The organism is Polynucleobacter sp. (assembly GCF_044342855.1).
Classification (GTDB): Bacteria; Pseudomonadota; Gammaproteobacteria; order Burkholderiales; family Burkholderiaceae; genus Polynucleobacter.
This window is the reverse complement of the sequence record NZ_JBIIPA010000004.1, coordinates 1-108,435: the sequence shown is the minus strand read 5'-3', so window position 1 is coordinate 108,435 and position 108,435 is coordinate 1. Positions and strand designations below refer to the sequence as shown.

The following is a 108,435-nucleotide window of genomic DNA, read 5'->3' as shown; positions in this document are numbered from 1 at the left end:
TCTGACATCTATTTCCCTTGATTTTGGGCTTTAAAACCCAGATAACTGAATTATCAAAATGCCATTACTAGCGCTAATAATGATATTTTTTAGTTTAACTTAGCCCCAACCCTCCTTGGCTCGGCATTAGCCTGCCTACACAGGGAATTAATGGTGATTTCAAGGCGCCAATCAAAGATTGGCCTGGAATCCAGTCATTTATCCAGAATGCTCCCTCCCGATCCATCCAGAACTGCAAATTCAGACAATGTTTTACTGGTGGGTAGAGTGGTGGGTAGAAAGCCCCGAAAAAGAAAGAGCCCCGTGGTTAGGGGCTCTTAGGGTGCTACTGGCGGAAGGGGCGGGATTCGAACCCGCGGTAGGCTATTAACCTACGCACGCTTTCCAGGCGTGTGACTTAAACCGCTCATCCACCCTTCCGTACAGCTGATGATTATACGTTTGCCGGAAGGATTGCCTCTAAAAGTGTGATGAGCAACTTATACGGACTCTTTGAGTTGCTCCAAAATCGCTGGATTCTCTAGGGTTGAAGTGTCTTGAGTCACCTCTTCACCTTTCGCAATCACGCGCAGCAAGCGACGCATGATCTTGCCAGAACGGGTCTTAGGTAAGTTATCGCCAAAGCGCACATCCTTAGGCTTAGCGATAGGACCAATCTCTTTGCCAACCCAGTTACGCAACTCAGTGGCAATCTTCTTAGCCTCATCGCCTGTTGGACGACCGCCTTTAAGAACCACGAATACGCAAATGGCTTCGCCAGTCATATCGTCAGGACGGCCAACTACCGCAGCTTCAGCAACTAATGAATTGGCAACCAAGCAAGATTCGATTTCCATCGTGCCCATACGGTGACCGGAAACGTTCAACACGTCATCGATACGACCAGTAATGGTGAAGTAGCCGGTATCTTTGTTACGGATTGCGCCGTCACCTGCTAGATACAAGGTACCACCCAATTCTTCTGGGAAATAAGACTTTACGAAACGATCCGGATCATTCCAAATCGTACGAATCATGGAAGGCCATGGACGCTTTACAACCAAGATACCGCCTTGACCGTTTGGAACGTCTACACCGGCTTCATCCACAATCGCCGCCTGAATACCTGGCAATGGCAATGTGCATGAACCTGGAATCATTGGTGTTGCACCTGGCAATGGTGAAATCATGTGACCACCAGTTTCGGTTTGCCAGAAAGTATCGGCGATTGGGCAACGTGAGCCACCGACATTCTCGTAGTACCACATCCAAGCTTCTGGATTAATTGGCTCACCTACAGAACCTAAGAGGCGCAATGAAGATAAGTCATAGCTCTTTGGATGCACTGATTGATCATTGCTAGATGCCTTGATCAAAGAGCGAATCGCTGTTGGAGCTGTGTAGAAAATCGTTGCTTTGTGTTTTTGGATCATGTCCCAGAAACGGCCAGCATTTGGATAGGTTGGAACGCCTTCAAATACGATCTCAGTGGCGCCAACTGCGAGTGGGCCATAAGTAATATAAGAGTGGCCTGTTACCCAACCGATGTCAGCAGTACACCAGAAGACGTCATTTGGTTTGATGTCAAAAGTCCACTTCATTGTGAGAATCGCCCACAAGAGGTAGCCACCAGTGGAGTGCTGAACGCCCTTTGGCTTTCCAGTAGACCCTGATGTGTAAAGAATAAATAATGGGTGCTCAGCGCTGACCCACTCTGGCTCGCAAGTGGCCGATTCATTCGCTACGATTTCTTGCATCCACACATCACGACCTGCTGTCATCGTGACATCAGAACCAGTGCGCTTGTTAACGATGACATGCTTTACCTTCGGGCATTCGCCAGTAGACAAGGCTTCGTCACAAATTGCTTTCAATGGCAAGGACTTGCCGCCACGGAATTGGCCGTCAGCAGTAATAACAGCAACAGCACCTACGTCAATAATTCGGTCACGCAAAGCTTGAGCAGAAAAACCACCAAACACGACAGAGTGGATTGCACCGATACGGGCACAGGCTTGCATCGCTACAACGCCTTCGATCGTCATGGCCATATAAATGATTACGCTATCGCCAGACTTGATGCCCATCTTACGGAGTGCATTTGCCATTTTGCAAACGCGCTCGAGCAAGTCTTGGTAAGTGACATTGGTAACAGAACCATCATCAGCTTCAAAAATAAGCGCAGTTTTATTACCAAGACCATTTTCAACTTGGCGGTCCAGGCAGTTATAAGAAGCATTGGTTGCGCCATCTTCAAACCACTTATAAAAAGGTGCTTTAGACTCATCCAAGACTTTTGTGAAGGGTTTCTTCCAGAACATATTTTCTTTAGCAAGACGGCTCCAGAAACCCTCGTAATCTGAGTTGGCTTCAGCACAAAGCTTGTTATAAGCTTCCATTCCAGGAATGGCTGCAGACTTAACAAAGTCTGCAGGTGGGTTAAATACGCGGTTTTCTTGCATCAATGGTTCCATGCTTCACAGCCCTTCTATTCAATAATCAGTCGTCTTTTTCTGCAAAAATAGTGCAGAGTTAGGGAAACGCATCCCCAAGAGCTAATAAGATAAGTGAAAACACGCTAGATTTGCTCTATGGCAAACCCTTAAAATAGAAGAAACCTGACACAATCAAGCCTAAAACCATGACAAATATCAAACAAAACGACCTTATTCAAAGCGTTGCAGACGCATTTCAGTTCATTTCTTACTACCACCCAAAGGACTTTATCTCCGCTATGGGTAAGGCTTACGAGCTCGAACAAGGCGCGGCAGCTAAGGATGCGATTGCTCAGATTTTGACCAATAGCCGCATGTGCGCAGAAGGCCACCGCCCGATGTGCCAGGACACAGGCATTGCAGTCGTTTTTCTCAAGATTGGCATGAACGTTCAGTGGGGCGACGCCACCATGAGCGTCAGCGAGATGGTGAACGAAGGTGTTCGTCGGGCCTATATGAATCCAGACAACCCATTACGAGCCTCTGTATTGACTGATCCAGCAGGTAAACGCAAAAACACGGGTGATAACACCCCAGCTGTGATTCATTATGAAATCGTACCGGGCGATGATGTGGAGGTGATTTGCGCTGCCAAAGGCGGGGGTTCTGAGAACAAAGCCAAGATGGTCATGCTCAACCCTTCTGACTCGATCGTCGACTGGGTACTCAAGACTGTCCCAACCATGGGTGCTGGCTGGTGCCCTCCCGGCATCCTAGGCATTGGTATTGGCGGAACCCCAGAAAAAGCGATGCTCATGGCTAAAGAGTCCTTAATGGGCCCTGTAGATATCCAAGAATTGATCGCACGCGGCGCAAAGACTCGTGCTGAAGAACTCCGCTTAGAGCTCTACGAGAAGGTGAATCAACTCGGTATTGGGGCACAAGGCCTCGGTGGTTTAGCCACTGTTCTGGATATCAAAATCATGGAATACCCAACGCATGCGGCTTCATTGCCAGTGGCGATGATTCCAAACTGTGCCGCAACCCGTCACGTGCACTTCCACCTGCATGGCGATGGCCCAGCGATATTAGAAAAGCCATCTTTATCTGATTGGCCAGATGTCACTTGGACTCCAGACACTAAAAAATCCAAGCGCGTGAATTTAGACACCCTAAGCGGGGAAGAGGTGGCTGGCTGGAAAGCAGGTGAAACGCTGCTCCTGAACGGCAAAATTTTGACCGGTCGTGATGCCGCTCATAAGCGTATTGCCGATATGCTGGCCAAAGGTGAAGAATTGCCAGTAAGCTTTAAGAACCGTGTGATCTATTACGTGGGTCCGGTTGATCCAGTAGGCGGCGAAGCAGTTGGCCCAGCAGGACCAACCACCTCAACCCGTATGGATAAGTTCACAGAGATGATGCTATCTCAAACTGGCTTGATCTCAATGATTGGTAAAGCAGAGCGTGGTCCTATTGCAATTGAAGCGATCAAGAAACATAAATCAGCCTACTTAATGGCCGTTGGTGGCGCCGCTTACTTAGTTTCTAAAGCAATTCAGACGGCTAAGGTAGTTGGCTTTGCCGACCTGGGCATGGAAGCCATTTATGAATTCGATGTCAAAGATATGCCAGTAACAGTAGCGGTCAGCTCCGCAGGTATTTCAATGCACGAGACTGGTCCAAAAGAATGGCAAGCAAAAATTGCCGGCATTCCAGTCAAGATTGTTTAAGACAACTGTCAACAGCAATGCATAGTTAAGCAGCCTTTACTTGGCACTCATCGGGGTATTTGATTCTGGCGTTGGAGGCCTATCCATTTTGGATGAGGCTTTGCGCCAACTTCCCTCACATAACTACATATATCTAGCCGACTCCATCAACGCTCCTTATGGAGAAAAATCGAGCGAGTGGATTGCCTCACGCAGTATGGAGCTCTGTCTATATTTGGCGGCGCAAGGCTGTAATGCCATCATGGTTGCCTGCAACACTGCCACCGCTGAGGCCATTGCCAAGATTCGTAATGAGCTCAGCACCATTCCGATCATCGGCGTAGAGCCAGGCATCAAGCCTGCAGCAATGCAGTCAAGCAATAGCATTGTTGGCGTACTCGCAACCGAGGCCACCCTCAAGAGCGATAAATTTAGCGCTTTACTAGCCACCCTACCCAATTGTCAGTTTGTTAAACAAGCGGGTGCCGGCTTAGTTCCCCTGATTGAAGCAGGCCAAGCCAATGGCGAAGCAACTTTAGAGTTACTTGCTGAGCACCTCGAGCCCATTCAGGAGGCGGGGGCAGATACTCTTGTTCTAGGGTGCACACATTACCCTTTCTTGCGAAAAGCTATACGTAAATTATTGGGGGATTCAATTAATCTCATTGATACCAGCGAGGCGGTAGTACGCCAACTCAAACGAAAACTGGAATCGCAGGGTGAGCGCTTAGATTATGATGAATATGGCTCTATTAAATTCATCAGCAGTAAAGATGCGCAGAAATTGCATCACATGGCACAAGAACTCATGCAATCAAACCTGGATAAACACAGCATTGAATCTCAGTTGGTGAGCTCCTTTACATGAGAGGATTTTTCAGTCAAATGAATGCGTATTTGCCATTCAATCAGACCGAACGCATCATCATTGGCATTGTGATTGCCTTACATTTATTGTTTCTGATTGGCTTTCAGAGCGGCATGAAGCCTGACAACGATAACAATCTAGATGATGCTCGAGTGATGGCCAATCTAGTTAGCCCTGAGGCCGCCAAACAGCCCCAAGCCGCCCCAGCTGCGCCCCCACCAAAACCCAAACAAGAGCAGAAGAAGGCTGTGGATGAAAAATCCACGCAAGCGCCAACACCGCCACAAAACCAACAACAGGCTCCCACCCCGCCCTCACCACAGCAATCTAAGAGCGAATCACAAGCCCCAAATGCTACGGTTGCACCAGCGACTACCTCTGGAACCAGCGGCACACCAATCCAGACTGACATTGGTAAACTGGTTGTTGTATATCAACCAGATGCAGATGCTTACTACCCTTCTTTCTCCAAAAGATCTGGAGAGCAAGGTGAGGTAGCGGTGAGATTGATCATTGATGAATCAGGTAACGTTGAGGATGTTGCCTTATTGCGTTCCAGCTTATTTCCAAGATTAGACAGAGCGGCAACGGAGATTGGTCGTCGTTATCGATTTAAACCATTTTTAGTTAATGGCTCGCCCCAAAGAATTTCCACCAACCTTTTAATTAAATTTAATTTAAAGAATTAATCATCATGAATACACCATTTGGCTTAGCAAATTTATGGCTTGAGGGCGATGCTGTTACCCGCTTTGTAGCGCTTGCCCTTCTCGCTTGCTCTATCGTAACCTGGGTCATCTTGCTGTCACGCTTTTGGGATTTGCGCAATCTACGCAAACTCAAGCCAGAGTTAGATCAATTTTGGCGCGCTACTTCCTATGATCAGGGTTTAAATGCATTCTCTAGTCATGCAAGCAATCCCTACTATCGCATTGCTAAGGCGGCAAGCAGCGCCTCCACTCACCATCAGAGTCAGTCCACCAATCATCGCGAACTCTTGCAGACACTGAACTATTCCGAGTGGATGGCAAGAAGCCTAAAAAACAGCCTTGATGGTGTAGCAGCGCAATTCCAAAAAGGCCTCACCTTCCTAGGTTCTACTGGCGCCACCGCCCCCTTTATTGGCCTGTTCGGAACTGTTTGGGGCATCTATCACGCTTTGATTGCGATTAGCAGCTCTGGTAGCGCGCAGATTGATCAAGTGGCAGGCCCGATTGGCGAGGCACTCATCATGACCGCATTAGGCTTGGCAGTAGCGATTCCAGCAGTATTAGGCTTTAATGCGATCAACCGTGCCAATAAATTATTGCTGGCCGATCTCCATCGCTTTGGCAATGATCTCCTCGCTTACTTTGTGACTGGTGCCCGCGTGAAGTCCGGAGAATAAACATGTCTTTTAATCTTCAGAGCGATCCGGAAGAAAGCGGCATCATGGCCGAAATCAACATGACTCCGATGGTGGATGTCATGCTGGTGCTTCTCATCATATTTATCATTACCCTACCAGTCATTCAGCAGGCCGTAAAGGTTGAACTACCCAAAGCCAACAGCGTGCGTAATGAAGTCAAACCAGAGTCAATACAGCTCTCGATTGATGCCCAGGGCAACATATTCTGGAATAGCACCCCCATTGATTTGAAAACTTTTGATGGCTATGCAGAAAAAGCCGCCCAGAAGGAACCGCAACCAGAAATTAATTTGCGCGCCGATAAATCCGTTAAATACGAATACGTTGCTCAAGTACTGGCAGCTTCACGCCGCGCTGGGTTAACAAAATTAGGATTTGTGACTGAGCCTAATTAAGATTTCTTGGGGAAGCTGCATTGCTCTTGATGGGTTTTTGCGCCCTCACCGAGGGTTGAAGTGGCAACATTCACCGGAATACGCACCCGGAGCGGTTCAGTCATTGAAATTTTGATCTGCCACTATGCTTCATAAAGTAATTTATTATCAATGCATACACATCGATAATGCTAATTTTATGGCCATACCTATACTTATCGATGACATAACATCGTTTATTGGGGCATCTCAGTGCTAATCAAGATTAGCAAATCCCAGGATCTAGGCTTATTGATTAGGGCAACCCGTAAACATCAAAAGTTGCGTTTGGGCGCTAGCGGCCTAGGGCTATGGCGAACACTTAAAAAGTCTTAAGCGACCATCTCTTGCAACCCAAAATCCAAATCCTGCTTGGGGGCTCCATAGATCTTAGGTTCAGCTTGCTTGGCGATACTGACGGCGCTATTAATATTTTGACGAACTTCTTTCATGCTACCGATATACCCACCAATAGCTTCGTTGGCACGCTCTTCAATCGCCAGAGCGCTAGTGAAGCCAGAGCGCACCAAGTCCGAAATATCGTGCCTATCGTTGCCAGATAAACGAGAAATCTTGCTCACCGCTAAATCTACAGGTAACAGCAAATTAACCTTAATAAATTTAAGACCAGCATCCAACGGCACTGAGTCTTTTAAATAATCTTCATGCATCAATTCGAAAGTAGAGTTGTAGTTGGTGTCAAAAAATAAGGTTTGCACACCCTTCTCTGCCATATCGACTTCAACCGCCAAATCTTGCGGGATAAGAATGCGAGAACTAAATTCAGCATCCACATCATAGGTTGATCTAGCGGCAGTATAAAAATGCGCTGCAACACCTCCAGCAACAAAAACTCCTAACGGTTTAGAGAGCTCTAGACGCTCCTCTAATTCACGTAATAGCGAATAACACGTTGAGCAAGCGGAGTGTCAGTGTGCAAGCTTATGGGCTTATTACTCACGCATGAATCCCATACTTAAATTTACTTGCAAGCATATCGCGCAAACGGGGTAGACTGACTTCTACGGCATGGCAGGCTTCTAGCGTAATAGCCACCTTAGCTGCCAGCACTTTTCGGCTAGTCCAGTCAATGACTGCCGTCAGTTACACAAAGCCTTTGGCCATGGGGATGTAGGTGGTGACCTGTCCTGGTTTTATCGGACCAACTTCATCTAGAAACTCTGGCTCCCGTGGTTAATTCCTTTTGCCATCTAGCGACAAACTCTGTTGGGGTTTTGACCTCATGTTTGCGAACCCAATTGCGTAAGGTTTGGGCTGTGCAGCCTGTTTTACCGGCAATCGATTCAATTGCCGCCCACAGGGATGGATACTCACCACGGTGATCTCAAACCATTTGAACGGTGCGTTTGCGTACTTCAGGGGAAAACTTACTAGATTTGCTGTTCATGACTCTATCTTCTCAAAAGTTAGAGCCTCCATTAAAGCCGGGGCGGTTCAAAATTATTTATTCTCTAATCTCTCAGTATTGTTATAATAAAAACAATAAAAGAGGCATTTAAAACATTAAGGAGGATGTATGTTGGCCCATGCAGAAACTACAAATAGAGAAATAGAAGTTGATCGTAGCGCCTTGGCCAAGATGATCATGCAATTGCTAGATCACTGGGACCTGCCTACTGAAGATCAACTTGCTTTGCTTGGTCTTGCACCGACCAATCGTTCGGCTCTGAGCCGTTATCGCCATGGTGATCCTATTGGTGTTGGCGTAGATCAATATGCCCGAGTTGGCCATTTACTGGGCATCCATAAAAATCTGCGAATCTTATTCCCTCGTAATAAGGAGCAGCTCTATAGCTGGATGAAGGCTAAAAACAAGGCTTTTGAAAACCGCACACCCGTCGAGGTAGTCAAAGAATTTGGATTTACTGGATTACTCATGGTTCGCTCTTATTTAGATCGTGCTAGGGGTGCTTAATGGATCAATTCTTTGATGGTTTGACCTTAATTGATGTCCATAAAGACCTCACCAGAAATATCGCATCACTTATCACTAGCGAAAACCTCTTTGATGATTTGAGCGACTCACCTGGGGACTGGGAGACTGCCGTGCAGGTTGAGTTAGATGGTAAGCCCAAAGATTTTGATTCAGCCTCGCCAATTATTCATAGACCGTTTGAAGACGCCATATGGGATAACGCGATTACCTACCCCTTTAATCATTGGATAAAAAGTCGGTTTTCTGATGGCTCCCATGGAGTTTGGTATGGGGCAGATTGCGTGCAAACCAGTATTTATGAGTCGGCTCACCATTGGTACTCTAGATTATTGAAAGACTCTGGGTTTACTCAGTCTGGAATGATTTCTGAGCGAAGGACTTACCTAGTGCGATGTGATGCCGTCCTAATTAGTATCAAGGAAAAGGTATTGGCTTTCCCTCAAATTACTGATGCTAACGATTACACCTTTTGCCAGGCTATTGGAGCAAGATTGCATCATGAAGGGCATCCAGGTTTAGTGACACGTTCAGTAAGAAATCTTGCAGGTGAAACATATGCCATCTTGCATTCCAGGGTGTTATCCGCCCCGCGGATATGTGCCTATTTCACTTATGAGCTCAGGGATGATGGGATTGCGGTCTTAGAAGATGGAAAAAATGAATTTATGTTCATTAAGCAATAGTTTGAATCAAAACATGGTTATGGCATATAGAGATAGGCTGTTCGTGATAGCCCCAACAAACTGCAGGTAGACCGGGGAGAAGACTTGATACCTGTCCATGAGCAGCTGCGCTGCATTTTTACGTCTAGTGGGGCGCAGAAAGTGAACCCTTGATGACTTCCTGGAGCATGACTTCGCGTAGCGATAGGTCTGCCACCAACTTTTTGAGCCTAGCGTTCTCTTGCTCCAGGTCTTTGAACTTCTTAGCTTGGTCCGCTTTCATGCCGCCGTACATTTTTCTTCAGCGATAGGAGCTTTGGACGGCAATGGCTAGAGCTTTGCAAGCCTCATCTAAGGTCTTGCCGTTGGCAGTGAGAACCTCAATTTGCCGCAGCAGGGAAACGATTTGCTCAGGTTTAAAACGCACTCCATGTTTGGCCATATAAACGCTCCTTTTTAAGTAAAAGATTATCAAAATCTCTCACTTGGAGTGGTGCTAATTTTCAACGCGGGTCAACTGGACCCAATGAGGTTTGGGCATGCGATTTTGTCTTTGATGCTTGTGCCAACGGGCAAAAGCTCAAGTGCTTAACCCTGATAGACGAGTTCACCAAAGAGAGCCTGCGCATTGATGTGGCCGGCTCGATTAAAGGCAAGCGAGTAGTGCAAGTGCTAGAGAAAGTAATCGCAGAACGTGGCTGCCCCAAGGTTCTGCGCAGTGACTATGGTCCAGAGTTCGCAAGTACCGTCTTGTTGGAATGGGCGGTAGAGCGAGGTTTGCACAACTTACATATCGAGCCAGGCAAACCTTGGCAAAACGGCACTAATGAGAGTTTTAATGGCAAATTTAGAGATGAGTGCTTAGCCATGAACTGGTTTCATAGTAGAGCGCATGCTAAGGTGATCATTGAAGTATGGCGTAAGCAAATGACCGTAGGAAATCCCTTTAGGGACAATTTAATCAGGCCACACTCAAGTTTGGATTATCAAACCCCAACAGAGTTTGTCACTAGATGGCAAAAAGAGTTAACAACGGGAGCCAGAGTTTCTAGATGAAATTGGTCCGATAAAACCAGACAGGTCAGGTCCATCATTAGCGTCAACGGCCCGGAGGCTTTCTCAAAAGAGATTGCTGCGGAGTACGCGACATACAAAGATGTAGTTACCAAGCAGAAATTAGAGTTGGAGTAATTTCTGAGTCGCTAAGCGAAAAACCGCCCGAGGGCGGTTTTTTACGCTCTTAGCTTCTTCCTTAGTGAGAATGACCTTGTGAGTTCATTGGCATTTTATTGGGATTACCGTTTGGCATACTTCCGCCATTCATCATCTGCTGATGCATTGCTTTCATTCCCTCATGCATCGCTGGATCACAGTACTAATGGCCACCACCAGCACTGTCCCCACCCATTTGGTGAGTGTTGGCTCCTTTGTAACCCAGGAGGGATGGATCTAGCATGCCCGCAATCATGGCGATATGCCCAAACACCAAAAACAACGCAACACAAATCGCATGAATCTTGAGTTTGTCCATTTGATCTAAGGTTTTATTTACAAAACCAAACTCTTGCAAGGCTATCCAAATTAAAGGTAAGCCCCCTATCAAATAGCTACCCACCGCTATGACATCAATAGCAGTACGCCACTCGTTATTTTTAGTTATAGGTAGCACCGCAGCAATCATGAGGTACGCAATCACGCCAATGAAATAGAGGCCCACTGTCGTTCCCGCAAATCGATTCAGGTGATAAACAAAGCCATCAAACTTTCGCGTAAACAGAATGTATAGCTCGGTGATTGCTAAGGTCTCAGCAAGTGCTACCGGTATGGCCATAAAGATCAACAAATTCCACGGCTGGTTGTCAGCCAATAACTGCATATAGTGAGTCATATTCATTAGTATTCTCCAAAACAAAATTATCTAAAGGCATCTAAGCGCCAAAATTAAACGTGATTACAGAAAATTTCTGGGAGGCTTGTAAATGGACTCAGCCATTTTGGAGGAAAGCAGCTCAGGATCGCTAGGCAAATATGCCTCAACTTGCTTGAATGCAAAAAATTTAGACGGAGTAATTAGAATCGCCACTACCGCACAGCAATAGTGGGTGGCATTAGCATTGCCACTAGACTTACCATCTTCTGTATGGGTAACTACTGCAGCATCTTGGCAATGCTCATGACCAGAAGCCACAACAGCATTACTTGCCATATTGAATTCAACAGGCATCATTGCAGCGTTGATTTGGCTGACAAAGAGACTAAGAAAAAGTAGTGCAATGAATTTCTTCATAACTTTAGTTTACGCCCTATTGAGGCCGCCTATGCCATAAGCGCTTGCTGTGCTGGCGCCAAAATAGCGGTCGGTCTTGCTTAAGATCTGATTTAGATAGAAATGTCCAAACTTGCGCCCCAGTGCTTGGTGTTTGGTAAAACGGAATACTCATACCTTGATAGCGGGCAGTGACTGTTGGATGTGGATGTCCGTAACGATTTCGATATCCATTTTGAGCAAATGCTTCATCGGGACTTAATGCCATTAAGAGCTCTTGAGAGGAAGATGTTTTGCTACCGTGATGTGGCGCCATGAATATCACATTCTTAGCCACGAGATTATTGAGGGCTGCTTGAGTTAAGCGTTCGGTTATTTCAGCCTCGCCCTGCCTCTCCACATCGCCAGTCAACCAGAATGATGTGGTTGGGTTACGCACTTCCAGCACACAACTGACCTCATTTGGCTTTCTGGGATGTTGATCCTCAAAAACCGTATGCTCATTCGGATGCCATATATGAAAGTCCACCCCATCCCATGACCATTGTTGACCAAAGCGACAGGGAATGGCGGGTACTTTTCTACCCTCTAAATTGACGAGCAATGGATTGGTACTTGGCAAAGACCCCATCATGGAATCAAATGTAATTTCTTTTAGTAAGCTAGCTGCCCCTCCAATATGATCGCTATCACTGTGACTAATCACCATACGATCAATGCGATTAATTCCCCGCCCTCTCAAATACGGCAGGATGATCCTTTGGCCAGCATTATCTTTTCCCTGAATGGGGCCAGTATCGTAGAGCAATCGCTTTGTTTTGGTTTCGATAAGGACTGCTGTGCCTTGACCGATATCGAGTACCGTTGCCCGAAACTCGCCTTTTGACAAATTAGCATTAGTCAGCGGCTGAATAAATAAAGTTGTGCACATTGCGAGGCCTACAACTCTAGATGGCAAATTCTCCCGAATGGATCCGGGACGAATCGCTATGGCGATGCCAATGATTGACATCACCATTGCCCACCCAGCCGGCTGACTGGACCAAGCAATCGCCCATCTCCAGTTAGCCATCCAAGCAAGCATGATGGCTAAGTAGTCCATCGTGGCGTGCGCAGGTATCAGTAACCATTTACCAATGAAGTCAGGCAATAAAGCGCCAGCTATGGCTAGAGGTGTCACGATATAACTCACTACGGGAATGGCAACAGCATTTGCTAGCGGAGAGACTATCGAGACTTGATAAAACCAATGCAAAGTTAATGGCAAAAGCGCGATAGTAACAACCGCCTGTACTCGACAAGCATCCCTTAGAGCTTGAGTAACCCTATATTGCCAATCCAGCTCTAGCTCCCTGCCAGTAGGCAACCCCAGTAAGCCATCAGAATCCTGCATCGCATACAAAATAGCTGCCACAGCCCCAAATGAGAGCCAGAACCCCGGCGTATAGGGCGCCATTGGATCGATGAGAAGTACAAAAGCTAACGCCCACCACCAGATATCAAATGATCGTGGACTTCTGCCAGACCATAGCGCAAAGGCAACCACCCCCACCATATACATGGTTCGCTGAGCTGGAATCTGAAATCCTGCCAACCAGGCATACACAAATGCCGTCAGAAATCCCGCGGCTGCAGCAACCTTGCTGATGGGAATCAATAGCGGCAGAGTATTACGGCGCCATAAAAATGAGGCAAGCATGGCACCAAATCCTGCCAACATCGTGACGTGGAGTCCTGAGATCGATATGAGGTGCCCAATACCAGTGGCATTAAATACGCGCCAATCTTCTTGATCGATCGCATTCTGATCCCCCATCACCAGCGCTGCAATCACACCGCCGTAGCGTGCATCTCTTGGTAGTAGGTGCTGAATCTTTTGCCTTAATTTCCAGCGCTGATACTCCATAGCTAAAGCGAATTCAGTAAAACGAATATCTTTCTCGGTAATTAGTCTTCCAGATCGCACAGATCCACTGGCACCAAAGTCCTGATGAAAAGACCAACGCTCAAAATCAAAGGTGTAAGGATTTAGGGAGCCATATGGTCTTTTGATTTTGACCTTGAATTTCCAGCGCTGACCTGGAATGACCTCCGGAACATCTTGGGGGTTACGCCATGCTGGCTGCCAACTCAAATACACCTGCGGTGGAAATGATTCAATCGCCTCTTTACCCAAAAAGGCTTTATCTATAGCAAAAGAAAACTTTGCACCACTGCGGGAGCTCTGCGGCAAAGTATTTACCCTCCCCTCCAGAATGAGATCTTTACCCTCATACTCTATCGAAAGGACATTGGCCAATCGACCTTGTGCGTAATGTGCATTCCAAGCAAATCCTAAGGCGAAACAACAAACTGCTAGGAATGCGCTACTTGCATGGCAATTTTGGATTGAGGTGTAATTGATGCAAATGCCAAATAGGGAAATGACGATGGTCGCCATACAGATCCAAGGCCAATTCTCTGGCACGGCAGGAAAAAATAGAAGAAGCGATCCCCCGGCGATGAACGCCGAAATATTGATGCGCAAGTTCTTAAGAAGCGGATTGTGGGTTTGGCTTGTTGGCCATCAATGATGACCAGCGGGGTAATGCTTGCATGGCATTTTGCCAAACTGCCTTTGAAAAAACTTCCTCACTAATGCCGCGAATGCCAGCTAATTGACGAGCAATTCTAGGGAGCAAGGCTGGCTCATTAAATCGACCACCCTCCCCCTTAAGCCAAGCCGACGGAATATCCGGCGCATCAGTTTCGGTAACGATGCTGTCCAATGGTAGGTCTTGTAAGAGTCGGCGAATTTGTAAAGCACGATCATAGGTTGCGGCGCCACCAAAACCCAGCTTGAAACCTAGCTCAATAAATTGCTCGGCTTGCTGATGGCTGCCATTAAAAGCATGCGCTATGCCGCTGGGGACTTTTCTTTTACGTAGAGCTTTGAGAATGGCGTCTTGTGAACGACGCACATGCAAAATTACCGGCAACTGAAATTGCTGAGCCAAATCGAGTTGCTTGTGAAAGAAATACTCTTGGCGCTGAGGATCAAGACCTTCAATAAAATAATCTAGACCGATCTCACCAATGCCCACAAATCGCGGATCATCCAATGATTGCTCAATCTGATTTTTAAGAATATCGATATCACCCTCTTGGGCTTGATTGATATACAAAGGATGTATACCCAATGTATAAACCAATCCTGGAATTTGATTGCCGTACTGGTTTGCTAAGTTTTTAGCCTGATCCCAATCAGAAGCTTGAACCGTGGGCAGCAATATGGCTTTAACGCTCTTACTCGCTGCTCTTGAAACGATTTCTGAAAGGGTATCTCTGAACTCTGGCGCATCTAGATGGCAATGGGTATCAACCCATGTGAGCTCGGTACTGGCATCGCTCATTGTGCGAATGTCTTTAATACTCCGCGCTCTAAATGCAAAATTCGGTCACAACGTTTAGCGCGAATAGGATCATGGGTTACGATCACAAAAGCGGTGCCCTGCTCACGAGCTATATCCAACATCAAGTCAAATACGCCGTCGGCAGTTTCAGTATCGAGATTACCCGTTGGTTCATCCGCCAAGACGCAAGAGGGATTTCCCACTAATGCGCGGGCGACTGCAACACGTTGACGTTCGCCACCAGATAGCTCTCCTGGTGTGTGCTGAACTCGCTTTGCTAGGCCAACCGCATGCAGCATCGTATTTGCCCTCTCCATAGACTCTTCGTTACTCAGTCCACGAATGTGTAAAGGCAAGGCCACATTCTCAACGGCACTGAATTCATCTAAGAGATGATGGAATTGATAAATAAATCCTAGACTCTGGTTACGCAGTTGATCTAATTTTCTAATGGGCAGCTTATGGAGATTCTCTCCGGCCAATATCACTGTGCCTGCGCTCGGTGTATCCAAGCCGCCCAAGAGATGCAGCAAGGTGCTCTTACCTGAACCAGAGGATCCAACGATAGCCACCTTCTCAGAAGCGCTCACCTGTAAATCAATTTCCTTAAGGACATCAACCGCTGTTGCTCCTTTGCCATAGGTCTTTGCTAGACCTGAAGCACTCAAAATGATTGGGTTGGAATTACTCATAGCGCAATGCCTCCGCAGGCTGAACTTGGGCGGCGCGGCGACTTGGATACAAAGTGGCCAATACAGAGAGGCCGAAAGCCATCAAGCCAACTGTAACCACATCAGATAAACGAACATCCGAAGGCAGCTCACTAATAAAGTACACATCGCGTGGCAAGAAGCGTACCCGGAAGATCGCCTCAATAGCCGGAACAATCACATCGATATTTAATGCAATCAGAAGACCCAAGCCAACGCCGGCCAGAGAGCCTAGCAAGCCAATCGCCAAGCCTTGCACCAAGAAGATCCGCTGAATGAGTCCAGGGCTTGCACCCATGGTTCTTAAAATCGCAATGTCGGCTTGCTTCTCATTGACGGTCATCACTAAGGTAGAGACTAGATTAAAAGCAGCTACAGCAATAATTAATGTGAGGATGATGAACATCATCTTTCTTTCGGTTTGAACAGCAGCAAACCAATTTCGGTTAGAACGTGACCAATCGCTGACCCATAAAGCTTGCGGAACTACCTGGGCTAATTCAGCGGCAATTTCTGGGGCACGCTGCATATCATCCACCTTCACTCGTAAACCGGATGGGTCTTGTAAGCGTAATAAAGCGGCGGCATCTTTCCAATGCATGATCGCTAAAGAGCTGTCATATTCATAATGACCACTATCCACAATACCAACCACTTGCAGCGTTCGCATTCTGGGCATGGCACCTGCAGGCGTGAGATCGCTCTCTGGCACGATCAAATTAATACGATCGCCCACATGCGCACCAACCATATTGGCAAGCTGTGTACCTAAGGCAACCCCGAAAGCACCCGGCTTGAGATCTTCAATACTGCCAGCAACGAACTGCTTGGGTAAATCAGAAACCTTACCCTCTTCACTTGGTAGTACTCCACGAATAGCCACGCCACGCATGACGTTCTCGCGACTCAATAAACCCTGTGAACTTACCATTGGGGCGACACCTACTACGTGGGGCTGTGCAGCCACCTTCAGTGCAATCGGCTGCCAATCAGCCAAACCATCTGGGGCGGTAATTTCAATATGGGAGAGTACGGACAACATGCGGTCGCGCACTTCCTTCTGAAAGCCATTCATGACGGAGAGAACCACAATCAAGGCTGCAACACCTAAAGCGATGCCTGCGGTAGAGATTCCGGAAATAAAAGAGAGAAAGCCATCACGCTTGCCCACTGTCTTACGACGCTTGGATCGGGTATAGCGCAGGCCAATTTCTAGCTCAATAGGAAGTCTCAACATAGCTACAGTTTAGTGAATTAAATGAGCAAACCAATGGATTCTGTAAATGCCACCTAAAATCAGGGGAATGACTGCTAATTTGACCCCCCAAACAAGCGCCAGCCGACGCTTTACCCTGATGGTGTCAGGGGAAGATGCTATTGAATCAGGGTTAGATCAGAATGCTCCGCCTAGCGGATTACCGCAAGAACGCTTTCTATTGGGCGATCGTTTGCCAATAGCCCCAGTCTTGCTCTTAGGTCAGAGTGATTTAGTAGTCAACCCAAATGAAACTATTGCTTGCCTCCAGCCAGTCCATTTTCACGCGACTAGAGATCATTTAATCCTAATGGCTCAAAGTCAGATTGATCTGACAGCAAATGAATCCACCAAGTTGCTAGAGGTTGCACTCCCTTTTATCGAAGAGGACTTTAGAAACAAAGTCTTATTTCAGGGGCAGCGTGATTGGTTTATTCCAGCGGGGCCATTTGCCAGCTTGGCAACCCACTCGATTGATCAGGCTCATGGTCGAAATATTGATTGGTGGATGCCACGTGATACGAGTGAACTTGGAATTGCCAAGCTCTGGCGAAAACTTCAAAATGAAATTCAAATGCTCTGGCACATTGATCCCGTTAATGAAGAACGTGCACAACGTGGGCTGCCAAGCATTAACTCCCTTTGGATTGGCGGCATTGGCAAGCTTGCTGATATTCAGGTGCCTGAGTTCTTGGGCAATGTATCTCATATTTATGGAGATCATCCCCTCCTAACTGGGTTGGCTAAATACCTTGAAGTCCCACAACAGAATGAAATTGATTTTTCAAAATTGCAAAATACCTTTGCGTGGATTGATCGACCCGAACGTATTTGGGATGACTTAAGAAAAACTCTTTTGAATAATGAGTTAGAAGAAATTGAAATCATCGATTTTCCAAAGGGTCAGACTCGCCACAGAATCTTTACGGCCAAAGACTTAAATAAAAAGTCATGGGTATTCTGGAAAAAATCAGAGCTCTTAACTTGGAAAGAAATCATTTCAGCATGAGCATATTTTCCAAACGCCCCTTCTCTGATAGGACGGCTAGCTGGTTACAGCAAAGTGGCCTACACCCATTGCTAGCTAGGCTGTATGCAGCCCGTGGCATTGATAAACCAGATGAACTCTCCTTAGATCTGAAGCAACTACTCTCCCCAGTAGAGTTAAAGAACTGCATCAGCACTGCAGCCCTACTGGCCGATATTCTGGAGCGCAAAGAGGCTATGCTGGTAGTGGCTGACTATGACTGCGATGGCGCCACTGCTTGCGCAGTTGCGCTCCGCGGCTTGAAGATGCTGGGTGGTGTAGATACCCCCATTCAGTTCTTAGTACCGAACCGTTTTACGATGGGCTATGGATTAACTCCAGAGGTAGTGGATCTAGCCGCCCAACAAAACCCCAAACCTAAATACCTCATCACAGTGGATAACGGCATTGCTAGTGAAGCTGGTGTAGACCGAGCTCGCGAGTTAGGAATGGAAGTGATTGTGACCGACCATCACCTGCCAGGCGATCGATTACCTAAAGCTACCGCAATCGTCAATCCTAATCAGCCTGGCTGCAGTTTTCCAAGCAAAGCGCTTGCGGGTGTGGGGGTGATGTTCTATTTATTAGTTGCACTTCGTGCGGAGCTTCGTAAGCGTGGCAAATTTACTTCTGAGACTCAACCGAAAATTGAGAACCTACTAGACCTTGTGGCCTTAGGTACCGTAGCAGACGTTGCACAACTTGATCGCAACAACCGCATCTTGGTTTCCAACGGCTTAAAGCGCATTCGCGCAGGGGTTTCACAAGCGGGCATTCAAGCACTGTTTCAAGCGGCTGTACGAGATCCTCGTAAAGCCAATGCCTTTGACTTAGGTTTTGCTATAGGCCCTCGCCTGAATGCTGCTGGGCGCTTAGCGGATATGACCTTAGGCATTCGCCTCTTGCTGAGCGATAAGACAGAAGAAGCTGCCGAGCTGGCCTATGAGCTTGATCGCATTAATCGCGAGCGACGCGTAATCGAAGGCGGAATGCAAGAAGCTGCCCTTGCCCATCTCGCAGAAGATCAATTAGCAGGCACCATGGCTGAGCGCTCGAGCATTTGTCTTTGGAACGCGGGATGGCATCAAGGCGTAGTTGGCATTGTGGCCTCGCGCCTGAAAGAGCGCTTCAATCGCCCTGCAATTGTGTTTGCTCCAGCGGATGGCGCTAGTGGAGAAGAGTTGCGAGGCTCAGGTAGATCGCTAACAGGCTTTCATCTACGCGATGCCTTGGATATTGTTTCCAAACGCGAGCCAGGTTTGATTCTCAAATTTGGTGGTCACGCCATGGCGGCAGGCCTGAGCATCAGAAAAGCGGATTTTGAAAAGTTTGATGCCGTGTTCCAGCAGGTGGCCAATGAACTACTAAACGATGAATTATTAGAGCGTCGCCATATTCATGATGGCTCGCTCGATCTTTCTGAATTCACACCAGAAACTGGTGATCTCCTCGCCGAAGAAATCTGGGGTCAAGGCTTTCCTCAGCCGATCTTTTATGGGGAATTTGAAGTTGGGCAACAAAGCCTCATGAAAGAAAAACATCTGCGCTTGCAGCTTCGTCCTATTGGCGATGGTCAACTGGCTAGCAAACCATTTACAGGGGTTTGGTTCAATCGGACACAGCCCTTGCCAGCCAAGGCCAAGCTGGCCTATCGCCTAGTAACAGACCGCTTCCAGGGGCAGGCACGTGTGCAACTCATGATTGAGGCCCACGACGAGGGCTGAGTCGCAATAACCCCCTTATAATTAGGGGATGGAAGCCGAACAACTCAATATTATTTCAAATACCCTGTCCGATCTGCTCACTCGCGAGCAAGCACTTCGGGGGTATCTTTGACTTCGAAGTAAAGTCACGACGCCTTACTGAAGTTAACTCTATTCTTGAAGATCCCACTATCTGGGATGATCAAAAGAAAGCACAAGCCCTCGGCAAAGAAAAGAAATTGCTCAATGGTGTTGTTGCTACCCTCACCGATTTAAATAGCAATATCACTGGCGCCCTCGAATTATTCGACATGGCTAAAGAAGAAAGTGATTTTGAAACGATTGGCGCTATCGAACAAGACGTTGAGAGCTATAGCAAGATCATTCATGATCTTGAGTTCCGCCGTATGTTCCATAATGAAATGGATTCATGCAGTTGCTTTATTGATGTTCAAGCAGGTGCTGGCGGAACAGAGGCTTGTGACTGGGCTAGCATTCTATTGCGCCAATACCTTAAGTATTGCGAGCGCAAAGGCTATAAGACAGAAATCTTGGAAGAATCTGATGGTGATGTTGCGGGCATTAAGAGTGCCACCATCAAAGTCGATGGCGAATACGCTTATGGACATCTCCGCTCAGAGACTGGCGTACACCGCTTAGTGCGTAAGTCACCGTTTGACTCGTCCAATGGTCGCCATACTTCTTTTGCCAGTATTTATGTATATCCAGAGATTGATGACTCGATTGAGATTGACGTTAATCCTGCTGATATCCGCACTGACACCTATCGCGCCTCCGGTGCAGGTGGTCAGCACATTAACAAAACTGACTCAGCGGTTCGTTTAACCCACCTTCCAACCGGAATTGTGGTTCAGTGTCAGAACGACCGAAGCCAACACCGCAATAGAGCTGAAGCAATGACGATGTTGAAGTCACGTCTATATGAGCACGAGATGCAAAAGCGTCGTGCTGAACAAGACAAGCTTGAGGCCAGCAAAACTGATGTGGGCTGGGGCCACCAAATCCGCTCTTACGTCCTGGATCAAAGCCGCATTAAAGACTTACGCACCAACGTTGAGATTTCTAATACGCAAAAAGTATTGGATGGCGATCTCGATGCCTTTATTGAAGCCAGCCTGAAACAAGGCGTTTGATTCATTCCCTCTATTTCAGTATCAATATTCCATATGAACGATCAAGTGAACTCCAATCCTAACCAAGCTACGGCCACGGAAGCTGTTGATGAAAACCACATCATTGCTGAACGTCGCGAGAAATTAGCTAAGCTGCGCGAAGGCGGAGTAGCATTTCCAAATGACTTCGCGCCAACCCACTTAGCTGCAGATCTCCATACCCACTACGACAGCCTCACCAAAGAAGAGCTTGCTGCTAAAAAAGTACACGTCAAAGTTGCCGGCCGCATGGTACTGAAACGCGTGATGGGTAAGGCTAGCTTTGCGACCATTCAAGATCGCAGCGGTCAGATTCAGTTCTATATCAACGATGAAATCAGTGGTGCAGATACTCATGGTGCATTTAAGCACTGGGATATGGGTGACTTTATCTCCGCTGAAGGCAATCTATTTAAGACCAACAAGGGTGAGCTCTCAGTTGAATGTAGCAATCTACGTCTACTCAGCAAATCTCTGCGCCCTCTTCCAGATAAGTTCCATGGCCTCTCAGATTTAGAGACTAAGTATCGTCAACGCTATGTTGATTTGATTGTGAATCCAGAGAGCCGCAACACTTTCAGAGCGCGTAGCAATACGATCGCTTCCTTGCGTCGCCATATGCTGGATGCAGACTTCATGGAAGTTGAAACACCAATGCTCCACCCAATTCCTGGTGGCGCAACAGCTAAGCCATTCATTACACACCACAATGCTTTAGATATGCAGATGTTCTTGCGTATCGCGCCAGAGCTGTATTTGAAGCGCCTAGTAGTTGGTGGCTTTGAACGCGTCTTTGAAATTAACCGCAATTTCCGTAACGAGGGCGTTAGCCCACGTCACAATCCAGAATTCACGATGATGGAATTCTATGCAGCCTATACGGATTACCGTTGGTTGATGGATTTTACGGAGAGCTTAATTCGTTCCGCCGCAATGGATGCGCAGGGTACCGCTGTATTGACCCACCAAGGTCGTGAACTCGATTTGAGCAAACCATTCCAACGCTTAACTATTACTGAAGCCATCCTAAAGTATTGCGGCCAGTCCAATAAGAGCTATGAGCCAGCCCAACTAGAAGATGCTGCATTTATTCGTACTGAGCTGAAAAAAGGTGGTGAGAATCCAGACTCCCCCACCTTGAAGAACGCTGGTATTGGCGCCCTTCAATTAGCCTTATTTGAATTGGTTGCTGAGTCACATCTTTGGGAGCCAACTTACATCATCGATTACCCAATCGAAGTGAGCCCTCTTGCCCGTGAATCCGATACGCGTCCTGGCATTACCGAGCGTTTTGAATTGTTCATCACCGGTCGCGAAATTGCCAATGGCTTCTCAGAGTTGAATGATGCAGAAGATCAAGCCAATCGCTTCCGCAAACAAGTGGAACAAAAAGAAGCTGGTGATGAAGAAGCAATGTACTTTGACCATGACTTCATTCGCGCGCTGGAATACGGTATGCCTCCAACAGGTGGCTGCGGCATCGGTATCGACCGCTTAGTGATGCTATTGACTGACGCACCCAATATTCGTGATGTGATTTTGTTCCCACATCTGCGTCGCGAAGAAGAGTAACTAGTCCGATCAGCACTCTTTAGAAATACAAAAGCCGCAGAATTCAACCTCTGCGGCTTTTTCTTTTTGTGGACTTGAATAACTTAGCTTACTGGATACAGCTTCGTGTTATCGCTATCGATTACCGTAACATTCACCGGAATACCTAAGCTAACACTAGAAGAAATGGTACAGAAATCCTGAAATTGCACCAATACGCGATCAAGGTTTTCCAGGGTATGGCCTGGCACACCAATCCGAATCTCCACCTGGATTGCCAGAATACGAAGGCGGTTTTCTGCGTTTCTACCTATTTCGCAACTGGCTTTGGTTTCGATTGGCTCAGGATTCTGCTTGAACTTACGTAATGCGAATAGCAAAGAATCGGATAGGCAATTGGCTACTCCAGCCAATAAAAACTGTGACGGTGTAGCGCCTTGAGATCTACCCAATGGTGGCGGCTCGTCCCCATAAATGGGGTCGCGCTCTTCGTTGTAGTAAATAGCAAATTGATAATCGCTTTGCTGCACCAGTCTCACTGATGGGGACTCGCTCATATGCTCCCTTTTATTTGGGTAATTGTTTAAAGAAGGTGATTGCTAAAACTAGTAGAAAGAAGGTAAACCAGAGGAAAGACCACTCAGGTACTTGCAAACCAAGGATTGCCGGTAACTTTGCAGAACATAGACCATCAGCTTTAAACAACCAAGGGAAACCTTGAGTCAATTGAAATTGATTAATCCAGGTTTCTAGAGGATCAATTCCGCAAGAGATTTCTGGGTGCGAGATCAACCAGACTTGACGCCCGGCTACCGAAAGGCCGTAGGCCGCTGAAAGCGTCGCCAATATATGGAAAAGCTTTCTAAGGGGATTAAAGCTAGCAGCCAAAAAACAAAAGATGGCGATACCCAAATACCCAACCCTCTGCAGAATACAAAGTGGGCATGGCAGAAAGCTCACCCCTTGATATCCAACTTGCTGGAGGATGACGGCAAAGATGACTAGCCCCAGGCTAAGCAAAGCGAGGTAAATGTATTTAATCTGACTCATTCGCAAATGATAACCAAATCAAAAATCAGTATGGCTATCTCAATAAATTCCCGGAATCAGTTTTTTAACTCTGACTTGATAGGCTCTGTAATCAGGAAAGCGCTCTACTAGCCACATTTCTTCCCGCCTAGCCTTGATGTCAAATAATAGAAATAAGCAAATTGAATACGCCAATATATAAACCCCAGGGAAGATGAGTAGCCAGGCCAGAGCCGCTAAGAGCACTCCGAAATAAATGGGGTGACGAACATATCTATATAAGCCAATCTGAATCAGAACAGCATCATCTTTGGGGCAAGGCAAGGGAGTGAGATTTTTTCCTAGATTAATTACTGCAATCGCCATAATTAAACAGGCTAGCAAGCCAATGGCAATGCCACAGGATTGAAGGGTCGTAGCTAGCGGCTCTGAGCTAACTAGATGGGATCCCTGAGGTCCAAATAAGATTAGGGCAATCAAGACACCTTGAACCACCACATACCACGCACCTTTTTCGAAGATGGATTTATGGGGTGATGAATTCATATTGTGGCCTTATGGAGATAAGGCCACAGTCTATCTTGCTTTAGTAGTTCACGGCCCGACTAAAGTGATCATCAATGCTCGCCTGGTCTTGCGTAAGCACATGCTGCGCGATAAGAAACATCCCTGAAATGAAGCTAAGGCAAACCAGTAGTCCAAAGGCGTGATACTGATTTAAACCATTCTGATCAAGCACCTCTAGGTACAGAGTGCTCTCCAAGGCCAGATGAGTCGATAAGCTTAGCAGAGCCAAACCCAGAAATATCTGGATGATGGTCAGAAATAGGGGTTTTTGGACTGCAGTCTTTGTAGACATCAGATTCTTTCAATGGGCTATGGAAGAATCATAGGGAGCTTGTAGGTATAAGTAAAAGAATCTCTTTTTATAAGCTAAATACTTTTATATATATAGAACCAAGCTCAGAATGAGGATAATTAGGGTTTTGCACCTACTATTAATCACTTATGGCAGCCTACAACACCGAAACCGTCCTTACAGTTCACCACTGGAATGACACCCTATTTAGTTTCACCACCACCAGAAATAAGGGTCTGCGTTTCCGTAGTGGTCACTTTTTGATGATTGGTTTAGAGGTCGAAGGCAAACCCTTAGTTCGCGCCTATAGTGTCGCAAGCCCTAACTATGAAGAGCATTTAGAGTTTTTGAGTATCAAGGTTCAAGATGGCCCCCTCACCTCTCGCCTTCAGAGGATTCAGGTTGGCGATCCAATTTTGGTAAGCGAAAAATCCGTTGGTACCTTAGTCATTGATGACTTAAATCCCGGAAAGCATCTTTACCTTTTCAGTACCGGCACAGGATTAGCGCCATTCATGAGCATCATTCGCGATCCAGATACTTATGAGAAGTTTGAAAAAGTAGTTCTGATTCATGGCGTGCGCCTAGTAAGCGAATTAGCCTACGCTGATTACATTAAGAATGAACTCACTCAAGACGAATACATTGGTGAAATCATTCGCGAGAAATTAATCTATTACCCAACAGTGACGCGTGAGGCTTTTAAGCACACTGGTCGTTTAACCACTGCGATTGAATCTGGTCAACTCTTTAAAGATATTGGCTTACCCCCATTAGATCCAGCAGTGGATCGCGCGATGATCTGTGGCAGCCCATCTATGCTCAAAGAAACTGCTGAGATGCTCGATGCCAAAGGCTTTAAGGTATCTCCCAGCCTCGGTCAATTAGGTGATTACGTATTTGAACGTGCGTTCGTAGAAAAGTAATTTATCTTATATATCTAAAAGTAATTTGTATATCGCTATATATTACTTGTGGATATATAGATCCCTTGGTAAATTCTTCTTAACAAGATATTTACCAAGGAATTCAGATGTCCCCCGTACGCGAACACTACAACCCGATCATTACCGAGCTATTGCGCGAACACGATCGCCTGCCACATGAGAATGTGACGGAACGTAAAAGCTTCCAGCGTCAAATTCTGTTTCTGATGAACGCGATCAAACTTGATGAGTTTGAGCAGGCCTTTGCTTAGCTGAAGAACAACATGCTCATAATCGACTTTCTCCTCAATTCCTCCAATTTCATTATTTCTGGCGCGCTTGTAGGACTTCTTGTTGGCATGACGGGTGTCGGTGGCGGCTCACTCATGACCCCCTTACTGACACTAATTTTTGGAGTTGCCCCCACAACAGCGGTTGGGACTGACCTAGCATTTGCGGCGATAACAAAAGGTTTTGGTACGGCTGCACACCGCCTTCATGGAAATGTATGTTGGGATGTTGTTCGCCTTCTCTGCATCGGCAGCATTAGCACCGCAATACTCTCCATCATCACCCTGAAATATGTCGGACCAGTCTCTAAGGATTGGAATCATCTCATTAGCCTTGCTATCGGAATCTCCGTCCTATTAACGGCGGCATCCCTTCTCTTCAGAACCAAGATTTTGAAATGGGTTAAAGATAATCCGCGCAATCTCCCAAATGGCAAAGCCCTAAAGGCTGCGACCATTGGTGTTGGGGCAGTTATCGGGATTCTTGTGACGGTCTCTTCAATTGGTGCTGGCGCAATCGGAGCCACACTCATTTTGCTGCTCTACCCACACCTAAAAGCCTCTGAAGTAGCTGGGACTGATATTGCTTATGCAGTTCCATTGACCGCACTAGCCGGGCTTGGGCATTGGTGGCTAGGCAACGTTCATTTTGATTTGCTATTTGGATTGCTGATTGGATCTGTGCCTGCCATTTGGCTGGGCGCGAAACTATCAAGCATCCTATCGGAAAAGGCAACAAGAACAACTCTTGCGGGAACATTATTCTTGGTTGGAATTAAGCTGGTGTCTTCATGATTGCTCCAGACTTTTGGTCAATTCCAGATCGTAAGCTTACCTCCACAGAATTAGCAGAAAAGACTACCACCCTTAAGCAACGATTAACTGAGATTGCCTCACGTTTTTCCGATATTCGCTTTGCGACAAGCTTGGCTGCGGAGGATATGGTGATCACCGATGCAATTGCCCAATCCAAGGCCAATATTCAACTATTTACCCTGGCCACCGGTCGCTTGCATCAAGAAACCGTGGATATGACCAAGACTACAGAAAATCACTATGGGATTTCAATTGCGAAAGTCTACCCGGAAGAAAGTGATATTCAAGCATTCATCGACCAATATGGAATGAATGGTTTTTACGATGGTGAAGTAGCTAAGAAAGCCTGTTGTGGCGCTCGCAAGATTAAACCTTTGAACGCAGCGCTCTTGGGTGCTGATGCTTGGCTCACAGGTCAACGACGTGAACAATCTACCACTCGAGTTGAACTCAACTTTGAAGAGCTAGATGATGCCCGTGGCATTGCCAAGTTCAACCCCCTGTTTGATTGGAATGAAAGTGATATTTGGACCTACATCAAACAAGAGGATGTACCCATCCACCCTCTGCACTTGAAAGGCTACCCCAGCATTGGTTGCGAGCCGTGCACGCGCCAAGTCAAACAAGGTGAGGACATTCGTGCGGGTCGCTGGTGGTGGTTGCAGAGCGATAGCAAAGAGTGCGGTCTTCACATCAACAAATAAATTACCTAGCAGAGAACGAATTACAAAATGCAAGAACAGAAATTACTAGACGACCATTTGGATTGGCTTGAAGCTGAGTCGATCTATATCATTCGTGAAGTGGTAGCACAGTGCGCAAATCCCGCCATGCTGTTCTCTGGCGGCAAGGATTCGATTGTGATGTTTCACCTGGCTCGCAAAGCCTTTCAGTTTGGTGATCGCCCAGTCAAACTCCCCTTCCCCATTCTCCACATTGATACCGGGCATAACTATCCAGAAGTCATTGCCTATCGCGATGCCGTTGTTGAGAAGACCGGCGTGAAGCTCATTGTTGGGCATGTAGAAGACTCCATCAAAAAAGGGACTGTGCGTTTACGCAAAGAAACTGATTCTCGCAATGCTGCCCAAGCAGTCACCCTGCTTGAGGCGATTGCTGAGCATGAGTTTGATGCCCTTATGGGTGGCGCACGCCGTGATGAAGAAAAAGCCCGCGCCAAAGAACGGATCTTCTCCTTCCGCGATGAATTTGGCCAATGGGACCCTAAGGCACAGCGCCCAGAACTCTGGAACCTATATAACGCACGCATTTCTCAAGGAGAAAATATGCGTGTATTCCCAATTTCTAATTGGACGGAGCTTGATATCTGGCAATACATCGCCCGCGAGAATTTAGAACTGCCAAGCATTTACTACACCCATGAGCGCGAAGTAGTTCGTAAGAATAGCCTTTTGGTTCCCGTAACCAATATCACCCCTAAAGCACCGGGCGATATCAGTGAGATTCTGAAGGTACGCTTTCGTACTGTAGGCGACATCAGCTGCACTTGCCCAGTCCTGAGCACGGCTGCCAACCCTATCGATATCATCGCTGAAACCGCGATTACAGAGATCACTGAGCGTGGTGCAACCCGCATGGATGATCAGACTAACGAGGCCTCCATGGAGCGCCGCAAGAAAGAAGGTTATTTCTGATGACTACCCAAACGAATGTTTCTCCACACCAAAATGTAGTCCGCTTCATCACTGCTGGTAGCGTTGATGATGGTAAGAGCACGCTTATTGGCCGTCTACTCTACGACACCAAATCCATTTTGGTTGATCAGCTTGAGTCTCTATCCAAAACCAAGCATGTTCGCGTCACTTCATCGGATGCGGGTGTTGACTTAGCGCTACTCACCGATGGTCTTGAAGCTGAGCGTGAGCAAGGCATCACCATTGATGTGGCTTATCGCTATTTTTCTACGCCTAAGCGGAAGTTTATTGTGGCTGACGCTCCGGGTCATGAGCAATATACGCGTAACTTAGTTACTGGCGCCTCTCAATCCGATGTTGCAGTCATTTTGGTTGATGCTACTCGAGTAGATCTCAGCACGAATCCTACGACTTTGTTGGCACAAACCAAACGTCATGCAGCAATCGTTCATTTGCTTGGCTTACGCCATGTCGTCTTTGCAGTTAACAAGATGGACTTGCTCAACTTTGATGAGAAGGTTTTTAACGCCATCAAAGCGTCAATTGAAGACTTATGCAACAAAATCGGCTTGCCTGAGCCCACCTTAATTCCGATGTCTGCTTTGCTCGGCGCCAATGTCGTCACTGCTAGCAAAGATACACCTTGGTACAAAGGCCCTACACTCCTGCAGTGGCTAGAAGCTTTGGATACTAGCCCGCAGTCAGAAAAAACCGGCTTACGCCTTCCGGTGCAGTACGTTGCTCGCCAAGATGGTAGCGCCTCCGATGACTTCCGCGGCTATCTCGGTCAAATCGAGTCTGGCTGTATTCGAGTAGGCCAAAAAATTAAAGTTCTACCTGAAAATCGAGAGGCAACTGTTTCGAAGATCTATTTAGGCAATCGCTCAAATCGTGATCAAGCTAATGCGAATAATGAAGTCAAGTCCGCTCAAACAGGTGAAGCCGTGGCAATTAGCCTAACCGAAGATATTGATGTTTCTAGAGGTTGCTTATTTATTAGCGCTGAAGACGCTGCGTTACCAATACTCAGCAAGCAGATATCTGCTGATCTCTGCTGGTTAGATAGCGAGCCGCTCTCCTTGAGTCGAAAGTATGCCTTGCGACATACCACCAATACTGTTGGCGCCAAGGTTAAAGAAATTCAAAAAGTGCTAGATGTAGAAACACTGTCTCACGCCCTTGAAACACACCCCCTCACCACAAATGAAATTGGTCAAGTGGACTTTGTATTGCAAAAGCCAATTGCTGCTGATTTATTTAGTCAGTCTCAAAAAACCGGTGCATTTATCCTTATTGATGAAGCCACCAACCATACAGTTGCTGCAGGCATGATTAGGGGTGCATGCTAATTATTTTTCAACCGCAATAAACCCATCTCTATTTGGCATCTTTACCAATGGCAATGAGCGCGCATTCATCACCTCATCTTTAGAAACAATCTTGTTCATATACAAGATGTAAGCAGTTAATGCATACACCTGATCATCCGTGAGTGATTGTGGAGCCTGGTGCGGCATAGCTCTCCTTACATAATCAAATATGGTTGTGGAGTAAGGCCAAAAACTACCCACCGTCTTGACCGGCTTATCTGTATTGAGCTGACCACCACCAACTAAGCGATTAGCAATTCCACTCTGCCCCTTCTCACCATGACAAGAGGAGCATTTCTGCTGGTAGATGATTTCACCTGTTACAGCACTACCAGATCCAGCTGGCAATCCTGCACCGCTTGGACCAATATCAATATTCCACGCCTTGATTTGGTTTTCAGTTACCGGCTTACCAAGACCAACCGGTCCAGTTGCGTGATATCCGCCAGTGCAGGCCACCAGAGAACCTAACAGTCCCAAAATTAGAGGGAGCTTCACAAAGGATTTAACGACCATTTGTAATCTCCCCATTAGCAGCAACACGCCATGGCTGAATTGCATTGTTGTGATAGAAACTATTGGGGCTTTTGACCTTTAATAAAGCCTCCATGCTTGGCTGAGTATCGCCACTGGAATCGATCGCTCGGCTCATGAACACGGTCGGCTCACCATTCCAAACCCAGGGATAACGGAAGCGCACCAAAGACTTATCCATGACCGGCTCTTGCAATATGGCATTACCCCAAGATTTTCCGCCGTCTGTCGAAACTTCCACCCTTTTAATCTTACCGTTGCCGGACCAAGCAACGCCCGAAACCTCATAAAAACCTTTAGACTTGAGTTTCATCATGCCCGATGGTTGCGTAATGACAGATTTCACATCCATTGAGAATGTAAATTGCTGCGCCTTTCCATCGCTCTGTAGATCGGTATAGGCAGATGTTTCTTCACGCGTTTGCCAAGGCTCGGATCCCAATTTAAGGCGCCTTAGCCACTTAATACTCATGTTGCCCTCGTATCCCGGCAAGAAGAGGCGAAGAGGGTACCCCTGCTCCGCACGCAACATCTCACCATTCTGGGCGTACACCAGCAAAGCATCATCCATCATCTTGCTCATTGGAATGCTTCGAGTCATTGCAGCACCATCCGCACCTTCTGCTAAGGCCCATGTAGCGCCAGCCTGAACTCCGCATTCTTGAAAGATGGTAGAGAGACGAACCCCAGTCCATTCGCAACAAGAAAGTAGCCCGTGGATTTCTTGGGCAGTTTTACCGCTTGCTTTTTTTAATTCAGCCGCACTATTACCGGAACACTCTAAAAAATAAACGCGAGATTCTGACGGGAAACGAACGATATCTTCCATGGACAACATCAAAGGACTATCCACCATGCCATGGATGACTAAGCGATGCTGGTCGGGATTGATATCCGGCACACTAGCGTGATGCCTCTCGAAGAAGAGTCCATTTGGCGTAATGATGCCGTGTAAGTTTTGTAATGGTGTCCGCGATCCAGTTAAAAATGTTGGAGCGGGAGATGGCAAGACTCGAACTACATTCTTTTCGTATTTTGAGGGCAATCCATAAGGTGGATTGATGAAAGTAGAGCCCTGCACCTTAGTCCATGGATCAACTTCCAAAAATTCACTGGGTGAGGTTTGACCTAAGGTAGTGCCAGAGACCAGTGCGGCACCAAGGCCCGCACCTACGCCGGCAGAATTTTTAAGAAATTTACGACGGCTTGAAATATTGCTTTTGTCCGACATAGGTAGCTCACCTTTTTAAAATACACTCACCAATTGAGAACGCATTTTTTTAGAGAATACCGCCAAAATAATTATTAGCAATGACGTTAAGCCAGATTCAGGATAAAAATGAAGCCGATTGAAGCGATAAATAGGGTTTCCACTAGCAACATGACTACCGGTTGCCAGCCGAGCTTTGCCAACTCCTGAAAGTTTGTTTTCAGGCCAGCAGCGCCAATAGCAATCACCAGCATCCAGCGAGATAGGCCGCCGATTGAGTGAGTTACAGAGCCAGGCAAAATCTGCATAGATGCAACAACTGACAGAGCGACAAATCCTAATAGGAATGTTGGTATCAGGCGTAAGCTACCCCAACCTAAACGCTGAGATGATTTTTCCGCGCCAAAGAAAATAGAAATAAATAAAACTACCGGCAATAACAGTGCGACTCGGAATAACTTAACAACCGTAGCCACATCACCTGCCTCGGGGCCAAATAACATACCCGCCGCAACTACCTGTGCAACATCATGAATGGTTGCCCCCAAAAAGATACCAGCGGGTAACGCAGCAATATTGAGCAACTGGAGAGCAAAGGGATATAACACCATTGCAATAGTTGAAAGAACGGTTACCCCAACTACTACCAGCAAAGTAAATCTTTCGTTCTCTTTTGTTTTTGGTAGAACTGAGGCGACTGCCAAAGCCGCAGATGCTCCGCAAATACCAACAGATCCACCCGCGATCAAGCCAAAGTCAGGGGATAGCTTCAAAAGTTTAGCGAGAAAGAATCCAAGACATACTGTAGCGCCAACGGCGAACATCACCATTAATCCGGTATTCAAACCGATTGCACCAATATCAGCAAATGTAATGCGAATACCCAGGAATGCAACGCCTAAACGTAAAACTGTTTTTGCACAAAAATCAATTCCCGGTTTCACCGTCTCATTGAGATATAAAAAATGAAGAGATAGACCAATCAGCAATGCATATAACAACTGTGGGCCACCATAATTCTCAGATAAAAAGCTGGTCGACATGGCAATAACTAGGCAGACCGATAGCCCTGGAATATTTTTTCGGGCAGCGGTAAACATAAAAATTATGCTACCAACTCACTGAAATACTCATGTTGAGTGGTATTTAGGGTAGAGACACGCCACTCCAAAGGCTCATCCTGGATGCCGAGCGCTACCCTTCGGATAACAATGACCGGAGAATCTGGATTCAATCCAAGCCACTCGCCATGTTGCTTACCAGCTAGTCCAGCTCGTAAACGCTCGCTACTTCGCACAACGGTTTGGCCATACTCCATTTGATACATCTGGTAGATGCTGCCCTGACGATCAATGAAGTCTGCACGGGTTAAATTTTTAAATCTTTGTTTATCTAACGTGATCTGATCGATCATCACACACTGCCCCCCTAATGAAAGGCGATTGGTAATTCTCCAAACAGGTGACCCCTCTTTAATTTCTAGCTTGCCTGCCTCTTCCTTATTGGCGGAAGCGCTATTTAAGGAAACCAGCTCAACTTTTGGGTAAACCTTTTTTTCAGCATCGTGTTTGACGATATGAAAAAAATAATATAAAAGCCTTTTGAGATCATGCTCAACAACATAGGTACCCCTGCCTTGGCGTCGAACCACAATGTTTTCTGCGACCAACTCGTCCACCGCCTTGCGCAGGGTTCCTATAGATACATCTAACTCTTTTGATAAATCCTTTTCGGCAGGCAATGCCTGCCCCATAGGATAGCGACCCCTGACCAGATCCTCGGTGATCTTTTGCTTAACTTCTTGGTAAGCGGTCAGGTTTCTCATGCTGCAGTCTTATGCTGATTCGTATAAACGAGTCAATACAAACTCACGGTGACCGAGAATCTCAGAAGCAGTTAATTCACCATCAGCTGTACGCTTCAAGCAATCTAACAACTTATTGCCCGCATCATCCATATTCTCTTCGCGACGTAACAAGCCAGACACATCAACGTCGATATGCTCACCCATAGTACGAACAGTCTTTGGATTAGCGCAAATCTTAATTACTGGAAGAATTGCATTACCAATTACGTTACCTTGCCCTGTTGGGAAGAAGTGAGCTGTAAAGCCAGCAGCTGCACACAAGGTGACCATTTCAGCAGCAGCTGATGATGAGTCCATGAAATGCAGTCCAGGAATAGTTGGCTCTTCACCCTTATCGAGCACGCTATCCACAATACATTTCTTGCCAATTTTTTGGATATTGCCCAAAGCCTTCTCTTCGATGGTTGTTAAACCACCTGCAATATTGCCTTTGGTTGGCTGAGAGTCAGATAGATCGCTTGTCTTATGACGCTCAATGACATCTTGATAACGATCAAACATCTCGCGGAACTTCTTCTTCACCTCAGGAGTGCGGCAACGTGCCTCAACTAAATGTTCGCCACCAGTTAACTCAGTAGTCTCACCAAATACCAAGGTAGAACCAATTCCATAAAGCTTATCGAAAGCATCGCCAACAGTTGGGTTTGCACCGCAGCCAGAAGTCGTGTCAGATTCACCGCATTTTGTAGAAACCCACAACTCGGAAAGAGGAGCGGAAACGCGTTTTTGCTTAGATGCATGCTTCATCATGCTGTAAGCAGCTTTGCTGGCAGAAGCAATCGTTGCTGTATCGCCGTTACCTTCGATCCAGAATCCCTCAACTGGCTTTCCTGATGCCTTGATGCCATCGACAATAATTTTTGTCCACTGTGGCTCAATACCAATCACAACTACTGCTGCCACGTTTGGATTGGATCCAGTTCCAATTAAGGTGCGGAAGTGTAAATCCAAGTCAGCTCCGAACTGTAAACGACCATAGGAATGAGGAATTGCCATCGTTCCCTTGATGTTATTTGCTACTGCTTCACAGGCAGCATTAGACAAATCGTCTAAAGGCAAAATCAATACATGGTTGCGAATACCCATGCGTCCGTTTTCACGGCGATAACCTAAAAAGGTTGCGTCTTTTAAATTAGTCATTTTTATATCTCTCTCAATGAATAGGTAGGTAAGGAGACTGGATTACCAGCGCTTAGTTTTTACGTTCTGGACGTGGAGATGCTCGCCTTTTTTAATTGGGGCCACCACTTTTCCAATATCAACGCCGTATTTCATTACCGTGTCACCTGGCTTGAAATCGTTCAATGAAATTTTGTGACCAATTGGAATATCACTTTCAGATTTGATATTTAAAGTTAGGTCACCATCCATTACCCAACCAATCAAGTCGGTTCCGGCTTTAACACCCTCAACTACTACTACACCTACGCCATCTGCTGGCTCATGCACGACAAAGTGGATCATTACTATCTCCTCAATAATCTCGTTTATAAAAACTACTCAGTCCATGACTGGCGGATACCAGTCTGAATTTCCTCTACAACTACATCTGAAACTGTGACACCGCTTTTTAGCCCCGTGACACGCTGCTTAAAGCGACGCTGGCCAGGAAGACGGGTCCCAGCATCAGCACTTAAAACTTGTAAAAAATCCTGGATTCGACCGGCAAAAACAGATGCACCTGCCAAGCCAGGATCAATCGCCAATATCAACTGACCAATCCGCGGGCGATTGCCTGTTGGATCAAAAAAAGAATCTGCCTCGTAGGAAAATCTACTGCCAGAAAGCCCGACCACTAGCAATTCAACGATCAGAGCAAGTAAGGCCCCTTTATCACCACCCAGAGGCACCATCAGACCCTTCAAGCCTTCTTGGGGATCAGTGGTTGGCTTACCGTCAGCAGTCAATGCCCAACCTTCAGGGATCTGCTGGCCATTTTTTGCTGCGACCAATAATTTTCCGCGGGCAACTGCAGAAAGTGACATATCTATGACTAACGGATCGCTACCAGAAATGGGGAAGGCGGCGGCCAAAGGGTTCGTTCCAAAAATTGCTTTTGCACCACCCACCATAGGCATTGCTGCTGGAGTGTTTCCAAACAGCAAAGAGATATAACCTGCTCGCGCAGCAGCCTCGACGTAATGTCCTGCAACGCCAAAATGATGGCTATTGGTTACCGCTACCAAACCAAGGCCATTTTTTGAGGCTAGATTTACGGAGAGGTCAGTAGCAAAACGAAGTGCCGGGAAAGCTAGGCCGTCACGCGCGTCAACCAAAGCGGCTGCCGTCTTAAATGGCCTCACCTTTAGCTTGGGATCCAATTCAATTCGACCATTTTTTGCATGGCCAGCATATTGAGATACTCTTGCTAGACCATGCGATGCAAGCCCATCCATTTCAGCTAAAGCTAAAAATTGCGCCGTTTCATAGGCAGCCTTTGCACCTATACCAGCAGCTCTAAGACCGGAATCTGCCAGCGCCAGTAATTCCCAGTAGGTGAGATTCACGCTTGCTCCCCATGAATTAAGGCAAACATAAAGGACCCGTCAAAACGCAGGGTTTTCAGGGCTTGACGAGACTTGGTTTTAGGGGGCAGAATAACTGACATATCTGAATCATATAGATGATTTAGATATCTTGCAATACCCAATTCATTGTGCAACGGAATGAGCATCAAGAAGTGCAACATGATGAGTGGAGGAGACGATGTAATGAATAAGCCTATAGCTATTAAATAGCAGTTGAGTATATTTTTTTGACAACTAAGTAGCTAAGATAAAAAGATTAAATTTCCACTGGAGGTCACCGATGTTTAAGAATAAAAAATATAAGTTAAGTAGACGTTTAGTTCTACTTGCCGGGGCACTAACCCTTGCGCTACCCCAATTAGCAACAGCACAATCGTGGCCAACAAAGCCAATCAAATTAGTTATTCCTTTTGCAGCAGGTGGAACCACTGATATTCTTGGCAGACTCCTAGCCCAGCAATTCACAAAGGATTTGGGACAAAATGTTATCGTTGAAAATAAAGGCGGAGCTGGTGGCAATATTGCCGCAGAATATGTAGCGCAATCCGCCGCCGATGGTTACACCATCATGCTCGCCTCTGGAAGCATGCTCACTGTCAACCCAAACTTATACAAAAAATTGCCTGTTAACTACAGCAAAGATTTTGTCAACATCACCAATGTTGCTAGTGGCCCAATGCTGCTATCAGTAAGCACAAAATTGCCCGTAAAGAATTTGAACGAGTTCATTACCTACGCAAAAACGAAAGATCTCAACTTTGGCTCTGCAGGCATCGGTAGCCAAGTGCATATGGCTGGCGAGAATCTTACTTATTACGCCAACATTCCAGCAACCCACGTGCCTTATAAAGGCGAGTCTGCAGCCATCAATGATCTGGTGGCTGGCCAAATCGACTTCATGGTTGGTAATTTGACTGCTGCAACAGGGTTTGCAAAAGCAGGGCAAATTAAGCCGATTGCCGTAACCAGTGCGAAGCGTGTTAAACAACTTCCCGACGTGCCTACCGTTGCCGAAGGCGGCATTCCTGGATTTGAAAGTACAGGTTGGTTTGGCTTGATCGCTCCAGCGAATACGCCTAAAGTCATTGCCGACAAAATTTATAATGCCACGGTAAAAGCAGTGAACTCAGAAGCAATGAAAAAGAGCTTAGAGTTGAATGGCCTAAGCCCAGTAGTTAATTCCCAGAAAGACTTTGATGCTCAGATTAAAGCGGAGTCAGCCAACTGGGAGAAAGTAATCAAGGGTCGCAACATTAGCACGCAGTAAGAATTGCTAACGAACTATAAAAAAGCGAGGATTCACCCTCGCTTTTTTATTTGCTTAGCGAATGCTTTATGTAATCTGTCTGAGCAATAGCATTGAACCAGCAAATACCAAGATCGAGCCATAGGCGATACGCATGGAGGCATTACTCAGCTTGGTGTGAACATGGGACCCAGTCCATATTCCCAGAAAAGCAACCGGCATTAAGCAAGCAGCAAGGCCAATAACCTCCCAACTCAATATGAGTCCAGTGACCAGCATCAAGGTAAGACGCAAAAATGTCAGCATAAAAATGGCAAATGCCATCGTTGCCCGAAGCACTTTGGGATCGTTAATTCTTAAACCAAGATAGGAGACATACACTGGACCGCCAGTGGCAAATAGGGCCGTAAACACGCCGCCAAAAAATCCAAAGGGCGCCGCCCACCATTTGCCAATCGGATTTCGCGCCTCTACATTTCTCCGAACCAAAACACGCACCCCATTAATAGATGCAAATATTCCCAGAATCAGCAATAAGGGCTCGCTTGGCGCCCTCACCAATAAAAAAATGCCGAGCACCATCCCGATCAAGCTAAAAGGGAATAGCCACTTCAACTCTTGAATATTGGCATCACCAGATGACTTTCTACCCACATACAGCGAAGCGCAGATATCAATGATCACCATCATTGGCACTACAACTTTCAGCGGATACATCTGAACCAATAAAGGCACAGAGACTATTGATGAGCCAAACCCAGAAACTCCAAAGATGAAGAATGCGCAAAGAACGATTAGAGTTGCTAGCGCAAATGAGGCCGGCTCAATCAATTCAAAAATGATTAGGCCTCTACCAAAATAGTCTCGCCAGGTTTAATCATCGTAAATTGAACTGGTCTATTTTTGATGTCTAACCCATCTTCACCCAATTGAACTGCTGTGAAATAAGACTCTTCCAAAGAGCCGGGCTGAGGAAAATCATCGCGATAGTGAGCTCCTCGAGAGTTTTCACGAGAAAGCGCAGCCTCGGTTACCGACTTACTCACCAAGATCAGATTATTTAAATTCATCCAATCCTGCCATGTAATGCTGTATTCCCTTTGGATATCACCTACACCAATTTGATGTAACTGCTGACCAAGCTGATCAAGCTTGGCGCGAGCTCGGAGCAAACTCTCTTTTGTTCTTGAGATACCTACATCATCCCACATACACTCTGCCAGAGCATCGCGAATGAGCTCAATATCGCCTGCGGGCCTCTCTAATGGCGCCTCATGAGCCGTGATACTGGCGCGCACCTCATTCATATTGCACTCTTGCAATTTGTGGGACACAACCCAGTTTGCCATTTCTTCACCAGCAATGCCACCAAATACAGTGGAGTTAGCAACGCCATTACCACCTAGGCGATTTGCTCCGTGCACTCCTCCAGTGTCTTCACCTGCCGCAAATAAACCTGGTAACTCGGTGCTGCAATCGGCCTTAAAAATCAATCCACCCATCATGTAATGCGCTGTTGGAACAACCTCTACAAGATCTCCGGCCAAATCAAAACCGCTATCTGCGCATCGCTCGACCATGCCTTTAAATTGCTTGCGAACATTATCGGGCCCAAGGTGGCTCATCTGAATATAGACGCCGCCATTGGGCGTAGCCCTGCCTGCCCTGATTTCAGAATTAATCGATCTGGAAACGATGTCTCGAGTAGTGCGTTCATTGCGAGGGTCATAGTTACCCATAAAGCGCTCTTGATTGCCATTGAGTAAATAGCCACCTGCACCACGCAATCCTTCCTCGAGAACAGTTCCAGTCATCCTCGTACCAGGCCCTGCCAACAAACCGGTTGGATGAAACTGCACCATCTCCATATCACGCAAGGTGAGACCGGCACGCAGTGCCATGGCTAGGCCATCGCAACTCTTGTCGCCTGATGGCGTGTGGTACTTGTACATCGTAGGACCACCACCAGCAGCCAAGAGAACTGCCTTCGCTCGCACCAGCGTGAACTGACCCGTTTGCATATCTAGCATCAACACTCCAGCGAGAGACTTGAACCGCTGTCAATTTAGTACCACTCCACATGAACTGACCCCAAGAAGTTGGACGCTTTTGTTAGCTTAGCACAGGGGATTGGGTGCGGTATTGCACGGGACTTAATCCCTTTAGCTTGAACTGCTTGCTGTACTTGCTCATAAAAACCCCCTTGGTTGGACATAACGTCCAACTTTTGGGGGTCAGTTCAGCGGGGGTGGTTTTTTCTTTATCTGTATCTTGAAGGCAATTAGTGATTTTCTTTTGCGTGATTGATTGAGTATTTCGGAATCTCAATAACCAAATCTTGACGAGCAACAATTGCCTGGCAGGATAAGCGAGATTGGGGGTTAAGGCCCCATGCACGATCAAGTAAGTCCTCTTCATTCTCATCAGGCTCATTGAGGCTCTGATAACCCTCTTTCACAATGACGTGACAGGTAGTGCAGGCGCAAACCATATCGCAGGCATGCTCAATTGGAATATTGTTTTCTAGTAATGCTTCGCAAATGGAGGTACCGGGGGTTACTTCAACTACGGCGCCCTCTGGGCAATATTCACTATGGGGTAAAACGACAATCTGAGTCATCTGAGTAGTTTTCTTTTCTTAAATTTCTGCAACATTCTTGCCAGCTAAGGCTTTTTGAATACTCGCGTTCATGCGCTTCTGAGCAAACTCGTCGGTAGCCTTGGCAGCATGATCTACCGCTTTTCTTAAGACAGCACTATCGGTTTCTTCTGTAAGAATCTTTTGCAAAGCCGCCATCTCTTGATCAACTAAGGCCTGCTCTTTAGCATTCAATAGTCCACGATCAGAATCTAAGGCAGTTTGTACGGCATCTAAAAGTCTTTGCGCATTCACTTGCTCTTCACGCAACGATCTGGATAAGAGATCTACTTTCGCAGAAGCAAAGCCGTCTTGCAGCATGCGGGCAATCTCAGCATCAGTCAGGCCATACGATGGCTTGATATCAATCGAGGCCTGCACACCAGAGCCCTGTTCTGTTGCGCTAACTGAAAGCAAGCCATCCGCATCTACTTGAAATGTCACCCGAATACGGGCAGCACCAGCAGCCATGGGTGGAATACCGCGTAACTCAAACTTACCTAGAGAACGGCAATCTTGCGCTAACTCACGCTCACCCTGCACCACCTGAATGGCTAGCGCTGTTTGACCATCTTTAAAGGTCGTAAAGTCTTGTGCGCGCGCCACTGGAATTGGCGTATTGCGCGGAATAATTTTTTCTACCAAGCCACCCATAGTCTCAATGCCGAGGGAGAGTGGAATGACGTCCAAGAGAAGCCACTCATCATCTTTACTTTGATTGCCGGCAAGCAAGTCCGCTTGCATGGCAGCACCCAAAGCGACAACTTGATCTGGATTGAGGTTATTTAAAGGCTTAGTACCAAAGAGTTCGCCAACCGCACGCTGTACGTGAGGCATACGTGTTGCGCCGCCCACCATTACAACGCCTTTGACTTCATCCGCCTTGAGGCCTGCATCACGCAATGCCTTCTTCACAGCGACTAAAGTTTTATTAATTAAGTTCTGAGTAATCTCAAAGAACTGAGCTTGGCTGATACCGACATTTACCACCGTACCGTCAGCGAGTGTTTCATGAACGCGGGCTAATGGGTTATGACTTAATTGTTCTTTGGCATGCTTGCAAGAAAGCAATAGCTTGCGATGATCCTGAATCGAGATTGGTTGAAGCTTGGCTTGTTCTATTACCCAGCAATAGAGGCGATGATCAAAGTCATCACCACCTAAGGCGGAATCACCACCAGTAGAGAGCACTTCAAACACGCCCCTACTCATTTTCAAGATGGAGATATCAAAGGTGCCGCCACCTAGGTCATAAACAGCGTAGATACCTTCAGAGGCATTATCCAGGCCATAGGCAATCGCAGCTGCTGTTGGCTCATTGAGCAAACGCAAGACTTCGATACCAGCCAATTTGGCAGCATCTTTAGTGGCTTGACGTTGAGCATCATCAAAATAAGCAGGTACAGTAATTACTGCGCCAACGATGTCATCATTTACCGAGTCTTCAGCTAACTGACGCAAACGCGCCAGAATTTCTGCGGAGACCTCAATAGGACTCTTATCGCCAGCCACTGTTCTTAACTTCAACATACCAGGCTCATCGACAAAGTCGTAAGGTGCGTTCTCGATGTTTTCTACATCAACAATACCGCGACCCATAAAGCGTTTAACAGAAACAATGGTGTTTTTAGGATCATAAACAATACTTTCAATAGCCTCAAAGCCAGCTTGTGTTCTGCCATTAGGCAAATAGCGCACCACTGATGGAAGCAGCTCTCGCCCTTCAGAATCGGGAAGCACTTTAGGCAAGGCATCTCGCACAATTGCCACCAACGAGTTAGTGGTACCCAGGTCAATACCTACCGCAATCCGACGTTGATGCGGAGCGAGTGACTTACCAGGTTCGGAGATTTGTAATAAGGCCATGGGGACTAGAGTTTAAAGCTATACCAAAACTGAGATAGCATCATCTAGCTCAAGTGCAAACTTATCTATAAATAGAAGGCCCCTGAGCAACTCAGCGGCACGCTCATAGTTCTGAGCAGCATCGATAGCTTGCGTAATCTCTACCAAGGTATCGCGCTTAGATTGATCAACCTCTTCGACTAAAGCTTCCAGAGCACCAAGATCCTCATCTTGATCCTCAAGACTCTCACGCCATTCCATTTGCTTCATAAGGAAAGCGGCTGGCATAGCAGTATTCGTTTCTAGGCGAGCATCTACACCATGAAGCTGGCAAAGATAAAGTCCGCGCTGGATAGGGTTCTTTAGAGTTTGAAAAGCGGTATTTGCTAGCGTTGCCATTTGCATGGCCAATCGCTGCTCGGTATCGCTTCCACGAGCATGACGATCTGGATGCACTTCTTTTTGAATCGCTAGAAACGCCCGATCCAACGCAGACAAATCGAGATTGAATTTCTGCTCTAAACCAAAGAAACGAAAGTAATCGTCAGACGCGGAAGGATTCACCACAACCACACTCATCTTTTACATTCGGATTCTGGAACTTAAAACCTTCGTTCAAGCCTTCGCGCACAAAATCCAATTCAGTCCCGTCTAAATAGGCCAAGCTCTTGGGATCGATAAAAATAGTGATGCCATTGGATTCAAACTTGGCATCCTCAGGAGCAGCCTCATCCACATACTCCAGTTGATAGGCTAAGCCAGAGCAACCGGTCGTACGAACACCCAAACGTAAGCCGCAACCTTTTCCACGCTTATCTAAATTGCGCTGTACGTGCTTTGCTGCTTTGTCAGTTAAGGTAATTGCCATGATGGATGCCTCTTTATCTTTACTTAGCTGGATGCTTTTCTTTGTAATTAGCCACGGCTGCCTTAATGGCATCTTCAGCCAAGATGGAGCAGTGAATTTTTACAGGTGGCAAAGCCAACTCTTCCGCAATTAAGGAGTTCTTAATCTCTAAGGCTTGATCCAAAGTTTTTCCTTTAACCCATTCAGTTACCAAGGAAGATGAAGCAATTGCAGAGCCGCAACCATAGGTCTTGAACTTAGCATCTTCAATCACGCCCTGATCATTTACGCGGATTTGTAATTTCATGACGTCGCCGCATGCAGGTGCACCAACCATACCAGTACCTACCTGGTCATCACCCTTTTCAAAAGAACCCACATTGCGGGGATTTTCATAATGATCAATTACTTTGTCGCTATATGCCATGGTATTTCCTCGTTATTTCTTTAGTATTTTAATTAGTGTGCTGCCCACTGGATGGTGCTGAGATCAATACCATCTTTAAACATTTCCCACAGTGGTGAAAGTTCGCGCAATTTCGCAATCTTCTCTTTCACCAATTTGATCGTGAAATCCACTTCTTCTTCGGTAGTAAAGCGACCTAAGGTAAAACGAATTGAGCTGTGCGCCAATTCATCATTGCGACCAAGCGCACGCAATACATAGGATGGTTCTAAGGATGCTGAAGTACATGCAGAACCAGAAGAGATGGCCAAATCTTTCAATGCCATCAACATCGATTCACCTTCAACATAGTTAAAGCTGATGTTGAGGTTGTGTGGAACACGGTGATCCATATCACCATTCACGTAAACCTCTTCAACATCCTTCAGCCCTGTCAGTAAACGATCGCGTAATGCACGAATGCGAGCACTCTCTTCAACCATTTCAACACGGGCAATACGGAAAGCTTCACCCATACCAACGATTTGGTGCACAGCCAATGTTCCAGAACGCATGCCGCGCTCATGACCACCACCATGAATTTGTGCCTCGATACGGATGCGGGGCTTACGACGGACAAACAATGCGCCGATACCTTTTGGGCCATAAGTCTTGTGAGCAGAAAAGCTCATTAAATCCACTTTAATTTTCTCTAAGTCGATTTCAACTTTGCCGGTAGCTTGTGCTGCATCCACATGAAAAATCACACCGCGAGAGCGGCATAATTCACCAATACGTGGAATGTCTTGTACAACGCCAATTTCATTATTCACATACATGACTGATGCCAAGATCGTGCCGGGCTTCATTGCTGCCTCAAGTTGAGAAAAATCAATCAAACCATCTGGCAATACATCTAAGTAAGTAACTTCAAAGCCTTCACGCTCAAGCTCACGGCAAGTGTCTAAGGTCGCCTTGTGCTCAGTCTTCACGGTAATGATGTGATTGCCGCGCTCTTTGTAAAAGTGGGCAGCACCTTTGAGTGCCAAGTTGATACTTTCAGTTGCGCCACTAGTAAATACGATCTCTCTTGGATCTGCGTGAACTAACTGGGTTACTTCTGAACGCGCCCACTCAACTGCCTCTTCTGCAGCCCAACCGTAAGCATGGCTACGAGATGCTGCATTACCAAATTGCTCGCGCAAGTAAGGCAACATCTTGTCCACTACACGCGGATCAATCGGTGTAGTTGATGAGTAGTCCATATATACCGGGAAGTGCTTAGGACTAAACATCGGTATTGGGTTCTGAGGAATATCTTGTGGTGCGTTCATTTTTTACTTATCGATTAATAGACTAAGAAGTTAATCTCTTAACTTTGCTGAGCCAGGTTAAAAACAGAATTCACGAGAGGTCGCTTCGGAGCGGCTTCTTTTGCTGCTGCAACTGCAGTTGCCGGCTTATCTGCCTTGGCACTTTCAGTCTTCATTTTCTTAGGGCGTAAATCCTGCAATACGATTCCACGTCCAGATTGCTGTTGCACCAAATCACGTAATGACACGGAACTGAGGTACTCCACCATCTTGGCATTTAGGTTTGACCACAGATCATGTGTCATACAACGACCATGATTGTCTTCATCGCTATGGCAATTGCCCTTGCCACCACATTGAGTTGCATCCAGAGGCTCATCGACGGCCACAATAATATCGGCCACGCTAATTTCTTCAGACTTGCGAGATAGGGTGTAACCACCGCCAGGACCGCGAGTACTCTCAACGATGTTGAAGCGGCGTAACTTGCCGAACAACTGCTCTAAATACGATAGGGAAATCTTCTGTCTTTGGCTAATTCCAGCCAAAGTTACAGGCCCGTGCGTCTCACGCAGGGCTAAATCGATCATTGCGGTTACTGCAAAACGGCCTTTAGTTGTAAGTCTCATATGTCACCTTGGTAATGGATTGTTATGGACAGCTAACAGTCGGGCGGGTAATACCCGACCATTCCACTCAACTTTACCATATACCCCACTAATTTGCTCAGGATTAAAACAGTCTTAAATAGCATCTCTGGAGCGCGCCCCAAAGGCCATTTCCTTGACCTTAGTAAGGCGATCACGGGTGGCTGCGGCCTTCTCAAACTCTAAATTCTTAGCCTCAGAGTTCATTTGCTTCTCCAGACGCTTGATTTCGCCCGCTAGATCCTTCTCGCTCATATCCTCATAGCGAGCCCGCTCCTGCTCCACCTGCATCTCAGAGCGCTTCTCCTTGACGTCGTAGACCCCATCAATAATGTCCTTGATACGCTTCTGGACGCCTCGTGGCTCAATTCCATTCGCCTTATTAAAGGCAACTTGCTTGGTTCGGCGACGCTCAGTCTCACCCATCGCCCGCTTCATAGAATCGGTAATGCGATCAGCATACAAAATTGCCTTACCTTTGACATTTCGTGCCGCCCTACCAATCGTCTGAATCAAGCTACGCTCAGAGCGCAAGAAACCTTCTTTATCCGCATCCAAAATAGCAACCAGTGAGACCTCTGGAATATCCAGGCCCTCACGTAATAAATTAATACCCACCAGCACATCAAAGACGCCCAAGCGTAAGTCACGCAAAATTTCTACGCGCTCTACAGTATCAATATCTGAGTGAACGTAACGCACCTTCACACCGTTATCCGACAAGTAGTCCGTCAACTGCTCAGCCATACGTTTTGTTAATACCGTTACCAAAACGCGCTCATGCACTTTGACGCGCTCATGAATCTGATTCAGTAAATCATCTACTTGTGTACTTGCTGGTAATACTTCAATTTCTGGGTCAACCAATCCTGTTGGTCTAGCCACTTGCTCCACCACTTGTCCAGTGTGCGTATTTTCGTAATCAGCTGGGGTTGCGGAGACAAAGACGGTTTGACGCATCTTGGTTTCAAACTCAGTGAACTTAAGTGGTCGGTTATCCATTGCAGATGGCAAACGGAAACCAAACTCGACCAAGGTATGTTTGCGAGATTTATCGCCGTTGTACATGGCATTGAGCTGCCCTATCAAGACATGACTCTCATCCAAGAACATCAAGGCGTCGTTTGGTAGGTAATCCACCAAGGTGGGCGGAGCCTCACCAGGCATAGCACCAGAGAGGTGACGTGAGTAGTTCTCAATACCTTTGCAGAAGCCCAACTCATTGAGCATCTCTAAATCAAAGCGAGTGCGCTGCTCCAAACGTTGCGCCTCAACCAACTTGCCATCCTTAACAAACTCATCCAAGCGAATACGCAACTCCGCTTTAATCGTTTCAATCGCTTTAAGCACTGTGTCGCGCGGCGTAACGTAATGCGAACTCGGATAGACAGTAAAGCGTGGAATTTTTTGACGAATTCTTCCAGTCAGTGGATCAAAGAATTGCAAGCTCTCGATGACATCATCAAAAAGTTCAACGCGAACGGCTAATTCATTATGCTCAGCCGGGAAGATATCAATCGTGTCGCCCCGCACCCTAAAAACACCGCGCTTAAAATCGGTTTCGTTGCGGTCATACTGCATCGCAATTAGGCGCATCAAAATATCACGCTGACTCATCTTGTCACCAGGACGCAAAGTCATCACCATGCTGTGATAGTCACCTGGATTACCAATACCGTAAATTGCGGAGACAGTTGCTACGATGATGACATCACGTCTCTCCAACAAACTTTTGGTGGCAGACAGGCGCATTTGCTCAATATGCTCATTGATCGATGAATCTTTTTCAATAAACAAATCCCGTGTTGGGACATAAGCCTCTGGCTGGTAGTAGTCGTAGTAACTGACGAAGTACTCCACCGCATTTTTGGGGAAAAACTCTCTAAATTCACTGTAGAGCTGGGCGGCTAGCGTTTTGTTGGGGGCAAAAATGATGGCTGGACGACCAGTTCTGGCAATCACATTAGCCATCGTGAAGGTTTTGCCCGAGCCCGTGACCCCTAAAAGGGTCTGAAAGGTCAATCCATCCTCAATTCCCGCCACTAGAGCATCAATTGCAGCCGGCTGATCCCCTGCGGGCGGAAACGGCTGATAGAGCTGAAATGGCGAATCTGGGAAGGAAACGAACTTGGCTGGATCCAGGTCGTGACCTACCTCGCCCAAAGGATCGGCCACAGGGCTTTTCTTGCTTTCAGCGACTTTGGAATTCGGGGAAGTTTTAGGCAACTTAGGGGGCATCTCAGCTATCATTTCACCTGTGCCTTTTAGTTCACAGTGAATTTTGTACAAACATTGATTTTGCCGTTTTTATTTGGAAATAGTTGAATCTAGCCTCAAAAACAGCCATTTAAACTAAATTCAACTGAATTTAACGTCAATTAACCCTGCAATACCTTATTAACTACCCTTTTCGACCCTCAAATGAACCTTTTCACTTCAGTCCAGCTAGCCCCTAAAGACCCTATTTTTGGCCTCACAGAAGCCTATGTCGCCGATCAACGCGCAGACAAGGTCAATCTGGGTGTTGGCGTTTACTACACAGACGAAGGCAAGGTACCTCTTTTGAAGGCGGTTATTCAGGCCGAGGAAGTCATTGTTGCAAAGCACTCTCCTCGTAGCTACATTCCGATTGAAGGTCCAAACCCATACAACAGCGCAGTTCAAAACCTATTGTTTGGCGCTGATTCCCCCCTGATTAAAGATGGTCGCGTTGTAACTGCTGAGTGCCTTGGTGGCACCGGTGCATTACGCGTTGGCGCAGACTTTATTAAGCGCCTCAATTTAAATGCACCTTGCGCAATTAGTAACCCCACTTGGGAAAACCACCGCGGTATTTTTGAATCCGCAGGATTTGAAGTAGTTGAATACACCTACTTCGACGGCAAAACTCGTGGTGTTGATTTTGATGGCATGGTGAAGTCCTTAGAGTCTTTCCCTAAGTTCACTACTGTCTTGTTGCATGCTTGCTGTCATAACCCAACTGGTGCAGACATTACTGAAGCTCAATGGCGTCAAGTGATTGATATTTGCAAAGCAAAATCACTCATCCCATTTTTGGATATGGCCTATCAAGGCTTTGCTGCTGGTATTGAACAAGACGGCATTGCAGTTCGTTTGTTCGCTGAATCCGGAATGTCTTTCTTTGTATCCAGCTCTTTCTCCAAATCGTTCTCACTTTATGGTGAGCGTGTTGGCGCCCTCTCTATCGTGACTCAAAGCAAAGATGAATCTACTCGCGTGCTGTCTCAATTGAAACGCGTGATTCGTACAAACTATTCCAATCCCCCAACTCATGGTGCCGCTATTGCAGCCGCTGTTCTAAATTCACCAGAACTCAGAAAGCTTTGGGAAGATGAATTAGCCGAGATGCGTGATCGTATTAAAGCAATGCGTCAAGGACTCGTACAAAAACTCGCTGCTGCTGGTGTAAAGCAAGACTTTGCCTTTATCGAAGCACAGCGCGGCATGTTCTCTTACTCTGGCTTAACGGTTGAGCAAATAGAGCGCTTACAAAAGGAAGATGGCATTTATGCCCTCTCCACAGGCCGTATTTGTGTGGCCGCTCTCAATGCTAAAAATATTGATAAAGTAGCCAAAGCAATCGCCCGCGTATTGGCGTAACAACGCGTAATAAGCGGCTACACTGATTTACTGGGAGTTACCATGCTATATCAGCTACACGAATTTCAAAAATCCTTACTTCAACCAATGAGCTCATTGGCTCGCGCTGCTTCTGAAGCCTTTATTAACGCTTCAAACCCCGCGTCCAAGGTTCCAGGCTCTGAACGTTTAGCTGCTAGTTACGAACTGCTCTACCGCTTGGGTAAAGACTATAAGAAGCCAGAGTTTGGTATTCGCTCGATAAAGGCGCATGGAAAAGAAGTAGCGATTCACGAAAGAACGATCGTTGCCAAACCATTTTGTAATTTAATTCGCTTCAAGCGGTTTTCTGATGATGTCGAAGTCATCAAGAAACTCAAAGATGATCCATCAGTATTGGTGGTTGCACCGCTATCTGGACATCACTCCACATTATTGCGCGACACTGTGCGCACACTATTGCAAGATCACAAGGTATACATCACTGATTGGATCGATGCTCGAATTGTTCCTGCGGATGCGGGTGACTTTGGTTTAGATGACTATGTTCATTATGTGCAAGATTTCATCCGTGCTATTGGTGCTGAGAACTTACATGTGATCTCTGTTTGCCAGCCAACAGTTCCTACGCTTGGCGCAATCTCTTTGATGGCCTCTGCCGGTGAAGTAACGCCAGCCTCCATGATCATGATGGGCGGCCCAATTGATGCGCGTAAGTCGCCGACTGCTGTTAATAACCTAGCCGATCAAAAGTCTTACGATTGGTTTGAGAGTCATGTGGTTTATAAAGTTCCACCAGGCTATCCAGGCGCTGGTCGCAAAGTGTATCCAGGCTTCTTGCAACACACTGGTTTTATTGCCATGAATCCCCAGAACCACTTGCAGTCACACTGGGATTACTTCCAAAACTTAGTGCGCGGCGATGAACAAGATGCCGAAGCGCATATCCGCTTCTATGATGAGTACAACGCTGTTCTCGATATGGATGCGAAGTTCTATTTAGACACTATTAAGACTGTGTTCCAGGACTATTCATTGCCGAATGGCACATGGGAAGTATCCGGTGATCTAGTTAAGCCACAAGATATTAAGAAAACCGCCCTTCTTACTGTTGAGGGTGAGTTGGATGATATTTCTGGTAGCGGGCAGACTCGTTCAGCACATGCCTTGTGTGCAGGTATTCCAAAAATTGACAAAGATCACTACGAAGTTGCGGGTGCTGGACACTACGGCATCTTCTCTGGCCGTCGCTGGCGTGAAAAGGTATATCCAAAAATTAAGTCGTTTATTCGTGAACACCAAGGCGTTCAGAAGAAAACAAGGGCTAGACCTCCTAAATTAGAAGGCTCAAAGTCTGCATAAAACAGCAGCGCGACTCTAGGGTCGCGCTTCTAGTTTTAGGGTGCGCAAATTGCAATGAATATTCAGCAGACAACAGAACTTGCCAATCGCCTCGAGGACATCCTTCCTCAAACCCAATGCACCAAATGCAGCTATCCAGACTGCAGGGCCTATGCAGAAGCAATGGCAACAGGCGAGGCTTTGCCTAATCGCTGCCCTCCTGGAGGCGCAGAGGGTATTCAAAGACTGAGCGACATCCTTGCACCCATCTTCCCTCAGAATGCTTTTGAGCTGCACTCTCAGATTGATTCTGAATGCGGCTTAGAGCGCCCTAGGCCAGTTGCCTTTATCGATCCTAAGACCTGCATCGGATGCACATTGTGTATTCAGGCATGTCCAGTAGATGCCATTGTGGGCGCTTCAAAGCAAATGCATATTGTTTTGAGTGGCTGGTGTACCGGCTGCGATCTTTGTATACCGCCCTGCCCTGTTGACTGCATCACCATGATTGATGTCACTAGCGAAAAAACTGGCTGGGATGCTTGGTCACCAGAATTGGCACAACTCGCACGCTCTCGATATGAGGCGCGTGATGTCCGACTAGATCGTGAGCAACGCGACAATGATGAGCGACTGGCAAAGAAGGCTGCAGCCAAATTGGTAGCAGTTAATGCAGAAAAACCTGACTCAGAAGAAGCCATAAAAGAGCAGGAACGAAAGCGAGCTATCATCGCTGCCGCCATTGCGAGAGCCCAGCAAAAGAAATGATGAATCTCGAAAAGCGCCAAGCCTTTTTTGAATTGCTCCGGGGAAATAATCCCCATCCAGAAACAGAACTGGAATACAGCTCCCCATTTGAATTACTCATTGCTGTTTTGTTGTCTGCTCAAGCCACTGATATTTCAGTTAATAAGGGGACTCGCAAGCTCTTTAAGATTGCCAATACGCCTCAAGCTCTTTTGGATCTGGGTGAGGAAGGCGTTAAACCCTTCATTCAGCACATTGGTTTATTCAATGCCAAAGGTAGACATATCCAAGAAACTTGCCGACTGCTCCTGGAAAAACATGGCGGCGAAGTTCCGCAAAACAGAGAAGATCTAGAGGCGCTGCCAGGTGTAGGTAGAAAAACTGCGAACGTCATCCTCAATACTGCTTTTGGACACCCCACCATGGCTGTCGATACCCACATCTTTAGAGTTTCCAATCGAACCGGCTTAGCGCCTGGCAAGGATGTTGTAAAGGTAGAGGAGCAATTACTCAAGCGCGTGCCAAAAGAGTTTTTAATGGATGCTCACCATTGGCTTATTCTGCATGGTAGATATACCTGTAAGGCACGCAGCCCTGATTGTGAGCAATGCATTGTTGAACCACTCTGTGAATTCAAGCAAAAAACTGGCAAAGGAAAAGTTCGTGGCAATATTTAATCCAACTCGTGAAGAAGTGCGTCGCTTTTTCTGTGATACCTGGAAGAAGAAAACCGAGAATCATATTCTGACGCCAATGGAAATAATTGCCAGCGACTGGATGCTTGAACACCCCGAATATCACACACTCCTATCAGATCCAGAAAGCGCAGTGGCGCAAGACTACACACCAGAACGTGGTGAAACAAATCCCTTCCTACATCTCTCAATGCATTTATCGATTAGCGAGCAAATCTCCATTGATCAACCGCCAGGCATTAAAGCAATTGCAGAGAGGCTCTCCAAGAAACTGGGTTCCGAGCATGAAGCCCAGCATGCCATGATGGAATGCCTTGGACAAGTGATGTGGGAAGCGCAGCGTGAAGGGCAAGCGCTTAGTCCTGAGAAGTACCTTGAGGCGCTCAAGAAGCTAAACTAAACAAACTATAAAGACAGTCCGGAACCAAGCGATGACCCTCTTCACTCTTGATGTATTAAAATTTTCGGCAGCATCCATTGTCATGATTGCAGTAGTCGCCTATGCGATTTACTGGGTCCTAAATGACTCGCCCATATCTCGGTGGCTTAATGATTCAGATGCAGTGGTTCCGTCTTTCCTATCCATTACTGCATTTATTTTTGGCCTTACTATTTCCACTCTTGCGGGCTTTTCATTTGAGAAGCACGAATCAGCTATCTCAAACTTGATTACTGAATCAAGCTCAATTGATAGCCTCATTAATGTCTCAACAGTCTTACCCTCAGAGGATCGGGCGCAAATTAACGTGGCGATAAAAAACTATCTCAATGCAGTCATTGAGAAGGAATGGCCTGTTATGAATGAAAAAGATGCTAAAAATCGAGAGATCGCATTGCCTGAATTTATAGCCTTAAGCAAAACAATCAACCAGATAGCGTATCAAACTAATCAGCGCGCTTCCATAGGGAGTCAGCTTGAAGCAGAGCTAACAGTCATTCGCCACAATCGTAAAGTTAGGCAATCTATAGCATATGACACTGACAATATAAATAAATGGATTGTCATTCCCATTTCTTCGATTCTGCTACTGATCTCGGTTGGCATCGTACATCTTGGCAGCCTTAAAGCGATGAAAGTATCGCTATCAATAGCCTCGCTTTGCATACTCACGGCGATGACTTTTCTCTACATCACCATTTCACCTTATGGCATGTGGAATCCCATAAAACCCCATCAACTCGAGGAATCTTTGAGGATGATGGGCACCGTCAATTCAAATAACTAAATCCGGTATTTAGTTGCTCAAGATAACGCAGCTATTGCGGACTTAATCGCCGTCGGCAGGTCTTGAGCCAATTTCTTTCTTGCCTCTAAATTTACTGCGGGCGTTTTTTGAGTTTGTTGAGACCAGGCTGATCCCGGAAAGAACGCATCATCCTTATACCTAGGAATCACATGCCAGTGAATATGCGGCACCATATTACCTAAGGCAGCGATATTCACCTTATCTGGATGCATCACATGCCGCACAGCCTCTTCAACTGCAAAGACTAAGGCCATGAGGTGCTCGCGCTCACCACAGGTGAGATCAGTCATTTCAGCGACATGATGATTCCAGATCACGCGGCAAAAGCCAGGAAGCTCAGGGGCATTCACGAGTATGACGCGGCAATCATTGCCACGCCAAATCAATTGACCCTCTTCAGGATTGAGATCTTCTTTACAAAGTACGCAATTAGTCATGAGAAGAATGTATACGAAAACGGCATCTAAGTCACCCTTGTGAGGTAATTTAGATGCCGGGACAGTAAAGGCAGATTTATTACTGCGCTGCTACTACGTACTACTTAGGGATTCCTTAGTGGAACTGCTCTTCTTCTGTAGAACCAGTCAACGCTGTTACTGAAGACTTACCACCCTGAATCACAGTGGTCACATCGTCGAAGTAACCAGTACCAACTTCTTGCTGATGGGATACGAATGTGTAACCACGATCACGAGCAGCAAATTCTGGCTCTTGTACTTTCTCGATGTAAGCAGTCATACCGCGCTGCATGTAGTCTTGAGCCAAGTCGAACATGTTGTACCACATGGAGTGAATACCAGCCAAGGTGATGAACTGATACTTGTAGCCCATTGCGCCTAATTCGCGTTGGAACTTGGCAATAGTTGCGTCGTCTAAATTCTTCTTCCAGTTGAAAGATGGTGAGCAGTTGTAAGCCAACATCTTGCCTGGGAACTTCGCGCGAATTGCTTCAGCAAACTGACGGGCAAACTCGAGATCAGGCGTACCTGTTTCACACCAAACCATATCAGCGTATGCAGCGTATGCCAAACCACGGGAGATCGCTTGATCCAAGCCCTTACGTGTTTTGTAGAAGCCCTCTGGAGTGCGCTCGCCTGTCAAGAATGGCTTGTCGTTTGCATCGTAGTCAGATGTCAACAAGTCAGCAGCTTCAGCATCTGTACGAGCCAAAATGATAGTTGAAACACCCATTACGTCAGCAGCTAGACGAGCAGAAATCAACTTTTGCACCGATTCAGCAGTAGGCAACAATACCTTGCCACCCAAGTGACCACACTTCTTAACGGAAGAGAGTTGATCTTCGAAGTGAACGCCAGCAGCGCCCTGCTTAATTAATGCCTTGCTTAATTCAAATGCATTCAACACACCACCAAAGCCAGCCTCAGCATCAGCAACGATTGGAGCGAAATATTCAATATAACCAGCGTCGCCTTTATTAATGCCTTTGGCTGTTTGGATTTCGTCAGCACGTTGGAATGAGTTGTTAATACGCTCAACCATCTTTGGAACTGAATCAACTGGATACAAAGATTGGTCTGGATACATCGCTGCGTATGAGTTACCGTCAGCAGCAACCTGCCAACCTGACAAGTAGATAGCTTGAACGCCAGCTTTAACCTGTTGCATTGCTTGACCACCAGTCAAAGCACCCAAACAGTTAACGTAAGCTTCGTTATTCACCAATTCCCAGAGACGCTCTGCACCATGCTTAGCCAAGGTGTGCTCAATCTTTAATGAGCCACGAAGACGAACAACGTCTTCAGCCGTGTAACCACGAGTAATACCTTTCCAGCGTGGATTGGTATCCCAGTCTTTTTGTAGTGCTGCGATTTCTGCTTTGCGATCTGCCATGTTTTTCTCCCTAAGTTAAACAAGTACTTCAAATATTTGGACATTCAAGTCTTATGTCTTATATAAGAGTTTAAGGATCCATGAAAAGCATGCAAGCACTATTTCGGCAATTTTTAAAAATAATTAGTTCAATTAATTCAGTAAGTTAAATAGTATTTTTTGTAATATGGAATGGCCATTCAAGGGGCGAAAGAATCCCAAACCTGGAATGTTGCACTGCATTTTACGTATGGGAATGTCTTTTCACATTATGAAAAGAAAGAGGCTGGCTAAGCAGTTTTCGGGGCGCTGATAGTGGCGACCTTGAATCCAGTCAAAATAATCATGAGCTGCAGAACTGCCACGCCAATGAACAAGAGCTTTGGCAAGCCCACATCCAAGAAGAATCCGAAGACTAGCGGGCTTAGAGCGGCGCCTAGATCGATACCTGAGTACACAATGCCGTACACCCTGCCCGATGAGCCAGATGGTGTTGCAGAGCGAATCATCAAATCACGCGATGGAGCGGCAATACCCAAACCAAGTCCAATCACAATGAAAGCAATCACAATCGATTCAACGGGTATTAAACCAGTGGCTAATAAAAGACCCATCACGATATTGACGGTAAAACAGATCGTAATAATGCGCTCGGGTACTTTTAACTTAGTAGCAAGATAGCCTCCAAGAAGCATCCCTCCGGCGCCACCCATAGACATGAGCGTTAAGTAGTAATTACCGGAACTCACGGCAATGTCATAGATCTTGAAAAGTGCTGTTGGTGAAAATGACTGCAGGCCTGTCGTTGCAGCCATGCTAAAGAAAAAGAAAATCCAGCAAAGCCATACAACGGGTAACTTTAAAAATCCAAAGGTGCTCATCGGCCCACCGCCAGGATTGCTTTGAGCATGACTAGCCTGTGATTCCTCGCGCCTTGCATGGACATCATCAACTAAGCGCGCCCTACCAATCCAAAGAGTTAACAAGATCAGAACTTCAAGCACTGCAGCAGATAAAAAGGCAATACGCCAATCAGCGATAATGGCTACAGCCACCATAAAGGCTGGAGCCGCTGCCCAACCGATATAGCCCGTTACCCCGTGAATGGAATAAGCGTAAGGCAAATTAGGCGGGGAAATTTTGTGATTGATGAGCGTGTAATCCACTGGATGAAAGACGCCATTGCCACATCCCGCTATTACTGCCCCCAAAACTAACATAGCATAGCCATTGCTTTGCGAATAAGTGAGTGCAGCTAATGCAAGCAAACCCGCACCAGCAAACAGCACGGGGCGAGCCCCAATGCGATCCACCAAAAAACCAGAAGCTGCTTGCACAATGCAGGAGACCACGAAGAAAATGGTCATGAGCAAACCTAGCTCGGCATAGTTGAAGCCAAACTCCGCCTTCAACCATGGGAACATGGGTGGCAGGATTAAATGAAAGAAATGGGAACTGCCGTGAGCCAGGCTAATCAAACCAACAACCCGGACATCACTGGCGCGCCTCATTTTCAGAGCGTCAGTCATGCTCCGAGTTTCCTGGTGCAGGAAAATTCCTGCTGATATGGCTTTGTATTACTTGCTAAAACTAAAGTCGCCATTCTGATCAACGCCTACAGGAACCGTATCCGTAGGGCCAAACTTACCTTCCAAGATCATCTTAGAAACTGGGTTCTCGATATATTGCTGAATCGCACGCTTCAGTGGTCTTGCCCCAAATATAGGATCAAAGCCGACTTCTGCAATCTTGCTCAGAGCGGCATCGCTAACCTTCATCTGCATATCCACCTTTGCCAAACGATCTGACAAGTTCTTGAGCAAGATCTTCGCAATATTAGCGATATTGCCTTTATCCAAACCATGGAACACCACGATCTCATCAATACGATTTAAGAACTCAGGACGGAAATGATTCTTCAGCTCTTCAAATATCGCCTCTTTGATCTCGGACTGCTTCTTATCAGTCATTGACTGGATGAGATGCGAGCCAATATTGCTGGTCATCACAATCACCGTGTTCTTAAAGTCCACAGTACGACCTTGACCATCGGTCAAGCGGCCATCGTCCAACACTTGTAAGAGTACGTTAAAGACATCAGGATGCGCTTTTTCGATTTCATCAAACAAGATGACGCTGTAAGGATGGCGACGAACTTGCTCAGTTAAATAACCACCCTCTTCGTAACCAACATAACCCGGAGGCGCACCGATTAAGCGTGCCACGCTGTGCTTCTCCATGAACTCACTCATATCAATACGGATGAGATGATCTTCGCTGTCGAATAAGAAACCGGCTAGGGCTTTGCACAACTCGGTCTTACCAACACCTGTAGGACCTAAGAATAAGAATGAACCATAAGGGCGATTCTCTTCAGCAAGACCAGCGCGGGAGCGACGAATAGCATCCGACACTGCGCGAATAGCCTCTTCCTGACCAACCACGCGCTTATGCAAGAGCTCTTCCATCTTCAACAGCTTGTCGCGCTCACCCTGCATCATCTTCGATACCGGAATGCCAGTCGCACGAGAAACCACTTCAGCAATCTCTTCTGCACCTACCTGAGTGCGCAAGAGCTTGTTCTTAACCACACCATCTTTATCACCTTTTGCTTCCGCTGCAGCGGCAGACTTGAGCTTAGCTTCAAGCTCAGGCAGTTTGCCGTATTGCAATTCAGCGACTTGCTCTAACTTACCGTCACGCTGGAGCTTTGCAATATCTATCCTTACTTTTTCAATTTCTTCCTTCAGGTGAGCTGCACCCAAAACGGCACCCTTTTCTGCCTTCCAAACCTCTTCCAAGTCAGCGTACTCAGCGCCAAGACGCTTAATTTCATCTTCAATGAGACCTAGGCGTTTTTTCGAAGCATCATCCTTCTCTTTCTTAACGGCTTCGCGCTCAATCTTCAACTGAATCAAGCGACGCTCCAGTCTATCCATCACCTCAGGCTTAGAGTCGATCTCCATCCGAATGCGTGAGCCAGCCTCATCAATCAGGTCGATTGCCTTATCCGGCAAGAAACGATCCGTAATATAGCGATGTGATAGTTCAGCAGCCGCAACAATCGCTGGGTCAGTAATCTCAATTCCATGATGCAGTTCATAGCGTTCTTTTAGGCCGCGCAAGATAGCGACGGTAGCCTCAACGCTAGGCTCTTCCACCATGACTTTTTGGAAGCGACGCTCTAGAGCGGGATCTTTTTCGATGTACTTACGGTACTCATCCAAAGTCGTTGCGCCAATGCAATGCAATTCACCGCGAGCCAAGGCGGGCTTAAGCATATTGCCGGCGTCCATCGCGCCCTCTCCTTTGCCTGCACCAACCATCGTATGAATCTCATCAATAAAGATGATGGTTTGACCTTCGTCTTTAGCAACGTCACTGAGAACCGCCTTTAATCGCTCCTCGAATTCACCGCGGTACTTGGCACCAGCTAATAACAAGGCCATATCCAATACGAGAACGCGCTTGTTCTTGAGGGTTTCAGGAACTTCGCCATTAATAATGCGTTGGGCCAAGCCCTCGACGATGGCTGTCTTACCAACGCCTGGCTCACCAATCAACACTGGGTTGTTTTTACCGCGACGTTGCAGGATCTGAATAGTGCGACGAATTTCATCATCGCGGCCAATAACAGGATCAAGCTTACCCATACGAGCACGCTCAGTTAAATCGACGGTGTATTTCCTTAAGGCTTCACGTTGGCCTTCAGCATCTGCACTATTCACTGACTCTCCTCCGCGCACTAAATCAATAGCCGCCTCTAACGATTTACGATTTAATCCATTCTCGCGAGCGATCTTGCCGAGTTCGCCCTTATCATCTGCCACCACTAGCAAAAACAACTCACCAGCGATAAATTGATCATTGCGCTTATTGGCTTCTTTTTCACATAAATTGAGCCAGTTACTTAAATCACGGCCAACCTGAACCTCACCACTAGTGCCCTGCACTTCTGGGAGATTGCTAATCAGTTTCTCGGTTGCCTTCTCAAGGCCGGGTACATTTACGCCGGCACGGGTTAATAAACTCTTGGCGCCACCGTCGGAATCGCGCAACATAGCCAAAAGCAAATGAGCTGGCTCGATGTATTGATTGTCTTTTGCCAAAGCAATGCTTTGCGCCTCACTAAGCGCTTCTTGAAATTTAGTAGTTAATTTATCTATTCTCATTTTTTAAGTCCTATCAACTCTATCTATTTTTATACATTTCTATCTATAGAATATAGGGGCATTCTTGATAATTTCAAGTCTGTTAGACCTCTTTTTAAGCGAATTTATCCCTATTTTGACCTGGCTTGTTTACCTCTTAGAGTGCTCTGATGGCAGCTATTACGCTGGCATTACGAATCGCCTAGAACATCGCTTGGCAGCCCATAATTCAGGTGATGGTGCTCGGTATACGAGGGCTCGCAGACCAGTGATGCTTTTGGCTGCACAAGAGCACCCCGATCGCTCTGAAGCCTCCAAGGCGGAGGCTAAGCTAAAGAAATTGCCTAGATCTGAAAAGTTAGACTTTTTTAAAACCTAGACTTTTGGATGCTGTTTACACAGCGTCTTTGACTGCCAAGGGAATCACCTGGCTCTTAAAGCTTCCGGCCAGTGCTTTTTTCAGGATCTTGTAAATATCTAGGTCAAACTCAACCTCACCCGAGTCTGCTAATTCATAGAGCTCTTCCTCGTTGATCGCAGTACCAAGATAACGCCATTGATCTACTACGTGCATATGACCAGCTTCTTTAATTGCAATAGGTCCTGCATAAGGCCATACCTGAACCTGAAATAACTCCAAGGCAGTCTTGAGTTGAAGATTGTGAACTCTATAGGGGAGCCACCAATGCAAGCTCCTCCGCATTGCTTTACCTGATAACCAAAGCAAGCTTTACCTTCAACGCGCTTCTCTAAGCCCAAAAGCGCCTCACAGAGTCGATATTTTTTAGCTATTGCCTTGAGATAAGAATTGGCCTCTCTTTTACTATAGAACAAGCCAAATATGTTTTCTTGAACTCCAGGATCTAATTCACGATGGCCAACTAGGTGCGGAGTAAGTACGCCATTCTCATCGAGTTCTAATCTCCGAGCACAGAGATCTTTTGAGTGGCGTAATTTAACGTTCATGCTGGGCATGCGCTCTTTAATGAGTCGAGATTCTAGAATCAGCGCCCCTAGCTCTCCACTAGTCTCAATCCAATCAATATCTCTAACCTGCATTGAGAGCTTCATTTCCTTGCGCTGAGTGAGCGCTCCCTGAAAATGCCCCATCACCCTACCGCGCAAAGAAATACTCTTGCCGATATAAATCGGAACCTGATTCTCACCATAAAAAATATAGCAGCCCGGCTTCTCTGGAATGGAATCCACCAAAGCTTTATCGATATTGGGCGGCAAGCTCGGATTTCCAATAAGCTGGTTCATGGCTTTGAGGAGCGCCTCACGCCCTAGCTTTGCTTCACATACTCGCAAAAACTGGGGCAATAAATCCGCGTCACCAAGCGCACGATGCCGAGAGCTAATTTTTAACTTATGGGCGTTGATGATGGCGTCTAGGTTGTGTCTAGCCTGCTCAGGAAATAGCAGTCTAGATAGCTTTACAGTGCACAGCACTTTAGGCTTAAAGTCGATGCCCGCACGCTTAAAAGATGCTTTCAAGAAACCATAATCAAATCGAGCATTATGGGCTACAAAAATCTTACCCTCGAGCTCTCGAGCGATTTCTGTTACAAGACCCTCAAAGGGAGGCTGCTTACTCACCATGTCCGGACGAATGCCAGTCAAGGCCTGTATGTTTTGCGGAATAAATGTTTGGGGATTGATGAGGCTTTCCCAAGTCTCGACTTGATCATGAATCAGGGATTTGATCCCCACCTCCATAATGCGATCGCGCTCAAAATGTGAGCCCGTAGTCTCAATATCAACAAATGCTAATGGGGGGGTACTCAAGGTCACTCGTTGACATCGGGGGAAAGAATTACTTTTTACCTTGATACTTCGCAATACTCGCTTTGAGGTCTCTGTACTCTTCACAACTAAATACACAAGCCTTATCGAGTCTTGCCAGCATAGCCTCAGCCCCAGGCAAGTCCTTCTTCATCAAAAGTAACTCACCGCAATACTCCAAGGCAGCCCGATGGTTTGGATCGATCTTGAGTGCTGCTTGGTAATACTTTTCAGATGACACTAAATCTGGTGGCTGTTTTTTACGAAGGCTGTATCCCATGAGGTTGTTCCAGCCTGCTGAGTTGACTTCATTTGCCGACTGCAATGCCTTATTGCCTGATCATAATTATTGGATTTAATGCTGGCGCGAGCATCTGTTAGCCAAGCTGGATCAGATTTAGCTGGAGTGCTATCAGCGGCTACTGAAACTACCCATGGTGATATTGCAAGGACAAGGGATAAAAATAGCTTGCTAGCGAAATTCCATTTGATTGTCTGCATCATCAAAATCCTTATTGCTATCCTGCTTTGTGCAGGTAATCACCGAAACTAAAAATGGAGTTTGGCCCCAAAGGAACATCTTCCACCTTCTTAAACGGCACTTTAATTACCCTCTGAATCTCACCCTTAGATGGCTTATTCACCTTCAATTCTGGGTAAGAAAAAGTCTGACGCTCTGGTGCGGTTTTGGCCTCACTAAATCGCGGGACATAATCTTTAATAGCATCAGAGAGGTTCATATTAGCCATGCAACTGAGCATATAAGTCTCTAGGGATTGATACAAGTCACTTGCAATATCGCAAGCCTCAACCTTACGCTTTTTGATGCAATTCATGGCCAGCACCACATCCTTAATAGTGACCATTCGGGGATCTTGCAAGAGCGTGTACCCTCCATTGCGACCCTTTGTACCTTTGACAATTCCCGCGGCACGCAAGGCGCTGAGTAAAAGCTCTATTCTGCTAATGGACAATTTTTGACGTTGCGCCAGCTCTAATCCGGTGATGGGCTGAACGCTGTTTGAATTGGATGCAATGTCAACCAAAGTATTTAAGGCGGCTTTCACTGCGGTATTGACGTTCATGATTAATTTAGCAAATGGGTTGAATTGAATTCAGTATCAGGTTAAATGCATATTTCCGCAGACTCCCAAGCTTTAACCCTGCAGGACTCATGGTTGCAATCAACCCAAATATGGTCTTAGCTCAGCAAGGAGCTTCTTAAATTGCTCACGCCTAAGAAACTGACCAAGCTCAACGCTCTGCCCTGTCCGTTCAATAAAAAATACTTTTTGATGCTCTTCCGGCCGAGATAGCCTGACCCAGCGAGTATTAAATTCAATCACCGCCTCTTTGTAGGCGATAAATTTCCTCACAATTAAGCGGGTTCCGCTAATTTCAATCTCCTCAAAATCTAAGGCATGTCGGCAGTAAATCAAGAAACCGGCAGCGACAGCGGTCAACTCAATGGCCGTAAAGATGAGGATAATTTTTACGCCAGCCAATAGAAAACCAGTGGCCACAGTGAGCGAAAGGCAAACCAAGGCAATGTAGAACTTGAGCAACTGACCTGGGGTCAGCGCGCAATTTCGCCTCATCTTCCAGGTTTTTATCATGGGATGCGGATTTAGTGAATCTGACGGCCTAGTTATTAACTGCCTTGGCTTGTTTGGCTTTTTCAAGCTGGTCAGCACTGCGCTGCTGAAAATCAACCATTGAGTGGTGGCTCATTTGGTAACAAGGACAATGCTTACCCAGAATCCATCGGGGGAGCTTGACTCGTAATTTTTGAATCATGTTAATTCTCCTATGTATACACACCAATTTAGCTTAAATCCTGGAATGTTGCTGAACGGGGCGTAATTTGACGACTCAGCAGAATAAATAGAAATCCTTTAAATTGAATACATGACAAAACCTTCTGCAACAGCCAACTGGATACCCTTTTCCCCCTCGGTACCACCCTATTTCCAGGGGGTGTAATCGCTCTCAAAATTTTTGAGGCGCGCTACCTAGATATGATGAAGCGATGCTTACGTGAAAATTCGCCTTTTGGAGTTGTGAGCATTCTTGAAAACAATCCGGTTGATTCAGATGCAGACGCCCTCGCTAATTTTTCAAACATTAGCACCATAGCAAAATTGGAGGAATTTGATCCGATTCAGCCCGCTCTTTACATGACCAAGTCCTATGGAACGCAGCGCTTTCATCTCTTACAGATCAAACAAGAATCCGATGGCCTATGGATGGGTCAAGTTGAACTGATTGATGCTGACCCTGAAATACCATTACCAAAAGAACATGAAAAAGTAGCCGCAATTCTTCATGAAATTATTGCTGTCATCAAAACCGAAGATTTACTTGGGGGGATGCATTCAAAATCCCAGAAAATCTCGATGATTGCGGATGGGTTTCCAATAGATTGGCAGAACTCCTGCCGCTGCCCCTAACCCAGAAGAATCATTTGCTTGCACAAAGTAATCCCAGAATACGGCTCGATTTAATTTCCGAGATTATTGAGGATGATGGTCTTCGCAATATCGCGATTCATTAGCAGCATGATTGATGAACTAATTCGTCGGTCAATTCGAGCAACGGTAGGCGGCGGTGGCTCACCCGTCGCATTTCTCGAGCCAGCTGGGGACAGAGGCTTGCTCGGTCCGGAGTCGATAGCCTGGAAGGTGCATGCAGATTTTATTTCTATGATGATCGGCGGCATTAGCTCATTAGTGCTGCAAGCCCTTCACCCAAAGGCGCTTGCTGGTGTATGGGATCACTCCAGCTTCAGGGAAGATCTCAAAGGTAGGCTAGGAAGAACTGCGTTCTTCATTGCAGCAACTACCTACGGCTCCCATGAAATGGCAAATAATGCTATCAATCGCGTTAACCAGATCCATCAAAAGGTCACTGGATTTGATGAATTCAATCAACCCTATAGAGCAGATGATTCCGAGCTACTCGCGTGGATTCATCTAACAGAAACCCGTAGCTTTATGCGCTCTTATGAGTCATATCGAAGTGAATCTCTTCGTGCGCAAGAAAAAGACCAGTATTTCGCAGAAATGAAAATACTCGGGGAGAAATTAGGAGCCATTGATCTTCCAGATACCTATGCCAGTACTGAGTATGCGATCAAACAATACATCCCCCAACTTCACTACGGGGATAGAGCTAAAAGCATTATTGAAATGCTGGACAATTTTCCAAGCAGCCTCAGCGCGAAGCCTTTTGTGAAAATGATCAGTCACGCAGGGTTTTTGAACCTACCCAATTGGGTATACCCCATCATTAATCGACCAGAACCGAGCCGACTAGAGCGCATTGCAATGACTTCTGCTATTCGAATGCTGGCAATACCAGTTAGAGAAGCGCTAAAAGACGGCGTAGCTGCTCACTCCCTCCGCAGGGTATATGGATCAACCAAATGAAAAGGCAAGCATGATTACCAATTATCTTATTTCCTGCATGGTGGGAATCATGCTGTTCTTTACTGTCGTAGTGGCACCTACAGTATTTAAGGTGCTCCCTGTTGAGTGGTCCAGTAAATATGTTCGGAACTTTTTCCCAAAATACTATGCTAGCCTTGGGCTTGTTACTTTGGTATCCATATTTACCGAACAGGATTCTGCTAGTAGGCTTTATCTCATAGCCTGCGCAATTTTGTTCGCCTTCACTCTATTTTTTCTCACAGGAAAAATCAATGCCGCAAAAGATGAGGGAAATAATAAACAGTTCCACATGCTGCACGGCTTAAGCGTGCTTATCAATATCACTCAACTCTGCATTTTTATTTACTTACTGACTAAATCACTATGAAGTCATCTAATAAATTCATTATTGCTGGCTTATTAACAGTGATAGCCCTGTCTGCGCAGGCTCAAGTAGTCAATCAGGGGAAGTTCACTCAGAATTACAAAGACGCGTGCATGAAACAGCAAGTCCAATTACATGCGAAGTTAAAAGCGATCTCAGCTGAATCTTTTGCCGAGTACTGCGATTGCGCCACGCGCCAGCTAATGACGAATCTCAGCCCAGCGCAAATAAAAGAACTCAATCAAAGCGAAGGTCGCCCTGCTTGGCTAAAGGCAGCAGAACAGTCAGCTAGTAAAGCCCGCCTCAAAGAGGGTCCTGGGATTCGGGTTTAGAGTTTTCAGAGCTAGCGTCAGCAGGCTGGTTCTTCGCTGATAGCAGGGGTGGCGCACTCATTTTTTCACCATCCCAAACTTGGCCACACCAACACTCACCCGCATCATTAATGATGCAAACCCCTGAGCCACAGCAACGCTTATCTGGTGCTTTCATGGTTAACCTATTTATCCTGAACAATTCATAATGAGATCTATTCTAGAGTTTTTATTGAAATGACGTATTCACCCCGAACCTGATTCATCAACCATGCAAAACCAGTTATTTGATCGCCATGAGTCTGCAGAACCTCTGGTTATATTGGCTATAGATGGCCAAGCTGAATATCTCAACAGCTTTTTAGATGTAGATGCTGCCGATAGCTTATTTAAGAATCTATTGGGTTCGCTTGCCTGGGAATCTGACCAAATCCAGATGTTTGGGAAATTTCTTACAACCGCAAGAAAAGTTGCCTGGGTAGGCGATCCAGGGTGCCTGTATACCTACTCTGGAATTCAAAAAACTCCTCAGGGCTGGACCCATGAGCTGCTACAAATAAAGCACAAGCTTGAACAAGTGACTGGCCATATCTTCAACTCTTGCTTACTCAATCTGTATCACAACGGGGCTGAAGGCATGGGGTGGCATAGTGATAATGAGAAGGAGCTAGATAGTACGACCCCTATCGCATCAATCAGCTTAGGTGCTCGACGTAAGTTTGCATTTCGCCATAAGCAGAATAAAACTACCACTTCAGTATTTCTGGATCATGGCAGCCTCCTCATCATGCATCCACCCATTCAAGAGCACTGGCATCGCAGTCTTCTTAAGACGAAGGCTGCCATAGATCCACGAATCAATCTCACCTTTCGCAAAATACTTCCTAAGATATGAATACTAGTAAAGCAATCAAAAAGGTAGTGGTTATTGGCGCAGGAATTGCAGGCCTCTCCTGCGCGAGAGAGCTACAGTCACAGGGCATATTGGTAGATGTCTTTGAGAAGAGTCGCGGCCCAAGTGGGCGAATGAGTACGCGTCGTAGTGAAGATTGGTCGGCAGACCATGGCGCCCAATACTTTACCGCCAGAGATCCTCGTTTTATTCGGGAAGTGAAAAGCTGGATACAGGCTGGAATTGCTAGCATCTGGAAACCTAAACTCAAGGTGTACGAAGCTAAGGCATGGCGCCAAAGTAACTCACTGGAAATCCGCTATGTCGGCACCCCCAATATGAACTCGATAGGAAAGCATCTTGCTGAGAAACTATCCATTCAATATGGGGTAACTATCTCAAAATTAGAACGGAGAGCTAATCAGTGGCATCTTCAGAGCAGTGAGATTGGTGAAATCACTGCGTCCTATGATTTTGTCGTACTAGCCATACCCGCTCCTCAAGCAAGCGCCCTAGTCAAAGACCTTGATGCTAGAGCTTTTGATATCACTCACTCAGCCCAAATGAAGGCCTGCTGGACAATGATGGCAAATTTCTCCAATCAGACAGCAGCAGACTTTGATGCAGCGTTTATCAATCAAGAAATCATTAGCTGGATTTGTCGGAATGGATCTAAGCCAATGCGACAGGGATCTACGTGGACCATCCATGGCAGCCCAGCGTGGAGCCAAGATAATGTTGAGTTGAGCAAAGAGGAGGCTCAAGACCAGATGGTGAAATGTCTGATAAGTCTTGGTTTTAACTGCCAGGATGCAGAAATCAGCATGCACCGCTGGCGCTATGCAAGCGGCGGTCTAGAAAATTCAATTGGCTTTCTTTCGCTAGCGGATATTGAATTAGGACTTTGTGGAGACTGGCTTAATGGCGGCAGAGTCGAGGGTGCTTGGTTAAGCGGTCTTGATCTGGCTGTGACGCTAAAAGAGGTGTGACGCTAAATTATTTCCAACGCGCCATTGCGGCATCGTCAGTCACGCGTGCATCAACCCATTTACTACCTTCCGGAGTTTCTTCTTTTTTCCAAAATGGTGCTGCTGTTTTTAAGTAGTCCATGATGAACTCGCAAGCAGCAAATGCTTCACCTCGGTGAGCGCTAGTAACCGCTACCAAAACAATTTGATCCTCGGGTAGAAGTGTTCCCACTCGATGAGTGACTAATGTTTTATAAAGATCCCAGCGGCCTCTTGCTTGCTTGATGATTTCCTCTAGGGATTTTTCTGTCATGCCAGGATAGTGTTCCAGCGTCATACCCTTGACTTGACTGCCATCATTCATATCCCTAACGGTACCCACAAAAGTCACTACTGCACCCACACGAGGATCACCCTTGCGAAGTGTCTTCACTTCAGTTGTAAGATCAAAATCTTGCTCTTGAATGCGGATGGAATCGTTCTGCATCTTAGCCACCAGTAACCGGAGGAAAGAAAGCCACCTCAGCACCCTCCACCAAGGGAGTGGAGTCACTCACCATCTCTTGATTTAAGGCGCAACGAATCACCTTAGCACTAGCCAACACCTCAGCCCAAGGATTGCCTCGCTGAGCAAGGTAGCCTCTTAAGTCAGCAATGGTTTTCACTTCCGGCGGTGTAGTGATGCTCTCGCCAGAAAGTCCAAGACCCTCTCTTAATGAGGCAAAGAATCGTAATTCGAGTTTCATAAGGGAATCGTAATACGGTTAAGCAAGGAGCGCATTAAACGGAATGTACTTCACCATATCTCCTGCCTTAATTGCTTGCCCCGGCGGACAATCCACTAAGCCGTCACCCCATGAAGCACTTGTAAGTACACCAGAGCTTTGGTTAGGGAATAGATCTAAACCGCCCTGCCCATTAATCTTGACACGGAGGAATTCATTGCGACGATCACCCTTGAGCCAATCAAAGTCAGCTCGCATTGGGTAGGACTGTGGCATTCCCGCATCTCGTCCTTGTAACTTCAGAATAAATGGTCGCACAAACAGTAGGAATGTCACAAAGCTAGAAACTGGGTTTCCGGGGAGTCCGATAAACCAAGTTTCCCCATCCTTGCTTTCACTTGACTTGCGTACAGCACCAAAAGCCAAAGGCTTGCCAGGCTTAATCGCAATTTGCCAGAGATCCAACCTACCCTCAGCAGTTACTGCTGGTTTGATATGATCCTCTTCACCAACAGATACACCACCGGAAGTAATGATCAAATCATGATCTTTGCTGGCCTTGCGAAGCGTTTCTTTGGTGGCCTCAAGGCTATCGGGAACGATTCCAAAGTCTGTGGCTTCGCATCCCAAGGATTTAATACACGCTAATAAAGTATCGCGATTGGAGTTGTAGATGCCACCTGGTTTAAGCGGTTTACCTGGCAGAGAAAGTTCATCGCCAGTGAAAAATGCCGCAACCCTCACTTTGCGCTTCACTCTTAGATGCGTAAGACCAGCAGATGCCGCAACACCTAATTCTTGTGGGCGCAGAAAAGTACCCGCTGTCAGGGCTACTTTTCCAGCAGTCAGATCCTCGCCTCTTCGACGAATCCACTGGCCTGATGTTGTCGCAATATTGACCTGCACTTGATCGGTTGATCCCTCTGGAATAGCGCAATCTTCTTGCATGACAACAGCATCAGCACCCGGAGGCACTGGAGCGCCTGTAAAGATTCTGGCAACAGTGCCTGGCTCCAATTGGGTACCCATTGATCCCGCCGGAATACGTTGTGTAATCTTGAGGGTGCTTCCAGGCGCTTGGGTATCCGCAGTACGCACCGCATAACCATCCATTGAGGTGTTATCGAGCGGGGGGACATCCACCAAGCTATTCACATTTTCCGCAAGCACACGGCCGAGCGCAGCTTGCATAGTGACTGCCTCACTCTCACCTACAGTTTTTGCATTTGACAGCAGGTGATCTAAAGCCTGCTGAGCAGTCAACATCGGAGGCTTAGTCATAGTAGTTTTTCTGAGTTAATTGACGTGGGCAGTAATGAAGTTTTTCACTTGATTGACATCGGCATCGATATTTTCAACGCGCTGGGGCTTTGACTTGATATCTTTGAATGCTGCTGGGCACTCTGCAGGACGACCCAATGCCACTTCAATCGTTTCTTCAAACTTAATTGGCAAGGCGGTTTCCAGAACAATCATCGGAATACCTGCTTGCAAATGCTCACGAGCAACCTTTACACCATCGGCCGTATGCGTATCAATCATCACACCATACTGTGAGTCGATGTTGCGAATCGTCTCAAGGCGGTTTTCATGAGTGCTGCGACCAGACTGAAATCCATACTGAGCAATATCCTTAAAGGTGGCATCTTTAGAAATGTCAAAGCCACCAGCTTCATCCACCTGCTTAAACATACCAGCAGTGACCTTGCCGTCTTTGCCCATGAGATCAAATACAAAGCGCTCAAAATTACTTGCCTTTGAAATATCCATAGACGGACTAGAGGTATGCAAGGTTTCAGCAGACTTACGTGCACGGTAAACTCCTGTGCGGAAGAACTCATCAAGAACATCGTTCTCATTGGTAGCGGCAATCAAATGCGCAACTGGCAAACCCATCATGCGGGCAATATGGCCAGCGCAGATATTGCCAAAGTTGCCAGAAGGTACAGTGAAAGAGACTTTTTCTGAGCTTGATTTTGTCGCAAGCAAATAACCTTGGAAGTAGTAAACCACTTGGGCAACTACACGGCCCCAGTTAATCGAGTTCACAGTACCGATTTGCTTGTTTGCTTTAAAGGCATGATCATTGCTGACTGCCTTGACAATATCTTGGCAGTCATCAAATACACCAGCAACCGCCAAGTTAAAAATATTAGGATCTTGCAAGGAATACATCTGTGCGGATTGGAAAGCACTCATCTTGCCGCGTGGTGAAAGCATAAATACCTTCACGCCTTCTTTACCGCGCATGGCATATTCAGCTGCGCTACCAGTATCACCAGAGGTCGCGCCCAAAATATTGAGTTTCTGACCTTTTTTCTTAAGCGCGTATTCAAAGAGATTGCCGAGCAACTGCATCGCCATATCTTTAAATGCCAATGTTGGTCCATTAGACAGGCTCAATAAGCCGATACGAGTACCCTGCTCTTCACCCAGCCAATGCAAGGGAGTAATGTCTTTCGCATTATCTTCAGAGCGGCCATTGCAATAGACCTGCTCTGTATAGGTCTTGCGCAACAAAGCGCGTAAATCTGCCTCAGGAATATCGTCGCAATAGAGGCTCAAAACCTCATAAGCGAGATCGGCATAAGACAAGCCGCGCCAAGAATCCAATTGCTCTTTAGTGACTTGTGGGTACTCAGTGGGCAGATATAAGCCGCCATCTGGCGCCAATCCACCGAGCAAGATTTCTAGAAAGGATTGTTGTGGGCTATTGCCCCGAGTAGATTGGTAACGCATGATTTGTATTAGGACAGATTTTCTAAACGGATCTTCACTACTTCACCAGCAACAGTTTTCAGATTCTGAATCTCCTGAATTGCTGCCAGCATGTGCTTTTCTTTGGTCTCGTGAGTAAGCGCTACTAAATCCGTTTGGCTTTCACCTTCGTCCGCCTCTTTTTGCAAGAGTGCATCAATCGAAATACCGTGAGCCGCCAAAATCTTCGTGATATCGGCCAATACACCAGCTTGATCTGCTACGCGCAAACGTAGGTAATAACTTGTAGTGATCTCGCCCATTGGCAGCACAGTGATATCGCGCACTGCATCAGGCTGGAAGGCTAAATAAGGTACGTGGTTCTCAGGGCTTGCACCCAATAAACGCGTGATATCTACTAAGTCGGCAATCACAGCGGAGGCGGTTGGCTCTGAGCCCGCACCCTTACCGTAATAAAGCGTAGTACCTACAGCATCACCAAATACCTGAACGGCATTCATGGCGCCTTCTACGTTGGCAATGAGACGCTTAGTCGGAATCAAGGTTGGGTGCACGCGCAACTCGACACCAGTTGTTGTCTTCTTGGCAATACCTAACAACTTAATGCGGTAGCCCAACTGCTCAGCGTATTTAATATCGATGGCATCTAACTTCGTAATACCTTCAACGTGGGCTTTATCGAATTGCATTGGAATACCAAATGCAATTGCACTCATGATGGTTGCTTTATGAGCGGCGTCTACACCTTCAATATCAAATGTAGGATCTGCTTCTGCGTAACCTAAACGTTGCGCTTCTTTTAAGACAGTCGCAAAGTCCAAGCCTTTGTCGCGCATCTCAGACAGAATGAAATTGGTTGTGCCATTGATGATGCCGGCGATCCACTCAATGCGGTTTGCAGTCAAACCCTCACGAAGCGCTTTGATGATGGGGATGCCGCCAGCAACAGCTGCTTCAAACGCAACCATCACACCTTTTTCATGGGCAGCTTTGAAAATCTCATTGCCATGAACAGCGATGAGGGCCTTATTGGCCGTCACAACATGTTTCCCAGCAGCGATTGCTTCCATCACCAAATCTTTAGCAATACCGTAACCACCGATCAACTCAACAACGATATCAATCTCAGGATTATTAATTACGGCACGAGCATCGCTCACTACTTGAGCATGATCTTTCACTAATTCTTTGGCACGCTCTACATTCAGATCGGCAACAGTATTGATACGAATACCACGACCCGCACGACGCAAAATCTCATCCTGGTTACGCTCGAGAACAGTAAATACGCCACCACCTACGGTGCCAATGCCTAATAGACCAACTTGAATCGGTTTCATGATGCCTTTGTTGCTGTTGAATTAGCCGCTTTACGACTATGTTTTTGACGATAACGCTCCAGAAAACGTGCCAGACGACCAATCGCCTCTTTCAGCACATCTTCGTGAGGTAAGAACACTACGCGGAAATGATCTGGCTTGCCCCAGTTAAAACCAGAACCCTGAACCAATAACACTTTTTCTTCTTTCAAAAGATCAGCTACAAATTGCTGATCATCTTCGATCGGATACATCTCAGGATCAAGTTTTGGAAATAAGTACAAAGCAGACTTTGGCTTGACGCAAGTTACTCCTGGAATCTCAGTAATGAGCTTCCAGGCAAGATCACGCTGCTTAGCCAAACGCCCACCTTCGGCCACCAAATCATTAATACTCTGATAACCACCCAACGCCGTTTGAATGGCGTACTGGCCTGGCACATTGGCGCACAAGCGCATTGAGGACAGCATATTGAGGCCCTCAATGTAATCGCGAATCATCTCTTTATCCCCAGAAACCACCATCCAGCCAGCACGGTAGCCGCAAGAGCGATAGTTCTTGGATAAACCGTTGAAAGTGATAGTGACCACATCGGTAGATAAGGATGCCAAGGAAATATGTTTCTCTTGGTCATACAACATCTTGTCGTAAATCTCGTCGGCAAACAGAATCAAGCCATGCTCACGCGCAATTGAAGTTAACTCAGTCAATACTTCTTTTGAGTAAATTGCCCCCGTTGGATTGTTGGGGTTGATCACCACAATCGCTTTAGTGCGCGGCGTAATTCGTTTGCGTAAATCTGCTAAATCTGGGGCCCACTCTTTGGACTCATCACAAAGGTAATGCACTGGAGTGCCGCCAGATAGACTGACTGCGGCCGTCCACAACGGATAGTCGGGAGCTGGCACCAATACTTCATCGCCGTTATTGAGCAATGCGTTCATTGCCAAGACGATTAATTCAGAAACGCCATTGCCAGTATAGATGTCATCCAAAGTAACTCCCTGGATGCCTTTTTCTTGGCAATACTGCATGATGGCCTTCCGGGCCGCAAAGATTCCCTTGGAATCGGAGTACGCTGAGGCATTACCCAAATTGCGGATCATATCCAACTGAATCTCTTCTGGAGGATCAAAGCCAAAGACGCCCACATTGCCGATGTTTAATTTGATGATTTTGTGGCCCTCTTCCTCCATGCGCTGAGCGAGCTCCAGCACGGGTCCACGAATGTCGTAACAGACGTGATTGAGTTTTTCGGACTTTAGGATCGGTTTCACAATAAATTAAAGGGTAAGTTCTTGAAATCTAGGAAAAAACAGTTGGCTATAATCCTCATAATTATGACAGAGAGTCCATGTGAAGCTTCAATCTGACCCCCATTCCGGAGCCAATACGATCACCGGTTACGGCGATGGCTACATCGAGATCAATAAGATCCCCTATAGTCACTCGGTTTTATTGAGTTCCGACGGTGAAATCCTTGAATGGGCCATCAAGTCCTTTGATGATCTGAGCCCAGCAGATTTCACTCAAATGGCCTCTCTAAAGCCTGAATTAATCATTATTGGCACTGGTAAGCGTCAACGCTTTCCAAAACCTGAGCTACTAAAGACCCTCATAGAAGCCAAGGTTGGCTTTGAGGTGATGGATTCTCAAGCAGCTTGTCGCACCTACAACATTCTTGTCGGCGAAGGTCGCCAGGTTCTGCTTGCCCTCATTGTGGAAGCCGCCTAATGCAGTTTGGCCAAATTCGGCAGTCTAGCGCCCTCAATTCAGCATCGATTTTGATTCTGGTGCTGATCTATGCCTTGCTATGGTTTGGCACCCTCAACTACCGTCACCTCATCCCGTCTGACGAAGGACGTTATGCCGAGATTGCTCGCGAAATGCTTGTGACCGGAGATTGGGTCACCCCACGCTACAACGGTTACAAGTATTTTGAAAAACCGCCATTGCAAATTTGGGCTACTGCTACCGCCTTTAATCTTTTTGGCATCGGTGACTGGCAAGCGCGCTTGTGGACTGCACTCACTGGATTTCTGACGATCGTATTTATTGGATTTACTGGTGCGCGCATCTACAGCGCGAGAGCAGGTTGGCTGGCTGCTATCGCTTTAGCAACCAGCCCAATGTGGGTGATGGGTGGACACATCAACTCGCTAGATATGGGATTGGCAGCTTTTTTAGTTGCTGCACTGTGCAGTCTTTTGTTGGCGCAAACTTCTCATAACTCAAACGACACTAGAAAGTGGATGTGGGCCTGCTGGGCCTTCATGGCCTTGGCTACGTTATCTAAAGGCGTCATCGGAGTTGCTATCCCCGGCATGGTCTTCATTGTTTACTCCATTACTGCATGGGACTGGAAAATTTGGAAGCGCCTGCACATCATTAGCGGCACGATTTTATTTTTAGCAATTAGCGCACCATGGTTTGTTCTGGTGGCACAACGCAATCCAGAGTTTTTGGAGTTCTTCTTTATTCATGAGCACCTGCAACGATTTACGCAAACTGCTCACAGTAGAACGGGGCCGATTTATTATTTCATCCCACTGCTACTGCTAGGCTTTTTGCCATGGATTGCACAAACTCCTGGAGCCCTTGCTCAGGCTTGGCGGGAGCGTAACCGCGAGTTCTCCAGCGGCTGGTTGCTGGTTTGTTGGTTTGCGGTCATCATGGGCTTCTTCAGCATGTCTCAATCGAAATTACCTGGCTACATCATCCCGGTCTTTCCAGCACTAGCAATGCTTGTTGGTCATCACTTAGACCGTAATCTGGGTTTTAGCAATTCAATGGGATTACCTTGGAAATTGCAAGTCCTCTTCTTCGCAATCTTGGGCGGCGTTGGCTTTTTCTTTTTAAGCGAGGTTGGCAGGCAAGCAAGGCCAGATGAAATTGAATCCTATGCGCAATACACTTACTGGATCATTGCAGCGCTGATCGTATTGATTTCATTTGGCCTACTAGCTTTTGCCCAAAGTAAGCGCAATGGCTTAAGCAGCATCACCAGTTTTGCTTCAGGCTTTTTTCTCTGCACAATCATCGCAGGCACAGGACATGAAACCCTTGGTCGCGCAGTCTCGGGTATAGATTTAGTTGAGCAAGTTAAAGCGGGCATTCCAGAGAAGGTGAACTTCTATTCAATCAGAATCCTCGATCACACAGTACCCTTCTACCTCGGTAGAGTCATGATCATGGTGGAATCTCCAGATGAACTTGAGTTTGGTGTGAGGCAAGAACCTGAGTTGTGGCTCCCCACCTTCGACGCCTTTCTTGAGCGCTGGAAAGAAGATCAAACTGCTTACGCCTTGATGGTTCCAGAACAATATATTCAGTTGCAAGAACTCAATGTCCCAATGCAAGAAGTGGGGAGAGATTCTCGGCGCGTCATTGTTAAACACCCAGAATCACCAAGTAACTCTGCACAATAAATTCTTAAGGCTCCCATGTCAGTCACTCAAAACTCCCTGCCTTTTATTCCTTTTACGCGTCCACACTTCAATCAAGAAACGATTGATGCGGTTGCAGAGGTATTGCGCTCTGGTTGGGTCACCTCAGGACCGAAACTAGCGGAGTTTGAAGCTACTCTGAGTGAATACTTTGGTGGCCGTCCTGTACGTTGTTTTGCCAACGGTACCGCCACTATGAAAATCGCCCTGCAGGTTGCTGGTATTGGGCCTGGTGACGAAGTGATTACCACCCCGATCTCATGGGTGGCGACCTCTAATGTCGTTCTGAGTGTTGGTGCAACACCCGTCTTTGTGGACATTGGCCCTATCACCCGCAATATTGATTTAAGCAAGCTGGCCTCAGCCATTACACCGAAGACGCGCGCCATCATGCCCGTCTATCTAGCTGGACTGCCTGTCAACATGGATCAACTCTATGACCTGGCTAAGCAATACAAGTTGCGTGTGATTGAAGATGCAGCGCAAGCATTTGGATCGCAGTGGAAAGGCCAAAAGATTGGCAGCATTGGTGATCTTGTGAGCTTTAGTTTTCAGGCAAATAAAAATTTATCGACTGTTGAGGGTGGCTGCCTTGTACTCAACAATACTGACGAAGCGAAGCTCGCAGAGAAGTTTCGCCTACAAGGACTTACTCGCCAAGGTATGGATGGCATGGATGTAGATGTTTTAGGCGGCAAAGATAATTTGACTGATGTGAATGCTGTGATTGGCTTGCATCAACTTAAACAATTACCAGCATTTCAGGCGCGCAGAACCGCTTTAGCCAGGCGGTACTTTGATACCATTCGAAGTGAAATGGAATCCGCCGACCTAGCTAATCTCAATTTAGAACTGCCAGTAGAAAACTTCACCGATAGCAACTGGCACATGTTCCAAGTTGTACTTCCGCTTGATCAATTGAATGTAGATCGTGCGCAAGTGATGACTGAACTCAAAGGGTTGGGTATTGGTACTGGCGTTCATTACCCAGCCATTACTGGATTCACGCTTTACCAGAACCTGGGCTACAAAGTTGAAGCCACTCCAGTAGCAGAGCGTATTGGCCGCTCCATTTTGACCCTCCCCCTTTTTCCGGGCATGGCAGATGATGATATTGGCCGTATAGCTAGGGCTTTGACTGGAATTCTGAAGAAACATCGCAAAAACTAGTATCGATAACGGAATCAGGCAAAATTGCAGCATGACTGCAAATTTAGCTACCCAAGCCTGCAATCCGACGCTCAGCATTGTCATTCCCGTTTACAACGAGGAAGATGGTCTTCAAGCTCTCTTTGATCGCCTATATCCTGCGCTAGATGTCATGTCGAGCAAGCGCAACATTGCTTATGAAGTGGTGTTTGTGAATGATGGCAGTAAAGATCGTTCGGCTGGGATTTTGGCTAAACAAGTTGAGCTTCGTCCAGATGTGACTCGTGCGGTGCTATTTCATAGCAACTTTGGCCAGCATATGGCAATCATGGCTGGCTTTGAATACTCACGCGGTGAATACATCATCACCCTGGATGCTGACCTGCAGAATCCCCCCGAAGAAATTGACGCCTTGGTAAATGAATTACTCAAAGGTTACGACTACGTTGGCACCATTCGTGCGGATCGCCGCGACAGCTTCTTCAGAAAATTTGCTTCCCGTGCGATGAATCATTTGCGCGAAAAAATTACTCGCATCACGATGACTGACCAAGGCTGCATGCTCCGTGGCTACAGCCGTCGTATCGTCGATCTCGTTCGTCAGTGTGATGAAAGCAATACATTTATTCCGGCGCTGGCTTACACATTCGCATCCAACCCTACAGAAATCAGCGTCAAGCACGAAGAACGCTTTGCCGGTGAATCCAAGTACAGTCTCTATCAACTCATTCGCCTGAACTTTGATTTGGTAACCGGCTTCTCCGTAATGCCTTTGCAGATTTTCTCGATTCTGGGAATGCTCTTAGCAATGGCTGCGGGCACCCTATTTATATACCTCTTAGTCCGCCGCTTTGTTCTGGGCGCCGAGGTTGAAGGCGTATTTACATTATTTGCTCTTACCTTCTTCTTAATTGGCGTAATGCTATTTGGCCTTGGTCTACTTGGTGAATACATTGGGCGCATCTATCAACAGGTACGCGAGCGTCCACGCTATGTTGTGCAAACTGTTTTAGAGAAAAAATAATTGCACGCAGTCGTCTTTGCTTATCACGATGTTGGCGTTAATTGCCTCAAGTCATTGCTGAATGCGGGCATACAAATTGATCTGGTAGTTACCCATCAAGATGACCCCAATGAGAATGTCTGGTTTGGCAGCGTTGCCAAGCTCTGTGAGGAAAAAGAGATTCCTTACATCACACCAAATGCAAATCAGTTGATGGATCTTGTACCGCAGATTCAGAAGCTAGCACCCGATTACATCTTCTCCTTTTATTACCGCCACATGATTCCAGCGGAACTCTTGGCATGCGCCAAAATTGCCGCACTAAATATGCATGGCTCACTGCTGCCAAAGTATCGCGGCCGCGCTCCAGTCAATTGGGCCATCCTTCATGGAGAAACCGAGACTGGCGCCACATTGCACATCATGGAAGTCAAGCCGGATGCTGGCGATATCGTGGGGCAATCTGCAGTCTCGATTGGTCCCAATGAAACCGCCACAGAAGTCTTTGGCAAAGTTAGTCAAGCAGCTGTTGCTGTAATGAACCAGGCTCTCCCGGAGCTTGTTCAAGGCCACATCCCCAGAAAACCCAATAATCTAGCTGTGGGAAGCTATTTTGGAGGCCGAAAGCCTGCGGATGGGCAAATTCTGTGGCATCAAACGGCTCAGCAGGTTCACAACCTCGTCAGAGCCGTTGCACCCCCTTATCCCGGGGCTTTTACCGACTGGCAAGGTCAACGTATGATCGTGGCTCGTACCAGCCTAGAAGGGCCATTTCCGGGGCAGCTAGATCTTCAGGCTTCCGGCATCCAAGTGGTTGATAATCAGGTATTCGGCGTTTGCGGCGACCAGAGAGCGGTAGCGATACTGGACTGGTTCCCAGCAAACAGCTAACAAATTAAAAGCAGTACCCTTTAGATTAAATACGAGGCAGTAAAGATGAAAAAAGTACTCATTCTTGGCGTAAACGGCTTTATTGGTCACCACCTTTCAAAGCGCATCCTTGAGACAACCGATTGGGATGTCTATGGCATGGATATGCAGAACGATCGCCTTGGTGATTTAGTAAACCATCCTCGTATGCACTTCTTTGAAGGCGACATCACCATCAATAAAGAATGGGTTGAATATCACATCCGCAAATGCGACGTCATACTGCCTTTAGTAGCAATCGCGACACCAGCCACTTACGTTCAGCAACCATTAAAAGTATTTGAACTCGACTTCGAAGCCAACCTACCTATCGTTCGCTCAGCTGTTAAATACAAAAAGCATTTGGTATTTCCATCCACATCCGAAGTCTATGGCATGTGTGAAGATGGTGAATTTGATCCCGCTAAATCCAATATGGTTTACGGCCCAATCAATAAGCCACGTTGGATTTACGCTTGCTCTAAGCAACTGATGGATCGTGTAATTTGGGGTTACGGTATGGAAGGCTTACGCTTCACGCTCTTCCGCCCATTTAACTGGATTGGCCCTGGTTTAGATAGCATCTACACACCAAAAGAAGGCTCCTCCCGCGTAGTAACTCAGTTCCTAGGTCATATCGTTCGCGGTGAATCTATTAACGTGGTTGATGGTGGCGCTCAGAAACGTGCCTTTACTTATGTTGACGATGGTATCGATGCTCTAATGCGCATCATCGATAACAAAGATGGTGTTGCTAATGGCAAGATCTACAACATCGGCAATCCAAAGAACAATCACTCTATTCGCGAACTGGCTAATCAGATGTTGGAAATCGCTCGCAGCATTCCAGAGTACGCAAAGACAGCCAATGAAGTGAAGATTGTCGAAACTACTTCTGGCGCTTACTACGGTGAAGGCTATCAAGACGTTCAGAATCGCGTTCCTGCAATTGATAACACGATGAGTGAATTAGGTTGGAAGCCAACTACCAATATGAGCGACGCGCTGAAGAATATTTTCGAAGCCTATCGTGAAGATGTGGAAAAAGCACGTCACTTGGTTGATAGCGAGTAAGCACAGAGGTTCATGGCTAAGATTGCCCTCAAAGTAGACGTTGATACCTTACGCGGTACCAAAGAAGGCGTCCCCAATCTAGCGCGCACGCTTGAGCGTTTTGGCCTTAAAGCCACCTTCCTATTTAGCTTAGGCCCAGACCACACAGGTTGGGCTCTTAAGCGGGTATTTAAGCCAGGCTTTCTAAAGAAAGTAAGTCGCACTTCCGTTGTTGAGCATTACGGCATCAAAACCCTGCTCTACGGCGTCCTCTTACCTGGACCCGACATTGGCAAACAAGCCGCTGCCGAAATGCGTGCAATTGATTTAGCTGGCCATGAAACTGGCATTCATACTTGGGATCATGTAGCTTGGCAAGACGCTGTGCGCAATCGCGATAGCCAATGGACTAAAGCGCAGATGCAAAAAAGCTGGGATCGTTTTGTGGAGATCTTTGGCCATCCGCCAGTTACTTATGGTGCTGCTGGCTGGCAAATGAATGAGGCGGCTTTCGAGCAACTCGATCAATGGGGTATTAAATACTCTTCCGATGGTAGAGCCGAGCCTAACTTGATGCCTTATCGCTTTGACCTGCCTTCTGGCAAAGCTAAACATGTCCAGTACCCAACGACATTACCCACCTTTGATGAATTAATTGGCATTGATGATGCCGACGAGTTCGGTGCTGTAAAGAAACTCTTGGAAATCACCCAAAGCAATCCGAATGACCAAGTCTTTACGCTTCACGCTGAGCTTGAAGGTCAAAAGCTACTCCCCGCCTTTGAGCAATTGCTCGCTGGATGGCTAAACCAAGGCCACGACCTTGTCACCATGGGTGAACTGCATCAATCCTGGGAAGCCACTAAGCAACTCGATAAAATAGCAGTACAGCCAGTCACTTGGGGTGAGATCCCCAACCGAAGTGGCGAACTTATTTTGCAAGCAGTTTAAGTAACATCAGATTACGTAATACATAAAGTTAAATTAGAGAGACCATCATGACAGTAGAAATCGGCAAGCCAATCCCCCAGTGCGCAATCCCAGCAACATCGGGATTAACTTTTACGCCAGATTCAGCTAAAGGCAAAAAGCTGGTTATCTACTTTTACCCAAAAGATATGACTCCTGGCTGCACCGCCGAGTCCGGGGAATTCCGCGACAATATTGACGCCTTCACCAAAGCCAATACCTTGATCGTTGGCGTATCTCGAGATAGCCTCAAATCGCACGACAACTTCCGTAGCAAACTGGAGCTGCCATTTGAGCTCGTTGCGGATGCCGAAGAAACCCTATGTCAGCTCTTTAGCGTGATGAAGCTCAAGAATATGTATGGCAAGCAGGTACGCGGTGTTGAGCGCAGCACCTTCCTCTTTGACTCCTCAGGCAAGCTCGTTAAAGAGTGGCGCGGCCTCAAGGTTCCAGGACATGTGACAGAGGTATTACAAGCAGCTCAAGCCGCTAAATAATTTTTAAATTAATTTAATCCGGGGTACTTGCAAAGCCCAAAATTTGGGGTAAAGTTGTTCATATGCACCGTAAACGACGGGAAAGTCTAACAATCCGTTTGACTCATCAGCCTGAATATTTAAGAACAGGCTCGGTAAACAACCCCCGCCGTTTTACAGATCGTTTTACACCCAGTTTCGTTATAAACCGTCAATGCAATCCGCTTGACGGTTTTTTCTTTTAGGAGAGTCTGCATGCCATTGCCCCCAATCCCAACTCAAATTGCTGGCCAAGTAAAAATTAGCAGTAAGGACACTCCAAACTTAAAGAAGCGTCCTGCACCAGCAAAAACTGTTGTGATGGAAAGCCATGCGCCAGATTGGGCAACAGATGCTGAAGAGGATCTCTCTGCCGCTGAAGTGGCGCTCGAGAAAATCAAAAGTGATCGCAGTCCAGTTGCGCCACGTAATGAGCGCAGCGATAAGAGAGCATCAAGCGTTCCAGAGAAACCAAAGCGCATTATTCGCACCGGTCCTCCAAGCCTCTTTGTCTTGGATACCAACGTATTGATGCATGATCCAAGCTCGCTATTCCGCTTCTCAGAGCACGACCTCTTCCTACCAATGACTACCCTGGAAGAATTGGATAATCACAAGAAGGGGATGACTGAGGTTGCTCGTAATGCTCGAACCGTTAGCCGCTCTTTAGATCAATTGGTTGCCGGCACCAGTGGCACGCTTGATGAAGGCATTCCACTGAGTAAGCTCGGCAATCAGGATGTCTCTGGTCGACTCTTTTTCCAAACTAAGCTCACTACCCAGGCGTTACCTGAGGGCTTGCCTGAAGGCAAAGGTGACAACCTCATCTTGGCAGTTGTTAGTGAGTTACAAAAGACCCGCAAGGGCCAAGAGGTGGTATTGGTATCCAAAGATATCAATATGCGCATTAAGGCACGTGCCTTAGGATTGCCTGCTGAAGATTACTTCAACGACCAAGTGCTGGAAGATTGTGACTTAATGTATTCGGGAGTCATGGCCTTACCGGCAGACTTTTGGCCAAAGCATGGCAAAGACATGGAAAGCTGGGCTGATGGTAAATCCGGAACGATGTTCTATCGTGTAACCGGCCCTTCAGTACCCAGCATGTTAGTCAATGAATTCGTCTATCAAGAAAACCCAGATGGCTCTACACCTTTCTATGCTCAAGTAAAAGAGATCAATGGCAAGACTGCCCTCCTTCAAACCTTGAGAGACTTTTCACATCAGAAAAATAATGTATGGAGCGTGACTGCGCGTAACCGCGAACAGAACTTTGCCATGAACTTGCTGATGAATCCCGACGTGGATTTCATCACGCTGCTGGGTCAAGCGGGTACTGGTAAAACCTTGCTAGCATTAGCTGCCGGCTTAGAACAAGTTCTAGATAGTAAGCGCTATAACGAAATCATCATCACTCGCGCTACTGTTCCTGTTGGTGAAGATATCGGCTTCTTACCAGGTACCGAGGAAGAGAAAATGCAGCCTTGGATGGGTGCATTTGACGACAACCTTGAGGTGTTACAACGCAATGAGGATGGCGCTGGTGAATGGGGTCGTGCCGCCACTCAGGAACTGATTCGTTCACGCATCAAAGTGAAGAGCATGAACTTCATGCGCGGCAGAACCTTTGTGAGTAAGTTTGTGATTATTGATGAGGCGCAAAACTTAACACCTAAGCAAATGAAGACTTTAGTCACTCGTGCGGGTCCAGGCACTAAGATTGTTTGTTTAGGTAATATTGCCCAGATCGATACGCCTTACTTAACTGAAGGCTCTTCTGGTCTTACCTATGTAGTGGATCGCTTCAAAGGCTGGCGTCATGGTGGACATGTGACTCTAGCCCGCGGCGAACGTTCACGTCTTGCGGATCATGCTGCTGACGCGCTCTAATCAACCCCTCTCATGCCGCACTCTCATGGGGTGCGGCATTTTTATTTGCGCCTTACTCTTCCTTTCGGGATGCAGTAGCTTTGGCTCAAAAAATAATGCAGCTAAATTTTCTCAATTTAAACAAGATTCGAGTGTAGGCACAGAGGACATCTCCATTGCAGCAGTAGGTTTAGTTGGTGTGCCCTATCGCTACGGTGGAAATAATCCCAAGGGCGGATTTGATTGCAGTGGACTAATTGCTTATGTCTACCAGAAGTCGGCCAATATCAAGCTACCGAGAACCATTCAAGAAATGAGCACCAAAGGACGAAGTGTTGAAAATCAAGCTCCTGCACCAGGAGATCTTATTTTCTTTAATACCACCGGTGAAAAATATTCACACGCAGGGATCTATGTGGGTCAAGGCAGATTTGTACATGCCCCAAGCGCTGGAGGAACTGTGCGCCTGGAGTACATCACTACGCCCTACTGGGCAGCTAGGTTTACTGAGGCCAGAAGACTTACTGCCCAGCAAACCCCTTAGCTTTAAAAGCGGGTTTGCAGGCCAACTCTACCTGATATAGCTTGATAGGTACCCACTAAAGAGTTTTCCCAACCAAGATTCAAGAAGAGGTTGGTTGACTTAGTCAGCCATGCATTTACCTCAGCATCTAAGGCTATCCAGCGGGATCCAGTTTGGGATTGGAATGTAATGGGATTGACACCATAGAGAGATTGGAAGGTTGTACTGGTGCCAGCGTTAAATACACTCCAGTAGTTGGCACGCAGATGAGCAAATATTGGCATGCTTGCAAGAGTATCTTTGTGACCAGCTAATATACCCAAGCGTCCACGGCTAATCTCGCTCTTATTGAAGTTGATTTGTCCATATGCGTCACTTGCGTTATTCATGCCGATGGCGTCATACACAATCTGCGCTTGCGGAGAAATTAAGAATTTCTCAGTCATATTCCAGCGACCACCTGTCTCAAATGATCCCGTGAAACCAGAGCCCTGTGTTTTTAGTCCAGCACCCTGAACTGAGCTTGCATTGGCATTGAGATATCTGGAGCCTTGTGCCAGCACATCAATATACAGACCATTTTCTGCAAAATGAGTTCCATATAAACCGAGGGAATAAGCCTGCATGCCATTGATATTGCCAGTTGATGTCGTGCCCGCTTGATTTGAGGTATTTCCATTAGCGCCACCAATCGTGACATATGGACCAACATAAGTTCGCGATCCAGCGAGCTCTTCATTTTTAAACAGATCAACGCCAAATTGCAAAGCATAAGCATTGAAATTAAGTTTTGGGCCATCATTAATATTCGATGGAGTGGATGTACCAGTTTTTCCAATAATGCGAGCCCAGTCATTAGACTTCTTCAGATTGAATGAGTTTGGATCAACTAGATTTAAATCCCCACGGCGTTGATCTAAGGTATCAACAGCTGTCTGAGCATACATCTGAATTAAAGAAGGAAGGGCTGGATATACCGCAACTTCAATACGCTCACGCGCATCCGGAGTAATTGCAACAACTGGGGGGTCTGGATTATCGGTACGTAGATACCAATTATTTTGATTGGTTCCCGGAATTAAACCGCCTCTATACAGGTTGTACTCGTAAGCACCCGAAGCGACGCGACCAGACAAGGCAAATGCACCAGCCCCTGTTGTTGCACCCGAAGCAACAGTTACTAGAGGAATCTCATTACCTGATATGGGCTTGCCCAAGCCACCTCGATCAACCGCTACGATTCCAGTGGTTCCAGAGGCAGCATTACCAGCCCCAGAAATAATCAACTGGTCAGCAATTGGGCTGGTATTGGGCCCCCAAACATTGCTAGTAAAAGTTCCGCTATTGCCAACATAATTTCCATTGATAGTGAGAGTAGTGGCTGAGCCATTAAAGCTCGGCCGAATATTTCCCGCATTAGCTACAGCTCCATTAATCGTGCCATCACCCTGCAGCATTCCTCCTGCAGCAACGTGAGTATTGGAAGTTATGGAGCCAGTCAAAATGATTGAACCAGCATTAATGTTGGTATCGCCCGTATAAGTGTTTGCCCCGGATAAGGCTAAAGTACCGGCGCCTACTTTGGTCAATGCACCAGATCCAGAGATGATTCCAGATAAACCCAAGCTATTGCCATTGGTGTCTACTGTTGCAGTACCAGCAGTTGATACAGCATTGACCAAGCTCACGGAAGAAGCTGCTTGCAAGATGGTGCCCGTTGCCATAGCTAGACCACCAGTGCCAAGGGCTGCATTATTGCCAACGGCAATCGTGCCAGCATTTAAGCTAGTGCCACCAGTATAAGTATTGGTGCCAGAGAGGGTTAAGGTGCCAGCGCCTGTCTTGGCAATACTGGATGTCGCAGCACTAGGGCTCGCTTGATCCTGAATCACTCCTGAAATATTTAAACTAGAAGTATCATCAACCGCAACACCTCCAGATACCAATTCGTATGCACTCGAGCTATTCATCACCACATTAGAACCGTTGATGGAATTAATAATATTCAAACCGGAAACTGAATTATTAAAATTAGCATTGCTAAGACCGTTAAATGTTAATGTTTCCTGCGTATTGCCTTTATTAAAGCCAATGCCACCTAACAAAGTAGAACCGCCATACAGAGTCACGGTATTGTTAGAACCCCCACTCATCGATCCGGCAAAATTGATTGCCGTTGCTGATGCGCTTGCAGCAAGAATTTTTCCGTAGTTATAAACATCGACGCCCGGCTGTTGAGCGCTGTAGATTGCAAAATTTGCAGTATTTGGGGCGCCAATGATGCCTGAGACCGCATTAGTAATTGTGCTTCTGTTAGGATTTGGATTGTTATCGATCTGTATGCCGCTCCCCGTTCCGGCACCTCCAGAGACGCAAGCTCCTCCAGAAATCGCAGAAGGACAAATTACTCCTGAGTTGGTAATGTTTGCAGCGCCTTTAATCTGTATTCCGTTTGATAATGCCCCAGTCGCAGCAATCGTTCCAGAGTTATTAATCGCCGTAATTGCACCACCATTTTCTACATCAATGCCATTTGCCCCTCTACCGCCAGTTGATATCGTGCCGGCGTTCGTAATGGTGTTTGCCGCTGAACCGGCATTGGTAGCGCTAATAGTAATTCCTGATGCATTAATACCATTTGTCACAATAGAGCCATTATTGGTGATAGTACTACCACCAGCCTGTGATCTACCATTAACACCTGAAGAGATGCCATACCCATAAAAAAAGGAGCTTGTATTTAATGCCCCATTATTAGTTATATTCGCCCCGCTCCCAACCCCAACTGTTGAACCATTAATAGTAATGACGGTGCCAGAGTTAATGTTGACAGTGACATTATTTCCCGCTGTCGTGCTGCCTTGCGAAGAAATTACACCTGCAGATGTTGAACCTACTGAATTACATGTAACGGTGGTTCCATTTGCATCAGGGGTATAGTTATCGCAACTCCCCGCAGCTAATGATGTAGGTGTATGAATCACTAATATCGAAGTAAAGACCAATACGCCAAAAAATAACTGCGATTTATTTAAATATTTCATGGGAGCATTATTTCCGTTTTAAGACAGTGATTTGCTGGCAGCCTTCTACCTACATGGTGATGATTAATAATAATTAGCTATGAAGTTAATATCTATTAACTGTAAGGCCAATATCCTTCTATTTAGTTATTAGAAATAATCAGTATTAGTATATTTTTCACGTTAGCCTTAAGCCTTAAGCCTTAAATGACAGAGGAATTTAGCAATGAATCAAATTGATTTAAATCGTATTCAAGAGATTTTGGTAACAGCCGCAACGGATATTGGCCTCAAGATTTTGGCTGCTATCGCTTTTTGGGTTATTGGCCGCTGGTTAATTGGCGTTGCCTTGAATCTTTTACGTAAAGGATTAGAGCAACAAAAATTGGATCCAACCATCCTGCGATATGTCGGTTCAGTGGTTTCTGTAACCTTAAATATTCTTTTGGTTATTGGCATTCTGGGTTACTTTGGTATTCAGACTACTAGCTTTGCCGCATTAATTGCCACCGCTGGTGTCGCCATCGGAGCGGCATGGGCAGGCTTACTTTCTAATTTTGCAGCCGGTGTATTTGTAATCGTGTTGCGCCCCTTCAAAGTCGGTGACTTCATTACTGCGGGCGGAGTTACAGGAACTGTTAAAGAGATCGGCCTATTTTCATCCACCATCTATACGCCAGACAACATTGCAACCATGATTGGTAATACCAAAATTTTGGGTGACACCATTCAGAACTTTAGCCATAGTCCTTATCGTCGAGTTGATCTTAAGTGCCAACTCTCTGGCGCCGCTGATCAACAAGCCGCCATGAAACTGTTGCGTGAAAAGATTGCTTCTATATCCAACGTATTACAAGATCCATCTGTAGAGGTCAATATTTTGGAGTTCAATCTTGTTGGGCCGGTATTGGCTGTACGCCCCTACTGCAACAATGATCACTACTGGCAGGTCTATTTCGATAGCAACCGTATCATGAGTGAATCGCTTGCTGCTGCCGGATTCCCCGCTCCAGTTGCGACGCAAAATATGGTTATGAAGCAAGTGTAATTTTTAAGGCATTACTGCAGTAGAAGTGCATTGAACTAACTCAGGAGAATTAATCATGAAGAAAATCATTATTGCATTAAGTATTGCATTCAGTTTTGCAATTCCATCTATCGCTTTTGCCGATCAAGCTGCTTGTGAAGCTAAGGCGGTTAGCAAAGAAGGCAAGCCACTCTTTGGTGCAGCTAAAGATGCATCCATTAAAAAATGTATGGGTGGCGCAGCCGCTGATGCTGGCTGCGAAGCAAAGGCAGTAAGCAAAGATGGCAAGCCACTCTATGGTGCCGCTAAAGCTGCATCCATCAAGAAGTGTGAAGGCGGCAAGTAAATATCTTTCGCATCAAGTTAAAAAGCCTCGCATTGCGAGGCTTTTTTTATTCTTATTGTTGTTGCTTATTAGTTTCAGCTTTTTTCTTTTGAATTAAAAAGGTTCGTATCCACCAGAAGAATAGCCAACAGACCCCATCGCCAAGTTATCAAACTTGGTATATGGGCCTTGCCAGCTTAAGCGCACAGTACCAATTGGTCCATTACGCTGCTTGCCAATAATGATCTCCGCCATACCTTTGTCCTGAGTGGTATCTGGGTGATACACCTCATCACGGTAAATGAACATAATTAAGTCGGCATCTTGTTCGATCGCGCCCGACTCACGCAAGTCAGACATGATTGGACGCTTGTTAGGGCGCTGCTCAAGACCACGATTTAACTGTGAGAGCGCAACAACCGGGCACTGCAATTCTTTTGCAAGGGACTTGAGAGAGCGAGAGATCTCAGAAATCTCAGTAGCACGGTTCTCAGAACCGGAGCCACTCATCAACTGCAAGTAATCAATCACAACAAGACCAAGTGTTCCGCCAAAGTTACGAGCAATACGACGCGCACGAGCACGCAACTCTAAACTGGAAAGAGCCCCAGTCTCATCAATCAAAATTTGGGTATTACTTAGGCGGGCAATCGCATCGGTAACTCGTGGCCACTCATCATCCTGCAACTTGCCAGTACGCATACGACCTTGGTCAACGCGCCCTACCGAGCCCAGCAAACGAGCCGCTAATTGCTCGCCTGACATCTCCATAGAGAACACAACAACCGGCAAGCCTTCAGCCAATGCAACGTTCTCAGCGATATTCAATGCGAACGCCGTTTTACCCATCGACGGTCTTCCAGCAACAATCACTAAGTCGCCTTTTTGCAGACCGCTAGTTTGTTTATCTAGATCAATAAATCCCGTTGCAATACCGGTGATATCACTTCCACCTTGGCGGTTGTAGAGCTCATCAATACGAGCAACAACGGTTTTGAGCAAAGGCTCAATCTCGAGGTAATCTGCTTTGCGACTACCCTCTTCACCAATTTGGAGAATGCGTGATTCCGCTTCATCCAAGAGCGTCCTCACTGAACGACCCTCTGGAACAAATGCAGAGTTCACAATGTTGTCAGACACTTCGATTAGGCGACGCAGAATGCTGCGGTCACGAACAATATCGGCATAGCCTTTAATGTTCGCTGCACTTGGAGTGCTTTGCGCTAATGAATTGAGGTAATCAATACCAACTAAATCGCCACCTTGCTCGGACTTAACAGCCTCATGAACAGTAATGACGTCAGCGGGATGATTGTCGCCAACTAAACGCTGAATGACCTTGTAGATCAAAGCATGTTCAGGACGATAGAAATCTTTATCAGTTAACACACCACCTAGGCGATCCCAGGCTGTATTATCGATCAGTAGACCGCCGAGCAATGATTGCTCGGCCTCTACAGAATGCGGCGGTACTTTGAGCGCCTGCAAGGCTGGATCCCCAGAACCCATCATGCCAGTATTTGACATAAGAGAGCGTGAGCGGGATTCAGCCATGAGGCTAGCTTACAGATCTAAAACTTACGCTTGCTCGCCAACTACGCGGATAGTGATGTCAGCCACTACATCGGTATGAACAGCTACCGCTACAGGGTGATCACCAACCATCTTCAACGGGCCAGTAGGCATACGTACAGAAGCTTTTTCAATTACAAAGCCTTTAGCTTTCAAAGCATCAGCGATGTCATGGTTGGTTACAGAACCAAACAAACGACCGTCAACACCCGCTTTTTGACCGATTTCGAGAACCAAGTCTTTAAGCTTTGTGCCAACTGCTTCAGCAGCAGCTAATTTCTCAGCAGCCAATTTTTCCAACTCAGCGCGACGTACTGCAAAGTCAGCGATAGCTGTTTCAGTTGCACGACGAGCTTTGCGTTGTGGGATCAGGAAATTACGAGCGTAACCGTCTTTAACACGAACGATGTCACCGAGGTTGCCCAGGTTAATTACTTTTTCTAAAAGAATGATTTGCATTGAGGGCTCCCAATTATTTCTTGTGTTGATCGGAGAATGGCAACAAAGCCAAGTAACGAGCACGCTTGATAGCAGTGTCTAACTGACGCTGATATTTAGCTTTTGTGCCTGTCAAACGTGCAGGAGTGATCTTGGCGTTTTCGCCAATGAAGTCCTTCAATGTGTCTACATCTTTGTAGTCAATCTGTTCTACGCCAGCAACAGTGAAACGGCAATAACGCTTACGCTTGAACAATGGGTTCTGAGCTGGTTTCTTTTTGAAATCGGGTTTCTTTCCAAACGCCATGATGATTTCCTCTTTAATTTTTCAATTGAATATGGGTGATATGGAAAACAAGTCTTTGATTACGTAGAGTCTTGGGTGCCAAGAATCCCTCAAACACTGCCTCAGCACCTAAATCCATTTGCTCTAAGCCCTTTTGTATCGGGCCGATTGCTATGGCTTCAACACTCATCTGAATTTTCCTAGCCATTCCTACCTCGCTTACTTCGCCGCTATGCTCTAGCTGACAATGCATCACCGGTATTCCTGCTGGTGTAAATCGAATCGCGTCTTTAGATACCAAGAATGCAGTTAGGGTGAAATGATTCAACGCCGCTCCGTCACTCTGATACGTTTTCTAGTCTGTGTGTTCCTCTTCAAATTTCTAACTTAAGCCGCTGCTACAGGAGCGTCGGATTGAGCTGATTTGCGCGCTTCTTCACGTTGCACTTCTTTCATCATGATGGAAGGCTCTGTTTCAGCTTTCTTAGTCTTGATGATGAGGTGACGCAAAACAGCATCGTTAAATTTGAATGCATGCTCGAGCTCGTCCAGAGTTTTCTGGTCGCACTCAATATTCATACAAACGTAATGGGCTTTAGCAAGTTTGTCGATCATGTAAGCCATCTGACGACGACCCCAATCTTCCATACGATGAATTTTGCCGCCAGCAGCAGCTAATGTCGCTTTGTAGCGATCGATCATCGCAGGCACTTGCTCGCTTTGGTCCGGGTGGACGATAAAGACGATTTCATAATGACGCATCTAACACTCCTTAAGGATAAAGTCACCTGGGCATCTTGCTAACTTCCGATGGTTTTAAAGTTAGCGCCAGTGTGACAAGGTAGCAACAAATTGTAGGTAAAACTAACTACAGAAATTTACAGCTTTTAAGTCCTTACCGAATTTCAGGTAAGTCCGCTATTCTAGCAAAAAAATCCTGCCAAGTCAGGGGTTTACCAGCTTTATTTGCCTGCTTTGCCGCATTTAAAGCCAATTGCAGGGCAATTCTGGCCCTGGGTGCAGTCAATGCCCCAGATGCACAGCATCCAGGCGCATCCACCTCAGGAATGTTTCGCAAAGTAGCGCCTGCGCCTGTTCTAGTTGTTCTCACCAAAGCAATACCTTGGGCCATTGCCTGGTCCAAAGGTTTTGCCCAGTCATCATGAAACCCGCCATGCCCTGACCCAGCGAGTACAAAGCCTTGTACAGAGCTACCTAGCCACTGTTTGATGGTTTCAGGACGTGCACCTGCATGACTGGTCAAAATCTCAACCCAAGACCACTCGCCCACTTCGGGAATCGGTAAATCCTCATTCCAAGCAGCTTGTACCGCCTTGACACCAGACAACCAAGAAGGATTAATGAGGCCCACTGAGCTTGATGGAGCATCTTGTAATGGAGCATTGAGGGCTGTGGCATGGCGCTTAGCCAGATCGAGTGCCATGCATCCGCGCCCGTCCATTACCGCATAAATGCCGCCAGGGCAGTTATCAATGGATGTAGAAGCCCAGCGCAACGCGTCTAATAGATTGGAAGGGCCGTCAGCCCCAGGCGCATTACTTGGCAACATTGCCCCCGTCAAAATGACTCGCTTACCCTGTGTCTGGGCCAACTTTCCACAGGTTGCCTGCAAAAATAAGCCCGTCTCTTCAATCGTATCGGTGCCGTGGGTAATCACAACCCCCCTTACAGCAGCATCCAGCAGAGCCTCTCTTACCGCAAGCCCCAGCGCAGTGAGATGGGCGTCAGTCAAATTGCGGCTATTGACGTTTGCCACCTGACGTGATACTAGCTTGACCCCCTCAGGCACGACTGAGTGAATATGAGCCACCAATGCATCAATCCCCACCTGTCCAGCCCGATATTGGAGAGGGTTTTCTTCGGGGTTTGGCGCGAGGCCCGCAATGGTGCCCCCCATGCCTAAGACCAGGAGATGCCGAGTATTTTCAGAAATGCTGGGTTTTGAGCTCATTCCTCCATTATCCGCCTCTGAATTGCTTGAATATTCAAAAAGTGCTGTATATAATTCCAGTATGGACATAAATACAGTCGATTTTCCAGAGGAGCTGACTGCCCTCCCCAAGCTGACCTCACGTCAAAGTGAGATTTTGGGACTAATCACCAAGGCCATTGATGAAAGCGGCTCACCTCCGACTCGCGCAGAAATTGCAACACAACTAGGCTTTGCTTCTGCCAACGCAGCCGAAGAGCACTTACGCGCATTAGCAAAAAAAGGATATATCGAGCTGACACCAGGAACTTCGCGTGGCATTCGCATTCCACAACGCTTTAATCAGACACACAATCCAAACAAATATCGTCAGATGTCTTTACCCTCTGGCGCACTTCAGCAACTTACACTGCCACTCATTGGTCGTGTCGCCGCAGGCTCTCCAATCACAGCAATTGAGCATATTGAAAAACAAGTGCCTATTGACCCAAGCTTGTTTAGCAAGGGTGCCGATTACTTACTCAAAGTAGTTGGTATGAGTATGCGTGATGCCGGAATTTTGGATGGCGACTATCTTGCCGTAAGAAAAACTTCTGAAGTACGCAATGGCGATATCGTAGTTGCGCGCTTGGATGATGAAGTCACAGTGAAACGTTGGAATCAAAAGAAAACTGCAGATGGTATGGTGATCGAATTACAAGCCGAGAACCCAGACTTCAAAAATATCTTAGTAGATAGATGCCAACCGAACTTCGCCGTTGAGGGTCAGGCTGTTGGACTGATTAGGGCTGGCGGACTCTAATCTACCCAGGCTGATAAAGCAAAAGGTCTCGTTCACATTCAGGGGCCTTTTCTATTGCTGACTGATGTAGCTTTTATTGTTTGATCTATCCATCTACTCACAAGAAGATCTGGATGCGATTGCCTGGAAGCTAAACACACGCCCTAGAAAATCTTTAGCCTGGAAAGCGCCCGCCGAACCCTTCTTGCCAGAAGGGACTTTTAACACCAAAGCCTGCTGGACCGATAAACTCGGTGCCACCAGCTCTGTTGCACTTGGGGTTTGAAACCGCCAAGATTAATTATTTTGCGTCAATCGCAAATTACGGCTTTAGGTATAAATACCAATAACTAGATCAAAATCCCATCAATCACGTATTACGGATACCCAAAATTTACAGCCACTCAATTCATGGACCCATCGATCCATTCATCGATCTTTCCGGGGAATGTCAGTGCCCAAGGATTTCATGGGGATGCAGGCGAATGCTTCTTAAACTTTGCCTTTAGATTTATTGGCCGGTGTCGTGCAATTCTTTGCCCAATCAGCATAAATCTCGGAAACTTTTTGAAATGAAATTTTCTTATGCAGTTTGTCGCTTGCAATGAGCCCTTTCAAATTGATGCCTCGTTGAAAACTGTTTTGTCGGCGCTCAGTTCTAAAATCATAGAGAACCCATGGTGAAATGCCGCGAATGTAACCTGCCTTTTTCAACATCTTTAATTGTGTTTCTAAAATCAAAGATTGACTCTCCTCTGAATAACGATCAGAGTGCTTGCCATGCAGGCCAGGTAATGCGTCTGCACCTGTTTCAGTAATGACGACGGGCTTGGTGGGATTTGAGTTATTGAGCAACTGAGACAATCCCTCAAAAGAAGGCTCATACCAACCGAAATATTCGTTGATGCCAATGACATCCAGCACTTCACTAAGTCGATCTTGGATTTGAAATGTTTCCCTGTTAATTAGACATGCAGCAGAGATCAATCGCGTGTCATCCGCCTTACGAGCAGCAGCAGCTAACCGCGACATGAAACCTAGTCTGGCGTCAGTGTCATGATTTTCATTTCCTACACCCCAAAAAATAATACTGGAACGGTTTCTGTCACGTCTTATCAACTCTTGCAGTTGATTGTTCGCATCATTGAATGTGTCTGGGTTGCCGAAATCTATTGCCCAATACACTGGGATTTCTGCCCATAATAAGATCCCTAATTCATCCGCAATGCTTGCAACAAGTTCATGGTGAGGGTAGTGGGACAGTCGAATGAAATTTGCATTCAGTTCTTTGGCATGTCGAAGCATGTCGCGCACTGTTTGTTCATTGGATACTTTTCCGACCGGCAGGCTTTCCTCGTGAACGCTGATGCCACGTAAAAACAAGTCCTCCCCATTTAATAACAGTCGGTCACCATGGCACCTTATTTGTCGAAAGCCCACCCGGTCGCGTATCACGTCTGTACCGTAACTGACCTGGATTTCGTAAAGCTTCGGATTATCCGGACTCCATGCCTGGAAATCTAAATTGATTTTTTTGACACCCTTCCCCGCGACTAACACCATCTCAAATACTTGATCAAGTTCGGGCAATTCAATCTGCGCGATGCCATCAATCGGCTCGGAAAGACAAACTTCGAATTGAATCTCCTTGCGCGCAGGATCATTAATCCAAGCAGCGTGGAAGTCTTGAATAAAAACGGTAGGTAGAACGACAAGGCAAACCTCTCGATACAGCCCGCCGTAGTTAAACCAGTCAGTGTGGTTCATGGGCACACGATCTGCGCGACAACGGTTTTCAACCTGGATCTGCAGAAGATTGTTAAAAGGTTCCAAGTTCGCGCTGAGTTCGATGAAAAATGGCGTGGAGCCACCTTGATGACTACCCATAAATCGACCGTTCAAGAACACCCGCGCTTCATAGTTGGCCGCACCCACACGCAAGAAAATGCGATCTTTCTTGGAAGACGGTGGTAAGTCAAATGTTCGGGAATACCATGCACTGCCTTCAAAGTGAAACCACTCGGGACGTACAGTATTCCAGCACGATGGAACATTGACCGTTTGCCAATGGGCATCATCGTAGTCTAGGGGCGGGGAATCCTTTGAGTGGGACATGTTTTGAATCTCATACCACCGCTGCCTAAGTCCTTCGTCATGCGGGTCAATCACAAAATTCCAAACGCCATCCAAGCTCACTGTTGCCCGGCCTGCCATGGTGATGAGATTGGCCGCTTGGACTCTACCAGCAGCAAATGGCTTCTCATAGTCTTCATCATTCAGATGGGCATAAGGGTCTTTAATGAGCGATTCCATCTATATAATCTCCGTTCTTGGCTTCTTGGTAAACGTTTACCTAAAATTATCGTACTTCAAACATCATGTAAAGTGGAATACAGGAAAACCCTTGCTACAAACGGATAAACTAAATTAAATCCCTCAATTTTGAAGATGAATAAATTTGTCACTATCGGCGATGTGGCTAGACACGCTGGCGTGTCTGTAGCTACGGTTTCGCGAATCCACAATGGCATTGCCGGAAGGGCTACACCTGAAACCGTGGCCCGAGTGCAACAATCGATAGAAGCGCTGGATTACAGGCCGCACAGCGTCAGTCGCGCCTTAAAAATGAAGCAAAGCCGCATCGTGGGCGTTTTGGTCGCGAATCTTGCCAACCCTGCAATGGCCGCCATTGCCGAATCGATAGAAGAGTCGCTGCGTTCAAAAGGTTATGTAATGGCACTTTGCGATACCCATGAACGGCCTGATATCCAAGATCAATATCTTCGTGAAATGGAAAGCCATTTAGCGATTGCCGTGGTGATGGTTGTTGCTGTCAAAAGCGAAATGCTCGTTCGCTTACAAAAACAGGGGCGACCAATTGTCTTTGTAGCCCGCCGCGACCCATTGAGAAAAAATTCAAGTTTTGTTGGTATTGATGACTTTGCAGCAGGTGAGACTGTTGCTAAATACTGCATTTCAGAAAAATTGAATTCACCATGTGTAATATATTCATCTCTCGAACACAGTGCGGACTCCTTAAGGTTTGCAGGTGTAAAAGAGAGATACAAGCAAATTGAAAAAAGCAAAAAAATACCTAATTTTACAATCCCCGCCAGAAACCACTTGGAAATTGGCTACCAGGCTGCCCGAGATTGCATGAAGATTTATCCAGCGACGGATGCGCTCATCTGTCTTAGCGATTTGATTGCCTATGGCGCTTACCGATGGATTCGGGAGCATAAATCCAAATGCCAGTTGGCGCCTCGAATTTTTGGATTCGACGACAACCCGCTCAATGACTGGATCAATCCTTGGTTAACATCCGTGCGATTCCCTTATCAAGCATTGGGCGCTACGGTTGTGGATTCCCTAACTTCAATGTTAGAAAATAATTCGCCTCAGGATTACGTACTTCCGCATCAATTGATTGTTCGAAGTCAATAAGCGGAGTTAAAGTCAAAACTTGTGTATAGACCAAAGCAGTGAAGGCATCGGAAGTTTTGGTTGGAAATACGATTACCCAAATCAAATATTCACCAAAGGAATGCTCCACCTCCGACATAAAACAATCAACTTATTGCTGATAGCGAACCCTATCGATAAGCAACATGTGAGGCACCGTCAATGCCGCCAAGCCTACAAATAGCAGCCTCAATAAATGTTCATAGCTAGGTAGTTCGGGAAAATAAAACCAGACTAACAAGGCAATGGAGGTCACCCCCAACATAGGCGCCAAAGATACTAGCCCCATCTGCATGAAATTCAAACCAGAGTAGGCTCCAGTTCGCAAAATATGCCTCAAGCCATGCATACCACAGAAATAAAGAGTGAATGAGGCTAATGGAGAGGCTAAAGTTGATAGAAGCACTACTGCAAGCATCTCCAATCCGAAGAGCCACCCCCTGATGAATTGAAAATAAATGCTGATGAGACTTCCCGCGAGCCAAGGCCAAGCCAGCACGTACAAAAACGATACAATCTGCAATCCAGCATCTACATCCAAAATCAAAGAGAAAAGATTTTGCATCACCTCAAAGTGAAAAATGGTTGGCAGAAAAATCATTGATCCGCCATACAAAACCCGCGTCACTCTAGGTACCCGATCATTTAAGTCCCTGGAAAAGTGCATGACTGAGAGCAGTAAAAAGCTACCCATAAAAAAAATTGGCAACTGCCACCAAATAAAAACCATAGTCATTGATAAAACCAAGTAGCTAATGACAAATTTTGTCCAATCTTGCCAGCTTTTTAATAATAGTAATTTTTGTGCAAAAACGGGATCCAGCGCACCATGCGGAACACCTAAAAAGAAGATGGGGGCAGCAAGAATTACCAGGGAAACAGTGGGAGTAGTTGGATCGAGTAATGCCGATGTCAGAGCTACAAAAATTGCAAGCAAGCTAAAGGATAAACCCTGAATTTGAATTATATTCATCAGAGGCGCGAGATTTTAAAAATATCTTTAAGGAAGGGAGTGGTTGGCATAGCCTGAATAACCGAAAGGTAATCCAGCAAACGCCCTTTATCTGATAAAAATCGAATCACTCTCGCACTATTCACTTTTGAAAATAAGGCCATGAATAGTGCAGGCCCTAATTCTGGATTATTTCGAATCACATTGAGAAAGATATCGTCCATTTTTCCCAATAAAAAAAAATCTTTAGCATGATTCGCTGGCAAACCATATTGAGCCAAGGAATTAGCACACTGAATAGCCCAATTCTGAATTCTTTGAAAGGCATAACCAGTTGCAGGTCTTGCAGCACCGGCCGTTAATCCAGCGCGAACATAAGACGGATGAGTGTCGGCGGCGCTTGGGGAGATATAGTCGGTAGCAAGCCCCATTGGAATCATGCCTGACTCTTTCCTTAATATTTTGTAAGCTTGACTGCCAATATACTGGGTCACTGATTCATCCAGCTTACTCACTAAATCAACCTCCAGATAAGGCTGCTTCGAAAATACCGTAAATTCAATTAACGCACTCTTCTCTGATTGCGGCAATACATAGTTAAAACCAACGAACTCCGAATTAGCCTGACAAAAATCCATCAAAACTGCTGCGTTGGGATCAAAGCTAGCTTGCTCGCATTCAATCTCATACCCCAAGAATGATTGCCACAGCTTGGCGCCCTTTAAATCCTGCCATGCCTTAGGACGAGTATCCACTATCGATTTAGCGCGTAGTTGACCAAAATCAGCCTCAAAATACCACCAACCCTGCTGCCATTTGGGTTCTTTTAATAATGCCGAACCCATCCTCAGGTCAAGTAATGGGTTCAATCCAATCAATTGAAGGGCTTCCTCGTAAAACCGATTCGAAGATAGAATTTGATAAGGGGCTAAAGAGCAGTCTAGGGATACCTTTTCTTTTTTTGACTGCACCATCAATTTGCTCCATTCATAATTGACTAGATCAGAATAGAAATTCCCTTGCTGCCTCCAAAAACACCAAGTTCGATCATTCTCATAAACCGTTCTTTGCTCCAGTAAAAGCACCTTCGGCGCCCTCTCCTTCATCTTGGCAAGCTGCACCCCTAGACTGAGGCCAGCACATCCAGCTCCAATGATGAGCAGATCTAGATCAGTTTGCATAAATTTAAATGAACTTAATTATGAAGGACTTTGGCTGAGTAAAGCCCTATGAAGATGTGCATCATGCCGTTTAGGGGGGCGCCAGAAATTGAAGCGCGATAATGATGATGCGAGAGCTTGAAGAGTAACAATGATTTTCCTAGGAGTCGACACCACGATACGGCGATGCCAATATTCATAATTTTGGTTTTTCAGCTCTCTACCGATTTCCCTATAAACCCGTGCAGCCACCAGGATGGATAACCTTGCCTCCAGCGGTAAGTAAGAGAGCCCCCTTTCACCGCTAGCATAATATTTTTCTGCGCAATCGAGTAAGTTTGCAACGGCACCCTGGATCATTTTTTTTTGCTGCTCATTGGGGTCAATTAGTGCAACCGGCTCTAAACCTTGAACCAAGTCGGCAGGAATGTAACGTCGATTAGCTAAGGCATCCACTTTTATATCTCGGCAAATATTCGTGATCTGCATAGCAATACCAAGATCAATCGCAAATGGGTAAGCGGCCTCGTCATGAGTATCCAGCGCCTTGCTCATCATCAGCCCAACTGTACCAGCAACCTGATAGCAATACCTTAACAAAGCATCTTGATCTTCTATTCTGACCAATTGGGTATCAGAGCCTACGCCCGCAATTAAATCCAATACGATCGATTTATCAATACGGCACTCCTTTAAAAGGCTCAATCCATCATTCAGAACTTCGTTATCTGAACTTTCCAAATGGAATGCACGTCTTGCTTCGAGTAACTTTTGTCTAGACACGACAACGGAATTTTCTTCATCCCCCAAGTCATCAATGTAACGACACAAACGATAAAGACGAGTGGCACGCTCTGAATGAATTTTTCCCAATAAGCGGCGTGCCCAGTGAAAGCTTCTTCCCTTGCTGGCGAGCATACTTTCAGCACTTGAAAAGTTGGGTTGAATATCCACTTTATTTGATGCTGGGTATCAAAGAATCAATCACCTTGGCCGAGGAAATCACCCCAGGCAAGCCAGCCCCAGGATGAGTACCAGCGCCGACGATATACAGATTTTTCAATCCCTCCGCTCGGTTATGAAAACGAAACCAGGCTGACTGGGTAAATAAGGGGGCAATTGAAAATCCTGCGCCGTGCTCACTCAAATAATTTTTTTCAAAATCTTTTGGAGTCATATAAAAATCTTCGGTAATCATTTGAGTCAAATTTGGCAAGATCGTTTTATCAAGAGCATTGACTATTCGATCACGTAATTTTGGACCCTCAATTGCCCAATCTTGCTGACCCAATAGGTTGGGCACTGGGCAAAGAACGTAGAAGCTATCGCAGCCAGCAGGTGCAAAACTGGGATCTGTTGCTGTGGGACGATGCAAGTAAAGAGAAAAGTCATCCGACAAGATCTTATGATCAAAAATATCTTGTAGCAGGCCTTGGTAACGCTTTCCGAGCCAAATGGTATGGTGAGCTACATCGGGATAGGTTTTAGTTGTCCCGAAGTAAAGAACAAATAAGCCCATAGAAAATTTGGGTTTATTCGCCTTAAAACGCGTTATCCAGGATTGTTTTTTAGGCTCGACGATACGACGATAAAGATGGGCGGGATCGGCATTAGAGACCACGATATCGGCTGCCAATGTTTGGCCGCCTTCTAGTGTCACTCCTTTAATGCAACCATCCGCAATCACTAGGGATTTCACGGTTTTACCCAACTGAATATCGATGCCTTGACGAATCATTAGATTTTCGAGAGCAACGACGATCGCATTAGTACCGCCCATAGCAAAGTGGACGCCATAAGCCCACTCTAGATAATGAATTAAGCCATAAATACTGGTTGTATCAAATGGATTTCCACCGACCAGCAGAGGCTGAATAGAAAAAGCTTGGCATAATTTGTCGTTCTTGAGGTAATGAGTGACTAGTTGCCAAACGGTTTTATAACATTGCAGTCGAACCAGTCGTGGGATCTGCTTCAACATGATCCAGAAGCTATCAAAGGACTGGGCCGATAATTCCGTAAAGCCTACAGCAAAGATGCGCTTCGAATGCTCCAGTAGTTGCAAATAGCCCTCGCAGTCAGCAGGCTCAATTCTCTTGATCTCTGCTAACGTTTCTTCTAGCGTACCGCCATAGTCAAAATGCTCACCATCGGCATATTCAAACCGGTACCAAGGCTTTAATGGAACTAGGTTGATGTAATCAGAAAGCTTTTCATCGAAAAGCTCAAAGAGTTCGTCAAGTAAGAAGGGGGCTGTAATGACGGTAGGCCCCGCATCGTGACGAAAGCCATTACGTTCAAAAGATTGCGCCCTACCCCCCAATTGATCGGTCCGATCAATTAAGGTAACTTTATAACCCTTGGCTTTCAGACGCAAAGCGCTGGCTATTCCTCCAAATCCTGCGCCGATGACTATAGCGTGCATATCATTCTCTCTATTAATGAAGCGCCTTTACCAGGCAGCCAATGTTTTTAGTGCATTCCCCTAACAGTTGGCCCGATTGTGATGGCAGCTGAACTAAAGAGAGCTCAGATTTTTTGAGATGCTGTACTGCAATTTCCTTAGCCGCTTCAATAGGATCAAATGAAATATCTAATCCCCGATTCAATCGCTCAAATACAGCAATAATGTTGAGGCGACCACCACCATCCACCCCTTGTTGAGAGTCTGCTGAAGCATCTCTTAAGTCATCAAAGATCTGAAATCCAACCGCGAAATCTTTGCAGGCCTGGTGAGCAATGTGCATGCTTTTATCATGCCCACCGAGCAATAGGACAAACTCTAATGGCAGACTTAATAAAGCCCCTGATTTAGCCATAACAACCTCAAGGTATGCCTCCAAAGTCAACTGATCGCGCGTAATAGATAAATCAGCAGATTGACCATAACTTGCCTGTGATACCCTCCGATGCATGATCTTGAGCATTTGGGGCAGCACGTCAGATTTGCTGACTTCAGCAAGAACAGCATAGGCAGTGGATAAATAGAAATCGCCGCAGCAGATTGCTGTATTTTTGCCAAATTTACTCCACACTGATTCGTGACCACGACGGAATTGATCCCCATCCTGAAGGTCATCATGAATTAGCGAGGCGTTATGTAACAACTCAACGGCAGCTGCAATACAAATAACGTCATGGTCATTGAGGCCAATAGCCCTTCCTGCACTTAAGGCAAGACGCGCTCTGAGTCGCTGCCCTCCAGACCTTAGATGATACTCAATTGCTTCATTCAAAATAGCAGGGCCTTCTGTATTCATCTCAAAGATAGCAACTAAGGCCTTGAACATACAGTCTTCTACTTTTTCCAATAGAGCATCTGGTTTGCCAATCAAATAGCTTGGGTTTGCTTCTTCATCTGAAAGGGTATTGCGAATTTCTAGTTGAATGTTTTGAGCCACCTTGTTTCAGCCTAGGAAAAAAATCTCCGGGGGTTAACCGGAGATTTTTAGATAAAGAAGAAAACGATTAGTGCTTTGCTTCGGATTCAGTTACTGCAACATTCCAAATAATCAAACCAAATGCAATCTTATTCAAGACGTCAGCAAGGTTGTAGATAATATTTAGAGCGGCAGCGCTGTCTGCAGGATTGCTACCTGTGAGGTAGCCAAAGAAATAGCCAATTGGATAGATTGCCCAACCAATAGTCACAATCCAGCGCATTGTGTTGAAAGCTGACTGAACTGATTTTGGTGCGCTGTTTGCATTAATTTTACTGGCTTCGCCTGCAAAGATTTCATACAAAATATATGCCCAACCGATCATACCGATGATGAATGCAGGCCATAACGCTAAATAGCCGGCTTCGCCGAAGTACCCACCAACCAACATCACTAATGTACCAATCATTAAGCGCCAGAAAACACCTGCTGGAACTTTTGCGATTGCTGAAAGTATCAAGTAAAACTCGATCATCAGAAGCGGTACCGTGATTAACCAATCAATATAACGATAAACCGTTGGTGTTGAGCCTGTAGCCACCCATACGTCGCGCATGTAGAAGTAGTGCACCGCGGCAACTAAGGTTACAAGACCTGAAACGGTTAATGATGTCTTCCACTTAGGTGAGACGCGGTCTCTTTCTAAAAAGAAGAAAGCGGTGGAAGCAACTAATGCCATTGAAATCAACCAGAAGGAAATTCCAACAAAATCATTCGGCTCCAAAACAGCAGATGCCCATACTGGGGCACTAGTAAGTCCAAGTGTTAAGAAGGTACCTAGAGCGATTTTCGCTTTTGGCAAAACAGAATTGAAATTCATGATTTCTCCTATGTGGTAATTCAGCATCTAATGTACACAAAAAAAACAAAAGTGCGCTCTAGTCTAGATAACCCACGCCAAAAAAAAGTGCTCCTAGGCGACCATAACGGAGGTATGAAAAACAATACTAGGGTAAGTACCCATTTAAGAGTCTCCTCTTAATCCAAGCTAGCCCCACTAGTCGAGCCTGGTATTTGCATTGCAGGAGCGCCCAATGGGACTTGAAACAATCTATGCAAGGGGTCCAAGAGAATTATCCTTCCCCTCAATCTAGTTGCCGTAAGAGTTAGGCTTTTCACCCAAATCTAAGCGTTTATTAATTTCATCCATGACGGGCAATAAATCTGCAACAGAATCAATTACGAAATCAGGCTGCATTTCTTGCATATTTGCTCTCGCTATATTTTTCAGGCGATCAGCCTCGCTGACTGGCAACGCATCCAACTCCTCGAGGGAGAGGCCAAGCGCATTTCCACTAACTGCGACACCAACAGTCCAGCAGCCAAATGACTTACCCTCCTCAATACCAGGCTGCGTATCGTCTACCTTAATGAATGAAAGCGGGTTATCCAAACCTAGTTGTCTGGCGCATTTAATCATCATTTGAGCGGATGGTCGACCCAACGGAGTATCCCCTGAATAAGAGAAGGCATCAACTTCATACCCTTGTTCTTTGGCTATCGGCAGTAATAATTCTAAGAGCTCCCTGGTATATCCAGTGGTTGAACCAATTTTAATGCCGCGCTCACGCAATGCTTTGGCCAGTGAAGCTACCCCTGGAATTAATTGACCACACTCCAAAATACTTACCTGATTCATCGGCACAAAAATATCTAACAGTCGATCAACATCAGAATCAGTATGAGATATTTTATGAATCTTAATCCATTGACTTTGAACCTCGGGAAAATTCAACAAGAAATTGATATGCTCCCATTTGCCCACTCCCATTGGAATGCGGGCTTGAGCAATAGTCATCTCAATTCCTTCAGACTCGAATAATTTGACGAAAGCGCCCATAGGAGCTCTGCTGCCATAATCAACCGTCGTGCCGGCCCAATCAAAAATAACCGCTTTCACTGAAGTTTTCATTATTTCCCCAACCATTCATCAAAATTATCTTTTGCAAGCCCAAAAGCTGTGCTTGCCCCTGTTCCACTGCTTACTATGGCAATCCTCATTACTGAAGATACTTTTTCAATTAATGCATCGTCTGTGCTGGAGGATGGGTAGACCCCTGTCCAACGCTCAATCACGGTGTGCTCAGTAATACTTAAAACCCGATACATCAATTTAATAATCAGTTGTTCAATACTTTCGCTTGCAAATACATGTTCAGAGCACCCATAGCGATGGGAATCTCCAACCACCAAGCTACCATCAGCACTTTGCACGACAATCAAATGAATGCCTTCCTTGACATATTCAGGCATCTCTATTGCAATGCGCCCTTTAAGTGCTTTAGCCTCAGGCAACTCTGACCATCCTAAATATCTAGCCAAGCTGTTATCGGTCATCACACTTCCAGGCAGGATGAAGCCTTCCTGCACTTTGATTCTGAGCATTTGGAGAGTGCAGAGCTTCAAATCATGTTTCTCAATATAAGGTTTAACTATCCCCGTTAAATCAGCGCCGGGACAGATCACTATTCTTTGAGCATCGAATCGATTATTTGAACTATGAACAGATGATCCATCAATCGATAAGACCTCGGTCTCCCAATAAAAATCTACACCCATTGTGCTTTGCAAATAATTCGCCAGCTGAGGGATGGCCTCCCTGGACTCAACCCTAAATTCATGGGGGCTATATAGAAGCCCTAGCGAATTCGTTAAGTTAAGGCTATGAATGTTTTTAAAGCCCAGGGCTTCCAAGTTTGGATAACTTGCCTGGGGATAGTATTGACAATCAATACCCATAGGGGTTTTAAGAAAGGCTTTTGCAACCTCAACTGCCTCGGGACGCTCACATAAAATCCAAGCGCCCTGATGCAATATTTTGATCTCAGCCACGGAAGCCAATTCTCTCCAGACTTGGGCTGAATATATCGCCCTTTGCCAGGTATCTCGAGCGCCCTGTCCCGACACAGTGATAAAGCCAAAATTACGGATAGAGGCGCCAGTACAGCGCGTATTTTGCTCAACAATGGCTACCGATAAACCTCTTTTTTTTGCCTCATAAGCGTGTGCCAGGCCCACGATGCCGGAACCTACTATGAGTAGGTCATAATTTTTATTCGCCATTGATCCTAAATCCTGCAAAGTTTTTTCCTCGAGCGGAAAGCCTAACTGTATCCACCCACTCTTCCACCGCTTTATCGCACTCAAGCGGTGGATATACTAAAAATCCCAAAGCAAGCAACCATTGGTGCATCTCTATCGGGGCTGAAAAAAACTGGCCTATAGCATGATCTAAGTCGCTTAATATGGCAGGATCACAATCACTTTCAATTAATAATTGCCAGACATAAGGCAGCCAGTAAGCACAAGATTGCCCATGACTTTTTTGACTTCTGATCGTTTCAGAATAGGACAAAGCATGAACCAGCGCTGTTTGTGTTTTAGCCATTACTAAACCAGCAGATAAGGCGGCTTCTGAAAGCTGTTCACGTAATTCTAGATTGCTTAAATTATCTCGAATGAGTGGTAAATAATGACAAATTTTTTTTGCTGTAAAAATGGCAAGATTAGTTGTTTCTTCAGATCTATTTCCATTCCAAATCGCCTCTAATGCGTGCGAAAGAGCATCGACTGCAGAATCACACGAAATAGCCCAAGGGGCCCCAAGACAAAGGCAAGGATCGATAATCGCTACATTAGCAAAAACTTCAGGACCAAAAAATGAATGCTTACGCTGTTTTGCAAAGTCCCAGATGGTTGCAGTTGGCGCGACCTCACTGCCCGTTCCAGCGGTTGTTGAAGCCAACAATAAAGGTATTTTTGACAAGGACTCATCTTCTACCGATACATCTAGATGTGCACCCAACCAAGCCAACCCATCAGGTTTATAGTGTAATACTTTGGCTGCATCCATGATGCTGCCACCACCAATTCCCAGTAACGCAGATTTTTCTAAATCAGACCGACTCCAAAAATCATCCTGAAACTCTTGAATGCTCGCTATATCTGGCATTCCCTTTTGATAGATAGTTTCGGAAATGATCCTACCCTGCAAAGAAGATCGTATTTTTTTTAACTCTTCGCTGGAAATTTCTGGAATGCGTAGAATATGAAATCTACGATCAGGATAAAGATTTCCTAGCTCTAAAATAGATCCGGCACCGAAATAAATACTGGGCTTAGACATTGTTTAACTTGCAAGCTTCCTGAGGCAGGAAGAAATCAAATCGATGATGGTTACAGTTGCAATCAATATTATAAGCACTGCACAAGTTTGAGAGTATTGGAAGCCGCGAATAACTTCATACAAAATGACTCCAATACCACCCGCACCTACCATTCCAACAACAGATGCCGAGCGGACATTTGACTCAAAGCGATATAAGGAATAAGAGACCCATAAGGGCATCACTTGGGGCAAAATTCCATACACAATTTCAGCGATCGGATGGGCGCCCGTTGCCCTAATTCCTTCGATAGGCCTGGGGTCTACCGCTTCTACAGCCTCTGAAAATAATTTAGCTAGCGTTCCAGTCGTATGGACAAATAGTGCAAGCACACCCGCAAAAGGTCCTAAACCGACAGCCACAATAAACAACATTGCAAATACCATCTCATTGATAGCACGCAATGCATCCATGATGCGGCGAACGGGTTGATATACCCACGGGCTAACCACATTCGATGCGCTTAATAAGCCCAGAGGTATGGCAGCCACGATTGCTAATAACGTACCCCAAAGAGCGATTTGAACTGTTATCAGCATTTCGCTCACATACAGCTTCCAATCTTTAAAATTGGGCGGGAAAAAATCGGCGGCATATTCACTCATATTTCCTGAATCTTTAATCAGATCCAGGGGGCGCATTTCTGCGCCCTGCCAAGCCCAAGTCAGCGCTAAAAATAATAAGACCCACCCGAGGTAATAGGATAGGCCGTGCCTCTCCTCAAGCGCGCGCACCTTAGCTCGATTTAATGAGAGGTCTGAAGCAAATTCACTCATTTGAGCTTAGCCAAAGCTGCATTCAGCTCTGCAACTTTTTTAGCTTTTTCTGCATCGCTAATAGCAGTGTCAGACTCAACCTTACGTAAGCCTTTAAATAACTCCAATTGACGAATTGGATTTAATTGTGCATTCGTAGAGGGTCTAAATTCACCATAGTTATAAATATTTTTGAGTACGGCCTTTTCTTCTGGATTTGACTTAGCATAGTTGTATACAAACCTTTTTAATTTCTCTTTTGTATCTTTATCTAAATCGGTACGCCATACAAATTGATCGCTAGGAATTAATGGACTTTTCCAAATGATTTTGATTTCCTGAGCTGCTTCAGGCTTCGTTGCCATCAATCGCTGAATCTCCTCAGAGTTATTAGTCGCAACATCAAGCTGTTTGGCGAGAATTGCTTGAAGATTTGCGCCATGACTTGCATTTCTGACTGTTTTGAAGGTTTCTCTTGCCTCTATATTTCGCTTAGAAAAGATGTAGTAGGTTGGCACAAGGAAACCAGATGTGGAGTTTGGATCACCAATACCAAAATTAATGCTCTTACCGTTTTTAATCACATCATCCACGTTATTGTAAGGCGAGTCTTTTTGAGTAATCAAATAGGATGTGTACCCAACAGCGCCATCAGCAAAAACTACTTGTGCAAATACTTCACCACCAGCGCGATCAACGGCCTCCATAGCAGCTTTATTTCCAAACCAGGCTACTTGCACCTTATTAAAGCGCATTGCCTCAATCACTCCGGCATAGTCTGGCGCATAGAACGATTTGACCGTTAGGCCAGTTTGCTTCTCCATGTCCCTGAAGAGGGGCTCCCAGCGATCCCTCTGCGCGGATGCAGAATCTGTTGAGATAACTCCAAAACCAATTTCTTTAGCTTGCACTAAGCAAACTGATAAGGCCATAAAGCCTGCCAAGAGTATTTTGCCTAACCTCACTGTAATCTCCTAATAAATAATGAATGTCTAATGAACTAATGTGAGCTTTGACACAGGAATAGGAGCCTCCTTAAGGGCGGAAAAATCCTCGTCTATGACTAAATCTTCCAAATTTGATCCATATAACTCCGCCAATATGGCGGCAGTTAATTCTTTGGTTGGGCCATCAAAAACTACAACCCCTTTATTTAAAGCAATCGTTCTCTCGCAATACTTCCTGGCAACGGGAATCTGATGCAAGCTGGTGATGAATGTCAGATCTAATTTTTGAGACAAATTAACAATCGTTTCCATGACCTTCCTAGAAGACTCAGGGTCTAATGACGCCACTGGCTCATCTGCCAATAATATTTTTGCGCCTTTAATCAATGCCCTAGCAATTGCCACTCGTTGTTGCTGTCCACCGGATAGAGTTGAAGATCTTTGATAGGCAAAATCAGCTAGGCCGACCTTATCTAGAGCATCCAATGCCCTGGCTTTTTCTTCTAATGAAAATTTCCTACATATAGTCTCAAAAATACTCTTTTGAGGACAAATACCTATCAAGACATTTGTTATCACATCTAATTGATTGACCAGGTTGAATTGCTGAAAAATGATGCCAATTTCATTTCTAATTTGGCGCACGTGATTGGACAGACGTCCATGGGACTGAATTTTGCGACCGTTAAGTGATAATTCACCGCTACTCTTGTCTAAGGTCTCTAAGCCCGATATTGCCCTAATCAGGGTGGATTTTCCAGAGCCTGAAGCGCCAATTAATGCCACCCTCTCACCAGGGACAATATCTATGGTGACATTGCTCAAGGCCTGATTCTTTTTTCCACCTGAAAAGAATGTCTTATTTGCCGCTTGTATTGTTAGCACGCTACTCATTGACACTCCTTGGCCAAATTGAGCAGCTGCGCTATCGCATCTGCTTTTGTGGGCATTTTAGAGTCAGGATTTTTAGCGCAATCATCCCAAGTGCGCAATGACAATGCATCTTTTGCAAATGGGCGTGACACAAATTGGGAGCACTCATTTTCAGACATCGCGCCACCCTGGAGCTCTAAGCTTCTAATTGAATCGGCAGATAAAGATTGATGATAGTTTGAATTAGTAGTCACTAGGTAACGTTTGGCCAAGATATGCATCAATACAGGATGACTCACTTCATCAGAAAAAACACTAAGGAGATAATTTCCACCCACATACTCATGACGGTCATCGTGACCATAAGTTGTTGGAGTGCCTTCTTTTTTGGATAACAGATGGCCGATATCATGCAGCCATGCCGATAATTGCAATTGAGGACTTGCACCCTGTGCCTTAGCAAGTTGCCCGCATTGCCAAGCATGAGCCAATTGAGTGACCCCTTCACCATCGTAGCGAAGGTCTCCTTTTTCGCAGTATAGGCTGGCCAAATAGGCGGCAGATGATTTCATTCTGAAAATATAACAAGGGAATATTACAAATTCATGTCACTTGCAACAAGGCTGGAAACGAAGTCTAGAAAGTACTTCCTATTTAATAGGTTTGCTATGGAATTCGATGCATGCTTAGAGAAAAAATTTAAAGGGCTTGAGTATCAACTTTCTAAAACTAGAAATTGCGAACTCTTCGAAATTGATAGAAAGTGCATAAATATTTATTTGCGAAGAATTTTTCAGTTAACAATTTATATGATGCAAATAAGGACGCCTTCAAAAAACTCCATGGTTTGTTGCATGCCCCTTTGGATAAATTGGCAATGTCAAATATAAAATTAAATGCCCATGATGACCTTAAAAATTAACAATCAGCATAGCAGGGCTCAATAAAGGCCAGCAAGAAAAGCATCATGAAATGACTAAGATACATACCGTTGATATGCTTCCGAAGGGTTTTTGACAAAGATTGACCTTCCCCCGATAAATCACCCTCTGAACCGCCCCGACTTTCATAGAGGCCATTTGGGGAAAAATAAAATCAATGAAGTGGTTATTGATTTTTATAGCCGAATCCAAAGGCACCATTCTTTAGCGGCCCCCTTCTCATCGGTACATGATTGGGTTACGCAT

The 108,435-nt window shown here is 46.1% G+C and carries 112 protein-coding genes, 1 tRNA gene and 5 pseudogenes; 47 read left to right on the top strand and 71 right to left on the bottom strand.

The window, feature by feature from the left end; all coding sequences use genetic code 11:
- Positions 1–329: 329 nt before the first annotated feature.
- Positions 330–420: transfer RNA gene (locus ACIQZ3_RS02840), tRNA-Ser, on the bottom strand.
- Between the two features lie 59 nt (positions 421–479).
- Positions 480–2,453: an acetate--CoA ligase gene (gene acs / locus ACIQZ3_RS02835; protein WP_397390144.1), complete on the bottom strand. Its 1,974-nt coding sequence runs from the start codon at positions 2,451–2,453 to the stop codon at positions 480–482.
- 167 nt (positions 2,454–2,620) lie between these two features.
- On the opposite strand from acs, the gene ACIQZ3_RS02830 reads away from it, so the two are divergent.
- From ACIQZ3_RS02830 to ACIQZ3_RS02810, 5 genes are read left to right on the top strand one after another with little or no spacing between them, the layout of a single operon-like run.
- Positions 2,621–4,144 (top strand): fumarate hydratase, encoded by a 1,524-nt coding sequence (locus ACIQZ3_RS02830; RefSeq protein ID WP_397390142.1) that lies wholly within the window; start codon positions 2,621–2,623, stop codon positions 4,142–4,144.
- Between the two features lie 40 nt (positions 4,145–4,184).
- Positions 4,185–4,991, top strand: coding sequence for a glutamate racemase (gene murI / locus ACIQZ3_RS02825; protein ID WP_397390140.1), 807 nt, complete (start codon positions 4,185–4,187; stop codon positions 4,989–4,991).
- Positions 4,988–5,680 carry a TonB family protein gene (locus tag ACIQZ3_RS02820; protein ID WP_397390138.1) on the top strand — a complete coding sequence of 231 codons (693 nt, stop codon included), beginning with the start codon at positions 4,988–4,990 and terminating at the stop codon, positions 5,678–5,680. Before murI ends, ACIQZ3_RS02820 begins: the two co-directional genes overlap by 4 nt.
- Before the next feature lie 5 nt (positions 5,681–5,685).
- The gene (locus tag ACIQZ3_RS02815; RefSeq protein ID WP_397390136.1) at positions 5,686–6,378 is read left to right on the top strand and encodes a MotA/TolQ/ExbB proton channel family protein; all 693 of its coding nucleotides are present in this window, start codon (positions 5,686–5,688) and stop codon (positions 6,376–6,378) included.
- A gap of 2 nt (positions 6,379–6,380) precedes the next feature.
- On the top strand, positions 6,381–6,794 hold the full coding sequence (locus ACIQZ3_RS02810; protein ID WP_397390134.1) for an ExbD/TolR family protein: 414 nt from the start codon (positions 6,381–6,383) through the stop codon (positions 6,792–6,794).
- 350 nt (positions 6,795–7,144) lie between these two features.
- On the opposite strand, the pseudogene ACIQZ3_RS02805 reads toward ACIQZ3_RS02810, so the two are convergent.
- Positions 7,145–7,621 (bottom strand): annotated as a pseudogene (locus ACIQZ3_RS02805) (DUF6036 family nucleotidyltransferase); the annotation flags it as partial.
- A gap of 428 nt (positions 7,622–8,049) precedes the next feature.
- Positions 8,050–8,220: pseudogene (locus ACIQZ3_RS02800) on the bottom strand (IS3 family transposase); the annotation flags it as partial.
- Between the two features lie 129 nt (positions 8,221–8,349).
- On the opposite strand from ACIQZ3_RS02800, the gene ACIQZ3_RS02795 reads away from it, so the two are divergent.
- Positions 8,350–8,748, top strand: coding sequence for an antitoxin Xre/MbcA/ParS toxin-binding domain-containing protein (locus ACIQZ3_RS02795; protein ID WP_397390132.1), 399 nt, complete (start codon positions 8,350–8,352; stop codon positions 8,746–8,748).
- A complete protein-coding gene (locus tag ACIQZ3_RS02790) occupies positions 8,748–9,452 on the top strand; it encodes an RES family NAD+ phosphorylase (RefSeq protein ID WP_397390130.1) in 705 nt (234 codons plus the stop codon). The genes ACIQZ3_RS02795 and ACIQZ3_RS02790 overlap by 1 nt, the downstream gene beginning before the upstream one ends.
- A gap of 124 nt (positions 9,453–9,576) precedes the next feature.
- Here ACIQZ3_RS02790 and ACIQZ3_RS02785 read toward each other — a convergent pair whose 3' ends face one another.
- Together ACIQZ3_RS02785 and ACIQZ3_RS02780 are read right to left on the bottom strand one after the other, a co-directional pair.
- Complete coding sequence (locus ACIQZ3_RS02785) at positions 9,577–9,726, bottom strand: hypothetical protein (RefSeq protein WP_397390128.1); 150 nt, start codon at positions 9,724–9,726, stop codon at positions 9,577–9,579.
- Between the two features lie 6 nt (positions 9,727–9,732).
- Positions 9,733–9,873, bottom strand: coding sequence for a hypothetical protein (locus ACIQZ3_RS02780; protein ID WP_397390126.1), 141 nt, complete (start codon positions 9,871–9,873; stop codon positions 9,733–9,735).
- A 77-nt stretch (positions 9,874–9,950) separates the two neighbouring features.
- Between ACIQZ3_RS02780 and ACIQZ3_RS02775 the strand changes: the two are divergent.
- Positions 9,951–10,487 (top strand): annotated as a pseudogene (locus ACIQZ3_RS02775) (integrase core domain-containing protein); the annotation flags it as partial.
- 319 nt (positions 10,488–10,806) lie between these two features.
- Here ACIQZ3_RS02775 and ACIQZ3_RS02770 read toward each other — a convergent pair.
- The 6 genes from ACIQZ3_RS02770 to ACIQZ3_RS02745 form a co-directional block, all read right to left on the bottom strand.
- On the bottom strand, positions 10,807–11,325 hold the full coding sequence (locus tag ACIQZ3_RS02770; RefSeq protein WP_397390124.1) for a DUF6803 family protein: 519 nt from the start codon (positions 11,323–11,325) through the stop codon (positions 10,807–10,809).
- Positions 11,326–11,382: 57 nt separating this feature from the next.
- A complete protein-coding gene (locus ACIQZ3_RS02765) occupies positions 11,383–11,718 on the bottom strand; it encodes a hypothetical protein (RefSeq protein WP_397390122.1) in 336 nt (111 codons plus the stop codon).
- 16 nt (positions 11,719–11,734) lie between these two features.
- A complete protein-coding gene (locus tag ACIQZ3_RS02760; RefSeq protein WP_397390120.1) occupies positions 11,735–14,137 on the bottom strand; it encodes a DNA internalization-related competence protein ComEC/Rec2 in 2,403 nt (800 codons plus the stop codon).
- A gap of 91 nt (positions 14,138–14,228) precedes the next feature.
- Positions 14,229–15,089, bottom strand: coding sequence for a TatD family hydrolase (locus ACIQZ3_RS02755; RefSeq protein WP_397390118.1), 861 nt, complete (start codon positions 15,087–15,089; stop codon positions 14,229–14,231).
- Entirely contained in the window at positions 15,086–15,781 is a 696-nt protein-coding gene (gene lolD, locus ACIQZ3_RS02750; RefSeq protein WP_397390116.1) for a lipoprotein-releasing ABC transporter ATP-binding protein LolD, read from the bottom strand. The genes ACIQZ3_RS02755 and lolD overlap by 4 nt, the downstream gene beginning before the upstream one ends.
- Positions 15,774–17,033 carry a lipoprotein-releasing ABC transporter permease subunit gene (locus ACIQZ3_RS02745; protein ID WP_397390150.1) on the bottom strand — a complete coding sequence of 420 codons (1,260 nt, stop codon included), beginning with the start codon at positions 17,031–17,033 and terminating at the stop codon, positions 15,774–15,776. Before ACIQZ3_RS02745 ends, lolD begins: the two co-directional genes overlap by 8 nt.
- Positions 17,034–17,103: 70 nt before the next feature.
- Between ACIQZ3_RS02745 and ACIQZ3_RS02740 the strand changes: the two genes are divergently transcribed.
- From ACIQZ3_RS02740 to lysS, 4 genes are all read left to right on the top strand, one after another.
- The gene (locus tag ACIQZ3_RS02740) at positions 17,104–18,063 is read left to right on the top strand and encodes a hypothetical protein (RefSeq protein WP_397390114.1); all 960 of its coding nucleotides are present in this window, start codon (positions 17,104–17,106) and stop codon (positions 18,061–18,063) included.
- Positions 18,060–19,805 (top strand): single-stranded-DNA-specific exonuclease RecJ, encoded by a 1,746-nt coding sequence (gene recJ / locus ACIQZ3_RS02735; protein ID WP_397390112.1) that lies wholly within the window; start codon positions 18,060–18,062, stop codon positions 19,803–19,805. The genes ACIQZ3_RS02740 and recJ overlap by 4 nt, the downstream gene beginning before the upstream one ends.
- A gap of 28 nt (positions 19,806–19,833) precedes the next feature.
- Positions 19,834–20,938 (top strand): peptide chain release factor 2 gene (prfB, locus tag ACIQZ3_RS02730; protein ID WP_397390110.1). Its coding sequence is split into 2 segments (ribosomal slippage): positions 19,834–19,914 and positions 19,916–20,938, totalling 1,104 coding nucleotides; the frame shifts between segments, so codons are not numbered across the junction.
- Between the two features lie 33 nt (positions 20,939–20,971).
- Positions 20,972–22,528, top strand: coding sequence for a lysine--tRNA ligase (gene lysS / locus ACIQZ3_RS02725; RefSeq protein WP_397390108.1), 1,557 nt, complete (start codon positions 20,972–20,974; stop codon positions 22,526–22,528).
- 83 nt (positions 22,529–22,611) lie between these two features.
- On the opposite strand, the gene ACIQZ3_RS02720 is transcribed toward lysS, so the two are convergent.
- From ACIQZ3_RS02720 to ACIQZ3_RS02705, 4 genes are read right to left on the bottom strand one after another with little or no spacing between them, the layout of a single operon-like run.
- Entirely contained in the window at positions 22,612–23,064 is a 453-nt protein-coding gene (locus ACIQZ3_RS02720; RefSeq protein ID WP_397390106.1) for an OsmC family protein, read from the bottom strand.
- 10 nt (positions 23,065–23,074) lie between these two features.
- Positions 23,075–23,557 (bottom strand): disulfide bond formation protein B, encoded by a 483-nt coding sequence (locus tag ACIQZ3_RS02715; protein WP_397390104.1) that lies wholly within the window; start codon positions 23,555–23,557, stop codon positions 23,075–23,077.
- A gap of 39 nt (positions 23,558–23,596) precedes the next feature.
- On the bottom strand, positions 23,597–24,082 hold the full coding sequence (locus ACIQZ3_RS02710) for a methyltransferase family protein (RefSeq protein ID WP_397390102.1): 486 nt from the start codon (positions 24,080–24,082) through the stop codon (positions 23,597–23,599).
- A 40-nt stretch (positions 24,083–24,122) separates the two neighbouring features.
- Positions 24,123–24,395, bottom strand: coding sequence for a hypothetical protein (locus ACIQZ3_RS02705; protein WP_397390100.1), 273 nt, complete (start codon positions 24,393–24,395; stop codon positions 24,123–24,125).
- Positions 24,396–24,544: 149 nt separating this feature from the next.
- On the opposite strand from ACIQZ3_RS02705, the gene ACIQZ3_RS02700 reads away from it, so the two are divergent.
- The 6 genes from ACIQZ3_RS02700 (at position 24,545) to ACIQZ3_RS02675 (ending at position 29,431) form a co-directional block, all read left to right on the top strand.
- Positions 24,545–25,321, top strand: a complete 777-nt coding sequence (locus ACIQZ3_RS02700) for a ferredoxin--NADP reductase (RefSeq protein WP_397390098.1) — start codon at positions 24,545–24,547, stop codon at positions 25,319–25,321.
- Positions 25,322–25,428: 107 nt separating this feature from the next.
- A complete protein-coding gene (locus tag ACIQZ3_RS02695) occupies positions 25,429–25,593 on the top strand; it encodes a hypothetical protein (protein WP_397390096.1) in 165 nt (54 codons plus the stop codon).
- Positions 25,594–25,605: 12 nt separating this feature from the next.
- Entirely contained in the window at positions 25,606–26,406 is an 801-nt protein-coding gene (locus tag ACIQZ3_RS02690) for a sulfite exporter TauE/SafE family protein (protein WP_397390094.1), read from the top strand.
- Positions 26,403–27,131, top strand: coding sequence for a phosphoadenylyl-sulfate reductase (locus ACIQZ3_RS02685; RefSeq protein ID WP_397390092.1), 729 nt, complete (start codon positions 26,403–26,405; stop codon positions 27,129–27,131). Before ACIQZ3_RS02690 ends, ACIQZ3_RS02685 begins: the two co-directional genes overlap by 4 nt.
- A gap of 27 nt (positions 27,132–27,158) precedes the next feature.
- The gene (gene cysD, locus ACIQZ3_RS02680) at positions 27,159–28,082 is read left to right on the top strand and encodes a sulfate adenylyltransferase subunit CysD (RefSeq protein ID WP_397390090.1); all 924 of its coding nucleotides are present in this window, start codon (positions 27,159–27,161) and stop codon (positions 28,080–28,082) included.
- Complete coding sequence (locus tag ACIQZ3_RS02675; RefSeq protein ID WP_397390088.1) at positions 28,082–29,431, top strand: sulfate adenylyltransferase subunit 1; 1,350 nt, start codon at positions 28,082–28,084, stop codon at positions 29,429–29,431. The genes cysD and ACIQZ3_RS02675 overlap by 1 nt, the downstream gene beginning before the upstream one ends.
- On the opposite strand, the gene ACIQZ3_RS02670 is transcribed toward ACIQZ3_RS02675, so the two are convergent.
- The 7 genes from ACIQZ3_RS02670 to ACIQZ3_RS02640 all read right to left on the bottom strand — a co-directional run bounded on the left by ACIQZ3_RS02670 (position 29,432) and on the right by ACIQZ3_RS02640 (position 35,570).
- Positions 29,432–29,968: a c-type cytochrome gene (locus ACIQZ3_RS02670; RefSeq protein WP_397390086.1), complete on the bottom strand. Its 537-nt coding sequence runs from the start codon at positions 29,966–29,968 to the stop codon at positions 29,432–29,434.
- Complete coding sequence (soxC, locus tag ACIQZ3_RS02665; RefSeq protein ID WP_397390084.1) at positions 29,958–31,217, bottom strand: sulfite dehydrogenase; 1,260 nt, start codon at positions 31,215–31,217, stop codon at positions 29,958–29,960. The genes ACIQZ3_RS02670 and soxC overlap by 11 nt, the downstream gene beginning before the upstream one ends.
- Before the next feature lie 86 nt (positions 31,218–31,303).
- The gene (locus ACIQZ3_RS02660) at positions 31,304–32,296 is read right to left on the bottom strand and encodes a YeiH family protein (protein WP_397390082.1); all 993 of its coding nucleotides are present in this window, start codon (positions 32,294–32,296) and stop codon (positions 31,304–31,306) included.
- 5 nt (positions 32,297–32,301) lie between these two features.
- A complete protein-coding gene (locus ACIQZ3_RS02655; RefSeq protein WP_397390080.1) occupies positions 32,302–33,021 on the bottom strand; it encodes a GntR family transcriptional regulator in 720 nt (239 codons plus the stop codon).
- A gap of 9 nt (positions 33,022–33,030) precedes the next feature.
- Positions 33,031–34,203, bottom strand: coding sequence for a UxaA family hydrolase (locus tag ACIQZ3_RS02650; RefSeq protein ID WP_216230022.1), 1,173 nt, complete (start codon positions 34,201–34,203; stop codon positions 33,031–33,033).
- A 42-nt stretch (positions 34,204–34,245) separates the two neighbouring features.
- Positions 34,246–34,527: an SAF domain-containing protein gene (locus ACIQZ3_RS02645; protein WP_015421504.1), complete on the bottom strand. Its 282-nt coding sequence runs from the start codon at positions 34,525–34,527 to the stop codon at positions 34,246–34,248.
- 32 nt (positions 34,528–34,559) lie between these two features.
- Complete coding sequence (locus ACIQZ3_RS02640) at positions 34,560–35,570, bottom strand: Ldh family oxidoreductase (RefSeq protein ID WP_397390078.1); 1,011 nt, start codon at positions 35,568–35,570, stop codon at positions 34,560–34,562.
- A gap of 301 nt (positions 35,571–35,871) precedes the next feature.
- Between ACIQZ3_RS02640 and ACIQZ3_RS02635 the strand changes: the two genes are divergently transcribed.
- Positions 35,872–36,858 (top strand): Bug family tripartite tricarboxylate transporter substrate binding protein, encoded by a 987-nt coding sequence (locus ACIQZ3_RS02635; protein ID WP_397390076.1) that lies wholly within the window; start codon positions 35,872–35,874, stop codon positions 36,856–36,858.
- A gap of 66 nt (positions 36,859–36,924) precedes the next feature.
- Here ACIQZ3_RS02635 and ACIQZ3_RS02630 read toward each other — a convergent pair whose 3' ends face one another.
- The 10 genes and pseudogenes from ACIQZ3_RS02630 to uvrB form a co-directional block, all read right to left on the bottom strand.
- A complete protein-coding gene (locus tag ACIQZ3_RS02630) occupies positions 36,925–37,668 on the bottom strand; it encodes a sulfite exporter TauE/SafE family protein (RefSeq protein ID WP_397390074.1) in 744 nt (247 codons plus the stop codon).
- Between the two features lie 11 nt (positions 37,669–37,679).
- Positions 37,680–38,885, bottom strand: a pseudogene (locus ACIQZ3_RS02625) (FAD-binding protein); the annotation flags it as partial.
- A gap of 233 nt (positions 38,886–39,118) precedes the next feature.
- Positions 39,119–39,457: an ISC system 2Fe-2S type ferredoxin gene (gene fdx, locus ACIQZ3_RS02620; protein WP_215301387.1), complete on the bottom strand. Its 339-nt coding sequence runs from the start codon at positions 39,455–39,457 to the stop codon at positions 39,119–39,121.
- Positions 39,458–39,475: 18 nt separating this feature from the next.
- Complete coding sequence (hscA, locus tag ACIQZ3_RS02615) at positions 39,476–41,341, bottom strand: Fe-S protein assembly chaperone HscA (RefSeq protein WP_397390072.1); 1,866 nt, start codon at positions 41,339–41,341, stop codon at positions 39,476–39,478.
- 18 nt (positions 41,342–41,359) lie between these two features.
- Positions 41,360–41,884, bottom strand: coding sequence for a Fe-S protein assembly co-chaperone HscB (gene hscB, locus ACIQZ3_RS02610; protein ID WP_397390070.1), 525 nt, complete (start codon positions 41,882–41,884; stop codon positions 41,360–41,362).
- Positions 41,865–42,188, bottom strand: coding sequence for an iron-sulfur cluster assembly protein IscA (gene iscA / locus ACIQZ3_RS02605; RefSeq protein ID WP_046330505.1), 324 nt, complete (start codon positions 42,186–42,188; stop codon positions 41,865–41,867). Before iscA ends, hscB begins: the two co-directional genes overlap by 20 nt.
- A gap of 19 nt (positions 42,189–42,207) precedes the next feature.
- Entirely contained in the window at positions 42,208–42,594 is a 387-nt protein-coding gene (gene iscU / locus ACIQZ3_RS02600) for a Fe-S cluster assembly scaffold IscU (protein ID WP_215301395.1), read from the bottom strand.
- A 32-nt stretch (positions 42,595–42,626) separates the two neighbouring features.
- Positions 42,627–43,886, bottom strand: a complete 1,260-nt coding sequence (locus tag ACIQZ3_RS02595; RefSeq protein ID WP_397390068.1) for an IscS subfamily cysteine desulfurase — start codon at positions 43,884–43,886, stop codon at positions 42,627–42,629.
- A 38-nt stretch (positions 43,887–43,924) separates the two neighbouring features.
- Entirely contained in the window at positions 43,925–44,494 is a 570-nt protein-coding gene (locus ACIQZ3_RS02590; protein ID WP_397390066.1) for a Fe-S cluster assembly transcription factor, read from the bottom strand.
- A 114-nt stretch (positions 44,495–44,608) separates the two neighbouring features.
- On the bottom strand, positions 44,609–46,762 hold the full coding sequence (gene uvrB, locus ACIQZ3_RS02585; protein ID WP_397390064.1) for an excinuclease ABC subunit UvrB: 2,154 nt from the start codon (positions 46,760–46,762) through the stop codon (positions 44,609–44,611).
- A 171-nt stretch (positions 46,763–46,933) separates the two neighbouring features.
- Here uvrB and ACIQZ3_RS02580 point away from each other — a divergent pair, with 171 nt between their 5' ends.
- The 6 genes from ACIQZ3_RS02580 to ACIQZ3_RS02555 all read left to right on the top strand — a co-directional run bounded on the left by ACIQZ3_RS02580 (position 46,934) and on the right by ACIQZ3_RS02555 (position 52,121).
- Complete coding sequence (locus ACIQZ3_RS02580) at positions 46,934–48,133, top strand: amino acid aminotransferase (protein ID WP_397390062.1); 1,200 nt, start codon at positions 46,934–46,936, stop codon at positions 48,131–48,133.
- A gap of 42 nt (positions 48,134–48,175) precedes the next feature.
- Complete coding sequence (locus ACIQZ3_RS02575; RefSeq protein WP_397390060.1) at positions 48,176–49,474, top strand: polyhydroxyalkanoate depolymerase; 1,299 nt, start codon at positions 48,176–48,178, stop codon at positions 49,472–49,474.
- Between the two features lie 54 nt (positions 49,475–49,528).
- Entirely contained in the window at positions 49,529–50,221 is a 693-nt protein-coding gene (gene rsxB, locus ACIQZ3_RS02570) for an electron transport complex subunit RsxB (RefSeq protein ID WP_397390058.1), read from the top strand.
- The gene (gene nth, locus ACIQZ3_RS02565; RefSeq protein ID WP_397390056.1) at positions 50,221–50,877 is read left to right on the top strand and encodes an endonuclease III; all 657 of its coding nucleotides are present in this window, start codon (positions 50,221–50,223) and stop codon (positions 50,875–50,877) included. The genes rsxB and nth overlap by 1 nt, the downstream gene beginning before the upstream one ends.
- Positions 50,870–51,295: a DUF1841 family protein gene (locus tag ACIQZ3_RS02560; protein WP_397390148.1), complete on the top strand. Its 426-nt coding sequence runs from the start codon at positions 50,870–50,872 to the stop codon at positions 51,293–51,295. The genes nth and ACIQZ3_RS02560 overlap by 8 nt, the downstream gene beginning before the upstream one ends.
- An 82-nt stretch (positions 51,296–51,377) precedes the next feature.
- Positions 51,378–52,121, top strand: coding sequence for a hypothetical protein (locus ACIQZ3_RS02555; RefSeq protein WP_397390054.1), 744 nt, complete (start codon positions 51,378–51,380; stop codon positions 52,119–52,121).
- A 17-nt stretch (positions 52,122–52,138) separates the two neighbouring features.
- Here the strand turns inward: ACIQZ3_RS02555 and ACIQZ3_RS02550 are convergent, their stop codons facing one another.
- The 4 genes from ACIQZ3_RS02550 to clpB all read right to left on the bottom strand — a co-directional run bounded on the left by ACIQZ3_RS02550 (position 52,139) and on the right by clpB (position 58,144).
- The gene (locus ACIQZ3_RS02550) at positions 52,139–52,579 is read right to left on the bottom strand and encodes an HIT family protein (RefSeq protein WP_397390052.1); all 441 of its coding nucleotides are present in this window, start codon (positions 52,577–52,579) and stop codon (positions 52,139–52,141) included.
- A 115-nt stretch (positions 52,580–52,694) separates the two neighbouring features.
- Positions 52,695–53,993 carry an isocitrate lyase gene (gene aceA / locus ACIQZ3_RS02545; protein WP_072583092.1) on the bottom strand — a complete coding sequence of 433 codons (1,299 nt, stop codon included), beginning with the start codon at positions 53,991–53,993 and terminating at the stop codon, positions 52,695–52,697.
- A 269-nt stretch (positions 53,994–54,262) separates the two neighbouring features.
- A complete protein-coding gene (locus ACIQZ3_RS02540) occupies positions 54,263–55,501 on the bottom strand; it encodes an MFS transporter (protein WP_397390050.1) in 1,239 nt (412 codons plus the stop codon).
- Positions 55,502–55,549: 48 nt separating this feature from the next.
- A complete protein-coding gene (clpB, locus tag ACIQZ3_RS02535) occupies positions 55,550–58,144 on the bottom strand; it encodes an ATP-dependent chaperone ClpB (RefSeq protein WP_397390048.1) in 2,595 nt (864 codons plus the stop codon).
- Positions 58,145–58,208: 64 nt separating this feature from the next.
- Between clpB and ACIQZ3_RS02530 the strand changes: the two genes are divergently transcribed.
- Complete coding sequence (locus ACIQZ3_RS02530) at positions 58,209–58,502, top strand: GIY-YIG nuclease family protein (RefSeq protein ID WP_397390046.1); 294 nt, start codon at positions 58,209–58,211, stop codon at positions 58,500–58,502.
- 15 nt (positions 58,503–58,517) lie between these two features.
- On the opposite strand, the gene ACIQZ3_RS02525 is transcribed toward ACIQZ3_RS02530, so the two are convergent.
- From ACIQZ3_RS02525 to ACIQZ3_RS02500, 6 genes are all read right to left on the bottom strand, one after another.
- The gene (locus tag ACIQZ3_RS02525) at positions 58,518–58,697 is read right to left on the bottom strand and encodes a hypothetical protein (protein ID WP_397390044.1); all 180 of its coding nucleotides are present in this window, start codon (positions 58,695–58,697) and stop codon (positions 58,518–58,520) included.
- A complete protein-coding gene (locus tag ACIQZ3_RS02520; RefSeq protein WP_397390042.1) occupies positions 58,688–59,911 on the bottom strand; it encodes an exonuclease domain-containing protein in 1,224 nt (407 codons plus the stop codon). Before ACIQZ3_RS02520 ends, ACIQZ3_RS02525 begins: the two co-directional genes overlap by 10 nt.
- 28 nt (positions 59,912–59,939) lie before the next feature.
- Positions 59,940–60,233, bottom strand: coding sequence for a tetratricopeptide repeat protein (locus tag ACIQZ3_RS02515; protein ID WP_397390040.1), 294 nt, complete (start codon positions 60,231–60,233; stop codon positions 59,940–59,942).
- 193 nt (positions 60,234–60,426) lie between these two features.
- A complete protein-coding gene (locus ACIQZ3_RS02510) occupies positions 60,427–60,993 on the bottom strand; it encodes an RrF2 family transcriptional regulator (protein WP_397390038.1) in 567 nt (188 codons plus the stop codon).
- Positions 60,994–61,092: 99 nt separating this feature from the next.
- The gene (locus ACIQZ3_RS02505; protein ID WP_397390036.1) at positions 61,093–61,506 is read right to left on the bottom strand and encodes a DUF2244 domain-containing protein; all 414 of its coding nucleotides are present in this window, start codon (positions 61,504–61,506) and stop codon (positions 61,093–61,095) included.
- 46 nt (positions 61,507–61,552) lie between these two features.
- Positions 61,553–61,705, bottom strand: coding sequence for a hypothetical protein (locus tag ACIQZ3_RS02500; protein ID WP_397390034.1), 153 nt, complete (start codon positions 61,703–61,705; stop codon positions 61,553–61,555).
- A 107-nt stretch (positions 61,706–61,812) separates the two neighbouring features.
- Here ACIQZ3_RS02500 and ACIQZ3_RS02495 point away from each other — a divergent pair, with 107 nt between their 5' ends.
- The 4 genes from ACIQZ3_RS02495 (at position 61,813) to ACIQZ3_RS02480 (ending at position 64,053) form a co-directional block, all read left to right on the top strand.
- Positions 61,813–62,358: an LON peptidase substrate-binding domain-containing protein gene (locus tag ACIQZ3_RS02495; RefSeq protein ID WP_397390146.1), complete on the top strand. Its 546-nt coding sequence runs from the start codon at positions 61,813–61,815 to the stop codon at positions 62,356–62,358.
- Positions 62,359–62,466: 108 nt separating this feature from the next.
- Positions 62,467–63,336 (top strand): oxygenase MpaB family protein, encoded by an 870-nt coding sequence (locus ACIQZ3_RS02490; RefSeq protein ID WP_397390032.1) that lies wholly within the window; start codon positions 62,467–62,469, stop codon positions 63,334–63,336.
- A gap of 10 nt (positions 63,337–63,346) precedes the next feature.
- Complete coding sequence (locus ACIQZ3_RS02485; protein WP_397390030.1) at positions 63,347–63,724, top strand: DUF4149 domain-containing protein; 378 nt, start codon at positions 63,347–63,349, stop codon at positions 63,722–63,724.
- On the top strand, positions 63,721–64,053 hold the full coding sequence (locus ACIQZ3_RS02480) for a hypothetical protein (protein WP_397390028.1): 333 nt from the start codon (positions 63,721–63,723) through the stop codon (positions 64,051–64,053). Before ACIQZ3_RS02485 ends, ACIQZ3_RS02480 begins: the two co-directional genes overlap by 4 nt.
- On the opposite strand, the gene ACIQZ3_RS02475 is transcribed toward ACIQZ3_RS02480, so the two are convergent.
- Positions 64,025–64,210: a hypothetical protein gene (locus ACIQZ3_RS02475; RefSeq protein ID WP_397390026.1), complete on the bottom strand. Its 186-nt coding sequence runs from the start codon at positions 64,208–64,210 to the stop codon at positions 64,025–64,027. The genes ACIQZ3_RS02480 and ACIQZ3_RS02475 overlap by 29 nt on opposite strands.
- Positions 64,211–64,303: 93 nt before the next feature.
- Between ACIQZ3_RS02475 and ACIQZ3_RS02470 the strand changes: the two genes are divergently transcribed.
- Complete coding sequence (locus tag ACIQZ3_RS02470; protein WP_397390024.1) at positions 64,304–64,927, top strand: alpha-ketoglutarate-dependent dioxygenase AlkB family protein; 624 nt, start codon at positions 64,304–64,306, stop codon at positions 64,925–64,927.
- Positions 64,924–65,913, top strand: a complete 990-nt coding sequence (locus tag ACIQZ3_RS02465; RefSeq protein ID WP_397390022.1) for an NAD(P)/FAD-dependent oxidoreductase — start codon at positions 64,924–64,926, stop codon at positions 65,911–65,913. The genes ACIQZ3_RS02470 and ACIQZ3_RS02465 overlap by 4 nt, the downstream gene beginning before the upstream one ends.
- 7 nt (positions 65,914–65,920) lie before the next feature.
- Here ACIQZ3_RS02465 and moaE read toward each other — a convergent pair whose 3' ends face one another.
- Genes moaE through ACIQZ3_RS02435 form a run of 6 tightly spaced genes read right to left on the bottom strand, consistent with a single transcriptional unit; the run spans position 65,921 to position 71,931 of the window.
- Positions 65,921–66,379, bottom strand: a complete 459-nt coding sequence (gene moaE / locus ACIQZ3_RS02460; RefSeq protein ID WP_397390020.1) for a molybdopterin synthase catalytic subunit MoaE — start codon at positions 66,377–66,379, stop codon at positions 65,921–65,923.
- A gap of 1 nt (position 66,380) precedes the next feature.
- The gene (moaD, locus tag ACIQZ3_RS02455; protein WP_397390018.1) at positions 66,381–66,638 is read right to left on the bottom strand and encodes a molybdopterin converting factor subunit 1; all 258 of its coding nucleotides are present in this window, start codon (positions 66,636–66,638) and stop codon (positions 66,381–66,383) included.
- An 18-nt stretch (positions 66,639–66,656) separates the two neighbouring features.
- Positions 66,657–67,898, bottom strand: a complete 1,242-nt coding sequence (glp, locus tag ACIQZ3_RS02450) for a gephyrin-like molybdotransferase Glp (RefSeq protein WP_397390016.1) — start codon at positions 67,896–67,898, stop codon at positions 66,657–66,659.
- A 15-nt stretch (positions 67,899–67,913) separates the two neighbouring features.
- Positions 67,914–69,356 (bottom strand): threonine synthase, encoded by a 1,443-nt coding sequence (gene thrC, locus ACIQZ3_RS02445; protein ID WP_397390014.1) that lies wholly within the window; start codon positions 69,354–69,356, stop codon positions 67,914–67,916.
- 8 nt (positions 69,357–69,364) lie between these two features.
- Positions 69,365–70,675, bottom strand: a complete 1,311-nt coding sequence (locus ACIQZ3_RS02440; RefSeq protein WP_397390012.1) for a homoserine dehydrogenase — start codon at positions 70,673–70,675, stop codon at positions 69,365–69,367.
- Positions 70,672–71,931, bottom strand: coding sequence for an aminotransferase class I/II-fold pyridoxal phosphate-dependent enzyme (locus ACIQZ3_RS02435; protein ID WP_216224109.1), 1,260 nt, complete (start codon positions 71,929–71,931; stop codon positions 70,672–70,674). The genes ACIQZ3_RS02440 and ACIQZ3_RS02435 overlap by 4 nt, the downstream gene beginning before the upstream one ends.
- Positions 71,932–72,010: 79 nt before the next feature.
- On the opposite strand from ACIQZ3_RS02435, the gene ACIQZ3_RS02430 reads away from it, so the two are divergent.
- The 10 genes from ACIQZ3_RS02430 to ACIQZ3_RS02385 all read left to right on the top strand — a co-directional run bounded on the left by ACIQZ3_RS02430 (position 72,011) and on the right by ACIQZ3_RS02385 (position 82,111).
- Positions 72,011–72,388: an Mth938-like domain-containing protein gene (locus tag ACIQZ3_RS02430; protein WP_397390010.1), complete on the top strand. Its 378-nt coding sequence runs from the start codon at positions 72,011–72,013 to the stop codon at positions 72,386–72,388.
- Positions 72,388–74,082, top strand: a complete 1,695-nt coding sequence (locus tag ACIQZ3_RS02425; protein ID WP_397390008.1) for a glycosyltransferase family 39 protein — start codon at positions 72,388–72,390, stop codon at positions 74,080–74,082. Before ACIQZ3_RS02430 ends, ACIQZ3_RS02425 begins: the two co-directional genes overlap by 1 nt.
- Before the next feature lie 15 nt (positions 74,083–74,097).
- The gene (locus ACIQZ3_RS02420) at positions 74,098–75,270 is read left to right on the top strand and encodes a DegT/DnrJ/EryC1/StrS family aminotransferase (protein ID WP_397390006.1); all 1,173 of its coding nucleotides are present in this window, start codon (positions 74,098–74,100) and stop codon (positions 75,268–75,270) included.
- A gap of 31 nt (positions 75,271–75,301) precedes the next feature.
- Positions 75,302–76,273 carry a glycosyltransferase gene (locus ACIQZ3_RS02415; protein WP_397390004.1) on the top strand — a complete coding sequence of 324 codons (972 nt, stop codon included), beginning with the start codon at positions 75,302–75,304 and terminating at the stop codon, positions 76,271–76,273.
- Positions 76,274–77,143 (top strand): formyltransferase, encoded by an 870-nt coding sequence (locus tag ACIQZ3_RS02410; RefSeq protein WP_397390002.1) that lies wholly within the window; start codon positions 76,274–76,276, stop codon positions 77,141–77,143.
- 45 nt (positions 77,144–77,188) lie between these two features.
- Positions 77,189–78,235 (top strand): bifunctional UDP-4-keto-pentose/UDP-xylose synthase, encoded by a 1,047-nt coding sequence (locus tag ACIQZ3_RS02405; protein ID WP_397390000.1) that lies wholly within the window; start codon positions 77,189–77,191, stop codon positions 78,233–78,235.
- Positions 78,236–78,247: 12 nt separating this feature from the next.
- Positions 78,248–79,165: a polysaccharide deacetylase family protein gene (locus ACIQZ3_RS02400; protein ID WP_397389998.1), complete on the top strand. Its 918-nt coding sequence runs from the start codon at positions 78,248–78,250 to the stop codon at positions 79,163–79,165.
- Positions 79,166–79,212: 47 nt separating this feature from the next.
- The gene (locus ACIQZ3_RS02395) at positions 79,213–79,680 is read left to right on the top strand and encodes a peroxiredoxin (RefSeq protein WP_397389996.1); all 468 of its coding nucleotides are present in this window, start codon (positions 79,213–79,215) and stop codon (positions 79,678–79,680) included.
- 234 nt (positions 79,681–79,914) lie between these two features.
- Positions 79,915–81,588 carry a PhoH family protein gene (locus tag ACIQZ3_RS02390; RefSeq protein WP_397389994.1) on the top strand — a complete coding sequence of 558 codons (1,674 nt, stop codon included), beginning with the start codon at positions 79,915–79,917 and terminating at the stop codon, positions 81,586–81,588.
- Positions 81,569–82,111 carry a C40 family peptidase gene (locus ACIQZ3_RS02385; RefSeq protein ID WP_397389992.1) on the top strand — a complete coding sequence of 181 codons (543 nt, stop codon included), beginning with the start codon at positions 81,569–81,571 and terminating at the stop codon, positions 82,109–82,111. The genes ACIQZ3_RS02390 and ACIQZ3_RS02385 overlap by 20 nt, the downstream gene beginning before the upstream one ends.
- Before the next feature lie 2 nt (positions 82,112–82,113).
- On the opposite strand, the gene ACIQZ3_RS02380 is transcribed toward ACIQZ3_RS02385, so the two are convergent.
- A complete protein-coding gene (locus ACIQZ3_RS02380) occupies positions 82,114–85,134 on the bottom strand; it encodes an autotransporter outer membrane beta-barrel domain-containing protein (RefSeq protein ID WP_397389990.1) in 3,021 nt (1,006 codons plus the stop codon).
- Between the two features lie 205 nt (positions 85,135–85,339).
- On the opposite strand from ACIQZ3_RS02380, the gene ACIQZ3_RS02375 reads away from it, so the two are divergent.
- Both ACIQZ3_RS02375 and ACIQZ3_RS02370 read left to right on the top strand, forming a co-directional pair.
- Positions 85,340–86,161 carry a mechanosensitive ion channel family protein gene (locus ACIQZ3_RS02375; protein WP_397389988.1) on the top strand — a complete coding sequence of 274 codons (822 nt, stop codon included), beginning with the start codon at positions 85,340–85,342 and terminating at the stop codon, positions 86,159–86,161.
- Positions 86,162–86,216: 55 nt separating this feature from the next.
- Positions 86,217–86,486: a hypothetical protein gene (locus ACIQZ3_RS02370; protein WP_397389986.1), complete on the top strand. Its 270-nt coding sequence runs from the start codon at positions 86,217–86,219 to the stop codon at positions 86,484–86,486.
- A 93-nt stretch (positions 86,487–86,579) separates the two neighbouring features.
- Here the strand turns inward: ACIQZ3_RS02370 and dnaB are convergent, their stop codons facing one another.
- From dnaB to ACIQZ3_RS02340, 6 genes are all read right to left on the bottom strand, one after another.
- Complete coding sequence (gene dnaB, locus ACIQZ3_RS02365; protein WP_397389984.1) at positions 86,580–88,019, bottom strand: replicative DNA helicase; 1,440 nt, start codon at positions 88,017–88,019, stop codon at positions 86,580–86,582.
- 24 nt (positions 88,020–88,043) lie between these two features.
- Positions 88,044–88,496, bottom strand: coding sequence for a 50S ribosomal protein L9 (rplI, locus tag ACIQZ3_RS02360; protein ID WP_216224092.1), 453 nt, complete (start codon positions 88,494–88,496; stop codon positions 88,044–88,046).
- Positions 88,497–88,509: 13 nt separating this feature from the next.
- A complete protein-coding gene (gene rpsR, locus ACIQZ3_RS02355) occupies positions 88,510–88,782 on the bottom strand; it encodes a 30S ribosomal protein S18 (protein WP_011902267.1) in 273 nt (90 codons plus the stop codon).
- Between the two features lie 13 nt (positions 88,783–88,795).
- Positions 88,796–89,089, bottom strand: coding sequence for a primosomal replication protein N (gene priB, locus ACIQZ3_RS02350; RefSeq protein WP_397389982.1), 294 nt, complete (start codon positions 89,087–89,089; stop codon positions 88,796–88,798).
- Between the two features lie 59 nt (positions 89,090–89,148).
- Positions 89,149–89,523, bottom strand: a complete 375-nt coding sequence (gene rpsF, locus ACIQZ3_RS02345; RefSeq protein WP_015421573.1) for a 30S ribosomal protein S6 — start codon at positions 89,521–89,523, stop codon at positions 89,149–89,151.
- Between the two features lie 133 nt (positions 89,524–89,656).
- The gene (locus ACIQZ3_RS02340; protein WP_397389980.1) at positions 89,657–90,733 is read right to left on the bottom strand and encodes an asparaginase domain-containing protein; all 1,077 of its coding nucleotides are present in this window, start codon (positions 90,731–90,733) and stop codon (positions 89,657–89,659) included.
- Positions 90,734–90,794: 61 nt separating this feature from the next.
- Between ACIQZ3_RS02340 and lexA the strand changes: the two genes are divergently transcribed.
- Together lexA and ACIQZ3_RS02330 are read left to right on the top strand one after the other, a co-directional pair.
- Positions 90,795–91,514, top strand: a complete 720-nt coding sequence (gene lexA, locus ACIQZ3_RS02335) for a transcriptional repressor LexA (RefSeq protein WP_397389978.1) — start codon at positions 90,795–90,797, stop codon at positions 91,512–91,514.
- Between the two features lie 82 nt (positions 91,515–91,596).
- Positions 91,597–91,779 (top strand): annotated as a pseudogene (locus ACIQZ3_RS02330) (hypothetical protein); the annotation flags it as partial.
- Positions 91,780–91,985: 206 nt separating this feature from the next.
- Here the strand turns inward: ACIQZ3_RS02330 and ACIQZ3_RS02325 are convergent.
- Positions 91,986–93,806: a glycoside hydrolase family 2 protein gene (locus ACIQZ3_RS02325; RefSeq protein WP_397389976.1), complete on the bottom strand. Its 1,821-nt coding sequence runs from the start codon at positions 93,804–93,806 to the stop codon at positions 91,986–91,988.
- A 135-nt stretch (positions 93,807–93,941) separates the two neighbouring features.
- Between ACIQZ3_RS02325 and ACIQZ3_RS02320 the strand changes: the two genes are divergently transcribed.
- On the top strand, positions 93,942–94,937 hold the full coding sequence (locus ACIQZ3_RS02320) for a LacI family DNA-binding transcriptional regulator (RefSeq protein WP_397389974.1): 996 nt from the start codon (positions 93,942–93,944) through the stop codon (positions 94,935–94,937).
- Between the two features lie 130 nt (positions 94,938–95,067).
- On the opposite strand, the gene ACIQZ3_RS02315 is transcribed toward ACIQZ3_RS02320, so the two are convergent.
- The 13 genes from ACIQZ3_RS02315 to ACIQZ3_RS02255 all read right to left on the bottom strand — a co-directional run bounded on the left by ACIQZ3_RS02315 (position 95,068) and on the right by ACIQZ3_RS02255 (position 107,820).
- Positions 95,068–95,928, bottom strand: coding sequence for a Brp/Blh family beta-carotene 15,15'-dioxygenase (locus ACIQZ3_RS02315; protein ID WP_397389972.1), 861 nt, complete (start codon positions 95,926–95,928; stop codon positions 95,068–95,070).
- Positions 95,928–97,088, bottom strand: a complete 1,161-nt coding sequence (locus ACIQZ3_RS02310; RefSeq protein ID WP_397389970.1) for a lycopene cyclase family protein — start codon at positions 97,086–97,088, stop codon at positions 95,928–95,930. The genes ACIQZ3_RS02315 and ACIQZ3_RS02310 overlap by 1 nt, the downstream gene beginning before the upstream one ends.
- 18 nt (positions 97,089–97,106) lie before the next feature.
- Complete coding sequence (locus tag ACIQZ3_RS02305) at positions 97,107–97,985, bottom strand: phytoene/squalene synthase family protein (RefSeq protein ID WP_397389968.1); 879 nt, start codon at positions 97,983–97,985, stop codon at positions 97,107–97,109.
- 37 nt (positions 97,986–98,022) lie between these two features.
- Positions 98,023–99,492, bottom strand: a complete 1,470-nt coding sequence (gene crtI / locus ACIQZ3_RS02300; RefSeq protein WP_397389966.1) for a phytoene desaturase family protein — start codon at positions 99,490–99,492, stop codon at positions 98,023–98,025.
- 13 nt (positions 99,493–99,505) lie between these two features.
- A complete protein-coding gene (locus tag ACIQZ3_RS02295; protein ID WP_397389964.1) occupies positions 99,506–100,468 on the bottom strand; it encodes a polyprenyl synthetase family protein in 963 nt (320 codons plus the stop codon).
- Positions 100,469–100,535: 67 nt separating this feature from the next.
- The gene (locus ACIQZ3_RS02290) at positions 100,536–101,327 is read right to left on the bottom strand and encodes a bacteriorhodopsin-like (RefSeq protein ID WP_397389963.1); all 792 of its coding nucleotides are present in this window, start codon (positions 101,325–101,327) and stop codon (positions 100,536–100,538) included.
- 270 nt (positions 101,328–101,597) lie between these two features.
- The gene (gene phnX / locus ACIQZ3_RS02285) at positions 101,598–102,419 is read right to left on the bottom strand and encodes a phosphonoacetaldehyde hydrolase (protein ID WP_397389961.1); all 822 of its coding nucleotides are present in this window, start codon (positions 102,417–102,419) and stop codon (positions 101,598–101,600) included.
- A complete protein-coding gene (locus ACIQZ3_RS02280) occupies positions 102,419–103,570 on the bottom strand; it encodes a TIGR03364 family FAD-dependent oxidoreductase (protein ID WP_397389959.1) in 1,152 nt (383 codons plus the stop codon). The genes phnX and ACIQZ3_RS02280 overlap by 1 nt, the downstream gene beginning before the upstream one ends.
- Positions 103,560–104,633: an iron-containing alcohol dehydrogenase gene (locus ACIQZ3_RS02275; RefSeq protein WP_397389957.1), complete on the bottom strand. Its 1,074-nt coding sequence runs from the start codon at positions 104,631–104,633 to the stop codon at positions 103,560–103,562. The genes ACIQZ3_RS02280 and ACIQZ3_RS02275 overlap by 11 nt, the downstream gene beginning before the upstream one ends.
- 3 nt (positions 104,634–104,636) lie before the next feature.
- Positions 104,637–105,449, bottom strand: a complete 813-nt coding sequence (gene phnE / locus ACIQZ3_RS02270) for a phosphonate ABC transporter, permease protein PhnE (RefSeq protein WP_397389955.1) — start codon at positions 105,447–105,449, stop codon at positions 104,637–104,639.
- Complete coding sequence (gene phnD / locus ACIQZ3_RS02265) at positions 105,446–106,393, bottom strand: phosphonate ABC transporter substrate-binding protein (protein ID WP_397389953.1); 948 nt, start codon at positions 106,391–106,393, stop codon at positions 105,446–105,448. The genes phnE and phnD overlap by 4 nt, the downstream gene beginning before the upstream one ends.
- A 27-nt stretch (positions 106,394–106,420) precedes the next feature.
- The gene (gene phnC / locus ACIQZ3_RS02260) at positions 106,421–107,269 is read right to left on the bottom strand and encodes a phosphonate ABC transporter ATP-binding protein (protein WP_397389951.1); all 849 of its coding nucleotides are present in this window, start codon (positions 107,267–107,269) and stop codon (positions 106,421–106,423) included.
- A complete protein-coding gene (locus tag ACIQZ3_RS02255; protein WP_397389950.1) occupies positions 107,266–107,820 on the bottom strand; it encodes a phosphohydrolase in 555 nt (184 codons plus the stop codon). Before ACIQZ3_RS02255 ends, phnC begins: the two co-directional genes overlap by 4 nt.
- Between the last annotated feature and the right edge of the window lie 615 nt (positions 107,821–108,435).

Bases quoted from the DNA above. Each gene is read 5' to 3' on its own strand.
- acs (WP_397390144.1), bottom strand. From the start codon at position 2,453: ATGGAACCATTGATGCAAGAAAACCGCGTATTTAACCCACCTGCAGAC.
- ACIQZ3_RS02830 (WP_397390142.1), top strand. From the start codon at position 2,621: ATGACAAATATCAAACAAAACGACCTTATTCAAAGCGTTGCAGACGCA.
- ACIQZ3_RS02820 (WP_397390138.1), top strand. From the start codon at position 4,988: ATGAGAGGATTTTTCAGTCAAATGAATGCGTATTTGCCATTCAATCAG.
- ACIQZ3_RS02815 (WP_397390136.1), top strand. From the start codon at position 5,686: ATGAATACACCATTTGGCTTAGCAAATTTATGGCTTGAGGGCGATGCT.
- ACIQZ3_RS02810 (WP_397390134.1), top strand. From the start codon at position 6,381: ATGTCTTTTAATCTTCAGAGCGATCCGGAAGAAAGCGGCATCATGGCC.
- ACIQZ3_RS02795 (WP_397390132.1), top strand. From the start codon at position 8,350: ATGTTGGCCCATGCAGAAACTACAAATAGAGAAATAGAAGTTGATCGT.
- ACIQZ3_RS02790 (WP_397390130.1), top strand. From the start codon at position 8,748: ATGGATCAATTCTTTGATGGTTTGACCTTAATTGATGTCCATAAAGAC.
- ACIQZ3_RS02785 (WP_397390128.1), bottom strand. From the start codon at position 9,726: ATGTACGGCGGCATGAAAGCGGACCAAGCTAAGAAGTTCAAAGACCTG.
- ACIQZ3_RS02780 (WP_397390126.1), bottom strand. From the start codon at position 9,873: ATGGCCAAACATGGAGTGCGTTTTAAACCTGAGCAAATCGTTTCCCTG.
- ACIQZ3_RS02770 (WP_397390124.1), bottom strand. From the start codon at position 11,325: ATGAATATGACTCACTATATGCAGTTATTGGCTGACAACCAGCCGTGG.
- ACIQZ3_RS02765 (WP_397390122.1), bottom strand. From the start codon at position 11,718: ATGAAGAAATTCATTGCACTACTTTTTCTTAGTCTCTTTGTCAGCCAA.
- ACIQZ3_RS02760 (WP_397390120.1), bottom strand. From the start codon at position 14,137: ATGGCGACCATCGTCATTTCCCTATTTGGCATTTGCATCAATTACACC.
- ACIQZ3_RS02755 (WP_397390118.1), bottom strand. From the start codon at position 15,089: ATGAGCGATGCCAGTACCGAGCTCACATGGGTTGATACCCATTGCCAT.
- lolD (WP_397390116.1), bottom strand. From the start codon at position 15,781: ATGAGTAATTCCAACCCAATCATTTTGAGTGCTTCAGGTCTAGCAAAG.
- ACIQZ3_RS02740 (WP_397390114.1), top strand. From the start codon at position 17,104: ATGACTGCTAATTTGACCCCCCAAACAAGCGCCAGCCGACGCTTTACC.
- recJ (WP_397390112.1), top strand. From the start codon at position 18,060: ATGAGCATATTTTCCAAACGCCCCTTCTCTGATAGGACGGCTAGCTGG.
- lysS (WP_397390108.1), top strand. From the start codon at position 20,972: ATGAACGATCAAGTGAACTCCAATCCTAACCAAGCTACGGCCACGGAA.
- ACIQZ3_RS02720 (WP_397390106.1), bottom strand. From the start codon at position 23,064: ATGAGCGAGTCCCCATCAGTGAGACTGGTGCAGCAAAGCGATTATCAA.
- ACIQZ3_RS02715 (WP_397390104.1), bottom strand. From the start codon at position 23,557: ATGAGTCAGATTAAATACATTTACCTCGCTTTGCTTAGCCTGGGGCTA.
- ACIQZ3_RS02710 (WP_397390102.1), bottom strand. From the start codon at position 24,082: ATGAATTCATCACCCCATAAATCCATCTTCGAAAAAGGTGCGTGGTAT.
- ACIQZ3_RS02705 (WP_397390100.1), bottom strand. From the start codon at position 24,395: ATGTCTACAAAGACTGCAGTCCAAAAACCCCTATTTCTGACCATCATC.
- ACIQZ3_RS02700 (WP_397390098.1), top strand. From the start codon at position 24,545: ATGGCAGCCTACAACACCGAAACCGTCCTTACAGTTCACCACTGGAAT.
- ACIQZ3_RS02695 (WP_397390096.1), top strand. From the start codon at position 25,429: ATGTCCCCCGTACGCGAACACTACAACCCGATCATTACCGAGCTATTG.
- ACIQZ3_RS02690 (WP_397390094.1), top strand. From the start codon at position 25,606: ATGCTCATAATCGACTTTCTCCTCAATTCCTCCAATTTCATTATTTCT.
- ACIQZ3_RS02685 (WP_397390092.1), top strand. From the start codon at position 26,403: ATGATTGCTCCAGACTTTTGGTCAATTCCAGATCGTAAGCTTACCTCC.
- cysD (WP_397390090.1), top strand. From the start codon at position 27,159: ATGCAAGAACAGAAATTACTAGACGACCATTTGGATTGGCTTGAAGCT.
- ACIQZ3_RS02675 (WP_397390088.1), top strand. From the start codon at position 28,082: ATGACTACCCAAACGAATGTTTCTCCACACCAAAATGTAGTCCGCTTC.
- ACIQZ3_RS02670 (WP_397390086.1), bottom strand. From the start codon at position 29,968: ATGGTCGTTAAATCCTTTGTGAAGCTCCCTCTAATTTTGGGACTGTTA.
- soxC (WP_397390084.1), bottom strand. From the start codon at position 31,217: ATGTCGGACAAAAGCAATATTTCAAGCCGTCGTAAATTTCTTAAAAAT.
- ACIQZ3_RS02660 (WP_397390082.1), bottom strand. From the start codon at position 32,296: ATGTTTACCGCTGCCCGAAAAAATATTCCAGGGCTATCGGTCTGCCTA.
- ACIQZ3_RS02655 (WP_397390080.1), bottom strand. From the start codon at position 33,021: ATGAGAAACCTGACCGCTTACCAAGAAGTTAAGCAAAAGATCACCGAG.
- ACIQZ3_RS02650 (WP_216230022.1), bottom strand. From the start codon at position 34,203: ATGACTAATTTAAAAGACGCAACCTTTTTAGGTTATCGCCGTGAAAAC.
- ACIQZ3_RS02645 (WP_015421504.1), bottom strand. From the start codon at position 34,527: ATGATCCACTTTGTCGTGCATGAGCCAGCAGATGGCGTAGGTGTAGTA.
- ACIQZ3_RS02635 (WP_397390076.1), top strand. From the start codon at position 35,872: ATGTTTAAGAATAAAAAATATAAGTTAAGTAGACGTTTAGTTCTACTT.
- fdx (WP_215301387.1), bottom strand. From the start codon at position 39,457: ATGACTCAGATTGTCGTTTTACCCCATAGTGAATATTGCCCAGAGGGC.
- hscA (WP_397390072.1), bottom strand. From the start codon at position 41,341: ATGGCCTTATTACAAATCTCCGAACCTGGTAAGTCACTCGCTCCGCAT.
- iscA (WP_046330505.1), bottom strand. From the start codon at position 42,188: ATGGCAATTACCTTAACTGACAAAGCAGCAAAGCACGTACAGCGCAAT.
- iscU (WP_215301395.1), bottom strand. From the start codon at position 42,594: ATGGCATATAGCGACAAAGTAATTGATCATTATGAAAATCCCCGCAAT.
- ACIQZ3_RS02595 (WP_397390068.1), bottom strand. From the start codon at position 43,886: ATGAACGCACCACAAGATATTCCTCAGAACCCAATACCGATGTTTAGT.
- ACIQZ3_RS02590 (WP_397390066.1), bottom strand. From the start codon at position 44,494: ATGAGACTTACAACTAAAGGCCGTTTTGCAGTAACCGCAATGATCGAT.
- uvrB (WP_397390064.1), bottom strand. From the start codon at position 46,762: ATGATAGCTGAGATGCCCCCTAAGTTGCCTAAAACTTCCCCGAATTCC.
- ACIQZ3_RS02580 (WP_397390062.1), top strand. From the start codon at position 46,934: ATGAACCTTTTCACTTCAGTCCAGCTAGCCCCTAAAGACCCTATTTTT.
- ACIQZ3_RS02575 (WP_397390060.1), top strand. From the start codon at position 48,176: ATGCTATATCAGCTACACGAATTTCAAAAATCCTTACTTCAACCAATG.
- rsxB (WP_397390058.1), top strand. From the start codon at position 49,529: ATGAATATTCAGCAGACAACAGAACTTGCCAATCGCCTCGAGGACATC.
- nth (WP_397390056.1), top strand. From the start codon at position 50,221: ATGAATCTCGAAAAGCGCCAAGCCTTTTTTGAATTGCTCCGGGGAAAT.
- ACIQZ3_RS02555 (WP_397390054.1), top strand. From the start codon at position 51,378: ATGATTGCAGTAGTCGCCTATGCGATTTACTGGGTCCTAAATGACTCG.
- ACIQZ3_RS02550 (WP_397390052.1), bottom strand. From the start codon at position 52,579: ATGACTAATTGCGTACTTTGTAAAGAAGATCTCAATCCTGAAGAGGGT.
- aceA (WP_072583092.1), bottom strand. From the start codon at position 53,993: ATGGCAGATCGCAAAGCAGAAATCGCAGCACTACAAAAAGACTGGGAT.
- ACIQZ3_RS02540 (WP_397390050.1), bottom strand. From the start codon at position 55,501: ATGACTGACGCTCTGAAAATGAGGCGCGCCAGTGATGTCCGGGTTGTT.
- clpB (WP_397390048.1), bottom strand. From the start codon at position 58,144: ATGAGAATAGATAAATTAACTACTAAATTTCAAGAAGCGCTTAGTGAG.
- ACIQZ3_RS02525 (WP_397390044.1), bottom strand. From the start codon at position 58,697: ATGCACGTAGTAGATCAATGGCGTTATCTTGGTACTGCGATCAACGAG.
- ACIQZ3_RS02510 (WP_397390038.1), bottom strand. From the start codon at position 60,993: ATGAACGTCAATACCGCAGTGAAAGCCGCCTTAAATACTTTGGTTGAC.
- ACIQZ3_RS02505 (WP_397390036.1), bottom strand. From the start codon at position 61,506: ATGAGGCGAAATTGCGCGCTGACCCCAGGTCAGTTGCTCAAGTTCTAC.
- ACIQZ3_RS02500 (WP_397390034.1), bottom strand. From the start codon at position 61,705: ATGATTCAAAAATTACGAGTCAAGCTCCCCCGATGGATTCTGGGTAAG.
- ACIQZ3_RS02490 (WP_397390032.1), top strand. From the start codon at position 62,467: ATGATTGATGAACTAATTCGTCGGTCAATTCGAGCAACGGTAGGCGGC.
- ACIQZ3_RS02485 (WP_397390030.1), top strand. From the start codon at position 63,347: ATGATTACCAATTATCTTATTTCCTGCATGGTGGGAATCATGCTGTTC.
- ACIQZ3_RS02480 (WP_397390028.1), top strand. From the start codon at position 63,721: ATGAAGTCATCTAATAAATTCATTATTGCTGGCTTATTAACAGTGATA.
- ACIQZ3_RS02475 (WP_397390026.1), bottom strand. From the start codon at position 64,210: ATGAAAGCACCAGATAAGCGTTGCTGTGGCTCAGGGGTTTGCATCATT.
- ACIQZ3_RS02470 (WP_397390024.1), top strand. From the start codon at position 64,304: ATGCAAAACCAGTTATTTGATCGCCATGAGTCTGCAGAACCTCTGGTT.
- ACIQZ3_RS02465 (WP_397390022.1), top strand. From the start codon at position 64,924: ATGAATACTAGTAAAGCAATCAAAAAGGTAGTGGTTATTGGCGCAGGA.
- moaE (WP_397390020.1), bottom strand. From the start codon at position 66,379: ATGCAGAACGATTCCATCCGCATTCAAGAGCAAGATTTTGATCTTACA.
- moaD (WP_397390018.1), bottom strand. From the start codon at position 66,638: ATGAAACTCGAATTACGATTCTTTGCCTCATTAAGAGAGGGTCTTGGA.
- glp (WP_397390016.1), bottom strand. From the start codon at position 67,898: ATGACTAAGCCTCCGATGTTGACTGCTCAGCAGGCTTTAGATCACCTG.
- thrC (WP_397390014.1), bottom strand. From the start codon at position 69,356: ATGCGTTACCAATCTACTCGGGGCAATAGCCCACAACAATCCTTTCTA.
- ACIQZ3_RS02440 (WP_397390012.1), bottom strand. From the start codon at position 70,675: ATGAAACCGATTCAAGTTGGTCTATTAGGCATTGGCACCGTAGGTGGT.
- ACIQZ3_RS02425 (WP_397390008.1), top strand. From the start codon at position 72,388: ATGCAGTTTGGCCAAATTCGGCAGTCTAGCGCCCTCAATTCAGCATCG.
- ACIQZ3_RS02420 (WP_397390006.1), top strand. From the start codon at position 74,098: ATGTCAGTCACTCAAAACTCCCTGCCTTTTATTCCTTTTACGCGTCCA.
- ACIQZ3_RS02415 (WP_397390004.1), top strand. From the start codon at position 75,302: ATGACTGCAAATTTAGCTACCCAAGCCTGCAATCCGACGCTCAGCATT.
- ACIQZ3_RS02405 (WP_397390000.1), top strand. From the start codon at position 77,189: ATGAAAAAAGTACTCATTCTTGGCGTAAACGGCTTTATTGGTCACCAC.
- ACIQZ3_RS02400 (WP_397389998.1), top strand. From the start codon at position 78,248: ATGGCTAAGATTGCCCTCAAAGTAGACGTTGATACCTTACGCGGTACC.
- ACIQZ3_RS02395 (WP_397389996.1), top strand. From the start codon at position 79,213: ATGACAGTAGAAATCGGCAAGCCAATCCCCCAGTGCGCAATCCCAGCA.
- ACIQZ3_RS02390 (WP_397389994.1), top strand. From the start codon at position 79,915: ATGCCATTGCCCCCAATCCCAACTCAAATTGCTGGCCAAGTAAAAATT.
- ACIQZ3_RS02385 (WP_397389992.1), top strand. From the start codon at position 81,569: ATGCTGCTGACGCGCTCTAATCAACCCCTCTCATGCCGCACTCTCATG.
- ACIQZ3_RS02380 (WP_397389990.1), bottom strand. From the start codon at position 85,134: ATGAAATATTTAAATAAATCGCAGTTATTTTTTGGCGTATTGGTCTTT.
- ACIQZ3_RS02375 (WP_397389988.1), top strand. From the start codon at position 85,340: ATGAATCAAATTGATTTAAATCGTATTCAAGAGATTTTGGTAACAGCC.
- ACIQZ3_RS02370 (WP_397389986.1), top strand. From the start codon at position 86,217: ATGAAGAAAATCATTATTGCATTAAGTATTGCATTCAGTTTTGCAATT.
- dnaB (WP_397389984.1), bottom strand. From the start codon at position 88,019: ATGGCTGAATCCCGCTCACGCTCTCTTATGTCAAATACTGGCATGATG.
- rplI (WP_216224092.1), bottom strand. From the start codon at position 88,496: ATGCAAATCATTCTTTTAGAAAAAGTAATTAACCTGGGCAACCTCGGT.
- rpsR (WP_011902267.1), bottom strand. From the start codon at position 88,782: ATGGCGTTTGGAAAGAAACCCGATTTCAAAAAGAAACCAGCTCAGAAC.
- rpsF (WP_015421573.1), bottom strand. From the start codon at position 89,523: ATGCGTCATTATGAAATCGTCTTTATCGTCCACCCGGACCAAAGCGAG.
- ACIQZ3_RS02340 (WP_397389980.1), bottom strand. From the start codon at position 90,733: ATGAGCTCAAAACCCAGCATTTCTGAAAATACTCGGCATCTCCTGGTC.
- lexA (WP_397389978.1), top strand. From the start codon at position 90,795: ATGGACATAAATACAGTCGATTTTCCAGAGGAGCTGACTGCCCTCCCC.
- ACIQZ3_RS02325 (WP_397389976.1), bottom strand. From the start codon at position 93,806: ATGGAATCGCTCATTAAAGACCCTTATGCCCATCTGAATGATGAAGAC.
- ACIQZ3_RS02320 (WP_397389974.1), top strand. From the start codon at position 93,942: ATGAATAAATTTGTCACTATCGGCGATGTGGCTAGACACGCTGGCGTG.
- ACIQZ3_RS02315 (WP_397389972.1), bottom strand. From the start codon at position 95,928: ATGAATATAATTCAAATTCAGGGTTTATCCTTTAGCTTGCTTGCAATT.
- ACIQZ3_RS02310 (WP_397389970.1), bottom strand. From the start codon at position 97,088: ATGCAAACTGATCTAGATCTGCTCATCATTGGAGCTGGATGTGCTGGC.
- ACIQZ3_RS02305 (WP_397389968.1), bottom strand. From the start codon at position 97,985: ATGCTCGCCAGCAAGGGAAGAAGCTTTCACTGGGCACGCCGCTTATTG.
- crtI (WP_397389966.1), bottom strand. From the start codon at position 99,492: ATGCACGCTATAGTCATCGGCGCAGGATTTGGAGGAATAGCCAGCGCT.
- ACIQZ3_RS02290 (WP_397389963.1), bottom strand. From the start codon at position 101,327: ATGAATTTCAATTCTGTTTTGCCAAAAGCGAAAATCGCTCTAGGTACC.
- phnX (WP_397389961.1), bottom strand. From the start codon at position 102,419: ATGAAAACTTCAGTGAAAGCGGTTATTTTTGATTGGGCCGGCACGACG.
- ACIQZ3_RS02280 (WP_397389959.1), bottom strand. From the start codon at position 103,570: ATGGCGAATAAAAATTATGACCTACTCATAGTAGGTTCCGGCATCGTG.
- ACIQZ3_RS02275 (WP_397389957.1), bottom strand. From the start codon at position 104,633: ATGTCTAAGCCCAGTATTTATTTCGGTGCCGGATCTATTTTAGAGCTA.
- phnE (WP_397389955.1), bottom strand. From the start codon at position 105,449: ATGAGTGAATTTGCTTCAGACCTCTCATTAAATCGAGCTAAGGTGCGC.
- phnC (WP_397389951.1), bottom strand. From the start codon at position 107,269: ATGAGTAGCGTGCTAACAATACAAGCGGCAAATAAGACATTCTTTTCA.
- ACIQZ3_RS02255 (WP_397389950.1), bottom strand. From the start codon at position 107,820: ATGAAATCATCTGCCGCCTATTTGGCCAGCCTATACTGCGAAAAAGGA.